108 protein-coding genes, 3 tRNA genes and 3 pseudogenes (2 of these 114 only partly in view) are annotated in these 111,945 nt (G+C 61.7%); 63 read left to right on the plus strand and 51 right to left on the minus strand.

What is annotated here, in order from left to right:
* The 3 genes from ACWNC0_RS15865 to ACWNC0_RS15875 all read right to left on the minus strand — a co-directional run.
* On the minus strand, positions 1 to 653 hold the 5' portion of the coding sequence (locus ACWNC0_RS15865) for an IS91 family transposase (RefSeq protein WP_449472974.1). It extends 541 nt beyond the left edge of the window; 653 of the gene's 1,194 nt are visible here — the first part of the coding sequence; the start codon lies at positions 651 to 653; the stop codon falls past the left edge of the window.
* Positions 654 to 657: 4 nt separating this feature from the next.
* A complete protein-coding gene (locus tag ACWNC0_RS15870; RefSeq protein WP_449472976.1) occupies positions 658 to 1,572 on the minus strand; it encodes a tyrosine-type recombinase/integrase in 915 nt (304 codons plus the stop codon).
* Positions 1,573 to 1,870: 298 nt separating this feature from the next.
* Complete coding sequence (locus tag ACWNC0_RS15875; RefSeq protein ID WP_449472977.1) at positions 1,871 to 2,116, minus strand: hypothetical protein; 246 nt, start codon at positions 2,114 to 2,116, stop codon at positions 1,871 to 1,873.
* 313 nt (positions 2,117 to 2,429) lie between these two features.
* Here ACWNC0_RS15875 and ACWNC0_RS15880 point away from each other — a divergent pair, with 313 nt between their 5' ends.
* The 5 genes from ACWNC0_RS15880 (at position 2,430) to ACWNC0_RS15900 (ending at position 9,933) form a co-directional block, all read left to right on the plus strand.
* A complete protein-coding gene (locus ACWNC0_RS15880; RefSeq protein WP_449474635.1) occupies positions 2,430 to 3,359 on the plus strand; it encodes a HEPN domain-containing protein in 930 nt (309 codons plus the stop codon).
* 267 nt (positions 3,360 to 3,626) lie between these two features.
* The gene (locus ACWNC0_RS15885; RefSeq protein WP_449472979.1) at positions 3,627 to 4,166 is read left to right on the plus strand and encodes an RNA polymerase sigma factor; all 540 of its coding nucleotides are present in this window, start codon (positions 3,627 to 3,629) and stop codon (positions 4,164 to 4,166) included.
* Complete coding sequence (locus tag ACWNC0_RS15890) at positions 4,159 to 5,148, plus strand: FecR family protein (protein ID WP_449472980.1); 990 nt, start codon at positions 4,159 to 4,161, stop codon at positions 5,146 to 5,148. The genes ACWNC0_RS15885 and ACWNC0_RS15890 overlap by 8 nt, the downstream gene beginning before the upstream one ends.
* A gap of 97 nt (positions 5,149 to 5,245) precedes the next feature.
* Entirely contained in the window at positions 5,246 to 7,843 is a 2,598-nt protein-coding gene (locus ACWNC0_RS15895; RefSeq protein WP_449472981.1) for a TonB-dependent receptor domain-containing protein, read from the plus strand.
* Entirely contained in the window at positions 7,837 to 9,933 is a 2,097-nt protein-coding gene (locus ACWNC0_RS15900) for an Atxe2 family lasso peptide isopeptidase (RefSeq protein ID WP_449472983.1), read from the plus strand. Before ACWNC0_RS15895 ends, ACWNC0_RS15900 begins: the two co-directional genes overlap by 7 nt.
* A gap of 3 nt (positions 9,934 to 9,936) precedes the next feature.
* Here the strand turns inward: ACWNC0_RS15900 and ACWNC0_RS15905 are convergent, their stop codons facing one another.
* The 3 genes from ACWNC0_RS15905 to ACWNC0_RS15915 all read right to left on the minus strand — a co-directional run bounded on the left by ACWNC0_RS15905 (position 9,937) and on the right by ACWNC0_RS15915 (position 12,502).
* Positions 9,937 to 11,622 (minus strand): asparagine synthase-related protein, encoded by a 1,686-nt coding sequence (locus ACWNC0_RS15905; protein ID WP_449472985.1) that lies wholly within the window; start codon positions 11,620 to 11,622, stop codon positions 9,937 to 9,939.
* Between the two features lie 50 nt (positions 11,623 to 11,672).
* Complete coding sequence (locus ACWNC0_RS15910) at positions 11,673 to 12,260, minus strand: lasso peptide biosynthesis B2 protein (protein ID WP_449472986.1); 588 nt, start codon at positions 12,258 to 12,260, stop codon at positions 11,673 to 11,675.
* Positions 12,261 to 12,364: 104 nt separating this feature from the next.
* A complete protein-coding gene (locus tag ACWNC0_RS15915) occupies positions 12,365 to 12,502 on the minus strand; it encodes a benenodin family lasso peptide (RefSeq protein ID WP_449472988.1) in 138 nt (45 codons plus the stop codon).
* Between the two features lie 448 nt (positions 12,503 to 12,950).
* On the opposite strand from ACWNC0_RS15915, the gene ACWNC0_RS15920 reads away from it, so the two are divergent.
* On the plus strand, positions 12,951 to 13,844 hold the full coding sequence (locus ACWNC0_RS15920) for a LysR family transcriptional regulator (RefSeq protein ID WP_449472989.1): 894 nt from the start codon (positions 12,951 to 12,953) through the stop codon (positions 13,842 to 13,844).
* On the opposite strand, the pseudogene ACWNC0_RS15925 reads toward ACWNC0_RS15920, so the two are convergent.
* From ACWNC0_RS15925 to ACWNC0_RS15980, 12 genes and pseudogenes are all read right to left on the minus strand, one after another.
* Positions 13,845 to 14,071, minus strand: a pseudogene (locus tag ACWNC0_RS15925) (DUF2274 domain-containing protein).
* Positions 14,068 to 15,249 carry a TrbI/VirB10 family protein gene (locus ACWNC0_RS15930; RefSeq protein ID WP_449472991.1) on the minus strand — a complete coding sequence of 394 codons (1,182 nt, stop codon included), beginning with the start codon at positions 15,247 to 15,249 and terminating at the stop codon, positions 14,068 to 14,070. Before ACWNC0_RS15930 ends, ACWNC0_RS15925 begins: the two are co-directional and overlap by 4 nt.
* Positions 15,246 to 16,178: a P-type conjugative transfer protein TrbG gene (gene trbG / locus ACWNC0_RS15935; protein ID WP_449472992.1), complete on the minus strand. Its 933-nt coding sequence runs from the start codon at positions 16,176 to 16,178 to the stop codon at positions 15,246 to 15,248. The genes ACWNC0_RS15930 and trbG overlap by 4 nt, the downstream gene beginning before the upstream one ends.
* Complete coding sequence (gene trbF / locus ACWNC0_RS15940) at positions 16,175 to 16,858, minus strand: conjugal transfer protein TrbF (RefSeq protein WP_449472993.1); 684 nt, start codon at positions 16,856 to 16,858, stop codon at positions 16,175 to 16,177. Before trbF ends, trbG begins: the two co-directional genes overlap by 4 nt.
* Positions 16,859 to 16,861: 3 nt before the next feature.
* Positions 16,862 to 18,136: a P-type conjugative transfer protein TrbL gene (gene trbL, locus ACWNC0_RS15945; protein ID WP_449472995.1), complete on the minus strand. Its 1,275-nt coding sequence runs from the start codon at positions 18,134 to 18,136 to the stop codon at positions 16,862 to 16,864.
* A complete protein-coding gene (gene trbK-alt, locus ACWNC0_RS15950) occupies positions 18,133 to 18,378 on the minus strand; it encodes a putative entry exclusion protein TrbK-alt (RefSeq protein WP_449472996.1) in 246 nt (81 codons plus the stop codon). Before trbK-alt ends, trbL begins: the two co-directional genes overlap by 4 nt.
* 1 nt (position 18,379) lies before the next feature.
* Complete coding sequence (gene trbJ, locus ACWNC0_RS15955; RefSeq protein WP_449472997.1) at positions 18,380 to 19,084, minus strand: P-type conjugative transfer protein TrbJ; 705 nt, start codon at positions 19,082 to 19,084, stop codon at positions 18,380 to 18,382.
* Positions 19,068 to 21,512 (minus strand): conjugal transfer protein TrbE, encoded by a 2,445-nt coding sequence (gene trbE, locus ACWNC0_RS15960; RefSeq protein ID WP_449472999.1) that lies wholly within the window; start codon positions 21,510 to 21,512, stop codon positions 19,068 to 19,070. Before trbE ends, trbJ begins: the two co-directional genes overlap by 17 nt.
* The gene (locus ACWNC0_RS15965) at positions 21,509 to 21,772 is read right to left on the minus strand and encodes a VirB3 family type IV secretion system protein (protein ID WP_196225525.1); all 264 of its coding nucleotides are present in this window, start codon (positions 21,770 to 21,772) and stop codon (positions 21,509 to 21,511) included. Before ACWNC0_RS15965 ends, trbE begins: the two co-directional genes overlap by 4 nt.
* Complete coding sequence (locus ACWNC0_RS15970; RefSeq protein WP_449473000.1) at positions 21,772 to 22,107, minus strand: TrbC/VirB2 family protein; 336 nt, start codon at positions 22,105 to 22,107, stop codon at positions 21,772 to 21,774. The genes ACWNC0_RS15965 and ACWNC0_RS15970 overlap by 1 nt, the downstream gene beginning before the upstream one ends.
* Positions 22,104 to 23,069, minus strand: a complete 966-nt coding sequence (gene trbB / locus ACWNC0_RS15975) for a P-type conjugative transfer ATPase TrbB (protein ID WP_449473001.1) — start codon at positions 23,067 to 23,069, stop codon at positions 22,104 to 22,106. Before trbB ends, ACWNC0_RS15970 begins: the two co-directional genes overlap by 4 nt.
* 156 nt (positions 23,070 to 23,225) lie before the next feature.
* Positions 23,226 to 23,987 (minus strand): LuxR family transcriptional regulator, encoded by a 762-nt coding sequence (locus ACWNC0_RS15980; protein WP_449473002.1) that lies wholly within the window; start codon positions 23,985 to 23,987, stop codon positions 23,226 to 23,228.
* 266 nt (positions 23,988 to 24,253) lie between these two features.
* Between ACWNC0_RS15980 and ACWNC0_RS15985 the strand changes: the two genes are divergently transcribed.
* Together ACWNC0_RS15985 and ACWNC0_RS15990 are read left to right on the plus strand one after the other, a co-directional pair.
* On the plus strand, positions 24,254 to 24,526 hold the full coding sequence (locus ACWNC0_RS15985) for an AbrB/MazE/SpoVT family DNA-binding domain-containing protein (RefSeq protein WP_449473004.1): 273 nt from the start codon (positions 24,254 to 24,256) through the stop codon (positions 24,524 to 24,526).
* The gene (locus ACWNC0_RS15990; protein WP_449473006.1) at positions 24,513 to 24,902 is read left to right on the plus strand and encodes a type II toxin-antitoxin system VapC family toxin; all 390 of its coding nucleotides are present in this window, start codon (positions 24,513 to 24,515) and stop codon (positions 24,900 to 24,902) included. The genes ACWNC0_RS15985 and ACWNC0_RS15990 overlap by 14 nt, the downstream gene beginning before the upstream one ends.
* Before the next feature lie 240 nt (positions 24,903 to 25,142).
* On the opposite strand, the gene ACWNC0_RS15995 is transcribed toward ACWNC0_RS15990, so the two are convergent.
* Together ACWNC0_RS15995 and ACWNC0_RS16000 are read right to left on the minus strand one after the other, a co-directional pair.
* Positions 25,143 to 26,483, minus strand: a complete 1,341-nt coding sequence (locus ACWNC0_RS15995) for a tyrosine-type recombinase/integrase (protein ID WP_449473007.1) — start codon at positions 26,481 to 26,483, stop codon at positions 25,143 to 25,145.
* A 450-nt stretch (positions 26,484 to 26,933) separates the two neighbouring features.
* Positions 26,934 to 27,341 (minus strand): MarR family winged helix-turn-helix transcriptional regulator, encoded by a 408-nt coding sequence (locus tag ACWNC0_RS16000; protein ID WP_449473009.1) that lies wholly within the window; start codon positions 27,339 to 27,341, stop codon positions 26,934 to 26,936.
* Positions 27,342 to 27,473: 132 nt separating this feature from the next.
* On the opposite strand from ACWNC0_RS16000, the gene ACWNC0_RS16005 reads away from it, so the two are divergent.
* Positions 27,474 to 29,156, plus strand: a complete 1,683-nt coding sequence (locus ACWNC0_RS16005; RefSeq protein ID WP_449474636.1) for a chloride channel protein — start codon at positions 27,474 to 27,476, stop codon at positions 29,154 to 29,156.
* 249 nt (positions 29,157 to 29,405) lie between these two features.
* On the opposite strand, the gene ACWNC0_RS16010 is transcribed toward ACWNC0_RS16005, so the two are convergent.
* The 5 genes from ACWNC0_RS16010 to ACWNC0_RS16030 form a co-directional block, all read right to left on the minus strand.
* Complete coding sequence (locus ACWNC0_RS16010) at positions 29,406 to 30,443, minus strand: rod shape-determining protein (protein WP_449473011.1); 1,038 nt, start codon at positions 30,441 to 30,443, stop codon at positions 29,406 to 29,408.
* Positions 30,444 to 30,609: 166 nt separating this feature from the next.
* Positions 30,610 to 32,049 (minus strand): glycosyltransferase family 2 protein, encoded by a 1,440-nt coding sequence (locus ACWNC0_RS16015; RefSeq protein ID WP_449473013.1) that lies wholly within the window; start codon positions 32,047 to 32,049, stop codon positions 30,610 to 30,612.
* Positions 32,049 to 33,020 carry a HEAT repeat domain-containing protein gene (locus ACWNC0_RS16020; protein WP_449473014.1) on the minus strand — a complete coding sequence of 324 codons (972 nt, stop codon included), beginning with the start codon at positions 33,018 to 33,020 and terminating at the stop codon, positions 32,049 to 32,051. Before ACWNC0_RS16020 ends, ACWNC0_RS16015 begins: the two co-directional genes overlap by 1 nt.
* A 2-nt stretch (positions 33,021 to 33,022) precedes the next feature.
* Entirely contained in the window at positions 33,023 to 34,144 is a 1,122-nt protein-coding gene (locus tag ACWNC0_RS16025) for a YaiO family outer membrane beta-barrel protein (protein WP_449473016.1), read from the minus strand.
* Positions 34,141 to 34,515 (minus strand): response regulator transcription factor, encoded by a 375-nt coding sequence (locus tag ACWNC0_RS16030; protein WP_449473018.1) that lies wholly within the window; start codon positions 34,513 to 34,515, stop codon positions 34,141 to 34,143. Before ACWNC0_RS16030 ends, ACWNC0_RS16025 begins: the two co-directional genes overlap by 4 nt.
* A 936-nt stretch (positions 34,516 to 35,451) precedes the next feature.
* Between ACWNC0_RS16030 and ACWNC0_RS16035 the strand changes: the two genes are divergently transcribed.
* The 16 genes from ACWNC0_RS16035 to ACWNC0_RS16110 all read left to right on the plus strand — a co-directional run bounded on the left by ACWNC0_RS16035 (position 35,452) and on the right by ACWNC0_RS16110 (position 52,620).
* Positions 35,452 to 36,843 (plus strand): sugar transferase, encoded by a 1,392-nt coding sequence (locus tag ACWNC0_RS16035; RefSeq protein WP_449473020.1) that lies wholly within the window; start codon positions 35,452 to 35,454, stop codon positions 36,841 to 36,843.
* Between the two features lie 129 nt (positions 36,844 to 36,972).
* On the plus strand, positions 36,973 to 37,164 hold the full coding sequence (locus tag ACWNC0_RS16040; RefSeq protein ID WP_449473022.1) for a hypothetical protein: 192 nt from the start codon (positions 36,973 to 36,975) through the stop codon (positions 37,162 to 37,164).
* Between the two features lie 400 nt (positions 37,165 to 37,564).
* Positions 37,565 to 38,638 (plus strand): hypothetical protein, encoded by a 1,074-nt coding sequence (locus tag ACWNC0_RS16045; protein ID WP_449473024.1) that lies wholly within the window; start codon positions 37,565 to 37,567, stop codon positions 38,636 to 38,638.
* A 43-nt stretch (positions 38,639 to 38,681) separates the two neighbouring features.
* Complete coding sequence (locus ACWNC0_RS16050) at positions 38,682 to 39,482, plus strand: polysaccharide biosynthesis/export family protein (RefSeq protein ID WP_449474637.1); 801 nt, start codon at positions 38,682 to 38,684, stop codon at positions 39,480 to 39,482.
* Positions 39,479 to 40,900 carry an ATP-binding protein gene (locus tag ACWNC0_RS16055; protein ID WP_449473026.1) on the plus strand — a complete coding sequence of 474 codons (1,422 nt, stop codon included), beginning with the start codon at positions 39,479 to 39,481 and terminating at the stop codon, positions 40,898 to 40,900. The genes ACWNC0_RS16050 and ACWNC0_RS16055 overlap by 4 nt, the downstream gene beginning before the upstream one ends.
* Positions 40,897 to 42,255 carry a GNVR domain-containing protein gene (locus ACWNC0_RS16060; protein WP_449473027.1) on the plus strand — a complete coding sequence of 453 codons (1,359 nt, stop codon included), beginning with the start codon at positions 40,897 to 40,899 and terminating at the stop codon, positions 42,253 to 42,255. Before ACWNC0_RS16055 ends, ACWNC0_RS16060 begins: the two co-directional genes overlap by 4 nt.
* Complete coding sequence (locus ACWNC0_RS16065) at positions 42,252 to 43,160, plus strand: capsular biosynthesis protein (protein WP_449473029.1); 909 nt, start codon at positions 42,252 to 42,254, stop codon at positions 43,158 to 43,160. Before ACWNC0_RS16060 ends, ACWNC0_RS16065 begins: the two co-directional genes overlap by 4 nt.
* Positions 43,157 to 43,957, plus strand: a complete 801-nt coding sequence (locus ACWNC0_RS16070; RefSeq protein ID WP_449473031.1) for a WecB/TagA/CpsF family glycosyltransferase — start codon at positions 43,157 to 43,159, stop codon at positions 43,955 to 43,957. Before ACWNC0_RS16065 ends, ACWNC0_RS16070 begins: the two co-directional genes overlap by 4 nt.
* Entirely contained in the window at positions 43,950 to 45,290 is a 1,341-nt protein-coding gene (locus ACWNC0_RS16075) for a lipopolysaccharide biosynthesis protein (protein ID WP_449473032.1), read from the plus strand. Before ACWNC0_RS16070 ends, ACWNC0_RS16075 begins: the two co-directional genes overlap by 8 nt.
* A 5-nt stretch (positions 45,291 to 45,295) precedes the next feature.
* Positions 45,296 to 46,660 carry an O-antigen ligase family protein gene (locus ACWNC0_RS16080; protein WP_449473034.1) on the plus strand — a complete coding sequence of 455 codons (1,365 nt, stop codon included), beginning with the start codon at positions 45,296 to 45,298 and terminating at the stop codon, positions 46,658 to 46,660.
* Entirely contained in the window at positions 46,653 to 47,582 is a 930-nt protein-coding gene (locus ACWNC0_RS16085; protein WP_449473035.1) for a glycosyltransferase family 2 protein, read from the plus strand. Before ACWNC0_RS16080 ends, ACWNC0_RS16085 begins: the two co-directional genes overlap by 8 nt.
* On the plus strand, positions 47,579 to 48,523 hold the full coding sequence (locus ACWNC0_RS16090) for a glycosyltransferase family 2 protein (RefSeq protein WP_449473037.1): 945 nt from the start codon (positions 47,579 to 47,581) through the stop codon (positions 48,521 to 48,523). Before ACWNC0_RS16085 ends, ACWNC0_RS16090 begins: the two co-directional genes overlap by 4 nt.
* Complete coding sequence (locus ACWNC0_RS16095; RefSeq protein WP_449473039.1) at positions 48,523 to 49,491, plus strand: glycosyltransferase family 2 protein; 969 nt, start codon at positions 48,523 to 48,525, stop codon at positions 49,489 to 49,491. Before ACWNC0_RS16090 ends, ACWNC0_RS16095 begins: the two co-directional genes overlap by 1 nt.
* Entirely contained in the window at positions 49,488 to 50,615 is a 1,128-nt protein-coding gene (locus ACWNC0_RS16100) for an endo-1,4-beta-xylanase (protein WP_449473041.1), read from the plus strand. Before ACWNC0_RS16095 ends, ACWNC0_RS16100 begins: the two co-directional genes overlap by 4 nt.
* On the plus strand, positions 50,612 to 51,697 hold the full coding sequence (locus ACWNC0_RS16105) for an acyltransferase family protein (RefSeq protein WP_449473043.1): 1,086 nt from the start codon (positions 50,612 to 50,614) through the stop codon (positions 51,695 to 51,697). Before ACWNC0_RS16100 ends, ACWNC0_RS16105 begins: the two co-directional genes overlap by 4 nt.
* On the plus strand, positions 51,694 to 52,620 hold the full coding sequence (locus ACWNC0_RS16110) for a glycosyltransferase family 2 protein (protein WP_449473044.1): 927 nt from the start codon (positions 51,694 to 51,696) through the stop codon (positions 52,618 to 52,620). Before ACWNC0_RS16105 ends, ACWNC0_RS16110 begins: the two co-directional genes overlap by 4 nt.
* Here the strand turns inward: ACWNC0_RS16110 and ACWNC0_RS16115 are convergent.
* From ACWNC0_RS16115 to ACWNC0_RS16125, 3 genes are all read right to left on the minus strand, one after another.
* The gene (locus ACWNC0_RS16115; RefSeq protein WP_449473045.1) at positions 52,605 to 53,996 is read right to left on the minus strand and encodes a glycoside hydrolase family 16 protein; all 1,392 of its coding nucleotides are present in this window, start codon (positions 53,994 to 53,996) and stop codon (positions 52,605 to 52,607) included. The genes ACWNC0_RS16110 and ACWNC0_RS16115 overlap by 16 nt on opposite strands.
* A 120-nt stretch (positions 53,997 to 54,116) precedes the next feature.
* Positions 54,117 to 55,460: a UDP-glucose dehydrogenase family protein gene (locus ACWNC0_RS16120; protein ID WP_449473046.1), complete on the minus strand. Its 1,344-nt coding sequence runs from the start codon at positions 55,458 to 55,460 to the stop codon at positions 54,117 to 54,119.
* 270 nt (positions 55,461 to 55,730) lie between these two features.
* Positions 55,731 to 56,492, minus strand: a complete 762-nt coding sequence (locus ACWNC0_RS16125; RefSeq protein WP_449473048.1) for a competence/damage-inducible protein A — start codon at positions 56,490 to 56,492, stop codon at positions 55,731 to 55,733.
* 90 nt (positions 56,493 to 56,582) lie between these two features.
* Between ACWNC0_RS16125 and map the strand changes: the two genes are divergently transcribed.
* The 4 genes from map to ACWNC0_RS16145 all read left to right on the plus strand — a co-directional run bounded on the left by map (position 56,583) and on the right by ACWNC0_RS16145 (position 60,540).
* Positions 56,583 to 57,413, plus strand: a complete 831-nt coding sequence (gene map / locus ACWNC0_RS16130) for a type I methionyl aminopeptidase (protein WP_449473049.1) — start codon at positions 56,583 to 56,585, stop codon at positions 57,411 to 57,413.
* Between the two features lie 233 nt (positions 57,414 to 57,646).
* Positions 57,647 to 57,985 (plus strand): P-II family nitrogen regulator, encoded by a 339-nt coding sequence (locus ACWNC0_RS16135; protein ID WP_196225956.1) that lies wholly within the window; start codon positions 57,647 to 57,649, stop codon positions 57,983 to 57,985.
* Positions 57,986 to 58,088: 103 nt separating this feature from the next.
* The gene (gene glnA / locus ACWNC0_RS16140) at positions 58,089 to 59,501 is read left to right on the plus strand and encodes a type I glutamate--ammonia ligase (RefSeq protein WP_449474638.1); all 1,413 of its coding nucleotides are present in this window, start codon (positions 58,089 to 58,091) and stop codon (positions 59,499 to 59,501) included.
* Positions 59,502 to 59,691: 190 nt separating this feature from the next.
* Complete coding sequence (locus tag ACWNC0_RS16145; RefSeq protein ID WP_449474639.1) at positions 59,692 to 60,540, plus strand: FkbM family methyltransferase; 849 nt, start codon at positions 59,692 to 59,694, stop codon at positions 60,538 to 60,540.
* Positions 60,541 to 60,566: 26 nt separating this feature from the next.
* Here ACWNC0_RS16145 and ACWNC0_RS16150 read toward each other — a convergent pair whose 3' ends face one another.
* Both ACWNC0_RS16150 and ACWNC0_RS16155 read right to left on the minus strand, forming a co-directional pair.
* Positions 60,567 to 61,211: a histidine phosphotransferase family protein gene (locus ACWNC0_RS16150; RefSeq protein ID WP_449473052.1), complete on the minus strand. Its 645-nt coding sequence runs from the start codon at positions 61,209 to 61,211 to the stop codon at positions 60,567 to 60,569.
* Between the two features lie 91 nt (positions 61,212 to 61,302).
* Positions 61,303 to 61,704, minus strand: a complete 402-nt coding sequence (locus tag ACWNC0_RS16155; protein WP_449473053.1) for a Mov34/MPN/PAD-1 family protein — start codon at positions 61,702 to 61,704, stop codon at positions 61,303 to 61,305.
* Positions 61,705 to 61,721: 17 nt separating this feature from the next.
* On the opposite strand from ACWNC0_RS16155, the gene ACWNC0_RS16160 reads away from it, so the two are divergent.
* From ACWNC0_RS16160 to ACWNC0_RS16175, 4 genes are all read left to right on the plus strand, one after another.
* Positions 61,722 to 62,672 carry an RluA family pseudouridine synthase gene (locus ACWNC0_RS16160; protein WP_449473055.1) on the plus strand — a complete coding sequence of 317 codons (951 nt, stop codon included), beginning with the start codon at positions 61,722 to 61,724 and terminating at the stop codon, positions 62,670 to 62,672.
* A 77-nt stretch (positions 62,673 to 62,749) separates the two neighbouring features.
* A complete protein-coding gene (gene rpoH, locus ACWNC0_RS16165) occupies positions 62,750 to 63,661 on the plus strand; it encodes an RNA polymerase sigma factor RpoH (protein ID WP_196225951.1) in 912 nt (303 codons plus the stop codon).
* Positions 63,662 to 63,800: 139 nt separating this feature from the next.
* Entirely contained in the window at positions 63,801 to 64,499 is a 699-nt protein-coding gene (gene mtgA / locus ACWNC0_RS16170; protein ID WP_449473056.1) for a monofunctional biosynthetic peptidoglycan transglycosylase, read from the plus strand.
* 120 nt (positions 64,500 to 64,619) lie between these two features.
* Entirely contained in the window at positions 64,620 to 65,144 is a 525-nt protein-coding gene (locus ACWNC0_RS16175) for an NMCC_0638 family (lipo)protein (RefSeq protein WP_449473058.1), read from the plus strand.
* Between the two features lie 125 nt (positions 65,145 to 65,269).
* Here ACWNC0_RS16175 and clpX read toward each other — a convergent pair whose 3' ends face one another.
* The 5 genes from clpX to ACWNC0_RS16200 all read right to left on the minus strand — a co-directional run bounded on the left by clpX (position 65,270) and on the right by ACWNC0_RS16200 (position 70,299).
* A complete protein-coding gene (gene clpX / locus ACWNC0_RS16180) occupies positions 65,270 to 66,538 on the minus strand; it encodes an ATP-dependent Clp protease ATP-binding subunit ClpX (RefSeq protein ID WP_066523548.1) in 1,269 nt (422 codons plus the stop codon).
* A 132-nt stretch (positions 66,539 to 66,670) separates the two neighbouring features.
* Complete coding sequence (gene clpP, locus ACWNC0_RS16185; RefSeq protein WP_449473060.1) at positions 66,671 to 67,306, minus strand: ATP-dependent Clp endopeptidase proteolytic subunit ClpP; 636 nt, start codon at positions 67,304 to 67,306, stop codon at positions 66,671 to 66,673.
* A gap of 89 nt (positions 67,307 to 67,395) precedes the next feature.
* Positions 67,396 to 68,373, minus strand: coding sequence for a glycosyltransferase family 2 protein (locus tag ACWNC0_RS16190; protein ID WP_449473062.1), 978 nt, complete (start codon positions 68,371 to 68,373; stop codon positions 67,396 to 67,398).
* Positions 68,374 to 68,545: 172 nt separating this feature from the next.
* A complete protein-coding gene (tig, locus tag ACWNC0_RS16195; protein WP_449473064.1) occupies positions 68,546 to 70,147 on the minus strand; it encodes a trigger factor in 1,602 nt (533 codons plus the stop codon).
* Positions 70,148 to 70,214: 67 nt separating this feature from the next.
* A tRNA-Leu gene (locus ACWNC0_RS16200) sits at positions 70,215 to 70,299 on the minus strand.
* Between the two features lie 117 nt (positions 70,300 to 70,416).
* On the opposite strand from ACWNC0_RS16200, the gene ACWNC0_RS16205 reads away from it, so the two are divergent.
* The 4 genes and pseudogenes from ACWNC0_RS16205 to ACWNC0_RS16220 all read left to right on the plus strand — a co-directional run bounded on the left by ACWNC0_RS16205 (position 70,417) and on the right by ACWNC0_RS16220 (position 71,663).
* Positions 70,417 to 70,608, plus strand: coding sequence for a hypothetical protein (locus tag ACWNC0_RS16205; RefSeq protein ID WP_449473065.1), 192 nt, complete (start codon positions 70,417 to 70,419; stop codon positions 70,606 to 70,608).
* Between the two features lie 139 nt (positions 70,609 to 70,747).
* The gene (locus tag ACWNC0_RS16210; protein ID WP_449473067.1) at positions 70,748 to 71,347 is read left to right on the plus strand and encodes a sigma-70 family RNA polymerase sigma factor; all 600 of its coding nucleotides are present in this window, start codon (positions 70,748 to 70,750) and stop codon (positions 71,345 to 71,347) included.
* Positions 71,334 to 71,381 (plus strand): annotated as a pseudogene (locus ACWNC0_RS16215) (hypothetical protein); the annotation flags it as partial. The gene ACWNC0_RS16210 and the pseudogene ACWNC0_RS16215, both read left to right, overlap by 14 nt.
* Positions 71,382 to 71,456: 75 nt before the next feature.
* Positions 71,457 to 71,663 carry a hypothetical protein gene (locus ACWNC0_RS16220; protein ID WP_449474697.1) on the plus strand — a complete coding sequence of 69 codons (207 nt, stop codon included), beginning with the start codon at positions 71,457 to 71,459 and terminating at the stop codon, positions 71,661 to 71,663.
* 23 nt (positions 71,664 to 71,686) lie between these two features.
* On the opposite strand, the gene ACWNC0_RS16225 is transcribed toward ACWNC0_RS16220, so the two are convergent.
* Positions 71,687 to 72,385, minus strand: coding sequence for an NAD-dependent deacylase (locus ACWNC0_RS16225; RefSeq protein WP_449473068.1), 699 nt, complete (start codon positions 72,383 to 72,385; stop codon positions 71,687 to 71,689).
* Positions 72,386 to 72,489: 104 nt separating this feature from the next.
* On the opposite strand from ACWNC0_RS16225, the gene dapB reads away from it, so the two are divergent.
* The 4 genes from dapB (at position 72,490) to ACWNC0_RS16245 (ending at position 74,561) form a co-directional block, all read left to right on the plus strand.
* A complete protein-coding gene (gene dapB, locus ACWNC0_RS16230; protein WP_449473070.1) occupies positions 72,490 to 73,254 on the plus strand; it encodes a 4-hydroxy-tetrahydrodipicolinate reductase in 765 nt (254 codons plus the stop codon).
* A gap of 7 nt (positions 73,255 to 73,261) precedes the next feature.
* Entirely contained in the window at positions 73,262 to 73,921 is a 660-nt protein-coding gene (nth, locus tag ACWNC0_RS16235; protein ID WP_449473072.1) for an endonuclease III, read from the plus strand.
* A 103-nt stretch (positions 73,922 to 74,024) separates the two neighbouring features.
* Complete coding sequence (locus ACWNC0_RS16240; RefSeq protein ID WP_449473074.1) at positions 74,025 to 74,411, plus strand: hypothetical protein; 387 nt, start codon at positions 74,025 to 74,027, stop codon at positions 74,409 to 74,411.
* Positions 74,412 to 74,484: 73 nt separating this feature from the next.
* Positions 74,485 to 74,561, plus strand: a tRNA-Arg gene (locus ACWNC0_RS16245).
* On the opposite strand, the gene ACWNC0_RS16250 is transcribed toward ACWNC0_RS16245, so the two are convergent.
* The 4 genes from ACWNC0_RS16250 to ACWNC0_RS16265 all read right to left on the minus strand — a co-directional run bounded on the left by ACWNC0_RS16250 (position 74,532) and on the right by ACWNC0_RS16265 (position 80,275).
* A complete protein-coding gene (locus ACWNC0_RS16250; protein WP_449473076.1) occupies positions 74,532 to 75,059 on the minus strand; it encodes a methylated-DNA--[protein]-cysteine S-methyltransferase in 528 nt (175 codons plus the stop codon). The two genes, ACWNC0_RS16245 and ACWNC0_RS16250, sit on opposite strands and share 30 nt — an antisense overlap.
* A gap of 90 nt (positions 75,060 to 75,149) precedes the next feature.
* Positions 75,150 to 78,047: a M16 family metallopeptidase gene (locus ACWNC0_RS16255; RefSeq protein ID WP_449473077.1), complete on the minus strand. Its 2,898-nt coding sequence runs from the start codon at positions 78,045 to 78,047 to the stop codon at positions 75,150 to 75,152.
* Between the two features lie 107 nt (positions 78,048 to 78,154).
* Positions 78,155 to 79,531, minus strand: a complete 1,377-nt coding sequence (locus ACWNC0_RS16260; RefSeq protein WP_449473079.1) for a DEAD/DEAH box helicase — start codon at positions 79,529 to 79,531, stop codon at positions 78,155 to 78,157.
* Between the two features lie 273 nt (positions 79,532 to 79,804).
* Positions 79,805 to 80,275, minus strand: coding sequence for a pyridoxamine 5'-phosphate oxidase family protein (locus tag ACWNC0_RS16265; protein ID WP_449473081.1), 471 nt, complete (start codon positions 80,273 to 80,275; stop codon positions 79,805 to 79,807).
* A 113-nt stretch (positions 80,276 to 80,388) separates the two neighbouring features.
* On the opposite strand from ACWNC0_RS16265, the gene ACWNC0_RS16270 reads away from it, so the two are divergent.
* From ACWNC0_RS16270 to ACWNC0_RS16320, 11 genes are all read left to right on the plus strand, one after another.
* Complete coding sequence (locus ACWNC0_RS16270; protein ID WP_449473083.1) at positions 80,389 to 80,964, plus strand: NifU family protein; 576 nt, start codon at positions 80,389 to 80,391, stop codon at positions 80,962 to 80,964.
* A 94-nt stretch (positions 80,965 to 81,058) separates the two neighbouring features.
* The gene (tsaB, locus tag ACWNC0_RS16275; RefSeq protein WP_449473085.1) at positions 81,059 to 81,709 is read left to right on the plus strand and encodes a tRNA (adenosine(37)-N6)-threonylcarbamoyltransferase complex dimerization subunit type 1 TsaB; all 651 of its coding nucleotides are present in this window, start codon (positions 81,059 to 81,061) and stop codon (positions 81,707 to 81,709) included.
* On the plus strand, positions 81,706 to 82,185 hold the full coding sequence (rimI, locus tag ACWNC0_RS16280; RefSeq protein ID WP_449473086.1) for a ribosomal protein S18-alanine N-acetyltransferase: 480 nt from the start codon (positions 81,706 to 81,708) through the stop codon (positions 82,183 to 82,185). Before tsaB ends, rimI begins: the two co-directional genes overlap by 4 nt.
* A 112-nt stretch (positions 82,186 to 82,297) precedes the next feature.
* Complete coding sequence (locus ACWNC0_RS16285) at positions 82,298 to 82,720, plus strand: MucR family transcriptional regulator (RefSeq protein WP_449473088.1); 423 nt, start codon at positions 82,298 to 82,300, stop codon at positions 82,718 to 82,720.
* Between the two features lie 120 nt (positions 82,721 to 82,840).
* Positions 82,841 to 83,263, plus strand: coding sequence for a Fur family transcriptional regulator (locus ACWNC0_RS16290; protein ID WP_196225926.1), 423 nt, complete (start codon positions 82,841 to 82,843; stop codon positions 83,261 to 83,263).
* A 5-nt stretch (positions 83,264 to 83,268) separates the two neighbouring features.
* Positions 83,269 to 84,027, plus strand: a complete 759-nt coding sequence (locus tag ACWNC0_RS16295; RefSeq protein WP_449473089.1) for a lysophospholipid acyltransferase family protein — start codon at positions 83,269 to 83,271, stop codon at positions 84,025 to 84,027.
* 9 nt (positions 84,028 to 84,036) lie between these two features.
* Positions 84,037 to 85,386 (plus strand): tRNA (N6-isopentenyl adenosine(37)-C2)-methylthiotransferase MiaB, encoded by a 1,350-nt coding sequence (gene miaB, locus ACWNC0_RS16300; protein WP_449473091.1) that lies wholly within the window; start codon positions 84,037 to 84,039, stop codon positions 85,384 to 85,386.
* Between the two features lie 122 nt (positions 85,387 to 85,508).
* Complete coding sequence (locus tag ACWNC0_RS16305) at positions 85,509 to 86,513, plus strand: PhoH family protein (RefSeq protein ID WP_449473093.1); 1,005 nt, start codon at positions 85,509 to 85,511, stop codon at positions 86,511 to 86,513.
* Positions 86,514 to 86,535: 22 nt separating this feature from the next.
* Positions 86,536 to 87,048, plus strand: a complete 513-nt coding sequence (gene ybeY / locus ACWNC0_RS16310; RefSeq protein ID WP_449473095.1) for an rRNA maturation RNase YbeY — start codon at positions 86,536 to 86,538, stop codon at positions 87,046 to 87,048.
* 8 nt (positions 87,049 to 87,056) lie between these two features.
* Positions 87,057 to 88,001 carry a hemolysin family protein gene (locus tag ACWNC0_RS16315; RefSeq protein ID WP_449473097.1) on the plus strand — a complete coding sequence of 315 codons (945 nt, stop codon included), beginning with the start codon at positions 87,057 to 87,059 and terminating at the stop codon, positions 87,999 to 88,001.
* A gap of 233 nt (positions 88,002 to 88,234) precedes the next feature.
* Complete coding sequence (locus ACWNC0_RS16320; protein ID WP_449473099.1) at positions 88,235 to 89,683, plus strand: DUF2142 domain-containing protein; 1,449 nt, start codon at positions 88,235 to 88,237, stop codon at positions 89,681 to 89,683.
* Here ACWNC0_RS16320 and ACWNC0_RS16325 read toward each other — a convergent pair.
* The 4 genes from ACWNC0_RS16325 to ACWNC0_RS16340 are packed head-to-tail and all read right to left on the minus strand — an operon-like array spanning position 89,645 to position 93,486.
* On the minus strand, positions 89,645 to 90,418 hold the full coding sequence (locus ACWNC0_RS16325) for a phosphatase PAP2 family protein (protein ID WP_449473100.1): 774 nt from the start codon (positions 90,416 to 90,418) through the stop codon (positions 89,645 to 89,647). The genes ACWNC0_RS16320 and ACWNC0_RS16325 overlap by 39 nt on opposite strands.
* Positions 90,396 to 91,793, minus strand: coding sequence for a dihydrolipoyl dehydrogenase (gene lpdA, locus ACWNC0_RS16330; RefSeq protein ID WP_449473102.1), 1,398 nt, complete (start codon positions 91,791 to 91,793; stop codon positions 90,396 to 90,398). The genes ACWNC0_RS16325 and lpdA overlap by 23 nt, the downstream gene beginning before the upstream one ends.
* A gap of 5 nt (positions 91,794 to 91,798) precedes the next feature.
* Positions 91,799 to 92,215, minus strand: coding sequence for an acyl-CoA thioesterase (locus ACWNC0_RS16335; protein ID WP_449473104.1), 417 nt, complete (start codon positions 92,213 to 92,215; stop codon positions 91,799 to 91,801).
* Positions 92,215 to 93,486, minus strand: a complete 1,272-nt coding sequence (locus ACWNC0_RS16340) for a pyruvate dehydrogenase complex dihydrolipoamide acetyltransferase (protein ID WP_449473105.1) — start codon at positions 93,484 to 93,486, stop codon at positions 92,215 to 92,217. Before ACWNC0_RS16340 ends, ACWNC0_RS16335 begins: the two co-directional genes overlap by 1 nt.
* 208 nt (positions 93,487 to 93,694) lie before the next feature.
* Between ACWNC0_RS16340 and ACWNC0_RS16345 the strand changes: the two genes are divergently transcribed.
* Positions 93,695 to 94,150: a universal stress protein gene (locus tag ACWNC0_RS16345; RefSeq protein ID WP_449473107.1), complete on the plus strand. Its 456-nt coding sequence runs from the start codon at positions 93,695 to 93,697 to the stop codon at positions 94,148 to 94,150.
* 171 nt (positions 94,151 to 94,321) lie between these two features.
* On the opposite strand, the gene rnr is transcribed toward ACWNC0_RS16345, so the two are convergent.
* The 3 genes from rnr to ACWNC0_RS16360 all read right to left on the minus strand — a co-directional run bounded on the left by rnr (position 94,322) and on the right by ACWNC0_RS16360 (position 97,652).
* Positions 94,322 to 96,673 carry a ribonuclease R gene (rnr, locus tag ACWNC0_RS16350; RefSeq protein ID WP_449473109.1) on the minus strand — a complete coding sequence of 784 codons (2,352 nt, stop codon included), beginning with the start codon at positions 96,671 to 96,673 and terminating at the stop codon, positions 94,322 to 94,324.
* A 67-nt stretch (positions 96,674 to 96,740) separates the two neighbouring features.
* Positions 96,741 to 97,391, minus strand: coding sequence for an MOSC domain-containing protein (locus tag ACWNC0_RS16355; protein ID WP_449473110.1), 651 nt, complete (start codon positions 97,389 to 97,391; stop codon positions 96,741 to 96,743).
* A 42-nt stretch (positions 97,392 to 97,433) separates the two neighbouring features.
* The gene (locus ACWNC0_RS16360; protein ID WP_196225914.1) at positions 97,434 to 97,652 is read right to left on the minus strand and encodes a hypervirulence associated TUDOR domain-containing protein; all 219 of its coding nucleotides are present in this window, start codon (positions 97,650 to 97,652) and stop codon (positions 97,434 to 97,436) included.
* 121 nt (positions 97,653 to 97,773) lie between these two features.
* Here ACWNC0_RS16360 and ACWNC0_RS16365 point away from each other — a divergent pair, with 121 nt between their 5' ends.
* The 5 genes from ACWNC0_RS16365 (at position 97,774) to ACWNC0_RS16385 (ending at position 101,646) form a co-directional block, all read left to right on the plus strand.
* Positions 97,774 to 98,952, plus strand: a complete 1,179-nt coding sequence (locus tag ACWNC0_RS16365) for a glycosyltransferase family 4 protein (protein ID WP_449473111.1) — start codon at positions 97,774 to 97,776, stop codon at positions 98,950 to 98,952.
* 27 nt (positions 98,953 to 98,979) lie between these two features.
* Entirely contained in the window at positions 98,980 to 100,302 is a 1,323-nt protein-coding gene (locus ACWNC0_RS16370) for a replication-associated recombination protein A (protein ID WP_449473113.1), read from the plus strand.
* Entirely contained in the window at positions 100,299 to 101,159 is an 861-nt protein-coding gene (locus ACWNC0_RS16375; RefSeq protein WP_449473115.1) for a hypothetical protein, read from the plus strand. The genes ACWNC0_RS16370 and ACWNC0_RS16375 overlap by 4 nt, the downstream gene beginning before the upstream one ends.
* Positions 101,160 to 101,189: 30 nt before the next feature.
* Positions 101,190 to 101,265: transfer RNA gene (locus tag ACWNC0_RS16380), tRNA-Thr, on the plus strand.
* Positions 101,266 to 101,451: 186 nt separating this feature from the next.
* A complete protein-coding gene (locus ACWNC0_RS16385; protein ID WP_449473117.1) occupies positions 101,452 to 101,646 on the plus strand; it encodes a hypothetical protein in 195 nt (64 codons plus the stop codon).
* A gap of 504 nt (positions 101,647 to 102,150) precedes the next feature.
* Here ACWNC0_RS16385 and ACWNC0_RS16390 read toward each other — a convergent pair.
* The 3 genes from ACWNC0_RS16390 to folE are packed head-to-tail and all read right to left on the minus strand — an operon-like array spanning position 102,151 to position 104,422.
* A complete protein-coding gene (locus tag ACWNC0_RS16390) occupies positions 102,151 to 102,927 on the minus strand; it encodes an enoyl-CoA hydratase-related protein (protein ID WP_449473119.1) in 777 nt (258 codons plus the stop codon).
* Between the two features lie 53 nt (positions 102,928 to 102,980).
* Complete coding sequence (locus tag ACWNC0_RS16395) at positions 102,981 to 103,817, minus strand: SDR family oxidoreductase (RefSeq protein ID WP_449473120.1); 837 nt, start codon at positions 103,815 to 103,817, stop codon at positions 102,981 to 102,983.
* Positions 103,814 to 104,422 (minus strand): GTP cyclohydrolase I FolE, encoded by a 609-nt coding sequence (folE, locus tag ACWNC0_RS16400; protein ID WP_449473122.1) that lies wholly within the window; start codon positions 104,420 to 104,422, stop codon positions 103,814 to 103,816. Before folE ends, ACWNC0_RS16395 begins: the two co-directional genes overlap by 4 nt.
* 193 nt (positions 104,423 to 104,615) lie before the next feature.
* On the opposite strand from folE, the gene ACWNC0_RS16405 reads away from it, so the two are divergent.
* On the plus strand, positions 104,616 to 105,197 hold the full coding sequence (locus tag ACWNC0_RS16405) for a nucleotidyltransferase family protein (protein ID WP_449473124.1): 582 nt from the start codon (positions 104,616 to 104,618) through the stop codon (positions 105,195 to 105,197).
* Positions 105,198 to 105,342: 145 nt separating this feature from the next.
* Here ACWNC0_RS16405 and ACWNC0_RS16410 read toward each other — a convergent pair.
* Positions 105,343 to 106,862 (minus strand): annotated as a pseudogene (locus tag ACWNC0_RS16410) (MFS transporter); the annotation flags it as partial.
* Positions 106,863 to 107,011: 149 nt separating this feature from the next.
* On the opposite strand from ACWNC0_RS16410, the gene ACWNC0_RS16415 reads away from it, so the two are divergent.
* The 4 genes from ACWNC0_RS16415 to pgl all read left to right on the plus strand — a co-directional run.
* A complete protein-coding gene (locus ACWNC0_RS16415; protein WP_449473126.1) occupies positions 107,012 to 108,220 on the plus strand; it encodes an acetyl-CoA C-acetyltransferase in 1,209 nt (402 codons plus the stop codon).
* Positions 108,221 to 108,324: 104 nt separating this feature from the next.
* Complete coding sequence (locus tag ACWNC0_RS16420; RefSeq protein WP_449473127.1) at positions 108,325 to 110,502, plus strand: 3-hydroxyacyl-CoA dehydrogenase NAD-binding domain-containing protein; 2,178 nt, start codon at positions 108,325 to 108,327, stop codon at positions 110,500 to 110,502.
* A gap of 246 nt (positions 110,503 to 110,748) precedes the next feature.
* Positions 110,749 to 111,765, plus strand: coding sequence for a UDP-glucose 4-epimerase GalE (galE, locus tag ACWNC0_RS16425; RefSeq protein ID WP_449473128.1), 1,017 nt, complete (start codon positions 110,749 to 110,751; stop codon positions 111,763 to 111,765).
* On the plus strand, positions 111,755 to 111,945 hold the start of the coding sequence (gene pgl / locus ACWNC0_RS16430; protein WP_449473129.1) for a 6-phosphogluconolactonase. It continues 499 nt past the right edge of the window; the window shows 191 of its 690 coding nt (coding positions 1-191); its start codon is at positions 111,755 to 111,757; its stop codon lies off the right edge, out of view. The genes galE and pgl overlap by 11 nt, the downstream gene beginning before the upstream one ends.

The raw sequence follows: 111,945 nt of genomic DNA on the forward strand, positions 1-111,945 counted from the left end.
AGTGATCCGAAGAAGGCGAGCTTGCCGGCATGGTGCAACTGGATCAGCCGGGTGAGGTACAGCCGACGGAACAGCGCGCCCAGAACCCGCACGGGCAGTAGGAACGCGAGGCGCGACGATATCCACCGTGTCCCGCCTGGCGCGATGCCACCGCCCGGCACGATCATATGCACATGTGGATGGTGGGTCATCGCCGAACCCCACGTGTGGAGCACCGCAGTGATGCCGATGCGGGCGCCAAGATGCCTGGTGTCGGCTGCGATCGTCAGCATCGTCTCCGAGGCAGTTCGGAACAGCAGGTCGTAGAGCAGCGCTTTGTTGTGGAAGGCGATGTCGGCGATCTCCGCGGGTAGCGTGAAGACGACATGGAAGTAGCCGACGGGCAGCAGATCGGCCTCGCGCTCCGCCAGCCAGGTGCGCGCGGCTGCACCCTGGCACTTGGGGCAGTGCCGGTTCCGACAGCTGGTATATGCGATCCGCCAATGCCCGCAGTCCTCGCAGGCTTCGACATGACCGCCCAGGGCAGCGGTGCGACAGTTCTCGATCGCCGTCATCACCTTGAGCTGTGTGAGGCTCAGATGCCCGGCATGGGCGGCACGATAGGCCGGTCCAACCGCACGGAAGATGTCGGCGACCTCATGGCCGGCGCGCAACGGCTCAACCGTCCGGCGAGACCTGTGCCTGTGGCGCCGGGAGCAAAGCCAGCTTGTCGAGCGGACTGATGACGGCGCGCGCAGTCCGGGTCGCAACCTTGGTATAAAATGCCGTGGTCTCCAGCTTTGCGTGTCCCAGCAATGCCTGGATGACGCGGATGTTGACGCCGTCCTCCAGCAAATGCGTGGCAAAGCTATGCCGCAAAGTGTGGGGCCCGACCTTCTTGGTGATGCCGGCCGCATGCGCGGCTTCAACGACGATCCGATGGAGATGGCGCGTGCTGATCGGCTTCATCTCATGCTGTCCGGGAAACAGCCAGCCATCGGCGTGCATCACACCCTGCTGTCGTCCGACCTTCCACCACTCGCGTAACAGGATGAGCAGATCGGCCGGGAGGATCGCATTGCGATATTGCCCGCCTTTGCCGCGCTCTACCCGGAGCAACATCCGCTCGCTGTCGATGTCACGAACCTTGAGCATCGCCACCTCGGCGACGCGCAGGCCTGCGCCGTAAGCAACGGATAGCGCGGCCTGATGCTTGAGGCAGGTGGTTGCGTCGAGCAGACGTGCAACCTCATCGGGGCTGAGGACGACGGGCAAGGCCCGTGGATGCTTGACCGTAAATAGCTTGCGGGAAAGGTCAGGTCGATCGAGCGTGTGCGTGAAGAAGAAGCGCAACGCCGCGACGATGCTGTTCATGGTCGGAACGCCAATGCCCGAAGCCCGCTGATCGATCTGGAACTGCCGCAGATCTTCAGCTGTCGCGGTATCTGGCGGCCGCCCCAGGTAGGTTGCAAACCGCGCAACATCGCGAGCATAGTTGCGCTGCGTCTCCCTCGCGTACCGACGCATGTTCATGTCGTCGATCATACGCTGGCGCAGTGAGGTGGCGGGAACTTGGGAAAGATAGCTGCTCATCGTTCGGCTCCTTGGTTGAAAGGAGTCGTGATGCTCTGCCTACCCCGAGCAGCGCTCAACTGTAGCGCCATTCTCAGATCATCAATGGGACTTTCAATCCAGGTGCCCATCCCGCGTCAGCGGGTTCGTACAAGTCCCATTAGCCGACGGCCGTCCTGGTACCGGATTTGGAGCAAAACCGACCCGGGAGCACCAAGGGCAACTCATCGCTTCGTTCACTCTCACGAAATCGCGGAGATGAGTGAACGGGAGGCTGTCGGCTTTTCGGTTATGGCTTAGAAAGCCAAATATTCTGATCTCAGGAAGGCAAATCTGCCTCTCTTACTTTTGGTCGGCTTTCCCGGGTTGCACGTAGCCAAGTGCTCTTATCTTCGGGATCACTGGCGACAATCACATAGTCGTCATAAACTTCCATCAGCGTACCTGCGAACGGAAAGCCTTCAAGGCTACCATCGACTCGATAGCTGACCATATCGCCAACAGCAAAGCTTGCAGGCTCTGTGTTGAACGTGAACGGACAACTGCCTTCACCCATACCTTGCATTCGCACGTACTCGCAATCGTTGCGGAATACATAGCATAGTCTTGTCATGTTTCCTCGGCAAGCCTGAGCCCCGAGAACGGCTGCCTACCGTCTGGCAATGGCGCGTATGAGAAGCTCGAAGTTGCCTTTTAATGGCAGCTATAGCCAGTTGCCTTCTCCGAAGCAGACCGATCAGAAAGCCCCATTTTTAGTCGATGCCCACGCTGTTCGGCGGAATGCAAATACCCTCAGATTCAATGGGCAAGCTTCAGGGTGCCAGCCGCCTTACGAATTATGGGGTGCAAGCAAGCACCTGCAATGGTACGATTCTTTGATGCGGACCGATCTGGACCATTTACCCTCCCATAAGCAGCGGGAGCTCGAAAGGATAAGGCAGATCATCTTCGAGGAATTCGAAGATGCCCTTTCGCTCGCCCGGCATGATTGGAAAAAGAAGGGCCGCATCCTCAAGGTAATACTGTACGGGAGCTATGCGCGCGGTGGCTGGGTGGATGAACCACATACCGCCAAGGGCTACCAATCGGACTATGATCTCCTGATCATCGTGAACGATCAGCGCCTGACTGACCGGGTTACTTACTGGTCCAAGCTCGATCAGCGCCTCAACCTGGAAATCATGGTTACAAGGGCGCTGAGGACACCCGTCAACTTCATCGTTCATACCCTCCAGGAAGTGAACGACGGCCTCGCCCACGGACGCTACTTCTTCATGGACGTGGCGCGCGACGGTATCGCTTTGTATGACGCTGACGGGACCGACCTCCACAAGCCACAGCCGAAGACGCCGCAGCAGGCGCTCGCGATGGCGCAGGAATATTATGACGAATGGTTTCCTACCGCCATGCAACGTTACGAGGTTGCGAAGTTCTCGATTAAGCAAGGCTATCTCAAACCGGCCGCCTTCGACCTCCATCAAGCGACCGAATTTTTGTATCACTGCGTTCTTCTAGTCTGCACATTTTACACGCCCCATGTGCACAATCTTGGCTTCCTGCGTACGCAGGCTGAGCGTGTTGATCGACGCCTCGCTTATGTCTGGCCATCAGACACGCGGCGTGACCGGGCAATGTTCGAAAAGCTCAAGGAAGCCTATGTGAAGGCCCGCTATTCCAAGCATTATCGTGTCACAGAGGAACAGCTCGAGTGGCTGGCTTCGCAGATCGAGGAGCTCGGCCGGGTAGTGCATAGCGTCTGTACCGAGCGTCTGGCCGCCCTGGAGGCTGACGTACGTCTGGCAGGCTAGTTTTTTCTGCTCTTGCCTTCCTTCTCCTAAATTGGCAGCCTTGACGGCGCATTCGTACTTACTGGCAAGCGAATGCGGGTTCATCCCTGCCAGCCATCATTCGCACCTGTCCTGGTCGGACGGGTGGCCGTATCGGGATAAGGCGCAGACCGCGCTGGACGGCGGCGACCATCGCTGAACTGAGGGTCCGGCTTTGCTGGGCATTCGGTGTGCCGCGTGGACGCCTCCCATGCCAAGTTGTTTCACCGCTGATCCCTCGAGGCTGCCATGAGCAGCCGCCGCGACAACGCCCCTGCCTCGCAGCGGCCGGTCCGGTCCCAACTGGACGCACTATTCCGCGAGGAAGCCCCTCGCCTGCTCTCCTTTTTTCGGCGGACAACCGGTGATGCCGATGCTGCCTCCGATCTGCTGCAGGAAAGCTTCGCCCGCATTGCGCGCCTTCCCAGCCTTGCCCAGATCCGTCGTCCGGCAGCCTATCTGCAGCGGGTGGCGCGGAACCTCCTCCTCGATCGTCATCAGGAGAAAGCATCTCGGGGTTGGAGTCACGAGCCGCTGCACGAAGACGTCGGCCTCGCCGTCGCCCCATCGCAGGAAGCCGAAATGGAGGCCCGGCAATTGCTGGAGCTCTACGAAGCGGCTCTGTCAACGCTTTCGCCGCGCAGCCGGGAGATCTTCCTGTTGAGCCGCAGGGATGGCCTCACGTACAAGCAAATCCAGGCATCCACAGGGCTCAGCATGGGGACGGTTGAATATCACATGATGCGCGCAATCGCGCATATCAATCGGCGCTTCGACGCGCATGGCTGAGCCTATATCGCCAGAAGATGAGGTCGTGCACGACGCGGCAGCGATCTGGGTCGCGCGCATGCAGCGGCCGGACGCTGATCGGTTCAGACGCGAATTCGAGGCCTGGCTGGCTGCCGACCCACGCCATCGCGGGGCCTACAACAAGGCCGCCGCTCGCTTTCACGACGCCCGCCTGCTGGTGCACTCCTCCCGCTGGGGTTCAAGGCGAAGCGCTCAGCCTCGACATGGCGTGGCCGTTCTCGCCCTTACCGGTCTGCTGCTCGCCGCGGCCCTCCTCCTGATCTGGCGCCTGTGGTCGCCGGCTGGCGGCAGTCTCGATGCGAGCAAATCAGCCTCGACGCAAGCCATACGGCTCACCCTGAACAATCCGCGGGGTGCCGTCGCGCGACGTCCCCTGCCGGATGGTTCAGTGGTCACGCTTGATACGGCAACCGGTCTCCAGGTCGCATTCACTGCCAAGAGGAGGGAGTTCTGGCTTCAGAGCGGCCGCGTCCGCTTCACGGTCGCCCATGATCGGCGTCCGTTCGTCGTACATGCCGCCGGCAGCAGCGTGACGGCTACAGGAACCATGTTCGATGTCACGGTGGCGCAAGGTGGACAGGTCATGGTCACCTTGCTGGAGGGCAAAGTTCTCGTTCGAACCTCTGCCGGACCTGAAAGGCCGGGTCTGCTGAAGGCGGGCTACAGCCTCACTCTCGATCCGAACGTCCCTCTCCCCTCGCCAGCCCTGGCGGACAGGCAGGCCGCCCAATGGCCGACCGGGATGATGTCCTTCGAGGCCGCCCGGTTGTACGATGTCGTCGCCATGGCGAACCGCTACGCGCCACATCCAATTCGTCTCGCCGAGCCTTCGCTCGGTGAAGCTCAGGTGTCCGGGCGGTTCCGTATCGATAATGCCAGCCGGCTTGCCACCAATCTCGCCCGTTATCTCGATCTCGACGTCCAGCGGCAATCCGACGGCGGGATCCTTCTCGCGCCGTAAAAAAATTTTCACTGCCCCCTAAGGTACACGACACTTTTCCTGTCGATGTCCCCGGAGCGAGCTTCAAACGAAGCCGCCGACATCAAGGGGGCAGACTATGCGCATAGTGAGAATAGTTCGTTCGGTGCTTCTGACAGGCAGTGCCGTGGCAATCCTGGCGGGGCTGCAGATGGCGCAGGCGCAGAGCGAGCTGCCGGTAGACTATAGTCAACCGAGGCAGCCCCTGGCCGACGCATTACGGCAAGTCGGCGCGACGTCCGGATGGGAAATATTCTTCGCGCCGGCAGACGTCCGTGGCCGCACCGCACCCGCCCTCGTCGGCCGTTTCGAGGTGCGCGAAGCTGTAGACCTGCTGCTGCGCGGGACAGGGCTGAGCGCCACTTACACAGAAGGAGCCATTCAGGTTCGGGGGCGAGGGACGGCGGCGGAAGGGCCTGGTGAAAGCCCTTCCGCCGAGAACATCGTGGTGACCGGATCGCGTCTACGCGGGGCCATCTCGGCTTCAAAGCAGGTTACGCTCAGCCAGCAGGAGATCAGGGACGCGGGCCAGGCCGATCTTGGCGAAGCGATCCGGTCGATCCCGCAGAATTTCAACGGCGGTACAAATCCAGGCATCGCGCTCGGCACCGTGGGTGAGCAGAATTCCAACCTGGGTGGGGGATCATCGCTCAATTTGCGCGGGCTCGGCCAGGACGCCACCCTGACGCTGCTCAATGGCAAGCGGCTCTCCTATGGAGCAGCCTATCAGGCGGTCGATGTGTCCAGCATCCCGCTCGACGCTGTCGACCGCATCGAAGTCGTCGTGGACGGGACATCCGCCATCTATGGCTCGGATGCGGTAGGCGGGGTCGCCAACATCATTTTGAAGCGCGACTATGAGGGGGTGACAACATCGGCGCGGCTGGCGGCGGCGAGCGACGGCGGCTATGTGCGGCAGCAATATGCGGCGGTAGCGGGAACGCGATGGTCGGGCGGTGGCCTGATCGTCGGCTATGATTTCTCCCGCAATACGCCGGTGACCGCTCGCCAGCGTTCCTACACGTCCCGCCTGGACGATAGCACGACCCTTTGGCCGTATCAGCGGCAACATGCCGTTATCGGCAGCCTCCACCAGGATATCCTCCCCGGCGTGGAGCTGCAGTTCGACGGTCTCTACAGTAGGCGTTCGACCGAGAGCTTCTATGCCTTCTCGACCACTGGCAATTACAAGGCCCTAGGATCTTCCACCCGGTCCGAAGTCGAAGCATTTACCCTCTCGCCTGAACTCCTGATCCGCCTTGGAGACAATTGGTCCTCATCGCTCCAGATGGTCTATGGGCGCGATCGTACCAAGTGGAACAGTCCCCAATATTCGGGCGGCAAGGCTTTGGCCACGATCGAGGGATGCTATTGCAACAGCAGCTTCGGCATCGAGGCCAATGTCGAAGGGCGGCTTGCAACCTTGCCTGGGGGCGATCTCCGGCTGGCGCTTGGGGGCGGCTATCGGTCGAACAAGATGGATTACGCGCGCACCACGTCCTTTGCCGCCGGCGCACCGACCGCGCAAAGCTTCGAGGTCTCGCGCGACAGCTATTATGCCTTTGCCGAGGCGCAGCTGCCGCTGGTTTCTCCGGCCCAGGACATGCCTCTGGTCCACCGACTTGTTCTCACGGGTGCTCTACGCTATGAAGATTATCCGGGCATGGCGCAGGTCGCCACGCCAAAATTGGGTATCGTCTTTGCGCCCCTTCCCGACCTTGATCTCAAGGGCAGCTGGGGCCGGTCCTTCAAGGCGCCTACGCTCTACCAGCAATATCTGACCGGATTTACATGGCTGTACAATGCAGCGCCCTATGGAGCCGGCCTGCCTGCCGGATCAACCGTGCTGTTCCTGCGCGGCGGCGATCCGGGTCTGCGCCCGGAAAAGGCGCAAACATGGTCCATCTCAGCCGCCTTGCATCCTCGCTCCCTCCCTGGATTTGAGTTCGACATCGGATATTTTAGCGTCCGCTACAGCGATCGCGTGGTTCAGCCGATCGCCTCGGGCAGCGGCGTGCTCGACAATCCGGTCTATGCCGACCTTATCACCCGCAATCCCAGCCTCGCTGCGCAGAACGCCGCGATCGCCTATTCCTCCGTCGGGCTGCAGAATCTCTCCGGCGGGCCCTATGTGCCAGGCAACGTCGTCGCCATCATCGATAACCGTTATGCGAATGTTTCGCTGCAGAAGGCGAGCGGCGTGGACATTGCAGCGCGCTATGCGAGTCAGCTGACGAACGGCGGGCGGCTGAGCGTTCAGGCCGACGCCACCTTCCTCTCGAGCACGCGCGAAGTGGTCTCCGGCCAGGGCGAGGTACAACTGGCCGGCACGGTCTTCAATCCACCCAAGTTCCGCGGACGCGGCGGCATCACCTACGCACAGGAGGGCCTCATGCTGTCGGTCTGGCTCAGCCATGTGGGCAGTCTGCTCGACACGCGCCGCACGCCGCGCCGCAGGATAGAAGGACAGACAAGCCTCGATCTCAACTGGCGCTACGCGGTTCCACAGAACCGGTCGTTACTGGGAGGCGTGGAATTCAGCGTTGGCGTTGCCAATCTGCTCAACGACAAACCCACCATCATCCGGACGACGGCGGCCTATGATGTGCCCTTCGACTCCACCAACTATTCGGTTCTCGGCCGCACCTTCAGCGTCGGACTACGCAAGACATGGTGAGCGTCACCCTCGCGCTTCTGGCATCGGTCACAGCTGCCCCTTCCCCGGCGCTAGGCGTCGCCTCCCATTGCCAACAGCTGGAACCAGCCCGAACCGCAACTGCCGCGTCAAAGCGGCGGTTCGTAGAAACAGCCGACCTCCTCCGCCTGCGCGATGTGGGCCGCGGCGAGGACGGGCTGTGGGACGACAGCCCGATCGCCGTGTCGCCCGACGGAAAATCTATTGCCTTCCAGGTGCGCCAGGCTGATCCGCAAAGCAACAGCTACTGCCTGGCCATGTATCTTCTCCCCATCGGGTCGCAGGCTGCTCTGGGGAGAGTCGATGCCGGCGGGCAATTGCTCACCGGCACGATGAGCATCCGGGGACTCGCGGCAGTCCCTTTGGGCACGGCCAAAACGGTCGTGCCCCGCTGGTCCCCGGATGGGACCGCCATCGCCTATCTCAGGGGCGATGGCGGTCCCGCACAGCTCTGGCTTGCCAAGCGCGACGGCAGCGACGCTCGCGCGCTAACGACGAGCGCGATCGACATAGAGGACTTCCGATGGGCACCCGATGGCAGGAGCTTCTATGTCGCGACACGACCAGCGCTCGAAGCAGGTGATCGCGCGATCCGTGAAGAAGGACTGAGCGGCTTTCATTTCGACAACCGTTTCTCACCCGCCATGCGATCACGCCCCTTCGTCCGCGAGCCGGCGCCGCTGGAGTGGGCCTTATTCGATCCCCAGACGGGCACAAGGACGCCCGTCACCCCAAAGATGGCTGACGGGCTCAATGGTCTGACAACAGATCCCCGCCTTCCTGCTGGGCCCAAGCAATATCATGGCGGGCGGGTGGCCTGGGCGTCGCAGCGCGCCGCCCGATTCAATGCGCCGCGCGTACTGCATATCTCCTCGCCGGACGGGCCGGCCAGTGTGTGCGACATGCCGCAGTGCGAGGGCGTGGTCACCTTTGGCTGGACCCGCCAGGGCGATGCGCTCTGGTATGTTCGACGGCAAGGCTTCGCCCTTGAAGAGATGGCGATCTACCTCTGGCGTCCAGGACAACCACCCAGACTGGTTCATGCCGTGACCGGCATTCTGTCAGGTTGCGTCGGGGCGCCTGACGCTGTTTTGTGCATCGAAGAAACCGCCGCGCAACCGCAGCGCATCATGCGCTATGAGTTGGCCAGCGGAGCCCAGTCCCTCCTTCTCGACCTCAATCCCGAATTTCGATCCATCGCCCTTGGTCCTGTGCGCCGCCTGCATGTGAAGACCGATTATGGCGTGGGGGCCTTCGCCGACCTTGTCCTGCCGCCCGATCACCGCGCAGGCCAGCGTCACCCTCTGATCGTCGTGCAATATCAATCCCGCGGCTTCCTTCGCGGCGGGACCGGCGATGAAGCACCGATCTTCGCTTTGGCGCGCCAGGGCATGGCAGTGCTCAGCTTCAACCGGCCCAAGGATTATTATACCGATCCCGCGCCCGCCTGGAGCGACTTCCTTCGCGCAGTGCAGCATGACAGGATCGACCGGCGCAACATCCTCAGCGCGCTGGATCGTCTGATCGACGCAGCCGTGGCGACAGGTACGGCAGATCCGGAGCGCCTCGGTATCTGGGGGCTGAGCGATGGCGCATCCACCGCCCAATATGCCCTCCTCAACAGCCGCCACAGCTTCAAAGCGGTTTCGCTGGCGACATGTTGCGAGGATCCCAACACTTACGCCCTTCTCGGCGGTCCCGTGCTCCAGGACTTTCTACGTCAGCTCGGCTATCCCTCCTGGGGTGGCGAAGGCGATCCCTGGGCGGCCTATTCGCTCGCGCAAAATGCGCGCCGCGTCACAGTTCCCTTTCTCCTCCAGCTTGCGGACAGCGAATATATGAAGAGCCTGGAGATGGCGTCGGCCTTTCGCGACCTGGCACGTCCAGTGGAGATGTATGTGTTTCCTGACGAGCGGCATATCAAATGGCAACCGGCGCACCGCGCGGCGATCTATGAGCGCAACATCGATTGGTTTCGTTTCTGGCTCTTGGGCGACATGGACGATAGTCCCGCCAAGCAAGAACAATATCATCGCTGGAAGGAGATGAAAGACGAGCGCAACGTCCGCTGAAAGTCATGCCGACCATTTGCGCGCCCAGGCTTCGGCATTTCCCAGTTCAAGAACACGCAACTGGTGCCGATGGTTAGGATTAGCCGACATGAGGACAGTGTCGATGGGCTCGATATCGATGATCCCCTGCCGATGGAGCAAGCCGTTGTGCAGCATCTCGCGCAACAGCGCGCGATGTCGTTCGAATATCTCGAGGATGAAGCTGTCCGGCCGCCCCTTGGACGTACGCCGAATGAGCGCCTCGGGCAGTCGATCCGCAAAGGCTTGACGCGCAACGGATCGGTTTACCCCGCCCTCGTACCAGCGCCAGCTTGGGATGGAGAGGCAGAGCTCGACGATGGGTTGCGACAGCAGCGGCATGATCGTCGGAGGGAAGTCCGGACGGCGATGCCGCTCTAGGTGGTTGTGGAAGCGCAGAAGCAGAGCGATATGAAGCGCCTTGCCGGGAAGCGCATCGTCTGGCGCATCGAGCCAGGGATGGTTGAACGATAGTGGCTCTGCCTCAACCGCCGTTGCAATGAACAAATCATCGCCTTTCCAGCGATAGCCCTTGTGCCTCCCCCATCGCTTGCCCAGCGCCTTTGTCACTATGGCGGGCAGGCTAGCGCCCGTAACTCGATGGATGTCCCGTGCCGTGGCGAAAACGCCTGCCCCGAAGCCTTCCTGAAGCCAGCGGTCGACGACAGGGGAGGCAGAGTGCGCGTAGCAGAAGACATTATCTCCGCCGCCGCCGCTGAAGATCGCCCCCCGTCCGTCGCCGTCCACCCGCGCGAATGTTCCTTTTACAGCCGCTTCGATCGCCTGGACGAAGTAATTTCCCGTCGGCCGGGGCAGATGGGCGGCGTGGCTGCGCCGGGGATCAACTGCACTGATGGCGAAAAATTGTTCCTCGACATCATAGCTGCAATGCTCGGCGGCAAGTCGCGCATAGCCACGTTCGTCCCCGCCGGGACCTGCTGTTGCAAGAGTGTAGAGGCTTGGTTTCACATGCGCCGATTTGAGCGCCGCAAGAACGATCGAGGAATCCAGTCCGCCAGAAATGCCCATCAGGATCTGGTCATAGCTGCGCGCCCATGCCGTGACGCAATTGCCAACGGTCCGGGAGAGAAGCGCGGCAGCGCTTTCCCGCTGCAGGCGTTGATCGGGCCCGACATGCGCCCAGGGCGACCAGACAGGCTCCATCTCTCGATGTGCACCTAAGGTCAGCCGGCATCCCGGCAGGAGTTCGTGCAGCCCTTCAAGACAGGTATGGGTCCCACGAAAATCGCCGGAGCGCAAATGACGCGCGAGGGCAGCCCAATCCACCCGGCAGGAGACAAGCCCAGCGTCACTCAGTAATTCCGGCTCGTTGGTGACAGCGACGCCACCATCTCCGATCGCACAATGGTAGCAGGCGAGCATGCCCGAGGGATCGCGGATGATCGAAACTGCGCGGCCGCCGCTTTCGGCAATGACGGCGACGTAGGCGCCCCAGCAATGGTCGAGGAGCCACCGCCCCCTGGAGCGGATAATCTCCCTGCGTGCCGCAGGGTCGAGCTGCCGCAGCGGCCGATTGTCGATGCGCGAGAAGAGCTTTCCGATCACCGCAATCTCTGCGTCAGGATCGAGAGCGAGATCGCCTGCGCTCGCCGCCAGGAGCAGGTTTTCGCCGGACCACACAAGAGGCAGGCCTGCCAGTGCGGTCGGCATGCCCAGCACCCTGCTGTTTGTCCGGCCCGTTATGAGGAGATAGCGCGCCGTCATGGCGCCGACAGGATCGGGACGAAACCCGCCACCACATCAGGCTCATCGATCAACAGTGCCTCGTCCGTTTGGACCCAGCAATGGGCATGGAAAGGCCGAGCCGCCACGCCGAACACCAAACGCGCGCGGACGCCCTTGCGGCGCAGGTAGAGGACCAGCGCAAGCCCCTTCCAAAGGCACCGGTCCTGCCGCGAGATGACAGCATCGCTTTTCCGGAAGGCTGCAACCAGGGACGCGACATCAGCCGAACGGTCAAAACGCGGCAGCTCGGGTTTGAGCGCGCGCAAGATCCGGTGCAGAGGCTGGATCCGCAGGCGCGCATAGGCGTCCACATGCGCATGGCAAACTGCTGCAAGATCGCGCGCCGAACAGGTCGACGCGGAGGCATCGATCATATTGCTGGGTACCTGGAGGACGAAGGGCGCGATGGAAGCCGGCTCCTTGCTCTTCTCTAACAGCGCCTCCAGCGGCGTTCCTGCAATGTCTCTGGGAACCGCCACACCTCCTACCATCCTGGCAAGCAGTTCCGCCGCGCTCGACGAAAGCGCAAAATAGCGGTCTCTTGGCACATCCAGAAAGATCACTTCACTCCCGACTAAGCAGAAGCTCAGGCCATCTCGCAAGCGATAGGGCATGGTCTGAAACAGCCGTTGGTGGCGCACGCCCGTTACGGCGTGCGCCTCTTCGGTCAGTCGTCGCTGAGGCCGCCTGCAATATTCTGCAGGCCCTCGGTATCGACCCCACCGAAGCCGGGGCCCTTGGTTTCCACGCTGGCTGCACCGAGGTCGATCAGCGCAATGTCTTCACGTTCGATCGTCTTTTCCATGACATGCTCCTGTTGGAAGTGCCGTGATCAGTTACGGCAAGGTGGAGGCTAGGAGCCGGCCTGCATTATAGGAATTTTATAATAGGATTATATTCGCGCCTCACTGCGACTTTCAGCCTATCAGCTTGCATGCTGCGTCGCGACCGCGGCACAGAACAGGGCCGGCAGGCGGGGAGTATCACCGGGCCTTGGACTGTGCCGTTGCGTGACAAGTACGGGCGCCTTTAGCAAAGCCTGGACATTCGCGCCCGCAACCCGGTGACCCCGCACCGTCATGAACGTTGCGCGCGAATATCAACAAAATTGTCCCGACAAGGCAACCGCTTGGCTCCGGAGCAGGAGCAACGCAGGGCGATTTCCATACCAAATTGTCGGCATTTCAAGTCCAGCGCTCACGCGGAATTCTTCCTTTCACCTGCCGGAGCCGGCGAATCGGGAGATGCTGCGGATGATCGAACTTCGTCATCTTCACTATGTCATCGCGACAGCCGAGCTCGGCAGCTTCAATCGCGCGGCAGCCCGCTTCAATATCAAGCAGTCCACGCTAAGCGAGCGGGTCCGTGACCTTGAGATCCGTCTGGGCATTTCTCTGTTTGAACGGTCATCCCGTGGCGTGTCGCTCACCCGCGCTGGCCGCAACTTCCTGTCCGGCGCCCGCCGTATTGTCGCGGAGGTCGAGGCGATGCGGCGCCATGCCGCCGCCTTTCGCGCGGGCAAGCTTGGTCTTTTGATGATAGGCATGGCTGGCGCCGTCTCCCGGCCAGAGGTCGATGAGTTGTTGGTCGCTTTCACCCGCGCTCACAAGGACGTCTCGCTTGAAACCTGCCGAGGATCGCACGCTGGTCTAAGCGATGGCCTTGGCAGCGGAAAGCTTGATGCGCTCATTACCACTCACGATGTGGTGGGTCGCAACCTGGAGAGCACGCTGCTGGCGAGCGGGCGCCTTCTTGCCGTGGTCGATGCCAATGGGCCCTTTGGCATGCGAGAGCATCTGAGCTGGAGCGACCTCCTCGACAGCGATATCCTTCTTCCTGCCGGCGCGCGAGGGGAGGACCTCAAAAACAAAGCGTTGCGTTCCCTTCCGCGAAGTGGCGCCTCCCCCACAAGGATCGTGGAACAGGGGCTCAGTCCAAGCGCCGTGATACGGCTCATCGAAGGCGATGCCGCCACCTTGATCACGGAAGCAGACCTGCCGCTCGTAGCCCCCCCGCGCCGCGCGCTCCCCATTTACGAGCAGACGGGTCTCGCCCGCCTTCCCTCCATCCTCTCCTGGTCGAGGGCAAACAGAAACCCTGCCCTCGCCGCCCTCACGAGCATGGTGACTGCCGGACACATCCAATGATCAGGAGCGCGGCAATGTCCGTCGCAATCGGGCGAACGCTCGGTCGGCGGCCATGAACCGCTCCATCATAGGCGCAATCAAGCGCTCAGGAGCAAGTGGGGGGCGCCCGTCTGCGCTGCGTGCACCTGCGCGTAGTCGCACAGGGTTCGATAGAGCGCGCCCGGCAACTCGACCGTACATTTCACAGGCTTTTCATCGGGAATGGCGCCCAGCCTCAGATCGTTCATGATTGTTCCTCCGATGTGTCGAAGATGAGGTCGCGCTTGATGATCACCCGCAGGGGATGCCCAGGCCGGATGGTCAACGTGGGCGGGATTCCGATCTCGCGCTGCACGATCTGGTTGCCGGCCTGAACTACGCTATTCTGTCCGCCCCGCCGCAGCGCCCGGACCAGCGCACTCTCCTCATCATTCGAGCCGAGCTCCCCGCCGATGCCGAGCAGCGTCGAAAGGGCCGCCGCGCCAAGGACATTGCCCCAATGGCGATTCACCCGATCCTGCAGCCCGGAAAAACCGGCGGCATCCGCGCCAGGCAAGCGGTCCAGCGCCAGGGAAGCGCCGCCCGGCAACAGCAGCCTTGTCCAGACCATCATCACCCGTGTCTGTCCTGCTTCGAGATCCGAATCATATTCTCCCAACAATTTCGACCCCTGCGGGATGAGCAATATCCTTCCGGTGAGGCTGTCATAGACATTCTCGGTGACCTGCGCCGTCAGTTGCCCGGGCAGATCCGATCGTATGCCCGTCATCAGGGCAGCGGGCAGCACCGAACCCGCCTGAAGGATGAGCCGCGAGGCCGCTGCTTTCACACGCGCGGTACTGACTGCAGGCTCCGGCTCGCCACCTGCAAGAAAGGCGCGTTTCGCTGCCTGACCCCGACCAAGGGCCGCCTCACCGCCACCTGCGGGCCTCGTGCCAGGAAAAGCGATCTGCTGCGGCGTATCCTGTGCCGCACGCCCCCCTCCACCAAGAAAAAGTCCGCTTGAACGGGCGGCGTCCTGCTCCTCCGCACGGCGGTCGATCGGCCGCGCGACAGGAGGGCGTGAGCCCGTAGGGTCCATCGGCGCCGCCTCGCCCGTCCACCTCTCTCGTTGCTGGGCCGCCAAAATCGGCCGGCCAAGATCACCGGGGAGCGGCGGCCCGATTTTGGGTACGTCGCTATAGTCGCGAGGGCCATTCACGAGCGATGCAGCGCCCGGCCTTCCGGCTTCGGCGAGCAGCTCTGGCGGCGATTGCAAGGTGCGGGGCGCCAAGGCATAGACGAGTACCCCGCCGATGCTGAGCCCTGCCACCGCAGCGATTGTCAGGAGCGCCTTTTTGGACAAGCGGGCGACGACGGGCCGCTCCCCCTGCAGCCGGAATGCGGCCGACGCCGGAGCAGAAGGCCCCTGCTGATCCTCGCTCATCGCCGCGCTTCCTGGCGCCTGATCTGAACGCTTTGCGCTCCCCTTCTGTCTCCCAGGCGCAGCTCCGCCCTGTCGAACAGACGATCCACAATCATGTAGCGTCCTTGGACCCGATAGTTGACGAGCTCCGCGCCGCCGCCCTGCCCCAGGATGAAGAGCGGCGGCATCACGTCCTGCCCGACACTTTGGGGAAATTCGACAAAGGCCTGGCGTCCATCGTCGAAGACCCGAACAGGGCGCCAGCGGGGCCGATCGCCCGAAAGCTTGTAGCCGAAGAAGAGCCTGGCCGGCTCGATGTCCCTCGCCACCTGCGACGCCGCGCCCGGCGCCGCAGCCTTCCCCCTGATGACGACAAGCCCGTCCTGCGGATAGGTCCAGCTCACCGACGCCATATAGGTGCGCGATGTCGCACGCAGCTCGACATGATAGGTGCGGCGATCGGTGTTGATGAGCAGATTGGTGGCGATGTCTGGGCGGGTAGGCTTGATCAGTATGTGCACCCGCTCGCCCTCGGGGCTGCCGCTCACCGTATCGCCGATAATCCAGCGCGCCGTGTCGCCGGCGGCGACCGGACCTGTGCCAAAGAGCTTTTCTCCTGGCTGCAGCATGATGTCCGTAATCTGCCCAGGGCTCGCATAGACCTGGAACAGCGACCCCTCGGTCCAGGCAAAGACCTGCATCGCGTTCACAAAGCCGCTACGCACAGGCTGCATGCGGGCATCTTCGTTGGCGCGGACAACCTGCTGACGCGCGGTCCGTTCGGGCGCGCCCGCCTGATTTTCGCTCTTCGATACGTGCCGCCCCCCCACCAGTGGCTTCCGCGCCGAACCGGAGGGCCGAGCCTCGGCCGCGATGGGCACCACAGTCGCAGGAGCGGCCACAGCGCCCGACAGGAGGAGGATTGTCAGACTTTGAAGACCTAAAGTCATTGCGCAAGCTCCTTTGACCAGTTGATCGCCGTGACAAGCAGACCGAGCGGATTGCGCCGCAAGGCTTCCGCCGTCCGTGGTTGTTTCACACTGACGGACAATATCGCCGACCAGCGGCTGCTCTCCTCCAGAGCCCCGTCCCGGTATCGCCGTTCCGTCCAAGCCACGCGGAAACTGTCATCGCTCGCGCGGATCACGCTGGAAATATCCACCGCAACCTGCACCTTGCCGACCTGCGCGAAAGGGTCATTGGTGCGCGCATAGCCATTTAGCATCTGCGCTCCTTTTTCGGAGGTGAAGTCGTAGGCTCGAAGCCAGTTCTGCCGCAGAACCACGGCATCAGCCGGAAGGCCGCGGACATTCTCGATGAACCGACCGAGGTGAAAGGCTATTTGCGGATCAGTGGGACGATAGTCTCGCTCCGCCGGTGCAACCGCCCGGGCCTCGCCAAGCCTATCCACTTCGACGATCCAGGGCGTCACGGTTCCGCGTGCGCTCTGCCAGACGAGGGCTGCCGAAACTCCCCCCGCCAACGACAATGCGGCAAAGCAGGCGAGCCGCCAGCTATGCGCCTGAACGCGCGCCGATCCGATGCGATCGTCCCAGACCTGCGCGGCTCTTTGATAGGGCGTCACAAGCTCGGGTGTGCGCCCATAGCGAACCGATGATCGTTTGAACATGGATCATTCCCTTTCCTGAAGATCGACCGTTGCGCCGCCACCTGCACCATCACCGGCATGGGCGGCGTGCGCGACCGCTGTCACGCCATGTCCGGCATTCTGCCGCCGCCGCATGGCGCGCGCCCAACCGGGCGGGGCGTCCCGTGACGGACTTGCAGGTCCGGCAGCAGGATCCTGGCCCGACCGGTAGGCAGCGCCGATCGCGTCCGCCGCCCGGCGCAGCGGCGACATCGAGGCTTCAGCCGCCGCGCGGCCGACCCCCGCTGCCCCGCCGCCTATGCGTGCTAACCCGGTCTTGCCTTGCGCGCCGCTCTGAAAGGCAGCGCTGGCGCCGCCCGCTCCACGACTGACGAGTAGAGCGCCCGATCGTGTCCCCGCCGCGACCGCGCCAGCGGCGATACCCGCTGTCGCTGTCGCAGCCATCGCCATTCCTCCAGCGGCAACAGCCGTGCCCGCGGCGCTCCCTGCGCCTAGTTGCGGGCCACCGGTGACGATCCCATTCGCGATGCCGGGCCCGAACATCCCGAGGCCCATCAAGGCAAGGGCCGCCAGAGCGATGGCGAGGCATTCTTCCGCGGTGGTCTCGCCTGTCCCGCCGGCGGAAAGGAACTGTTCGAACAGGCTGCTGCCGATCGCAGTAATTACGCCAAGCACCAGGACCTTGATGCCGCTCGACACAATATGCCCCAGCACCCGTTCAGCCATGAATGCGGTGCGGCCGAAGAGGGCAAAGGGCAGCAACAGGAAACCGGCGAGTGTGACGAGCTTGAATTCGATCAGAGTGACGAAGACCTGCACGGCCAGAATGAAGAAAGCGATGACGATGATCGCCCAGGCGAGCAGGAGGACGGCGATTTGCACGAAGTTGGCAAAAAAGGCAGTGACGCCCATCAGTTCGCCCGCCTCCTCGAGCAACGGCGATCCGGCGTCGATCCCGACCCCAGCCAGCGACCCAGGCCGCATGAAGGTGTCGAGGCCGACCCCGCCACCCCCCGCCTTAAGGCCGAGGCCAGCGAAGGAGCGGAAGAGGATGTCGGCCAGCGTGGAGAAATTGCCGATGATGAAGGCGAAGACGCCGACATAAAGGCATTTTCGCACCAGTCGCTGGAGAATGTCTTCCCCCGGACCCCAACTCCAGAACAGCGCAGCGAGCGTCACGTCGATCGCTACGAGTGTGCTGGAGAGGAAACCGACTTCTCCCCCGACCAGACCGAAGCCGCTGTCGATATAGCGCAGGAAGACGTCCAGAAAATTGTCTATGACACCCGTGTCGGTCATCGCCCGCTTCCACCCTGCCCGAGGAAATGCGAGCGATGCGCGTTCCATATCTGCGTGCATGTCGCGTCAGGCGCGGGCATGTCGCGACATCGCGCCAGGTCGCGCGCGAGCGGATCCACGCGTGCTTCGCTCCTGTCGAAGAGCTGTTCCTTCTCCGGCGGAGGGCTGAGGAACGCGACAAGGGCGATGGCAAACATCACCCCACCGAGACCTGCGCCAAGACAGAGCTTGCCCTTGTCCATCTCACCCTCGAGGCCCGCGCCTTACAAAGCGAGCGAAGCGCGCCCGCCCTTCAGACTCTGCCGTGGCGCCGCGCGCGGCCTCAATCGCCTGCGCTCGCGACGCGGCCGCCATGACGGCGGTCATATCGGCGACCTGCCGGATCTGCAGGGCAACAAGCTGGTTTCCGGCCTGCGCGGCCTGCAGCGCGCCTGTCGCCGATTGGCTCCGGGACAGCAGCGCGTTCAAGATGGAGTGCGTCCCATCGATATTGCCGACCACGCCCGCCTGGACCTTGAGCGCGTCCTTGAACGCGGCGACGCTCGTCTCCCACCGATCCCGCGCGCCCTCCACCAGCGCGGCGTTGCTCGTGCTTGCGGATACTGCCCCGTATCGCGAGGAAAATGCCTGGTCTATTTGCCGCACGTCATAGGCAAGCCGTTCGGCTTGTGTGAGCAGGCTCTGCGTTTGCTGGACCTGCGCCTCGAGCGCCTGGAGCGAACTGAAAGGGAGCGACGCAAGATTGCGGCCTTCGTTGAGAAGCGATGTCGCCTGGTTCTGCAAGGAGCGGATCTGGTTGTTGATCTGCTCGAGCGCTCGCGCTGCCTGCAGCACGTTGGACGCATAGTTGGTCGGATCATAGACGATAAGAGCGTCGGCGGGAGCGCTCGCCAGGAGCGCCGTCGCCGATATGAGGGCAAGCAGATGTGCACTATAAGTGCGGGACATGGGCCATTTCCTTTACAATGATGCTTAGAAGATCGGCGGCCCAGTCGAAGCCGCGACTGCGCAGCCACGCGCCGCCAAAGCCTCCGGACTCGCTTTGCGCCAGTATCGCGCTGATGCGATCCTGGTCGGTGCGTGACGATGCGGCGGTGAAGGCCAGGGCGACGTCGTCGAGGCCAAGGTCGATGAGGCGGTTGCCGCTCCGGGATTGCACATAATAATCCCGCTTGGGCGTGGCCCCGGCCAAGATTTCGATCTGACGTTCGTTGAGGCCAAAGCGCTGATAGATCGCCGCGATCTGCGGTTCGATCGCCCGCTCATTCGGCAGGAAGATACGGGTGGGGCAGCTTTCGATGATGGCTGGCGCGATGGCGCTGCGCTCGATGTCGGCAAGGCTCTGGGTCGCGAAAAGCACCGAGGCATTCTTCTTGCGCAGCGTCTTGAGCCACTCGCGCAGCTGCGCCGCGAACATCGGACTATCAAGGACCAGCCATCCCTCGTCGATCAGGATAAGCGTCGGCCGGCCATCGAGCTCCCCTTCGATCCGGTGGAACAGATAGGATAATACGCCAGCGGCTGCCCCCGACCCCACCAGCCCCTCGGTCTCAAAAACCTGGCAGGTGTTGCTGGAGAGGCCTTCCTCCTCGCCATCGAGCAGCTGCCCCCATGGGCCCGAGAGACAGAAGGGCGCAAGGGCTTGTTTCAGCCGCATATCCTGCAGGAGCACCACAAGGCCGGTAAGGGTTCGCTCGGCCGGCGGCGCGGACGCGAGACTGCAGAGCGCCGTCCACAAATGCTCCTTTGCCGCCGGATCGAGATCCACGCCTTCGCCGGCCAGTATCGCGGCGAGCCACTCTGCCGCCCATGCGCGCTCGGAAGGACTGTCGATCCGCCGCAGCGGCTGAAGCGACACGCTCTCCGCGCCATCCTCCTGACCGCTTCCCAGATCCCGCCACGCGCCATCCATCGCAAGGACGGCCGCCCGGAGGCTGCGGCCAAAATCGAAGGCAAAGATCTGCGCGCCTGCATAGCGCCGGAATTGCATCGCCATGAAGGCAAGCAGCACCGACTTTCCTGCTCCAGTCGGTCCCACGACCATGGCGTGGCCGACGTCTCCCACATGAAGGGAGAAGCGAAATGGCGTGGACCCTTCGGTCCGCGCATGGAACAGCGGCGGACCGCCCAAATGGTCGTTCCGCTCGGGGCCAGCCCAGATGGCCGACAGCGGCATCATATGGGCAAGGTTGAGCGTGCTGATCGGCGGCTGCCGGACATTGGCGTAGACATGCCCCGGAAGGGATCCGAGCCAGGCCTCGAGCGCGTTCATCCGCTCGGCGATGCAGGTAAAATCACGACCCTGGATGACCTTTTCGACGAGCTTCAGCCGTTCGTCGGCCGTCCTTGCATCTTCGGCCAGAATACTGACTGTGGCCGTTATATAAGCTTGGCCGACCATGTCCGCGCCCAGTTCCTGCAAGGCGAGATCCGCGTCTTCAGCCTTGTTGGACGCATCATTGTCGAGAAGAACACTGGCTTCGTTGGTCAGCACCTCCTTGAGGATCGCCGCGACCGATTTACGCTTGGCGAACCACTGGCGCCGGATCTTTTGGAGGAGGCGAGTCGCCTCTCCCTTGTCCAGTAGGATCGCCCGGGTCACCCAGCGATAGGGGAAGGCCAGCCGGTTAAGCTCGTCCAATATGCCGGGAAAGGTCGCGCTCGGAAATCCGCAGATGGTCAGCGTGCGAAGATGCTGGTCGCCGAGCCGCGGCTCCAGCCCGCCTACCAACGGCTCATCCGCGAGGATGGCGTCCAGATAGATGGGGGTTTCGGGCACGCGCACGCTCTGCCGTCGCGAGGAGACAGTGCCGTGTAGGTAAGTCAGCGTCGCGCGGTCATCGAGCCATTCAAATTCAGGCAGGAAGGCCTCGAGCAATTGCCCGATCCGTGAGGTGCGATCGGCGAACTGGGACAGCCATTCCCTCGGGTCCACCGACTGCCGTTCGCGGCCTTCATAGAACCAGGCTTCGGCGCGCTGTGCTTCATCGGCAGGCGGTAGCCACAGGAACGTCAGATAATAGGCGCTTTCAAAATGGGCGCCTTCCTCGCGAAACTGTTCCTGTCTCTCCCGATCCACCAGTGCCGACACTGGATCGGGAAAGCGGCTTTGCGGATAGTCCATCGCGGGCACCCGCTGCGCCTCTGTGAATATCGACCATCCCGAGCCCAGCCGGCGGAGCGCGCTATTGAGCCGCGCGGTGACCGCAAGAAGTTCGGTGGGCGTCGAGGAGTCCAGATCAGGTCCGCGGAACCGGGCGGACCGTTGCATGGCGCCGTCTTTGTTGAGGACGATGCCGGGCGCGATGAGCGCCGCCCATGGCAGGAAATCTGAAAGGCCCGCCGCTTTGCCGCGATATTCACGCAAGGGCATCATGGGATAAGGACCGCAGGGTAGCGAACGTGGCGGCGAGCGACCTCGACAAAGTGGGGGTCACGCCGACCGACCCAGACGGCAAGGCCATGGCCGATGAGGCCAAGGAGGATGCCGATGATCCAGAGCCGCAATCCGATCCCGACGGCGCCGGCCAGCGTGCCATTGATGATTGCCAGCGCCCGCGGGGAGCCACCCAGCATGATGGGTTCTGTCAGCGCCCGGTGCACTGGCACTTCATAGCCATGGGGAAGCGGCTGCATCAGACGAGCGCCCCGCCGCCAAAGGAGAAGAAGGAGAGAAAGAAGCTCGACGCTGCAAAGGCGATCGAAAGGCCGAAGACGATCTGAATGAGGCGCCTGAAACCGCCGGATGTGTCGCCGAATGCCAGCGCCAGACCCGTGGTGATGATGATGATGACGGCAACGATCTTTGCGACCGGGCCTTCAATCGATTCCAGGATCGACTGAAGCGGCGCTTCCCAGGGCATGGAGGATCCCGACGCCTGAGCGGGACTGGTCAGCGCCATTCCGACAGCCATCGCGAGTGGAAGGACCTGGAGATGGCGGCGAAGCGGACACACTAACTGACGGCTCATCGGCGGTCTCCTTGGGGTGAAATGCGAAAGTCGCCGCGTGCATCGAGCCCATCGATCCACGCAAGCTCGGCAAGGCGGCGTCCCGAACCGTCGCGCACAAGCACGGCGACGAGGTTGACCGTCTCTGCGATTAACGCGCGTGGCACGGTGACCACGGCCTCCTGCACCAACTGCTCGAGGCGGCGCAGGGCGCCGCGGGCCGACCCCGCGTGGATCGTGCCGAAACCGCCGGGGTGCCCAGTCCCCCAGGCTTTGATGAGATCCAGCGCCTCTGGTCCGCGAACCTCGCCTATAGGTATGCGATCGGGCCTCAGCCTCAGCGCACATCGGACCAGATCCCGGAGAGTGGCAGCGCCATCCTTGGTGCGCAAGGCGACAAGGTTGGGTGCGCTGCACTGCAGTTCCCTCGTGTCTTCGATCAGGATGACGCGGTCGTCCGACTTGGCAATTTCCGCGAGCAGCGCATTCACCAGCGTGGTCTTGCCCGTTCCCGTGCCGCCCGCCACCAGGATGTTGGCGCGCGACACCACAGCGGCTTCGAGCACCGCTGCCTGATCGGCGGTCATGACGCTGGCCGCGACATAGTCGGCCAGCGTGAATATCTTTGCAGCGGGCTTCCGGATCGAGAAGGAGGGCGCGGCAACGATGGGTGGCACCAGCCCTTCAAACCTTTCACCACCCTCGGGCAGTTCCGCGGACAGCCTTGGTGAACTGCTGTGGACAGTTGCGCCAACATGATGGGCGACCAGTCTGATCACCCGTTCGGCCATGTCCGGCGACATGATCTCGTCGGTTGCGATCATCCCCTCGCCGAGGCGATCCAGCCAGAGCCGGCCATCGGGATTGAGCATGATCTCGATGATCTCGGGATCAGCGAGCCATCCGATCAGCCGGGGGCCAAAGCCCGACCGCAGCATCCGCACACTTCGTTCCAGCTGCGTGCGTGGCGCGATTGGCGACATCAACGATACTCCCCTGTCTGGCATGGCGGAAAAGCCAGCTGCCCGTCGGGGACACACAAGAGAACCTGATTACAGCCCTTCGCAACAAGGCTTTCACGCCATCGAAGGGTGGCGTTGGATCAGAAAGACGCGGCGGTGTTCATGACCCAAGCCTTGCTAGCGGCGGCCGCCAAAGCGCGACCGGTAGATGTCGGCAAAGCAGATCACCCCGTCGAACAGCGCGCGAATCGCCAGCGCCGTGCGCGAACCCACACCGTAGCGCTCGCGCGCCATCTTCTGGTGCTGCTCGACGGTCAGCTGGCTGATGCCCATGATCCTGGAGATCTCCCAATCGGTCTTTCCGCGCGCGGCCCACAGCACGCATTCAATCTGCCGATCCGTCAGTTCGATCTCTGCGGCGACCGGCTCGCCTCCTGCCAGGAAGCGGGCTTTCTCAAGCGCGATTTCTCCCACAAGCTGTGCGCTCCACAACATGTCTTCGGGAAGCGGCTTGCCATTCAGAACCACGAAGGAGCAGGAGCCGCTCACCTCGCCAGGTATGTGGGCGGGCACCGTGAAGCCCTCGCCGATCCCATGGGCGCTGCCCGCTGCAAGTATGCTGCGATCCCTGCTCGACAGCAAAATCGTGCGGCCTATGTGCGACCACCGAAAACCGCGGCTCGTCCGATGGCTCATCCGCCGCACCGGATCAATCGGCCCAAGCTCCTCCTCATGGTAGAGATCGGCCCAGCTGCCAGGGTAATTATGGAGGAGGACAGGCTCGGCGCCTACCGCTCGTAGATCGACATGATGGGCAAGGGCATAATAGTCAAAACCCATCTCGGCTGCGGCCTGCTCCAGTTCACATTGCAGCCGCGACTGATCGTCGGCGCCTAGAAGAGCGCCAGCGAAACTTTCCACAAGTCGCAATCGACCCATGGCTTGCACCGTCTCTCGATCGCAAGGGCGTTCGCAACCCGCGGAACTCGCGTATCGCCTTCCTTTTTGCGCGCCCAAAGCCGCCAGTCCACAGCCGCCTGCAGCGCAGTTGCGGTGCGAATATGACGGATTCTTATGACATGGCAATCATCTGCGGAACAATGCGGTGCACCGTTGCTTGGCAAAGCCAATGAGCAGTGCAAGACGAGACTTGCCCCGCGAATTCACAAGGCTTATCTTACCTCCGTCTTACCGCGGAGGAGAAGATGGGTGCCCACGAACAAATTACCACCACGGTTTCCACTAAGGGTCAGGTGATTCTACCGAAGTCTATTCGCGACCATCGACATTGGCCTGCCGGCACAAAGCTCGTCGTCGAAGAAACCAGCGAAGGTGTTCTTCTCAAGCCGCTGCCCATCTTCCCGCCGACCGACATCAATGCGGTGTTTGGTTCGCTCTCGCCTGCCAAGCGGGCGCTGTCGATCGATGACATGAACGCTGTCATCGTAAAGGAGGCGAAGCGACGTGCGCGCGATTGACACCAACATAGTCGTGCGTCTGTTGACAGCTGATGATGAACAACAAGCCGCCGCGGCCCGGCGCGCCATTGAGGGCCGGGATGTGTTTCTCGGACTTACGGTCCTATTGGAAGCGGAATGGGTTCTACGCGCGGGCTACAATTTCAAGCCAGCCCAGATCGCTGGCGCCGTGCGCGGCCTTGCTGGTCTGCCCGGCATGGTAGTGGAGCAGCCGTCTCAGTTAGCGTCGGCGCTGGACTGGATGGAAGATGGAATGGATTTCGCGGACGCCCTTCACCTGTCGCGATCTGCGCATTGTGAAGACTTCCTCACGTTCGACCAGAAACTGGCCAAGCGGGCCAGCTTGTTGAGCTCTATTCCTGTCATCATGCCGTAGCGACCTCTCCCCTCCCTCCATGCGTTTCGCTCGGCCACGCTGCGCAACCCTCGGCCGATGAGTATCGTGTAGAGCGGTAGAGGCCGCCTATTTGTTGCTGTTCCGGCCGACCAATCAGCAGCAGCCCACAAGAATCCAGCTCCAAAAGCCCGCATCATTCCGTTAACCATCCTGGAGAATGTTTCTCTGTCATCCACATTCAAGAATGATGGTCGAATTTCGCCAAGGAACTATGACACTTCATCGCTTTTGACGCCGCCGGATGGATCCAGCCGCTTCAGCACTAGCAGCCTCTTTGCCCACGAGTGACCAGAGTTGCTTTGACCATTTGTCGAGAGCGGCACGTTTTTCCGCATCGTAGCGGTAAAGATTGTAGACCCCTGCCACACCGGCTGTTGTGCCGCTGATGTGGTTTAAAATGGCCTCGGTCACTTCAACTGGCACGCCAAGCGCCTGCAGGTTGGTTGTCCCGGTGCGTCGTAGGTCGTGCAAGCGCCAAGGCCGCAATTCCACCAGTTCAGGATCTTCGCCGCGCTTCGCCGCCCGTCCACGGAGAATTGCAAGCATATGCTCATCAAGAGCTCTTTTCATCTTTGAAAATCCGGAAACGCCGGTGTCACCGGTGGTCGTAAAAATCAGGCCCTTTGTGACACCCTTGATGACGGTTTCACGCAATTCGGCCATGGCAAGAGCATTTAGCGGTATGCGGTGAGTTTGATCGTTCTTCGCTCGCTCTGCAGGCAACTCCCACATTGCCTCTGCCATATCAATTTCGGATCGATCGAGGCCGGCGACTTCTTCACGCCGGGCAAGCGTACAGATCAGGAGTCGGATATACCTCCGCCATAGCGGAGCGAGCTGCGCGCTAGCATGCCATACGGCAATCAGCTCCTCCGGTGAAAGAACGCGCCTGCGGGCGGGAACTGGCTTGGGCGCCTTCATGCGGTCAATCGGCGAACGGTCGATGTCGCCCCGGTCCTCGGCCCAGTTCAGCAACTTGCGGAATGTCGAATGGACAAGCTTTTTCATCGCCGGCCGATCATTATAACGATCAAGGTGCTGGACGATGTCAGTGCGGGTGATGTCACGAACTGATTTATCAAAGTGCGGCTTGGCGGCTCTCAGGATGCCCGCGGCAGTTTTCCACGAATCGCGCCAATTCGTCTTCAAATAGAGATCCACGAAGGTTTCGACATAGGCGCTGAAAGCGAATGCTTCAGCGTCAGCCTTCTGGCGAGCGTCCTCCACGATCCGTTGGGCTTCCTCGTCTGCCCGTCGGCGCTCTTCCGCACGCTGCCGCCGCTCTTCCTCAATCGGGTCGATACCTTGGCGGATTTTGATCAATCGCCGCTCCGCCTCCTTGCGCGCAGTTTCGACGGTCCAGGGATTCCCGAATCCACCGATCGTGAGCCGCCGAGCAGCTTTTCCTTTCATGCGATACTGAAGAACGAAGGACTTCACGCCTTTCGGCGTGGTCCGAACCCCATAGCCTTTGAGTTCAGTATCCCAAACGAAGCTGTCTTTGCCGACCGGCATCGGGATCGCGTCGACGCTGGTCTTGGTCAGCCTGAGATTTACCATCGCATGTTGCTCCCTTCTGAACCGCTGACCAGCGTCTCCACGTAATCGCCACGTAATCGCTTTAATGGCAAGATTGGAGTAGCACGGAAAGAGCGTTTCGGAACAAAATACAGTAATTCAGACACTTAGCATAGTGTGGCGAACAAACGGATACTGCAGAAAAGCTCCGGATTTTACCTCTTAATCAGCGGGTCCTAGGTTCGAGCCCTAGTGCGTCCACCATTTTTTCCTGGAAAATGCAGCATTTCATCCCGCCATGGCGTTGCCGCGCCTTGTTCTAATGGACATGCGGTGAGGGCTTCCACGTCCCGGATGCCGCGACCGGATTTCGCTTCACAGAAGCGGGCCGTCGGCTAGTCTGGCTGGCTGCGGTCCCACGATGTCACCTCAAAACATGACGAAGTGACGCGTTACGCGTAGAATTTACGCGAAGCGCGCAAGGCCTGCTCCTTAAACCCCAACCCTTTCCAATAACTCCATCAACAGCGGCCGCAGCCGCCCAATTTCCTGCCGATGCGCGGCGCTGAGTGTGGTGAGTATCCCGTGCGCCTGCTCAGTCAGTTCGAGCAGCGCCTGTCGGCGATCCTGCTCCGATAAACGCCGCCGTACCAGGCCCAGCGCCTCCAGTCGGTCGACAAGGCCGGTCGCGCTATGGGGTTTGAGGATCAGCCGTTCCGCGACATGCCCTACCGTCGCCCTGCCCCGTGGCGCGGCGCGGATCGCGAGGAGAGCTTGATGCTGCTGGGGCGTCAGACCGCACTGCGCCGCCTCCCTTTCGCTGAACGCCTGAAACTGCCGCAGGGAGAAGCGGAAATCGGCAAGGGCCGCATAGTCATTGTCGGTCAACTGATCGGCCATGCAACATCATAGCGTGCTAAGGGGCATTGATAAATATCGTAGTGCGATATAGTTGCTCCCCGCATGACATCATCGACATCCTCTCCATCGCAAAGCCTTCTTGCCGATCATAGCGCCAACTTACGCATGATGATGCTGGCCGCCGCCGCACTGATCGTGGGCACGGGCGGCGCGCTGGGCGCATGGCTGCTGCTTCGGGCGATTGCGGTGGCGACTAATCTCTTCTGGTTTGGCCGTCTCTCTGCCGCGCCTGCTGCGATCACGGACAACACGCTAGGGATCGGCGTCATCGCAGTTCCGGTCATAGGCAGCCTTATCGTGGGCGTGATGGCGCGTTACGGGTCGGAGAAGATTCGGGGGCACGGCATTCCAGAAGCGATCGAGGCGATCCTCTATGGCGAAAGCCGCTTGTCGCCCAAGGTCGCGGTGCTGAAGCCCCTCTCCTCTGCCATTTCCATCGGCAGCGGCGGCCCGTTCGGCGCGGAGGGGCCGATTATCATGACCGGCGGAGCGATCGGGTCTCTATTCGCTCAACTCTTTCATCTGAGCGCGGCGGAGCGCAAAACCCTTCTGGTCTCGGGCGCGGCAGCGGGTATGACAGCGATCTTCGGAACGCCAATGGCCGCTATCCTGCTCGCCGTCGAGGTTCTGCTTTTCGAGTGGAAGCCGCGCAGCTTCGTGCCAGTGGTTATTGCAGTGCTGATCTCACTGCTATGGCGGCCAGTGCTGATCGAAAGCGGGCCGCTCTTTCCCGTGCATCATGCGGTTATGCTCACTCCCGTGTTGATCGGCATCGCACTGGGCATGGGGGCGGTCGCAGGGGTGCAAGCGACGTTGCTGTCTGCGCTGCTCTATCGGATCGAGGATATGTTCGGGCGTCTACCCGTCCACTGGATGTGGTGGCCAGCGATCGGGGGGCTTGCCGTCGGTATCGGTGGACTGGTGGATGCGCACGTGCTGGGCGCGGGCTATGAGAGTATCAGGGGGCTGCTGGACGGGTCGTTGGCGGTGCGAGTGGCGCTGGCGCTGCTGGTGGTTAAGGCGGCGGTGTGGCTGATCGCGCTAGGATCCGGAACGTCGGGCGGCGTACTGGCGCCGCTCTTGATGTTGGGCGGAGCGTTGGGCTTTTTGCTGGGCCAATATCTGCCAGGCGGGAGCGCGCTATGGGCAATGGCCGGGATGGCCGGGACGATGAGCGGGGCGATGCGCGCGCCGCTGACCGCCGCCTTGTTCGCAGCGGAGCTAACCGGGGATTTCGCGATGCTGCCGCTGACCATTGCGGCGTCGGTGGGAGCCTATGCGGTGAGCGTACTGCTGATGCGGCGCTCGATACTGACCGAGAAGATCGCACGGCGCGGGCGGCATGTGCTTCAGGAATATACCGTTGATCCGTTCGATTTCCTTCAGGCAGGGCAAGTGATGACGCGAGAACCGCAGACGTTGGAGGGGACAACGTCCATTGGTGCGGTCATTTCCTTCTTTGCAGGGCAGGCCGTCCATCGCAGTTACCCGGTGGTGGACAAGGAAGGGCGGCTCATAGGCCTTGTTTCCCGTTCTGATGCGCTGCGCTGGCAGGTGGACGGCGCGCCCGTGCAAGCGACCCTCGCAGAAGTCTTGTCCGATGCATCGCAGCCCTATGGCACGCCGAGTGATCCGATCAGTCGCATCGCGGACATGATGGTCGATGCAGGCATCGGCCGCATCCCGATCGTTGAGCCCGCATCGAGCAGGGTCATCGGCATTGTGGCGCGGCAGGACCTGCTCAAGCTCCGCTCCGTCCATCGCGGTGCGGAGGTGGCCCGGACGAGGGGGTGACCGAGCCGTTCGGTCAGCGGGGGTACACGATCAAGCAATACGGTCATGGCGCCCCGCAAAGCCCGCTGATCCAACCATTAACCCAAGGAAGGAATTTGGGGCATGATCCGCGTCAGGAAGGCGCGATGCGCCATCGTGGCGATCCGAGCAGGACATCGTCAGAAACGATATTGCTCTCTGGACCACCCTGTTGGGCGCGCCACCCGAGCCGTCTTACTCTCCACCTCACCGCTGAGCTTCTCCTGACGATCAGGAAATGGCCAGAACGCCCTGATAGGCGGGATCTTCCAGAGCCTTGCCCGCTCCCATTGCCACGCACATCAGCGGCATTTCCGCGACCTTCACTGGCAAGCCGGTTTCCTCCATCAGCGCCTGGTTCAGTCGCCGCAGCAGCGCGCCGCCGCCCGTCAGGGTGATGCCTTCCTCGATGATGTCCGCCGCCAGTTCCGGCGCGGTCTTTTCCAGTGCTGTCCTGACCGCCATCTTGATCTGGCCGACGGGCTCCGCAAGCGCGTCCACGATTTCCGCCTCGCTGATAGTCATCTCGGCAGGGCGGCCATTTACCAGATCGCGGCCCTTGACCACTATCCGCCGTCCTTCGCCATCGGGTAGCGTCGCCGCGCCGAGTTCACACTTCACCCGTTCGGACGTTGCTTCGCCGATCAACAGGTTGTGGTTGCGCCGGATATGCGATGCGATCGCATCGTCCATCCGGTCGCCGCCGACCCGCGCCGAATTGCTGTAGGCGATACCACGCAGTGAAAGGACAGCGACTTCCGTTGTTCCGCCCCCGATGTCGACCACCATCGCGCCGCGCGGTTCCGTAACCGGCAATCCCGCGCCGATCGCCGCCGCCATCGGTTCCTCGATCAATTGGACGTGGGCGGCCCCGGCATTGGCGGCGGCGTCGCGTAGCGCGCGCCGTTCCACCATGGTCGACCCAGACGGAACGCACACGACAACCTCGTGCCGCCGACCAAAGCGGCTGCCGTTCAGCGCCTTGTCGATGAAATGCTTGATCATCTGTTCGGCGACATCGATGTCCGCGATGACGCCATCGCGCAGAGGCCGGATCGCCTGAATGTTGGCGGGCGTCTTCCCCATCATCAGCTTGGCTTCATTGCCCACGACCTTTACGCGACGGAACCCCTGCCGGGTTTCGATCGCAATGACCGACGGCTCATTGAGGACGATCCCCCGGTCGCGGACATGGATAACCGTGTTAACGGTGCCAAGGTCGATGGCCATGTCAAAAGCAGAGGACGAGAAAAACCGGGGCAATTTCATCGAAACGAGGCAATCTTTTGCGGGAGGGAAAAGCTGATCTCGCCCTGCCGATGCCTCTACGCGAGCAGAAGAGCGCTGCGACGACCCGTCTGGTAACCGGGTCCAACCGAAAGGCTGAGCCGCGGCACTGGCGCATTCGAAAATCCGCCCTCGCCCGGAACAACGCTCATCCTCTGGAGAATCCCGCCCTCCCTGCGGCGGCCCAACGATTGTCCTTTCTGTAGAAACGCCACATGCCGTAAGTCCGGAAGGCCAAATTCACCTGGCGGTATCCCAGATTTTCAACAACGGCAGCGACGCCGATCATGAAAAGGTCGCGGGCACTCGGCGTGCGTCTGAGCTGCATTTCCTCAAGCGCCAGGGTCCCAAGACTGAGGGCGGTTCCGAACAGCACCGTCAAAGAGAAGAAGGCAAGCACGACGGTGCCCGATCCGATTCCCAAAAAGTAAAGAATGGGGATCAGAAGGTAGCCGAACAGTTCGCAAGGCGGTCCGAGCACATCTTCGATCACGATCAATGGCATTCCGATCAGACCGATACGGCCGTATCGCGGGTTGAACAGCATATGCCGATGCTCGACAATCGTCTCCAGCGCGCCCTGCTCCCACCGGGCGCGCTGGTTACGCAGTCCTCGCCAGCTTTCGGGCGCATCGGTCCAGCATACCACTTCAGGAACGAAGGCAATGCGATAGGGCCGCTTCTGCTCCCGCATCCGGCGATGGATGCGGGTGACGACTTCCAGATCCTCGCCAACCGTATCGTGCCGATACCCGCCTATTTCCACCAGTGGCGCCCGCCGGAATATGCCAAAGGCTCCGGAAATCAGCATCAGCATATCCAGCCGCGCATTGGCGATGCGGGCCGTCAGAAAGGCTCGAAGATATTCCAATATCTGATAGCGCGGCAACCAGCGCTGCGGCAGTCGAATCTGACGAACATGCCCGCCTTCAACAATTGATCCGTTCGCGATGCGAATTGCTCCGCCTACTGCCATCAACGAACCGTCATCTGTCATGAAAGGCTCGGCAGCGCGCAGCAAGCCATCAGGCTCAATAATGGAATCGGCATCGATGACGCAAACCAGCGGCGCGGCGGCAAAGCCCAATCCGGCGTTTACTGCATCCGCCTTCCGCCCATTTTCCTTGTCGATTAGGATGAGGTTCGGATAGCGCGCAGAACCATAGATGCCCAAAATGCGAGTTTTCTGGAGTACCGCCAATTGTTCTCGTTCAATCGGGCGTAGATCGAACTCCTGAATCAGGACGGACAAGGTTGCGTCGTTGGACCCATCATTGACCAATATCACTTCATGGTCCGGATATTCCAGAGCCAGCAAGGCGCGCGCGCTGTCTGCGATCGACAACTCTTCATTGAAGCAGGGTGCGATCACAGACACGGGGAGGGCAAGGTCGGCATAGCGAGACCAAAGGTCATAGGATCGCTGAGCAGGTCTGACACGCGTGGCAAAGACTCGCGCAGCAAGCAGCAACTGGATGGTCGAAACGAGATTGCGGACGGTCACGACCAGAAAGCACAGGATACCTATCGCGACCATGGTGCCCAGCCCGACGCTTTCCAACGTCGAGGATATAGAACCCACCCCCATCAGGCAGTCCCCAGCACCTGTTGAGCCTGCTGCGCGCGAAGGCGTACCCAGGGCGAAGGATCTTTGCGCAGTTCCGCGATAGCAGGCAGGCTGCTGTTCAGCCTCATCAACTGACACGCGCGGATAGCTCTGGCACGGACGGGAGGCACGGGGTCGTTCAAAAGCGGCAATATCCATTTGGCGCTGCCCGGGTGCCCCAATCTGGCCGCCGAATCCAATGCGGCCAGACGAACGGGCGCATGGGTATCGGCGGCGGCAGCTTCCAATAGTGGAAGCGCAGAGAAATCCTCCGTCCACCCAAGGGCGTCAATCACCAGTGCCCGCACCGCTGGCGGCAAATCGGCGGACTGAGCCAAGCTGAATAGTTCGGACGGATGGCGTGCGGCGATCAACCTGAACAAGGTTCGATGCAGCGGCGTGATTTGCGCGCTTCGCAGGTCCAGGTGGTCAATCAACTCATTCGGCGGAGGCAAGGCATCCAACCGAGCAAGCAACGACGCGGCCTCCAACCGGGTGTCGAGTTTCGGATCCTCCCGCAGCACAAGGTAGAGCATATCGATCGCCTGCCCTCCTCCTATGCTGCCGAGTAGTCGCAGGGCGTCGATCTGCCGCCTCCGCCGGGACCGCCTTGCCGCCAGCAACGCCTGCTTGAGCAACCCTTGTTCCTCCACCAGGGCAACGAGCCGCTCTCGGTCTTCACCCCTGAGTAGTTGAACAATCCGGCTGATCGCCGCCAGCCTTTCAGCAGGGCGGGCGAGCTGGAAAGCGGGCGACGCGGCGATATTCTGGCCAGCCCCCATGATTTCCCTCGTCAGGACGCGGGTCAATTCCGCCTTGGCGACGCTGGCGCGCTCCTTTCGATCACGACGCATCACCAGGAAGAGCAGCCAGGCGGCCATCGCCAGCGCCCCGTAGACGGATATGAATATGGCGATCCGGGCAACATGATCGGCGATAGGGAAGCCCGGCACGATCAGAACCTGACCTGAAAACCTAGCGTCCCACCTGTCCGCCTGTAGGTAGCGCGACGGCGGTCATAGTCGACCCCTGCCCGAAGTGAGACCTTGTCAGCGATCGGCACCGTCACGCCCGCGAACAGGGAATGAACCTGCCGGGTTATCCCTGCTTCCGTATCGGGATAGGTGGCTGCTCCGGCATAGAGTGTTGCCCCGCCGGAGAAGGTGCGATCCATTCGGCCCGACACGCCCCACCGGTGGGTGCCATCTTCATCCCACAGGTTGATCATCCGGACGGTGGCAGCCAGTCCCAACTTTTGCGCTGCAAGCCGAACGCCGGGTTGAAAGACGGTGACCGACGCATCGCGATATTCCGCATGCCGCAAATCAGCCAGCACCGTAGCAAATGAGGCAATGTCCGCCTCCACTCCGGCTGTCACGCCCCATTTTTCCCGGAAATTCGCATTCGGCGTCACGGCTAAAGCGAGGAAGGTCCGAAGCGTGTTGCCAAACCGATGGTCGATGCGGGTTTCCAGGCGGGTGTCAGCAAATGATCGCCGGTCTTCTCTTTCCACGGTCAAGGCTGCCGACGTATTGGAGTCAATTGCGCCGAAAAGAGCGACATTCGTATCATACCAGGTTTGGCTGGGCCGATTGGCAAAGGACACGCGGGAAACGTTCTGCGTGGCCGCCAAGCCCCAGTACGTCGGCGCGGCACTGACAGCATCGCGAGCGTCCAATTGACGCCTGATGGCAACAGCGTCCGCGTTTGCTGGAGAGCGCTGCTCCATGGCGACAAGCTCCCGCTCTGCCGCTGCCCGGTCGCCAGACCACAGGTAAGCGCGCACCAGCGCTGCGCGGATGTCGAGGTCTTTTGGTGCCAGCAGTTCTGCCCGACGAAGCGCTGAGATCGCCTGCGGATAGCGTTTGTCAAAGGCATAGGCACTGCCAAGCATGCGCAAGATTTCCGCGTCATTTGGATTGGCGGCATCCGCCTGCTCCAGCCTGCCAATTACGGCAGCGTAGTCTTGCCGTGCCAAGGCTGCCCGTGCTTGTGCGATCAACTCATTGCGCTGCGGAACAATCGCGTCATCCTGCGTGACGGCTGCCGCTGCAATCGCCAGAGCGAGCAGGCTCATTGAACAGGCCTCGCAGATTTCAGGATGGCGTTTACGCGCACGACAAGTTCATCCGGGATGAACGGTTTCGTCAAATAGTCACGAGCGCCCGAAGTCAGCGCCGCCAATATGTCGGCCTGCGCCTTCCGCGAGGTAAGCATGACAACCGGCATCCCAGGTCGCTCTTCTGCTAAAGCTCTGAGTACATCGGGACCGGACATTACCGGCATCATGGCATCAAGCACGATGAGGTCGTATTCCCCTCCTCGCGCTTCCCGCAGCGCAGATGCGCCATCTTGCCTGATTGTCACATCGTGACCTGCCGCTTCAAGCTTGAACCGGACCAGTTCGCCCAGCAGATCGTCATCGTCTGCGACCAGGATATGCGCCACCTGACCTGTTCCTCTTTCTCGCCGATCCCTTAAGTATCAGCTACGTGCGACTAGTGCGAAAAATTTCTTTTCTTAACAATGGCTAAACCACCATTTTGGTTCAATTCGCCGTAGCGGAAAAACGTTTTGGCAGACTTGCCATGCTTTGTGGAAAGCTGATTTGGGCGCTGGGGCGAGAAATTGAAACGGCGCGACAAGGTCTGCCGTGCCCCCGAAGTGGACGACGCATCCGACAAATTGGATGTCGGACGCGCCATGATTTAACAGCGAGTCTCGAACTGCTCAGTTAATGTGCCGCACGCCCCAAAATGATGCGGAATTCGCTCACCAAAATTTACAAATCGAGTAGAAAGCTCTTCTTTTTTACATCAAAAGTTCTATTTGTGAGGGGCGTATCGCATTGGGGCTATTGCAGATGATCGACCTGTCACCTCAACCTCAGGATGAGACTTCCGACGGGGCAGAACTTCAGTCGGGGCCGCGTCACGATGCGGCCGTTCGGAGCCGCCCCGCAGAACCTCATCGTCGCGCGGGGCTGTTCACCCATGAAAGCGCCGAGGCGAGCGTGCAGTTTTTATCGCGTTGGGCGGGACCGATCGCCCTGGCCGGGACTCTTGTCCTTCTCGGGTGGTGGTTCGTTGCCTGATTCGCGAAAATGACGGCGTGATTCGAACAAGCGCTTCGTAAGTGCGGTAAATTTTCGCTTGCACATTTCGGCCATTGAATTTCGGGTCGTCGCAGATGTGGGGCGCCGTACCTTCCCATCCTAACGGATCATCGGAAAAGAGCATCCGAGCGTCCCAGCAATGATTGCCAGCCCGATGCAATTATGTCCTGCTGCTCCGCAACATAATCACAAGGCAGCGGATGCCTGATGCACACATTCGTCCTTCAGGATGAAGCGTAGTTGACGTCAGGACACGAAAAGGGTTGCAGATGTCGAAAATCGATCTGGCGATCGAGGGGTTTCCCGGTCGCCAGCCTACAACATCCGCCGTTCAGCGGAACGTAAGGCTTTGGCTGTGCCTCTTGCTCGTGGCAGCGGACATGGCCGCTCTCGCAACTGGCTTTGGTCTTGGCTTGCGCGCGGCTGGCGTGCCCTTACTCTTTTCGGGGCTATGGCAACCACTTGGCGGGGGCATGATCGTCTACGGGATCGTCGCCTTCCACAATCAGGCGTTCAATCCCGTCTGCCTGACTCAATTAACGCCCAGCTTGCGCAATGCATCGCTTGCGCTGGCTGGGACGCTGCTGATCTTCCTGCTCACGGTTTTCTCGCTGAAGGCGACCGGTCATCTTTCGCGGCTGGGCATTTCGGCGGGCATTCTTTGCAGTGCGACTCTGTTGGTTATGCAGCGCCTGGTCATCGTTCGCACGGTGCGGAGACATTTCAGCGACAATTTGTTCGCACAACTGATGATCATCGATGGAGGCATGATTCCTGAAGATGTCAGCGGCATGGTGATTGTCGATGCGGAAGGTGCAGGCATCAAGGCAGACCTAGACGATCCTTATATGTTGCACAGACTAGGCACCTTGCTGCGCGACGTCGACCGAGTGGTCATATCCTGTCCTGCCGATCGCAAGACGGATTGGGCTCAAATGCTCAAGGGCGGCAATATCCTGGGCGAGATCATCGTACCGGAACTGGATTCGATGGCGCCCTTGGCTGTGCAAACATATCGCGGCGTTTCCACTCTCGTCGTGGCGCGCGGTCCTCTGAATCTCGCAAACCGCGCGCAAAAGCGGCTTTTGGATATTGCCATCACCGTACCGCTGCTGATCGCACTGGCACCTTTGCTGGTTGCGATCGCGATCGCGATCCGGCTCGATTCACCCGGCCCCATCTTCTTCAAACAAGAACGTATCGGCCGCGGAAATCGACTGTTCCACATTCTGAAGTTCCGAAGCATGCGCGTTGAACAATGCGACGCCGCTGGCGCCTCATCCACACGACGGGATGATGATCGCATCACTCGAGTAGGTGCGTTCATCCGCAAAACCAGCATCGATGAACTGCCTCAACTGATCAATGTTCTGCTAGGCGAGATGAGCCTAGTGGGACCGCGTCCTCACGCTCTGGGCTCGACAGCGGAAGAACAGCTATTCTGGCAAGTCGACCGCCAATATTGGCATCGCCACGCACTAAAGCCGGGCATCACGGGTCTTGCTCAAATCCGCGGATTCCGTGGCGCTACCGAGACGCGCCGAGACATTCTAAATCGGGTAGAGGCTGACCTGGAATATCTCCACGGCTGGAGCCTGATGCGCGACATCGCTATCCTGATCGGTACATTCAACGTCCTGATTCATCGCAACGCTTACTGAGGGGCGGGCGGTTTTTGCACCACCTCATTGAATTTGCGACGGAATGAGTGACGCTCGGCGTGTACGTGAACTATTTGTTAAGCGTAAAATAGGATATGTCTGCTATCTCGAACAGGGCGGACAAATCACGTGGCAGACGATCTTGCGCCGGTTGCCGTTGCGCAACATTCTTCCTTTGATAGCGACAAGGATTGTGCGCCCAAACTGGTGTACTCATCCTTCGCGGATCGCGCCGATCGCGGCGTCGAACTTCTTTCCCGTTGGGCAGGGATCATCACCTTCGCAGCTGCAACCTGTTCGATCATCTGGTATTTGGTCTGACCAAGACTCAGCTTAATCTTGCTGCCAGATGAACAGCGTCCGGTTTGATACCTTGCTGGCAGATTAACAGCCCTCAACCGCGACAAAGCGCCGATGATCGCTCGTTTTCACGATGAAACGAAGCGTGGCATAGTCGCGACAAGCTGCTTGTTAAGAGGTTCGTTTTGCGCGCAAAGGCGCCTAGCATGCCCTGATTGCTGCAATGCAATAAAGGGCTGCACATTTGGTTATCACTTACACTCCACATTTTTGGAGGCGCTTTAACGCGCCTGCAAGCCATGATCTTTCTCCGGTCACGCGGGTGGTTGCCGCAGCCATAAGCTGTGCTGCGCTCACTGCTCTGCCCTGTCCCGTCAGCGCTCAGACGGCTACGGTCGATGACGCTTCACGGCTCAAGACGATGGGCCTCCATGCGACGGCTGGCGTCGACCTTCTATATGACGACAATGTTTATCGTGTGGATGATCGGCTGGAGAATCCCACCGACGACATCATCGTAACGCCTTGGGCTGAACTGACTTATGGGAAGCCGATAGGACGACATGACCTGCTGCTGAGAAGCCGGGTTGGCTATGATCGGTTTATTTCAGAAGGGCAGCGCAGCAAATTGCGGCTCGACGCCGAGGCGAAGGCAATCATTCGTTTTGGCGCGACTTGTTCTATCACGCCAGTTGCATCTTACAGGCAACAGCGTGCCGATTATGGCGACATCAATCAGCAGACGGAAAATCTGCAGCGGTTCACCACTTTTGGCGCAGACCTGAATTGCGAGCGCCCGGGCCTGTTTCCAGTGGCATCCTACCGTCGCGACATGACGCGCAACGATAACGCCTTCGATTATGCGGATCAGACCAGCGACACATTTGTTGCCGGGATCGGCTATAACATGCCGAGCCTGGGTACGCTGGCCGCCTTTTATGAGCGCGTGAACAGCGATCGGAACAAGCTTGGCATCGAAAATCGAACCAACAGTTATGGCCTGCGGTTCAAGCGTGAGGTGTCGCCAATCACCCAACTTGATGCCGAGGTGCGCTGGCTGGATGTGAGCAGCGATTCGGCAGCCGTTGGGAATTATGATGGCCCAGGCTGGGATGTGAGTATTTCGACCAGCATCGTTCCCCGGCTCAAACTGACGGCCACGACAGACCGCAGCATTGTTAACGACAGCCTGATAGCCAGTGGTTTTGCGATCCGGACCAGATATCGACTGGAGGGCGAGTTCACGATTTCGGAACTCACCTCTGCCGGACTCTACGGCGAACTGGAGCGGCGCAGGTTCCGCCAGGACGCGGCTTTGCGACCATTTTCCATAACGGCCGACCGCAACCAGCGGTTCGGAGGAATGCTGAAACGCAAGTTGTCGGATCGCGTCGACATCTCGCTCGATGCGCAACGCTATAAGCGGCGCACCGATACGGATGTGGCCGAATATAGCGGAACCCAGGTGACGCTGGGCACGGCGATCCGATTTTGACCTCGAACATAAAGGAGCATGAACTGTGAAAGCAGAGGCTCTCCTGACCAGCTTCTCGATCTTCCTTGCAGTCGCCGCAGCAGCACCCGTTGGCGCGCAGACGGCCGAAATGGCGGTCACTACCGCGACGCCGTCGACTAAGCCCCAAGCTGATGCAGGCTATCAATTGGGGCCGGACGACGAAGTGAGGATTGCGATCTTCGGTCAACCAGACCTGTCATCCACGACCCGCATCAAGGAAGACGGCACCGTTACACTCGCCTTGATCGGCCCGATTCAGGCGCGGGGCAAGACGACGTCGCAACTGGCTCAGGCAATCGCGGCCAGTTACGCGAGCGGAGGCTTCCTCGCCAATCCTTCGGTCAACGTCGAGGTGAGCAACTATGTCAGCCGCTTCGTGACCGTTCTGGGCAATGTGCCCCAAGCGGGCAATTATCCGCTGGATCGCAATTATACGGTCGCGTCGATGCTTGCCAAGGCTGGCGGCTCGACGAAGGACGGGGCTAACGCCGTCATCCTGACGCCAGCCGATGGCAGCGGCGCCGTCCGCATCTCGCTCGCCGACATGGCTGTCGGGGGCAGTCGCCAGCTGAAGCCTGGGGACATCCTGTTCGTCCCGCCAGCCGAGAAGGTTTATGTCTACGGCCAGGTGCAGCAGCCTGGCGCCTTCTCGTTCGCGCCGGGTCAGAGCTTCCGCCAAGCGCTCGCACTGGCGGGAGGGCCAACGCTCGCAGGTTCTACCAAGCGCATAAAAGTACGCCGGGGAGGCAAGGAAATACAGGCGAACCTGGATGATCCGGTTCAGCCTGAGGACGTCCTCATCATCCGGGAGAAGCTGTTTTGACGACAATCGATCATGGCTTCGCGCAGGATCGGTCCAGCGGCATGCGGGACTGGCTCCTGTCTTTTCGCCGCAGCACGGCACGTGCCGAGACTCCCAATGGCGGGCCGCGCGCGGCAATGGCTGAGCCGCTGCTGCTCGACACGCCCGTGGCGCCGGGGTTCCGGCAACAGCCAGATGAGGTGACGGATGTACCACGCGCCCTTTCGATGGGGGCGATGGCCGCGCCCCTGAAGCCGATTAGCTTGCGGCGGGATTCGATCTACAGCGCTTTCAGCACGGCGATGCCGGTGACGGATCGTCACGGGCTGGCGGGACGGAATAGCGAGCTGGAAAAGCTGGTCGAGGCGATCGTCGTTCAGCGGAAGCATGCGGTCATTTTTGGTACGCGGGGGTCGGGCAAGACTTCGTTGGCGCGGGTTTTTGGCGATCTGGCGGATGAGGCCGGATGCGTTGCGCTTTATGGGTCGGCGAGTGGCGACGCTGATTTCGATGCGTTGTTCCGGCCGTTCCTCAGCGAGCTACCGATGAGTGCGGCTGGGCAGGAAAAAGCGCGAAAATTAATGAATGAAACCATTGATGGAACGCGGTTGGCGAACCTGTTGGTGGAGGACGTACGTCAGCGTACTATTTTGATCCTGGATGAGTATGACCGGGTCCGGTCTGATGAGGCCAAGTCGGACGTTGCGACGCTGCTGAAGTTGCTGACCGATATTCATTCGCCGGTTCAGGTGGTGCTGGTGGGCATCGCGGGAGACGTGGATGGGCTGATCGCGGCGCATCCATCATTGCGGCGGCATATCGCGCCGCAACGGGTCGCGCCGATCCCCAAGCTGGAGCTGGAACGGCTGCTGATGAGCTGCGCGGACAATGCGCGGCTGAGCCTTGACCCCGACGCGCTCGATGCGCTGGCGGGCGCGGCGATGGGGTCGCCCTACCATGCGCGGCTGTTCGGCATGCAGGCGGCGCTCGTCACCGAGTCCGCTGGACGCGAGCGCATGACGCTGGCCGACGTGGAGCAGGGCCTTGCGTCTGCCCTCGAAGATTGGGTGGAGATGAGCGGGGCGACCCATGCGCTGTTCCGCCGCGTGTTGTGGGAAGCCAATGCGAGCCGACGGATGATCGCGCTGGCAGGCGTGGCTGCTTCGCAGATGTCGGTCATTTCCTATGATCGGCTGGTTCGGCTGGGCCATGAGGTGTTGGGCGGCGGATCGATCAATGAAGGTCAGGCGGCCGATGCAATGCGGCGGCTGGAGCCCGCGCTCACGCCGATGCCCGGCGGCGAGCTGTTCATGTTCGAAGACACGCTGGCGCCCCAATTTCTGTTGTTGATGGCGAAGCAGCCGGTGCCAGCGACGCCCCCTGCCCCCACCCCCGCCGAAGAGATGCGGGCCATGTTGCGAGGAGTTGACGGGCTATGACCATGAACCCGATCGATCTGCTGTCGGCCGTGCAGGCGCGATGGCGGACGGCGGCGCTGCTGGGCGGCGCGCTGTTCCTCATCATCGCCATTCTGGCCTTCGTCCAGCCGCGCCAATATGCGGCGACAACCTCGCTACTGCTGGACCTGTCGCAGACGGACCCCACGGACGCCAACAACCAGCCCGGCGTTCGCGTCGAGGTGGATAGCATCCTGGGCACGCAGACCGATGTCATCCGATCCGCCAAGGTGATCAATGCCGTGGCCAAGGAAGCCGGTTTCGTCGATGCCCTGCCCAAAGACATTCCGCTCGACGCGCGCGTGCAGCAAGCCGCCGACCGGGTGCGGGCCAATCTGACCGTAACGACGGGTCGTCAGAGCAATGTGCTGCAGCTGCAATATCTGGATGCCGACCCGGCGGTAGCGGCCAAGGTCGCGAACCTTGCCGCGCAGATATACATGCGCGAGCAGGTCGAACTGCGCGCGTCCCCCGCGCGCGGTTCCGCCAAATGGTTCGACGAGCAGACCCAGGAAGTGCGCCGCCGCTACGAACTGGCGCAGAAACGGCTGTCCGATTTCCAGCGGGCGCATGACATTATCGGCATCAACCGCATGGACCTTGAAGCCGAGAAGCTGAAGAACATGTCCTATCAGCTGACGCAGGCGCAGGCCGAGGCGGCGGCGGCGCGATCCAAGGCGGGCGCAGGTTCCGTTTCGGACATTGAAGGATCGCTGATCGTCCAGAATTTGCAGGAGCAGGTCGCGACACAATCGGGTCGTGTTTCGGAGCTGTCGAAGACACTGGGTCCAAACCACCCGAGCATGGTCGCGGCGAACGCGCAATTGTCGGAACTGCAATCCAAGCTGGCGTCTGCGCGATCGAGCCAGGCGGGCGCGGTGAATGCGAACAGCGTCGCTGCAAACCGCCGTGAAGGCGACCTTAAGTCCAACATGGCGGGTCAGGAAGACCGCATGATCCGCATGTCCGACGTGCAGGACCAGTTGATGGTCATGCAACGAGATGTGGATGCCGCACGACAGACCTACGATACGGTTCGGCAGCGCTTCAACGAGGCCACGCTGAAAAGCCAGATCTCGCAGCCTAATGCCAGCCTACTGGATGAAGCATCCGTCCCGCTGATGCCAGCCAAGCCCAATCTTATGCTGTGGCTGATCGCAGGGGTCGCTCTGGGCCTGATCGGCGGGGTGGCGGCAGTCGTGATCGCCGAGATCCTGAAACCTCGCGTTCGATCCGCCGCTGGTGTCGCAAAGGCGACCGAAGTTGAAGTCATCACCGAACTGCTGCCGGTCCCGACCCGGAGCGGCTGGTTCCTCAATCGGCAGGAGGCCGCATGAGACTGCGTTCCACGGCAGGCGCCCCACCCCAGTTAATGCCCGGCGGGGGAACCGCTGCGCTACGCCCCAGAGGGCGGGACAAGCAGAGCTTTGCCAGGCTGGCGGTGGATCACGGGTTCCTGGCGGAATCCGACGTCACCCGCGTTGACATGCATGCGCGTGAGCATGGCCTTGCCTTCCACGAGGCGGCTGTTGAGATGGGCGCGCTGGATACCGAGGCGGCAAATCTGCTGGCGGCGCTGGCAGGCGGCTTTTCGCTATTGCCAGCGGGTGACGAGCGGATCGACCCGGCGGTGGTCGCGGCCTTCGACCCCGCAAGTCCCTATGCAGCCAAGGTAAGGACGATCCGGGCGAAGATGCGGTCAGCCGCGAAGGCGGGCGATCCATCCGCACTAAGGCTGGCGGTGCTGTCCGTGGATGCGGGGGACGAGGCGGCGGTCATGGCCGCGAACCTTGCCGTCGTACTCGCGCAGATGGACGGGCAGACGATGTTGATTGACGTCGATATGGGCAACCCGTCGCTCGACCGTCTGTTCCGGATAGCGAACAAGGCGGGTTTGGCGGAGCAGTTGATGGGCAGCGCGGCCCTGCTGCCAGCGGCCAAGACCGCGATCGAGGGATTGTGGCTGATGACCGCAGGGCGCGCCTCCGGCAGTGCGTCGAGCCTGATCACACGCGGCCCGCTGGCGGACACGGCCAATGGATGGGGCCTTAAGGAAACATCGATGCTGTTCTACCTTGCCGAGCGCAAGGGCGAGCAGACGCCGGTCGGCAGCATTTTGGCGGGCTTTGACGCGGTGGTCATCGTGGCGCGGCGTGGCGATACCGCCATCGCAGATTTGCGCCGCATCATCGATGATCTGGACCGGCAGGGCGTGCCGATCGCCGGGACGGTCATTGCATGAGTGCAGAGCGAGCCCTCCCCCAGCCTTTTCCGTCCGTAGAGCCGCTAGACAAGAGCGTGCCGGTCGGCGGCGTGCCGGTTTCCACCCTCTCGCTTGATGCCCTGATCACGAAGATGGTGCGTGAGGCGCCGCTACGCCGAATGCAGAAGGAAGCGCCGTTGCTGGTGTTTGACTGCAACGGACAGGGGCTGTCGATGAACGCTCTCGATCCGGGGTTCCGCGCCGATCTGGCTAAAGCGGACCTGATCCACGCCGATGGGCAAATCGTCGTCATGGCGTCACGCTGGTTCAGCAACACTCCGATCGCCGACCGGTCGAGCACGACAGACATGTTCATAGACAGCCTGCCGCAGGCGGCGGCAGGCGATGTCCGCTATTATCTGCTCGGCGGCGAGGAAAAGGTGAATGCCGAATGTGCGCGGCGGATCACCGATGCGACGCCCGGCCTGAAGCTGGCCGGGCGGCGCAATGGCTTCTGGAGCGCGGAAAAGGAAGATGCGCTGATCGAGGAGATCAACGCGGCGGCGCCGGACGTGCTGTGGGTCGGTACGGGAAAGCCGCGCGAGCAGGCCTTTTGCGTGCGCAACCGGCACCGGATCAAGGCGGGGTGGATCGTCACCTGCGGCGGCCTGTTCAACTATGTGACGGGTGACTATCCGCGTGCGCCGATGTGGATGCAGAATGCGGGGCTTGAGTGGCTGCACCGGATGGTCACGCGGCCCCGGCAGTTGGCCTGGCGCTACATCACCACCAATCCCCATGCGCTCTGGTTGATCTGGAAGCATCGCCATGGCTGATGGGACAGCGGTTGCGCAGGCCCACCCCCTAACCCCCTCCCGCTTGCGGGAGGGGGAAGAGTCCTCCTGCTCGCCGGAGACGCGCGTGCGGAAACTTGGCAACATCTTTGGCCGCTTTGGCCTTGCCAGCCTGTCGTCGGCGATCGTGTCGGTCAGTCATCTGGCCGTGCAACTGTTTTCCATTCATCATCTGGGCGCGGCGGCAATCGGCACATTGGCGTTTCTGCTGGTTATCATCCAGTTCGGGTACAGCCTGTCGAACGCGCTCGTTTCCACGCCCTATACGATCGCGGTCAATCAGGACGACGAAGCCGATCACAAATCCTTCGACTTCTTCTTTCCGGTGAACCTGCTGCTGGCGGCCAGTCAGGGTTTGATCTGCGCGGCCATTGCCTGGGCGACGGCATCCGCTGCTGCGGCGGCGATGTTCGGACTGGCGGGCACCTTGTCTCTGGTGCGATGGTTCGGGCGATCCAATGCCTATGCGCATCATAGGCCCGCGCGAGCGGCGCGATCCGATCTTGCCTATGCCGGGACGATCGTCGCGGGCCTTCTGGTGGCTTCCCGAATGGGTGCGGACCTAGCGAGTATCGGCGCGATGTTGGTGGTGGCCAGCATCACGGGGCTCCTGCCGTTCGGCCTTTCCTATTTGCGGCGGCATTTCAGCATGCGGCCGACGACGGCTCTGGGCGCCTATCGTCCCGTGTGGCGGGAGCAATCGGGCTGGACGTTGGTGGGGGTGCTGTCAACCGAAGCGACATCCAACGCGCATAGCTATATCGTGACGCTGCTCGCGGGTCCGGCGGCCTTTGCGCCTGTCGCGGTGGGGATGCTGTTCTTCCGGCCCGTCAATGTGTGCATAACCGCCCTTACCCAGCTGGAACGACCGCGCATGACCCGAGCCGTGGCGCGCGGCGATCATGACGCCGCGATCACGTCCGAGCGCATTTTCATGGGCGCGCTGCTGTTCCTGTGGGTTGGCACGTGCGCACTGGCGGCGGTCGTGCTGTTCATCTTTCCCCAACTGATCCTGAAGCCGACGCTTGATTGGCAGTTGGTTGCCATCGCGGTGGGGCTGTGCGCCCTGCTTTCGCTGGTTCAGTGCGTGCAGACGCCGATGAGCGTCATGACGCAGGCGCGCAAGGCGTTCCGGCCGCTTGCCCATCAAAGCTTGCGCAGTTGTGGCGTCGGCATTGTGGCGGTGACGCTGCTGACGCTGGCGGTTGCGCCTATTTTCTCGATCGCTGGCGTCGTGCTGTCGCAGCTGGTGATGATGTTGGGCATCTGGCAGTTGGACCGCAAATGGCGGGCGAGCCAGAGGGTGGAAGGCTAAAGCCCATGGCGTCAACATGGCACCGCACTGGCCTTGCGCCCTCCCTCCCCGCTCCTGCTGCATCGCGGGAAAGTCGGGTGGTTCTGGTCGCTCAGATTTTCTACTTCATATTCCTGATGATGGTCTTCATCGGCCAGCAGCCTTTCGCGTCGCGGACGCAGGATGAGCTGGTGGCGATGGCGGCGGACAATGACGGGTCGGACCTGTTCAAGCAGGCGCTGTTCATCGGCTTTGCGCTGCTGCTGACGGGAGTGCAGATATTCCGTCAGCATCCGCTGAAATACCGTTTCACCTTCTGGCCGCTGGCGATCATGCTGGTCTGGTTCCTGATCACCTGTAGCTGGGGCGTCGATCCGTTCGTGTCCTTCAAGCGGGTGATGCAGCAGTTCATCGTGATCTACATCACCTTCTGCGCATTGGCGCTGATCGGGCCGGAACGGCTGTTCACCGCCCTGCGATGGGCGTTGATTACGTCGCTGCTGATATGTTGGGTTTCGATGCCGCTGACCTCCGCAGCGGTGCATCCGCCGACCGAGAGCGACAAGGCGTTGATCGGCGCGTGGCGAGGGTTCTTCTTTCACAAGAATATCGCGGGCGCTGTGATGGCGTTGTGCTTCATCGTGTGCGGCAATGCGTGGGTGGATCGCCGTAAATGGTATTACGCGCTGTTCGCGATCATGGCGTTCGTCTTCGTGATCGGGACGAAGAGCAAGACGTCGCTGGCGCTGTGCATCGGCATGCTGGCGATCAGCAACATCTATCGGGCGCTGAGCGACAATACGCAAAAGCGGGCGATCCTGCTGATCATGCTTGGGTTCGGGATGGTGGGGTTTCTGGCGCTCTACATCGCCTATCAGCCGACGATCGAACGGCTGTTTGCCGATCCGACGAGCTTTACCGGGCGCGTGTCGATCTGGCGCGTGGCGTTGGACTATCTGGCCGATCATCCGTTCCTGGGGGCGGGTTTCGGGGGCTTCTGGCAGGTGGGGGCAAACTCCCCGGCGCATGATTACCTGAACCAGCAATTCCAGATGCTGACGGCGCATTCGCATGATGGATATCTGGAGATTTGGGTGACGACCGGGCCTTTAGGACTGGCCATGCTGCTGGTGAGCTTTCTGGCCCTGCCCGCTTATTGGTTCCTGACCGGATCGACCAAGGAGAACCAGCATCTGATGGTTCCGGCTTTCGCCATCTGGGTGTTCGTCATGTACCAGAATCTGCTGGAGACCTCCTTCTTCGATAAGGACCGGCAGGTCTGGGTGATCTTCCTCGCGGCGGTCGCCACCGCGCACGCGACTTTCAAGGCCAAGCCGCGCCCGCAATGGCAGCGGCGGCACATTTCTTCCCCGGAGGCTGTTAATGGCTAGGGTTATTATCTGCATCGCGACGTGCAATCGGCCGCAAGGGTTGCAGCGGACGCTGGAGTCGATTGCGGCGCTGGAAACGCGTCACAAGCTGGAGGTGCTGGTCGCGGACAATGACGCCGCGCGGGCCGAGGGCATGGGCGTGGTCGAGCGGCTGGCTTCGCAAGGCTATCGCTGGCCGATCAAGGCGCGGTTGGTGGCTGAACGGGGGATACCCGTGGTACGCAATGCACTGGTGGCGGAGGTGCTGGCGCGACCCGGCGTGACGCATGTCGCGATGCTGGATGATGATGAAGCCGCCTCCCCCGGCTGGATCGATGCGCTGGTGGACACCGCCATGCGTTGGAATGCGGATGTCGTGGGCGGCGCGGTGGCGCGAGAGATGGACGCGCGGGTTGCGCCCTGGGCCACGCGGCATCCCTTGTTGCAAGCCAAGCGGCGCGGGACTTCGGGGCCTGTCGCGCTCGTCGATAGCACGGCCAATGTGCTGATCTCTGCGCAGGCGCTGCATCAGATGGGCGAGCGGCCGTTCGATGAGCGCATGGCGCTGACCGGCGGGTCGGACAAGCAGCTGTTCAGCCGGATGGCGCGCAAGGGCTTTCGCTTTGCCTGGTCGGAGGAGGCTCTGGTGACGGAGCTTATTCCGGCGAGCCGGGTCACTACCAAATGGCTGCTGATGCGCGGATACCGGCTGGGGATGACCGACATGATGGTCGAGCGGTTCCACAGGGGGCGGCTGCGCACCTTGCTGGGCGAAGCGCCGCGCATTGCCGCAGGATTCCTGGTGGGCACGGTGGGCGCTGCGGCAACGCTTGATCGGGGCAAGCGCGTCGTGCGGCTGGGTAAACTCTACCGCGCTATCGGCAAGATCGCCGGAATCGCGGGCTTCCGTTACGAAGAATATCGAAAGGTGCATGGAGCATGAGCGATGCTGCTCCCTTCTTTTCCGTCGTCATCCCACTCTATAATCGGGCCGATATCGTGGGCGACACGATCCGGTCGGTACAAGCGCAGGACTGGCAGGATTTTGAAATCGTCGTGATCGATGACGGATCGCGCGATAATCCGGCTCCGGTGATTGAAGCCATTGGCGACCCGCGCGTGCGGTATATCAGGCAGGATAATGCCGGGGGTGGAGCCGCGCGCAATCATGGGATCAAGGCCGCGCGGGGCCGATATATCGCCTTCCTCGATTCCGACGACCTGTTCCTGCCGGGCAAACTGTCGATCATGGCGCAGGCGCTGAAGGATGATGATGGCCGCACCGTCCTCTATTCCAGGATGAAGGTGGACCGGGGCGTCGATCGTTACTGGATCAGGCCTGATCGCGGCATACGGGACGGCGAGGATGTTGGCGAATATCTGTTCTGCGCCAACCAGTTCATGCAGACATCGACCATGGTCGTGCCGAGCGACATGGCGCGAAAGGTGCTGTTCGATCCGGCGCTGAAGAAGGGACAGGATCTCGACTTCTGCGTCCGATTGCAGGGCGCAGAGGCGCGGTTCAAGATGATCGACGAGCCGCTGACGGTCTGGCTGGACGCAACGGAAGATGGCCGCACATCCTATGTCCGGGGATATGAAACCTCGCTGGACTGGCTCGATCGCTGCGGTCACATGCTGACCGATCGGGCGAGGCGCGGCTATCGCGCGACGGTGCTGGCCTATCACATGGCGCCCGTGCGTCCCGTCGCTGCGCTACGCGATCTGGTGATCGGCATGTTCGCAGGCGGGGTCCCGCCAAGGGTGGTCGCGCGGCAGATACTGCGTTCCTATCTTCCAAAGCCGCTCTACCGTTCGCTGGTCAACCTGTTCGTACTTCGGTTCGGCAAAGGTGAGCCGGCCCATGGCGGAGCGCGGTCGTGATGAGCGCCTGGCAACCTCCATCGCAGCTTCAGGCTGCCGTCGCCCAACCGCTATTTTCGGTTGTCATCCCCACCTATCAGCGCCGCGATGCCGTGGTCGCGGCGGTGCTTTCCGCACTGGAGCAGAGCATCGCGGTGATTGAGGTGATTGTCGTCGTCGATGGATCGACCGACGGCACAGAATTGGCATTGGGCGCGATCAAGGACCCGCGCGTGACCATCGTCGTCCAGCAGAACCGGGGTGCGTCGGCGGCGCGCAACGCCGGTGTCGATCGCGCACGCGGGCGCTACATCGCCTTTCTGGATTGCGATGACCGTTTCCTGCCGCATCACCTTGCCGATCTGCTGCCCCTGCTGGAGGAAAGTGACGATATCGTGGCCTATGGACAGGTGCTGGCCGACCGGGGCGGCGGGCGGAATTTCCTGAAACCTCCGCGCGCGATACAAAGGAATGAGCCGGTCGATCGTTACCTGATGTGCGATCGGGGCTTCATCCAGACCAGCAGCGTGGCGCTCAGCCGTTCGCTCGCCGAAAAGGTCCGTTATCGCGAAGATGTGAAGTTTGGGGATGACACGGATTTCGCGTTGCGGCTGTCGCTGGCGGGCGCGCGTTTCGTTATGGCCAGCCGCCCCGGTACGATCTGGGCAGACCGTCAGGCAGAGGACAGGCTGTCGCAGATCCGGGGGAGTGTAGGCAGCCTGACCTGGCTGGCCGACCTGCGCCCCCATATCTCGGCGCGGGCTTTTTCGGGATATATGGGTTGGCACGCGGCAAAGAGCATCTGGCCGACCAAACGGCTTCGGGCCATCCGCTACTATCTGACGGCATTGTTCCATGGCGCCTATGGGCCGCGTCTGGCGGGCGCGGTGCTGATGCAGATCGTTCTGCCGGACGGCGTTTATCGCAAAATCTGTGACCGCTGGATCGATGTCACGCGATTGTTGAGCGGGCGGAGGCAAAGCCTGTGAGGCGGCGGGATTTTCTGGCGGGGGCGGCGACGCTGGCGGCCTGCTCTCCCCTGCCTCCCGGCGCGGCCCGTGTCGTGTCGCGCGAAGGATTGGCGGATCATGCCAAGGCTTCCGGGCGCTATTTCGGCGCGGCCGTGAAATCGCGATTGCTGCGCGAGGACAGCGCGTATCGTGCAACAGTGACGCGGGAATGCGACATTTTGGTGCAGGAATATGAACTGAAGCGCGGAACCACCGAACCAAAGCCCGGCAAATATGACTTTAGCGGCGCTGACCAGATCATCGACTTTGCGCAAGCGCATGGGATGCGGGCGCGCGGACACACATTGGTCTGGTACACGGCCAATCCGCCCTGGCTGGAACCGGCGGTGCAACAGGCGAGCGATGCGCAGCAACGACAGTTGATGACCGGCTATATCGACGTTGCCATGCGACGCTATGCGGGCCGGATTTCCGAATGGGACGTGGTCAATGAAACGATCGAGCCCAATCAGGGCCGCGCCGACGGCATGCGCGCCGAGAGTCTCTGGATGAAGGCCATGGGCGAGCAATATATCGACCTTGCCTTTCATCGTGCGCGGGAAGTGGATGGCGAGGCCACGCTGTTCCTCGGCGACTATGGGCTGGAACATGACTCCCCGCGCTGCGAGCGGCGGCGAACCGCCATGCTGAAGCTGCTCGATCGTTTGATGAGCCGGGGCGTGCCTGTGGATGCCATCGGCATTCAGGGGCATCTGAAACCCTATAAGGAGCCGTTCAATCAGCGGCAATTTGCCGATTTTCTGGAAACGCTGAGCGGATATGGTTTGAAGCTGGCGATCACTGAACTGGATATCGCCGACCGTGGCGGGCCACCTAATCCGGACAAGCGCGACCGTGAGGTTGCGGCCTTTGCCAAGGCTTTCCTGGACGTGGCGCTGGATAATCCGGCGATGGGATCAGTCCTGTGCTGGGGTGTGTCGGACAGGGATTCATGGCTGTCCAAATATCCCGAATATAAATGGCCTGACGGCCAGCTATCCCGTGGCCTGCCCTTTGACGGTAAAATGGCCCGGAAGCCATTTTGGGACGCAATCGCTGGCGCCTTTGATGCGGCGCCTCCTGCAAGGAGGAACCGGGCATGAGGGTCGCCTCACTCACTGGCCTGCGCGGGGTCGCAGCCGTTTCCGTCCTGCTTTATCACATCCCGCATCAACCGGCCTTTTCGCAGTTTGCGATCCCGCTTTTCTCGCGGGCCTATCTGGCGGTCGACCTGTTCTTCATCCTGAGCGGCTTCGTCATTTCCTATGGCTATCATGACCGGGTGGTGAAGCATCTGAGCCGAGCGAGCTATGTAGATTTCCTGATCAATCGCATGGCGCGTGTCTGGCCGCTGCACCTGATCGTCACATTGGTCTTTGGGCTGCGCATCCTGCTCAACGTGTCGGGCAATCAGTCGATCGAGTTGAACCCGGCCAATATCCTCAGCAACCTCTTCATGGTGCAGAGCTGGGGTTGGGGCACGGAACCGATCGCTGGCAATAGCTGGTCGGTCAGCACGGAAGTTGCGGCCTACCTCATCTATCCACTGATCGCGATCCTTGCCTTTTCGCGCTGGGCATGGGCGCAGGTGGCGATCTGCATCGGACTGCTGCTGCTCGTGGCTTCGTCGGGACTGGGGGCCAGCGGGCCGCTCGACGTCAATAACAGCGACAGCGTGTTGACGCTGCTGCGCTGCCTTGCGGGCTTTTCGCTGGGCGTGCTGACATATCGTGTTGCGGATCATCCTTTGTGCAAGGCCGTGATTGGCCGCAGCGGCGGTTTTGCGGCGGTTTGTGGTCTGATCGCGCTGGCGCTGCTGTTGCCAGGAGCCGATGTGCTGGTCGTGTGCCTTATGCCCACGCTGGTGCTGAGCTGCTATTATGACGGGCCAGCCGCGCGGGCGGTGATGGCCAACCGGTTGAGCTTTCATCTGGGCCTGATCAGCTATTCCATCTATCTTTGGCATCCACTGGTGCGCGACGTCGCCGCGCGGGCAATGGGCGTCGCGCAGCGGCATGGAATCGTCGGGATGGACTGGCTGTTCGTGCTTGGGATGCTGGTCGTCACCTGGCTGATCTGCTGGGTCAGCTATTTGCTGATCGAGGTGCGAGGGCACCAGTTCATCAAATGGCTGCAAAAGGGGCGTCCGCAGCGCCCCACCGCGTTGGAACCGGCGGCGCCATGATGGGCAAACCGATCTGGATTGCGGTTCCGACGTTCCGGCGACCTGCCGAATTGCGGCACTTGCTGGAGACGCTGGCAAAGATGGTGCAGCGGCAGGATGTCATGGTGCTGGTCGCCGACAATGACGGGAACGCGGCAGAGGGCGCGGCTGTCGTGGAGGCTTTGCGGAATAGCGGCTACCCCCTGCCCCTGACGCTATTGCCGGTGGCGGAGCCGGGGCTTTGCTCGGTTCGCAACGCGATATGTGATGTTGCGATGGCCGATCCCACTATGCGATTCATTGCGATGATCGATGATGATGAGTGGCCGCAGCCGGGCTGGCTCGACGCGCTGCTTGCCTGTCAAGCGCAGGTGGGCGCCGATGTGGTCGCGGGGCCTGTTGATTTTCACTTCAAGGATGGGCCGCCACGATGGGCGCAACAGACTTTGGTGTTCCGGCCGGAGCAGCGGGCATGGGGCGCAACAGGCATTTTGTGGGCGAGCAATAACCTGCTGGTGAACCGCAGGGCGCTGGAGATGGTGCCACGGCCGTGGTTCGATGTGCGCTTCAACCGCAGCGGGGGTGAGGATCTGGATTTCCTTGCGCGGTTGCGGGAAGCGGGCGCGCGGTTCGCTTGGGCACCCGATGCCCGGGTGAGCGAATGGGTGCCGCCGGAACGGGCGAAGCTGAGCTGGGTGTTGAAGCGGATGTGGCGGATCGGATTTACCGAGACGCTGGCGCAGCGGAAGCGGCGGCCGGGGCGCATTGCGCAGGTTGCCCTGTTGGGTAGGACGCTGGGTATACTGACGCTGCGCACCGCAGGGCTTGCAGGACTGATCCTGCCCGGCGTCCGCCGCGTGGACGTTGCCGGGCAGTGGGTCAAATGCTGGGGGCGCCTCTATGCCCTGTCAGGCGGCGCCCATAGCCATTATGGCGCGCTGTAAATGCGCAGGCTCTTGATAATCATGTCTCCTGAGCCATCATCATAGCCACCACTGGTCTTCACCGCGACGTCCATGATCGGATACCAGCGGTGCCCCTGGAAGGGGTTCACGGACTGATAGGTTTCGACCCCGTCCACGAACCAGGTAATATAATCGCGCTGAATATCGACGGCGAAGCGGTGGAAGTCTTGGGCGAAGCCATTGAGGCCGTAAGCCTGCTCAGCCTGGATCGTGACGCCCCGCTGGAAGCTGCGGACGCCGTCCTTGCCGCCATGGATGGTGTGGGCGATGTGACGATCGAAATCCCAAAAGCTTTGATAGCCGAAGCCCTCATAGATATCGATTTCGGGCGGCCATCCGCTGGTGGAGATCAGCCAGAAGGCGGGCCATGAGCCGCGGCGATTGGGCATCCGGGCCACCCATTCATATTGGCCATAGCCGATCTGCGAGGCGATGAAATTGCGGCCATCCAGCACCGACGCGCCATAATACCAGTTCTGGCCTTCATACCAGATAGGCGACTTCAGCTTCTGGCTATGCAGGACAAGACCCTTTGTGCCCCAGTAGACTGGACCTTCAATGCCGGGGAATAGCGACGAATCCAGATAGAGGCCGGTCTCTCCATTGGCGATCTGGGTACGGCCATGCGACAGCGAGGTGGCCCAGCGATCCCAGCCGCCGTCGGGCGAGCGCTTGTGCGTTTCCTTCTTCAGCTCGAACTGGAGCGTGCCTGTTGCCGCGAAGGTTCGGGGCTGGCGGAAAGTGCCGGTTGCCTTGGGTGTTGGCGCGACGGTGCTGCTCGCGGTGATGGTCGCCAGCGACTGCCCCTGGAGGCCGCCCCAGGGCGCTTCCCGCAGCTTCAACTGGAACTGCTGTCCCTCGGCGAGGCTGGTGATCGGTACACCGACCGTCTGGACGAGCGGATCGCCGGGGCGGAAGATCACGACTGTATCTACCGTCTGGTAGTTGTAGCCGGACAGCGCGCGCAGCGTGCCTGACCCATTCACGGTAATGACCCGCGCGATGACGGTGTTTGGCGTTGGACGATCAAGCGTTACCGGCACATAGGCAGTGCCGCTGCCCGGGCGGACGGTCGCGTTGCCTAGCGACAGGGTCGATTTGTCCGGCAGCTTTGTACCATTGGCGAAATCGAATGTGGAAAAGCTGGATGAAACGGTCGAAGTGGTGTCAGTCGATAGCGAAGTTGTCGAAGTGGTTGTCGATGTCGATCCACTACTGAGCAGAGTCGTGGTTGACCCCGTCTGCAAGTTAGTCGATGTCGATCCACTCGATAACATCGTTGCGGCCCCCGCCGCCATGACGCATAGAAGCGATAATCCGGCTCCACACATGGAGCCGGTCAGTTTGATATTCATTTTTGCAACCCCCGCTTATTAGCCCCTTGAGGGTCCTATACGAAGATTAACAAAAACTTCCGGTCAAGCACGGCTCATCGCAAAGCTGGAGCATTTGCGATGAGCCGATACATGTAGGCTTTATTCCGCAGCCTGGATGAGCGTTTCGGGCTCCGGTTCTGCGCCCCTGCCTACGCTGACATAGGAGAAGCCCGCCGCTTCCGCGTCGGCGGCCCGGTAGATGTTGCGAAGATCGACAAGGCCCTCACCGCTCATCACGGATCGCAGGCGCGGCAGGTCGAGCGCACGGAGCGCGTCCCATTCGGTGACGATCACCACCGCCGCAGCGCCCTGGGCGGCCTCATAGGGATTGGCGCAGAAATCGACGCCGCGCAGCATGGATCGAGCGGCCTCCATTCCTTCCGGATCATAGGCGCGGACCTGGGCACCCGCATCCTGCAACGCCTGGATGATCGAGAGTGACGGCGCGTCCCGCATGTCGTCCGTGTTCGGCTTGAAGGTCAAGCCCAGCACGCCGATCGTCTTGCCGCGAACGGAACCGTTGCACACAGCGACCACTTTGCGGGCCATGGCACGCTTGCGGCTTTCGTTGATCGCAACGGTTGTTTCGATGAGGCGGATCGGCGCGCCCGCGTCTTCAGCCGTTTTCACCAGCGCCAGCGTATCCTTCGGGAAGCAGGAGCCGCCATAGCCGGGACCCGCGTGGAGGAACTTGCTGCCGATGCGGTTGTCGAGGCCGATGCCGCGCGCAACCTGCTGAACGTCCGCGCCGACATGTTCGCACAGTTCCGCGATCTCGTTGATGTAGGTGATCTTCATCGCGAGGAAGGCGTTCGCGGCATATTTGATAAGCTCGCTGGTGCGTCGGCCCGTGAACTGAATCGGTGCCTGGTTCAGATAAAGGGGGCGATAGACCTCCTCCATCACCGGGCGGGCGCGGTCATCCTCGATGCCGATGACGATGCGGTCAGGCCGCTTGAAATCCTGGATCGCCGCGCCTTCGCGTAGGAATTCAGGGTTGGAGGCGACAGCAAACTCCGCAGCCGGGTTGGCTTCGCGGATGATGCGATCCACTTCATCGCCTGTTCCGACGGGAACAGTCGATTTGGTGACGACGACCGTAAAGCCACGCAATGCGGACGCGATTTCGCGAGCGGCATCATAGACGTAGCTAAGGTCGGCGTGACCATCGCCCCGGCGCGCAGGCGTGCCAACGGCGATGAAGACGACGTCCGCCTCCGCCACCGAAGCCGCCAGGTCCGTGGTGAAGGTAAGGCGCCCTCCCTTCACATTGCGCGCGATCAGGTCGGCGAGCCCCGGTTCGTATATCGGCACGCCGCCGTCGCGTAGCACTTCGATCTTGGCTACGTCCTTGTCTACGCAGACGACATCATGCCCAAAGTCGGCAAGGCATGCGCCCGAAACCAGCCCAACATAGCCCGATCCGGTCATCACGATCCGCATCACCTATTCTCCTTAACAAGCGGCTCCCCCTTGCGCAGCGATCCGGAGAAAAAGGCGCAAAAAGCCGATCCCGCGAGCGCGGGACTGATGGGCTTAGCCTTTCGCCATGGATCGGATGCCCAAGCGTGAAGCCCGACATCCAAAAGCTGGAACCAGCCAGCTATTGATGCAGCGCAGCATAGCGTCTCGCACTGAATTGATGCAACGCAACCTGCCGCTAAGCAGACACATATGGGCGTGGAACCAGCCAGTTGCTGGTAGGAAACCGTGTCAGATGCCGCCAGCGAAGACCGGCCAGCCGCCTTGCTCCAGTCGAGCGCTCAAATCGGCAATGCACTGCTCCAGCACTGCGGCCCGGGTTGAGCGGATGACGAAGTTTGCTCCCGTCCGGCCATCCCGGAAGAAGGGATAGCTGCCGATCTGGCAGCCTTCATGCGTGCGCTCCGTCGCGGCGAGAAGGTCGGCTATTTCGCTTTCCGCGACCCAGCAGCCAATCTGCGCCGACAGCAAGGGTTGGCCGCCCTCCAACGTGCCGGTCAGCATGTCGAGCATGCCAGCCGTGATGTGGGGCACGCCCGCCATGATGAAGATATTACCGTGTCGAATGCCAGGCGCGCCGGACATGCGGTTTTCGATAAGGTCTGAACCGGCGGGCACCCTGGCCATGCGCAACCGGGCGTCGGTCAGCCCGCCCCGTGTTTCATAATAGCCCTGGAGCATGGCGCGGGCCTGCGGATGAATTTCGACATCGACATCAAGGGCGCGGGCGATCGCATCGACAGTGATATCGTCGTGCGTCGGCCCGATGCCTCCGGTGGTGAACAGATAGTCGTGGCGCACCCGAAGCGCATTTACCGCTTCAACGATGGAGTCGCTGTCGTCCGCGATCACGCGTACTTCCCGCAGCCTGATTCCCTGTACATTCAGCCAGGACGCGATCTGCGCGATATTCTTGTCCTGGGTTCGGCCGGACAGAATCTCGTCTCCGATCACGATCAGCGCGGCGGTCCAGATACGTTCGGTTACGGGCATGAGGCTGGCCATAGCGTTTGACGCGTCGGCTGCCTAGCCCGACACGATCGGGGCCTCGCAATATCGTGCTGCGCCGACTATAACCGGGACATGACCGAATATATGACGATGACGGCCGATGCGCCGATTTCGCGATCGACCGCGATCAAATTGTATGACGCCGCTGGTTTCGAAGGCATGCGCAAGGCGGGACGGCTAGCTGCCGAAATCCTTGATGCGCTGGTGCCACATGTGGTGCCGGGCGTGACCACGGGCGAACTGGACGACATCGTCCGGCGCATGACACTCGACGGCGGCGGCGTGCCAGCCACCCTTGGCTATCGCGGCTATACGCACAGCTGCTGCATCTCGCTGAACAATGTCATTTGTCATGGCATCCCCGGCGACATGAAGCTGAAGGATGGCGATATCCTGAATATCGACGTGACGCCGCTGGTCGATGGGTGGCATGGCGATACGAGCCGGATGTTCATAGTCGGCGAAACCAGCATCAAGGCACGGCGGCTGGTCGAAGTGACCTATGAATGCCTGATGCTGGGCATCGAGCAGGCAAAGCCCGGCAATCATCTGGGCGACATCGGCCATGCTATTCAAAAGCACGCCGAAAAACATCGCTATGGCGTGGTCCGGGATTTTTGCGGCCATGGTTTGGGCCGCGTTTTTCACGACAGTCCCGAAGTCGTCCATATCGGCCGACCGGGCGCGGGGCCAGAACTGCGCCCCGGCATGTTCTTCACCATCGAACCTATGATCAACATCGGAAAGCCCGGCGTGAAGATGCTGGAAGACGGATGGACCGCCGTCACGCGCGATCGCACGCTGTCCGCGCAATTCGAACATAGCATCGGGATTACCGAAAATGGCTGCGAGATTTTCACGAAGAGCCCGGCCGGGCTCGACGCACCGCCCTATTTGAGTTGAAAAACACTGCCTAAAAATCAGGCACGATGGGACAATATTGCCCTGAAATCAGGCAATATGGACAAAGATTGCGGCATCGCCGAAAGCGTGGCGTAGCGATTCGCCGTTTGGCACGGTAATTGATTGTTGAAGGGCACGGCGCATGTCTCGGGGGCATGAAGATCGTCGCTTTTAAATGATGAGGGCGAAGATCACTTCGTCATCGCGCGCGCGTTTGAGTTGGGATTAGAGTGATGAAAAAGATCGAGGCGATCATCAAGCCGTTCAAGCTCGACGAGGTGAAGGAAGCGCTGCACGAAGTGGGCGTGTCCGGCATCACGGTTACGGAGGCCAAGGGCTTTGGCCGTCAGAAGGGCCATACCGAACTGTATCGTGGCGCTGAATATGTCGTCGATTTCCTGCCCAAGGTGAAGCTGGAGGTGGTCGTGGACGACGCCTTGGCAGACCGCGTGGTGGAGGCGATTTCCGCCGCCGCGCAAACCGGGCGGATCGGCGATGGCAAGATATTCATCTCGGCGATCGAAGGCGCGGTTCGCATCCGCACCGGCGAGCGGGATAGCGACGCTATCTGATCTCCACCAAGTTTGATTTCGCGTCAGCTTCGTAAAGGAGCTGACGAACTGCAACATCCACTACCCCTTCGGGGGGGTAATCATGAAAGAAGGGCAAGCGCACATGGCCAACACGCCAAAAGACATCCTGAAGATGATCGAAGAGAAGGAGATCGAGTGGGTCGATCTGCGCTTCACCGATCCCAAGGGCAAGTGGCAGCACCTGACCATGGTGTCTTCGGTCCTGGGCGAAGATGAGCTGAACGAAGGCCTGATGTTCGACGGTTCGTCGATCGAAGGCTGGAAGGCGATCAACGAGTCGGACATGATCCTGAAGCCCGACCTAGACGCCGTCTATGTCGATCCCTTCAGCGCCACCCCGATGCTGATCCTGTTCTGCGACATCGTCGAGCCCGACACCGGCGAACTCTACGCCCGTGACCCGCGTTCGACCGCAAAGCGCGCGGAAGCCTTCGTGAAGTCGGCTGGTTTCGGCGACACCGTCTATGTCGGCCCGGAAGCCGAATTCTTCATGTTCGACGACGTCCGCTTCAACAACGACTATAACGAGTCCTTCTACAAGATCGACGACATCGAACTGCCGACCAACACCGGCCGCGAATATGAGGGCGGCAACCTCGCCCACCGTCCGCGCGCCAAGGGCGGCTACTTCCCCGTCGCTCCCGTCGATCCGGCCACCGATATCCGCGCCGAGATGGTCACCACCATGCTCGAAATGGGCCTGCCCTGCGACAAGCACCACCATGAAGTGGCCGCTGCCCAGCACGAACTCGGCCTGACCTTCGGCACGCTGGTCCAGACCGCCGACCGCATGCAGATCTACAAGTATGTCGTGCAGATGGTCGCCCAAGCCTATGGCAAGACCGCGACCTTCATGCCCAAGCCGATCGCTCAGGATAATGGTTCGGGCATGCACACGCACATGTCCATCTGGGACGGCGGCAAGCCGCTGTTCGCGGGCGAAGGCTATGCCGGCCTGAGCGACATGTGCCTCTACTTCATCGGCGGCGTCATCAAGCACGCGAAGGCGCTGAACGCCTTCACCAACCCGACGACCAACAGCTACAAGCGCCTGGTGCCGGGCTTCGAAGCGCCGGTTCTGCTGGCCTATTCGGCGCGCAACCGCTCGGCCTCCTGCCGTATTCCGTACGGCGCGGGTTCGAAGGCAAAGCGCGTTGAGTTCCGCTTCCCCGACGCGATGGCGAACCCCTATCTCTGCTACGCAGCGCTGCTGATGGCTGGTCTGGACGGCATCGAGAACAAGATCCATCCGGGTTCCGCGATGGACAAGAACCTCTATGACCTGCCGCCGGAAGAACTGAGCCAGGTGCCGACCGTCTGCGGTTCGCTGCGTGAAGCGCTGAACAGCCTGGAAGCCGACTATGAGTTCCTGCTGAAGGGCGACGTGTTCACCAAGGACCAGATCGAAGCCTATATCGAGCTGAAGTGGCCCGAAGTGTACCGCTGGGAAATGGCTCCCTCGCCGGTCGAATTCGACATGTACTACAGCTCCTGATTTTTTCGGGTTGCCGTCAAGAAAGAAGCTCGGTCACGCAAGTGGCCGGGCTTATTCTTTTGGTAGGGCCAACGAGATCAGAAACATTTGCGCAACCTGATAGCCATGATGAGTAAGCCTTCATTGATGATTGCCGCGCCGTCCATGTGGGATATCAACGTACCCAAAATGGAGGCAGGCCGTGACCAACATGCAACCGTGGGCGGGTATCCCCACGCTTAGATCCATGGGCCTGCATCGCCATCGCTTCTTACGGCGTGCGGCTTTCGCGATCCTGCCGCGGCTCGCGTCCCGAGATATAACCATCTCTCATCACTGGGTCGACGGCGCGAAACTGCGCCTCAATCTGTTTCGTCACCGCGGCTACTGGTATCATGGCCGGGGGCGCGAAAGTGGTGTGATGTCCAGCCTTGCGCGGCTCATCCAGCCCGGTGACACCGTGATCGAAGCTGGCGCCCACATCGGATATATCAGCATTTACCTAGCGAAGTTGACCGGTCGTGAGGGCAAGGTCTTCGTCTTTGAGCCCAGCCGCGACAATCTCCGCTATCTGACCGCCAACGTGGCGTCATTCCCGCAGGTGGATATCATCCCGGAAGCTGTCGGGGATACCGTAGGGCAGGCGTCATTCTACGTCGAAAATCTGTCGGGCCAGAACTCGTCCCTGATCCAGGATTATGAAAATCTGGAAAAGAATAACCAGAACGCCTTTTCAAACCAGCATTACAACCAGATGCAAGTGAATGTGACCACCATCGACAGCTTCGTGGCGTCGAGGATGATCAGGCCCGACTTCCTGAAAATCGATATCGAGGGCGCGGAACTGATGGCGTTGAGCGGCATGACCGAATGCCTGGCCCGCGATCGGCCCAAGTTGATGGTGGAAGTGACCAATCAGGAAGACGCCGTGATGCAGCTGATGGCGGCAGCGGGTTACAAGGCGTTCGATAACCGCCTGAAGCCCTTCGGCCCGGATGCAGACCAAGGACCGAACCGCTTCTTCATACCCGAAGAACAGTCGGGAAGTATCCGCACCTAAACAGGCGGCGCCGGATCAGGACAGCTTCATCCAGGGATAGAGGCCCCGAAGAGCAGCACGGGCTCTCCGGCAGGGGATAGCGCGACCTCCCCTCCCGCGCTCGTCACCAGGCTGCGGATCATCCACGCGGCTGCTGTGCGTGACGCGAGGCTGTCTTCCGGGAGCGTTCCTGCCAGAGCGGCGCGAAGATCGGGATCGAGCACCAGCTTGGGACCTTCGGCACGAACCACGATTTCCGTAACGCCAGGCCGCTTTTCAGCGCCGATGTCCAGTTGGCCACCGCGCACCAGTGCGTCGCCCGCGATGAGGGCAAGGTTCAGCAACACCTTTACCGGCAGCTTGTCGAGCATGTCGTCATCGACAAGCCAGCCGACCTTGACCCGGCCCGCCGCGAACATGCCCTCAATCGCCACGCGGGCTTCGTGCGTGGGCACCGCGTCACCGAAGCCACCCGCCGACCCGAAGGCAAGCCGGAAGAATTTCAGCTTATTGGCCGAAGTTTTCGCGCTGTCGGCCAGAAGATCGAGGCAACGCTGGCGCATTTCCGGGTCGGTTTCATCCGCCATCAACTCCAGACCGTTGTTTAGGGCGCCGACCGGGCTCAGCAGATCATGGCACAGGCGCGAACAAAGCAAGCTGGCAAATTCGATGCTGTCGGTCGGGTGGGTCATGAGGGGTTCTGCCGCCGGAAATAACTGAAAGGAATGACAGGCTAATGCGCTGCCGGGCCAGATGATGCAACCCCGGCCTGCCGCCTTTGCCTCACATGATATCGAGCAACGCCTCGGAAAATGTCACCTTTTCCGAACTCCCCATGCTTGCGATCCAAAGCCGCACTTCTCCCCGGCCGACGATAAGCCACAGGCTGCCGTCGGGGGCCGCATAGGCCGCGTCCGTGGCCGACGGTTCAGGGCAACCTCCAGGGTGCGAGTGATAATGGCCCATCACGGCTGGTCCACCCGCCCTCGCGGCCTTGTGAGCGGCAAGGAGCGCCGCTGGATCAAGTTCGAAATGCCGTGCCGGATCAGGCGCGACATTTTCTGCCGGGCGCGCTTGCGTGATGCAGCCGAAATGCCCCAGCAGCAACCCGCAGACTTCGTCAGCGCTGCTGGCCGCGTGAGACATGATCTGTTCCAGCAGCAATCTTGAAATGCGGACCATCATTCTTACATGCTTAACCAATGGGTTCGGGGGATTCTATCATCGAGACGGCGATAGGCGAAGCGCAGCATGGCCTTCGCCTGGACAAGGCGCTTACCGAACTGGTTCCGGAACTTTCACGTGAGCGATTGAAGAGCCTGATCGTCGATGGTCAAGTGACACTCGCGGGACGAACGCTGAGCCCTTCGATGAAGGTGGCCGATGGTCAGACTTTTACGATCAGCATTCCAGCGCCTGCCGATGCCGAAGCGATCGCCCAGGATATTCCGCTGACCATCGTGCATGAGGATGCCGACCTGATCGTCGTCGACAAGCCAGCGGGTCTGGTGGTCCACCCGGCGGCTGGCAATCTGGACGGGACGCTGGTCAATGCCCTGCTGCATCATTGTCGCGGGCAATTATCCGGCATCGGCGGCGTCGCTCGCCCCGGTATCGTCCATCGAATCGACAAGGACACGTCGGGTCTGCTGGTCGTTGCAAAGTCCGACCGGGCGCATGAGGGGCTGGCACAGCAGTTCAAGGCGCACAGTATCGACCGGCTATATGCGGCGATCGTCTACGGACATCCCCAACCTGCGGCCGGAACGATCGACACATGGATCGGGAGGTCGGATTCGGATCGCAAGAAAATGGCGGTTCATCGCGAAGGACGTGGCAAGCATGCCGTCACCCATTATCGTACGATCGAACGCCTGACCGGCGCCGCATTGGTGGAATGCAGGCTGGAAACTGGGCGGACCCATCAGGTGCGCGTTCATATGGCACATCTGGGTCACCCCTTGATCGGCGATCCGGTTTACAGTAGAGAGAGGAAAGGTTTCAAAACGATACTGGAAACGATGCGTTTCAGAAGGCAGGCATTGCACGCGAAACAGCTGGGGTTCATACATCCGGTGACGGGGCAAAAACTTAGCTTTGACAGCGCACTGCCTGCTGACATGCAGGAACTGTTAAGCGAGCTCCACGTATAGGTTTTGACAAGTTTGCGACGGCGCATCGGACGCCTCTTCTGGGTCCCGCCGCGCACGAAAGGGAAAGGTGAAGCGACATGGCTGCAAAAAGCAATGTCCCCGCGGTTCCAGCGCTGGGCGGTGAAGCCAGCCTCAACCGCTATCTGTCGGAAATCCGCAAGTTTCCGCTGCTGACGCCTGAGCAGGAATATATGCTCGCCAAGCGTTACGCGGAACATCAGGATCCCGAAGCGGCGGCGCAACTGGTGACGTCCCACCTGCGCCTGGTGGCGAAGATCGCCATGGGTTATCGCGGCTATGGCCTGCCGGTCAGCGAGCTGATCAGCGAAGGCAATATCGGCCTGATGCAGGGCGTGAAGAAGTTTGAGCCGGAACGCGGTTTCCGCCTGGCCACTTACGCCATGTGGTGGATTCGCGCGTCGATCCAGGAATTCATTCTTCGTAGCTGGTCGCTCGTGAAGATGGGCACCACTGCGGCGCAAAAGAAGCTGTTCTTCAACCTTCGCCGGATGAAGAACAATATCGAAGCGTTCGAGGATGGCGACCTGCATCCCGACGACGTCAAGAAGATCGCTACCGACCTGGGCGTGACCGAGGAAGACGTGGTCTCCATGAACCGTCGCATGGCGATGGGCGGCGACACGTCGCTCAACGTGCCGATGCGCGAGGACGGCGAAGGGCAATGGCAGGATTGGCTGGCCGACACCGACCCGTTGCAAGACGAGCTGGTCGCGGATGAGCAGGAAAAGACGCTGCGTCACGATATGTTGGTCGAGGCGATGGATGATCTGAACGATCGTGAAAAGCATATTCTTGCCGAGCGGCGTCTGGCCGAAGAGCCCAAGACGCTGGAAGAACTGAGCCAGGTTTATGGCGTGTCGCGCGAGCGTGTCCGCCAGATCGAAGTGCGCGCGTTTGAGAAGCTGCAAAAGGCCATGATGCGGATTGCCGGCGACAGGCTGGGCAAGATGCGGCTGGCACTGGCCTGACGCTGATTACCATGAGGTAGGAAGCCCCGGAGTGATCCGGGGCTTTTTTTGTGGCGTTAGCAGCGACCGATTTATGGCGGATTGGCTCGGCGGTGCGTGCCAACTTGAATGCTCGACGGATCGCGCTACGAACGAGCAAATGAGTGCCACCATCGCCGCTTCGTCTCGCCACCGCTTCCGTTGGGCCGGCTTCGTCATCCGGATATTGGGCGGCTTTGTCGCGCTCTCATTGCTGTTGGTGCTGCTCTATCGCTTCGTGCCGCCCCCCGTGACGTTGACGATGCTGGCCGATCCGAATGGCATCACCAAGGATTGGGTGGGTCTGGACGATATCGATCCGAACATGGCGCGCGCGGCCATTGCGGGCGAAGACAGCCGCTTTTGCAGTCATCATGGTTTCGACGCGGTCGCGATCGCGCAAGCCCTCCGTCACAATGTCAGTGGCGGACGGATTCGCGGCGGATCGACTATCAGCCAACAGACCGCGAAGAACGTGTTCCTGTTTCAGGGTGGCGGCTTCATCCGAAAGGGGTTTGAAGCCTGGTTTACTATCTTGATCGAGGCGATCTGGGGCAAGCGGCGGATCATGGAGGTGTATCTGAACGTCGCGGAGACGGGGATTGGGACTTATGGCGTGCAGGCTGGTGCCATGCGCTATTTCCACCATGGGGCGGGCAAGCTGACGCGCGGGGAAGCGGCCCGTCTTGCTGCCGTACTGCCATTGCCCAAGAAAAGGGGCGCGATTGCGCCGCAAGGCTTTACCCGGCGATATGGCAACAGCATCACGAGCCGGATTAGCGTGGTGCAGCGGGACGGTCTGGATAGCTGCGTTCGGTGAATAGGGTGTTGTGGTGGGGTGGTTTGCGGAAAGTCTGCTCGTAGCCCCCGATCAATGATAAGCTGACCGTCAGCAGTTTATCGAAGTTGCAGATGCCAGAGAAGCATGCGACGAAGGTTCATGCTGTTATTTCTAGCCGCGCTCGCCGCTGCCGCTGATCCTAAGCCCGATCCTATGGCAAATGATGCCGTTGCGGCTTTCTCGCAGGTTTGCGTTGGCATGTTCGTGGGGAAGAAATCTGACGTCGATTCTTCGCGCTTCTCGGTAACCAAGCTGGCACCTGATACGGCTAAGCTGGTCCAACCAAATTTTTCTGGAGATGTTTGGGACGTTAGTGGCAAAATTTCTGACGTACACATGCTTGTCCATTACGAGCCGAGTGGCATGTGTGTTGTTCAGGTCGCCGCAGCCAACGAAGCCGATATTCGAGCATCGTGTATGGCGCTGGTCGAGCAGACTGCCAAAGCAGTTAGCGCTAAAGTCAAACGGCAGCAGGACAGAATCAACTATGTGGAAGGCAAGCCTGCCACTACCTCCATTTGGCGGTTGAGCACTAAACCCCAAAATCTCATGCTCGCTTTAACAACCTACCCTGAAGCCAAATTCATGATCCAGCACATGATGACAGTTAGCCGCGTCCGCTGATCGGGCAACCCAGCGCTTCCAAGAGTGACCATAAATGGTCGAAAACCGCCCTGTTTCCACCCCACCAAAAAAGCCCCGCTGGAGCGATCCAGCGGGGCTTTTGAACGCCTAAGAGAACGCCGCGATCAGGCGGCGTCTTCGGCGCGTTTGTCCTTTTCGCTGAAGACGCGAATCGGTTCCTTGGTTCCAGCCACGACATCCTTGTCGACGACGACCTCGCCCACGCCTTCCATCGATGGGAGGTCGAACATCGTGTCGAGCAGGATCGATTCCAGGATCGACCGCAGACCGCGCGCGCCGGTCTTCCGTTCGATCGCCTTCTTGGCGATCGCCGTAAGGGCATCATCGGTGAAGCTCAGTTCGACATTTTCCATGTCGAACAGCTTGCCATATTGCTTCACCAGCGCGTTCTTCGGTTCGACCAGAATCTTGACCAATGCGGTCACGTCGAGATCTTCCAGTGTCGCGATCACCGGCAGACGGCCGACGAACTCGGGAATCAGGCCGAATTTCAGCAAATCTTCCGGCTCAGACTGACGCAGCAGTTCGCCGGTCTTACGCTCTTCGGGGGCCGCGACATGGGCACCGAAGCCGATCGACTTGGCTTCCAAGCGATCGCCAATGATCCGCTCCAGCCCGGCAAAGGCGCCGCCGCAGATGAACAGGATGTTGGTCGTATCGACCTGAAGGAATTCCTGCTGCGGATGTTTGCGGCCGCCCTGCGGAGGAACCGAAGCAGTGGTGCCTTCCATCAGCTTCAGCAGTGCCTGCTGAACGCCCTCGCCCGATACGTCGCGAGTGATCGAGGGGTTTTCAGCCTTGCGGCTGATCTTGTCGATTTCGTCGATATAGACGATGCCGCGCTGGGCTTTTTCGACATTATAGTCGGATGCCTGAAGCAGCTTGAGGATGATATTTTCGACATCCTCACCGACATAGCCCGCCTCGGTCAGAGTCGTGGCGTCGGCCATGGTGAAGGGCACGTCGAACGTCTTGGCCAGCGTTTGTGCCAGCAGCGTCTTGCCGCAGCCGGTGGGGCCGACGAGCAGAATGTTCGATTTGGCGAGTTCGACCTCACCCGGCTTCGTGCCGTGGTTCAAGCGCTTGTAATGGTTGTGGACGGCGACCGACAGGACACGCTTCGCCCGGTTCTGGCCGATCACATAATCGTCCAGCACATCGCAGATTTCCTGCGGGGTCGGCACGCCGCCATCCTTTTTGCCGACGAGACCGCCCTTGGTCTCCTCGCGGATGATGTCGTTGCACAGTTCCACGCACTCGTCGCAGATGAAGACGGTCGGCCCCGCGATCAGCTTACGCACCTCATGCTGCGACTTGCCGCAGAAGGAGCAGTAAAGCGTGCTTTTGGAATCGGAGCCTGTAAGCTTAGTCATTCGCCAATCTTTCCTCCCTGCCCCAAGCGAAAAGCCGCGACGGCGAGGGATATTCTGGTCCTAGGATCATCCTAGACCGCGTCACGCCGATTTCACAAGGGGAGAAAACGGCGCGCGCGATTAAGATCCATGTTAGCTGTCAGTCGTTTCGGGTGCGGCTGGACGGCGATCAAATACCTCGTCCACCAGCCCGAACGCCTTCGCCTCATCGGCCTCAAGGAAGGTATCGCGGTCCATCGCGCGCTCAACCTCGTCCAGCGACTTGCCGGTGTATTGCACATACAGGTCATTGAGACGGCGGCGAATCCGGAGGATTTCCTTCGCCTGGATTTCGATGTCCGAAGCCATACCCTGGGCGCCGCCGGACGGCTGATGCACCATGATCCGTGCGTTGGAAAGCGCGATGCGCTTGCCCGGCTCACCTGCTGCCAGCAAGAAGCTGCCCATGGATGCTGCCTGACCGATGCAGACGGTGCCGACCTGGGGGCGGATATATTTCATCGTGTCATGGATGGCCATGCCCGCTGTCACCACGCCGCCGGGGGAATTGATGTACATCCAGATGTCCTTCTTCGGATTTTCCGACTCGAGGAACAGGAGCTGAGCGACGATGAGCGAGGCCATATGATCCTCAACCTGACCGGTCACGAAGATGATCCGTTCACGCAGCAGGCGGGAGAAAATGTCAAAACTGCGTTCGCCGCGATTGGATTGTTCGATGACGATAGGAACAAGCGCGGCCATGGGATCAGACATGATATTGGTCATTTTGCTCTTTCAGGGTGATTTTTGCCCGCTCTCTACATCGGCACAAAAGCGGGCAGGTTCAAGGGGTCCTGTGATCGCCGGTCGCGAGTTCAGCGGCGCGCTTCGAAATCGGAAGGCGCACGGAATGCCAGATAAGCAAGGCGCCGCACTTCCCGGCGTCCGCGCACTACGGTGTCGAGGATCAGCCCACACATGCCCGATAGCGTGGCGAGTATCATGAGCCCCGTGACGAGGATCGCGGTCGGAAAGCGTGGCACAAGCCCGGTATCGAGATAGGTAAGGATCAACGGCGTCGCCAGAATGACGGCGGCGGCCGCCAGCAACGCGGCGATGATGCCGAAGAAAAGGATCGGCTTCTCGATCCGGTAGAGCGTGAAGATCGTTCGCAGGATACGCCACCCGTCGCGATAGGTGGAGAGCTTGCTGACCGAACCTTCCGGCCGAGCGCCATAGACAGTCATGATTTCGGAAACGGGCATCGCCAGTTCCAGCGCATGAACGCTGATTTCCGTTTCGATTTCGAAACCTGCGGACAGGACAGGAAAGCTTTTGACGAAACGGCGCGAAAAGACGCGATAGCCCGACAATATATCGGTGAAGCTGCGGCCAAAGAGCTGCTTGAGCAGGCTGGTGAGCGCCCAGTTTCCGAAGCGATGGCCACGGCGATAGGCTTCTTCCACCTCGCTCTTGCGCGCGCCAACGACCATGTCGAGATTATCTTCCAACATGGCAGCGACGAGACTGGGCGCGGCAGCGGCATCATAGGTCGCATCGCCGTCGGCCATGACGTAGATGTCAGCATCTACATCGGCGAACATGCGGCGCACGACATGGCCCTTGCCCTGCTGCGTCACGCGGCGAACGATCGCGCCAGCTCCAGCGGCGAGTTCAGCGCTGCCGTCGCTGCTGTTATTATCGAAGACGTAGATGTCGGCGGTGGGCAGTGCGCGGCGGAAATCCTGCACCGTCTTCACGATCGCGCCCGCTTCATTATAGCAGGGCAGGATTACGGCAATGCGCGGACCTACCGCCCCCTGCCCGCTTGCCACTGCCGGAAATTCCTTCATCTGCCCCAAACCTCACCCGAACTTATCGCGGCATGACGTGCCGGGATTAACATTTCGTCTGCCATGCCGAGTGCTAAATGAAAAGCGCCCGTCTTCCATCTGGAGACGGACGCTTTTCATGTTTTGGCAGTGGCCCGGCGCACATCAGCGCTCAGCCGGGCAACCCCAATCCTTATTCAGCCTTGGCAGCAGCCTTCTTGGCCGGAGCCTTCTTGGCCTTTGGCTTTTCCTCAGCGGCAGCTTCTTCAGCCACGGCCTCGTCCTTCTTGGCGGCAGCCTTCTTGGCCGGAGCCTTTTTCGCCGGAGCTTCATCGGCCGCAGGCGCGGCTTCGTCAGCGTCCGCAGCCTTCTTCTTGGGAGCAGCCTTCTTCGCCTTGGGCTTTTCGTCATGATCATGATGATCATGGCCACAACCCGGGCCGTGCACGTGGGGCTTCAGATCGCCATCTTCTGCTTCGATCGCGGCTTCCAACTCTTCGCGGGTGACGGCGCGATCGGTGACTTCGGCCTTGCCGAACAGGAAGTCTACGACCTTGTCTTCATAAAGCGGCGCGCGGAGTTGAGCGGCGGCCATCGGGTCCTGGCGGACATATTGAACGAACCGCTCACGATCCTGTGGGCCGTACTGCTGAGCTGCCTGCATGATCAGGCGGTTCATTTCCTGATCGGAAACCGCCACGCCATTTGCCTGACCGATTTCGGACAGGAGGAGACCAAGGCGAACGCGGCGAACGGCGATCGCGCGATAGTCTTCCTTCTCGGCTTCCATTTCCTTCAGAGCAGCTTCCGGGTCCGCCTCATGGCTGGCTTCGTGCTGAAGCTGCGCCCAGATTTGTTCGAACTCGGCTTCCACCATGCTCGGCGGCACGTCGAAATCATGGGCTGCGGCAAGCTGGTCGAGCAGCTTACGCTTCATGTGCGTGCGGGTGAGGCCGTTATGTTCCTGCTCGATCTGGCCCTTCAGCAGCTCCTTGAGCTTGTCGAGACCTTCCAGACCCAGCGACTTGGCGAAATCATCGTCCAGCTTGGGCTTGTCGGCGTTCAGGATCGCCTTGACCGTGATGTCGAAGGTGGCTTCCTTGCCAGCGAGATGGGCCGCGCCATAATCCTCCGGGAAGGGGACGGTGATGGTCTTCTCGTCGCCCTTCTTGACGCCGGTCAGCTGCTCTTCGAAGCCGGGGATGAACTGGCCCGAGCCGATCTTGAGCTTCACATCTTCGGCCGAACCGCCTTCAAAGGCTTCGCCGTCGATCTTGCCCACGAAGTCGATGGTCAGCGTGTCGCCATCCTTCGCCTTGTGCGAAGCGGCATGCTCTTCCAGCGCGCCCTGCTGGGTCGCGATGCGGCCAGCGGCTTCATCAACCTGCGAATCAGCGACTTCGACGGTCAGACGCTCCAGCTTCAGACCGTCGATGCTGGGTGCGGCGATTTCAGGAAGCACTTCCAGCGCGACCTTCACCTCGGCGTCCTTGCCGAATTCAAAGCCTTCGTCCAGTTCCACGGAAGGCTGCATCGCCGGACGCAGCTTGTTGTCCGCGATCAGCTTTTGAATGCCTTCCTGGATCGAATTGTTAAGGGCGTCGCGCTGAAGCGATTCACCATGCATTTTCTTGACGAGGTTGGCAGGCACCTTGCCGGGGCGGAAGCCGGGCATACGAACCTGCGGTGCGATCGCCGCCACTTCCTTTTCCACGCGGGCGTCGATGTCCTTCGACGTGATGGTCACGGTGTAGGCGCGCTTCAGGCCCTCGTTCAACGTCTCGACAGTCTGCATCTCTTCTCTCAAACGCTTTCTTCAGCTGAATTCAGGTGGCGCCTGACATGATACAAGCCGGGCGCACTGGTGCGGGCGAAGGGACTCGAACCCCCACATCTTGCGATACCAGAACCTAAATCTGGCGCGTCTACCAGTTTCGCCACGCCCGCATCGGCCGCCGGTCGGCGCGGCATAGAGAAAAGCATCCGGGGAGGCAAGCAATTGTGGATAACTTGCCCGGAACTCACGCAGGGCCTCAGGCGTAACGTTTTCCGAAGGAGAGAAACATGGCCACTCAGCCTGATCCGGAACCGATCGGCGTACCCCCACCCGACACGATTCAGCCGCAGTCACCCCCGGAGTCGCCTGCCCCCTCTACCCCTGATGAAACTCCTGCGGGCGAACCGCCCGAATTCGTGCCGACGCAGCCTGATTTTGACCAGCCGGATCGGTCCATCCCGGAATTGCCGCCGGATTGAGTGTATCAGCAGCGTCTATTCTTGCAGTAGCGAGAAATTTTCTCCCTCTCCTATGCTGGACAGGCCCTTGCAAGCATGATTGAACCACGACGGATAGAAGAAAAGCGGGAGAGGCGCGGCTGACATCAAGGGGGTCATCGTGCATCGGGTTCGCGCCAAATTAGATTGGTTCAAGGCAGTTATATTACCACAGGAGGCCGCACTTCGGGGACGGCTCCGGAGGATCTTGCCCTCCTTCCTGGAACTTGACGACATGGTCGCCGAGGTCATGGCCCGTGCCTATGCCACGGAAAATTGGAACAATGTGACGACAGGCCGCGCCTATCTGTTCACGATCGCCCGCAATCTGATCATCGACAATGCGCGTCGCAACAAGGTGGTCAGCTTCGAAACGATCGCTGACCTGGAACTGCTGCAAGCCGAAAACAGTGTCGAGGCTCAACTTCATGCTCGCGAGGCCCTGCGGCAGATTGAAGCGATCGTCGAAACGCTTCCGCCGCAATGCCGGAGGGTATTTGTCCTGCGCCGTATCCATGAAAGATCGATGATCGAAATAGCGGCAGAAATGTCCTTGTCCGTTTCTACGGTTGAAAAACATCTGGCCAAAGCCATCGCGATAATTATGCGGGCATGGTCGGAACGTCAGGAAACGGATTTCGAACGTGCAAGCGTCGGGGCGAGGGTCAAGCAGCAGGAACGAAATCGAGGCGGAAGCCGCGCGTCTGTTGGTAAGGCTTAACACCGACCCGGCTGCTCAGGATGAGGCCGAACTTTCCGCGTGGATCGAAGCGGACCCGCAGCACGCAATTGCTTACGCAAGGGCAGAGGCCGCTTGGGAATCCGCTGAAGTGCTGAAGAGCGCAACCGCTGACAACGATTTGTCGACTATCGCGCTCATCGCTAGCGAGCCGCGCCACTTGTCGCGCAATATCATGATCGCGGCTGGAGTTGCCGTAATCCTGTTTATCATCGCCGCCATCTTCTCGGTCTGTACAGTCGATGACGCCGATCATCAGGAAACGCGAATCGGAGAGCTCCGCTTTCGCTCCGCCTGACGCCGAGGCATCACTTGCGGAATCTAGGCCAGTAATTCCCGTACCAGATCAGGCACGAGATCGCTGGCCAGACCGATGCGAGTTTCCTCGAAATAGAAGCTGCCAGCCGAGGGCTCCAGATTCAACTCCAACGTCCGGGCGCCTGCATGTCGCGCCATCTCAACAAAGCCTGCGGCCGGATAGACCGCGCCGGAGGTGCCGATCGACACGAATAGGTCGGCCCGGCGGAGCGCTGCGTCGATCACCTCCATCTGGTACGGCATTTCACCGAAGAACACGATGTCCGGACGCAGGCTGGCACTGCGGCACGCTCCGCACGGCGCGCCCGGAGGCAAGGGATCAGACCAGGGCACCCCCTTGCCACAAGCGGCACAGAGGGCCGATCGAAGTTCGCCGTGCATGTGTATCAGGCGGCGGGCACCTGCCCTTTCGTGAAGATCATCGACATTCTGCGTGACGATGAGCAGCTCGCCTCGCCATTGCGCGTCCAAGGCTGCCAAAGCCTGATGCGCCGGGTTCGGTTGAACTTCATGCAGCTTCGCGCGCCGTTCGTCATAGAAGCGATGCAGCAGTGCCGCATTGCGCTCAAGCGCCTCTGGCGTGCAGACATCCTCCACATGATGACCTTCCCACAAGCCATCAGGCCCCCGAAATGTCGCAAGGCCGCTTTCGGCAGAGATTCCCGCGCCCGTCAGAATGACGATGTTGAAGATGTCGTCCATCTTGTCATCATGTCTGCTGCTCAATCCAAAAGCTACAGCTTCCAGATGACAAGTCGGGGTCATTCTGGCATCGGACGGGCGGATTTCCGGGGACAAGCACCATCATGACGAAGATCGGACTTTTTGGAGCAGCGGGCCGCATGGGACGCACGATCGCCCAGGTCGCGATCGAAGCAGGGCTGAACGTCAGTGGCGGTACCGATCGCGAAGGCAGTGGAGAGCTTCTGCCGGGACTTGCGATCACATCCGATCCGCTGGCGCTGGCCGAACGGAGTGATGTGCTGATCGACTTTTCGGTTCCGGCTGCTCTTTCCTCCCATCTGGATGCGTGCGTCGCGGCGAGGAAGCCGGTCCTCATCGGCACCACCGGGCTGGAGCAGGTGCATCACAATCTGATCGATGAGGCGGCCCGGATGATCCCCGTGCTCCAGACGGGCAACACCTCCCTCGGCGTAAACCTGTTATCGGCATTGGTCGAAAAGGCTGCCGCCCGCCTCGGGGATGATTGGGACATCGAAATCGTCGAGATGCATCATCGGCACAAGGTTGATGCGCCGTCGGGTACCGCGCTTCTGCTGGGTGAGGCGGCGGCACGTGGCCGAGCCATCGAGCTTTCCAGCAACAGCGAACGGGGCCGCGACGGCATTACCGGGGCGCGGGCTCAGGGTGCGATCGGGTTCGCGGCACTGCGGGGCGGGTCGGTTGCGGGCGATCATCAGGTGATCTTAGCCACCGATGGCGAGCGCATTGAACTCAGCCATCGCGCGGAGAGCCGCGTCATATTCGCACGCGGCGCCGTAAAGGGTGCGGCCTGGCTGATCGGCCAGCCTGCCGGGCGCTATGACATGAAGGCAGTGCTCGGCCTTTGATCCTGCGATGAACAAGGCGCAGATCTTCGACTTCTTCAGCCGTCTCGCGGAAGCCAATCCGGCGCCGCGAACGGAACTGGAATATGGCAACGACTATCAGCTGCTAGTCGCGGTGGTTCTTTCCGCTCAGGCAACCGACGTCGGCGTCAACAAGGCCACGCGCGCGCTTTTCATGCAGGTGAAAACGCCCGCCGAGATGGTGGAGCTTGGCGAAGAGGGCTTGAAGGAGCACATCAAGACGATCGGCCTTTTCAATGCCAAGGCGAAGAATGTCATCGCCCTGTCCGAAATATTGGTGCGCGATTTTGGCGGCGAAGTCCCGCAGGATCGTGACATACTCACGACGTTGCCGGGGGTGGGCAGGAAAACGGCGAACGTCGTGATGAACACGGCCTTCGGTCATGAGACTTTCGCCGTCGATACCCATATCTTCCGCGTGGGCAACCGTACTGGCCTCGCGCCCGGCAAGACACCGCTAGCGGTCGAACAGAAACTGGAGAAGCGCGTGCCCGGCCCGTTCCGGCGCGATGCGCACCATTGGCTCATCCTTCATGGCCGCTATGTGTGCAAGGCCCGGCGGCCGGAATGTTGGCGCTGCATCGTCGCCGACCTCTGTCGCTACAAGCCGAAGACCCCTGCCCCCAAAGGAGCCACGCCGATCACCTGAACGGTCGCCATTATCATGCGGTTCAGTCAAGCTGTGCTAGGGCAAAGACGGAACGCGTCATTCGATGACGTGTTACCCGTGACGACAATAAGGAGAGACAATCATGTTCGTCCCTGTTTCCCCGGCGCTTCGCCTGGGTGTCGCCGTGGCGCTCATGTCCCTGGTTGCCCCGGCATCGGCCAAGACGCGGCCCGACAATCTGGTTGCAGCTGGCAAGCCCGTTGATTGCGTCCAGATAAATTCGATCCGCCAGACCGATGTGCGCGATGATCAGACGATCGATTTCATTCTCAACGGCAATAAGGTGTACCGGAACACGCTGCCGAACAGTTGCCCAAGCCTGGGTTCCGAAAAGCGTTTCATGTATAAGACGAGCCTGTCGCAGCTCTGCTCCGTGGATATCATCACGGTTCTGTACAGTTCGCCCGATCTGATGCGCGGTGCCAGTTGCGGGCTTGGCAAGTTCCAGCCCATGAAGAAGGTCAAATAGTCGGCGCGTCGCGATTTTGGTGCTGGCGTCGGCAGTTGCCCTTTGCTAAGCGGCGCTTCGCACCAAGCGACACGCACCCATAGCTCAGCTGGATAGAGCGTTGCCCTCCGAAGGCAAAGGTCAGAGGTTCGAATCCTCTTGGGTGCACCATTCTCTTCCGGTTCGCAGCACAGCCTGCTCATGATCCAGCAGGTATCGCTTGGCTTCCAACCCGCCAGCGAAGCCGGTCAGGGCCCCCGCCGATCCGATCACCCTGTGGCAGGGCGCAATGATGGAGAGCGGGTTGCGGCCGTTAGCGGCACCGACCGCGCGGGAGGCTGAGGGACGGCCGATATCCGCTGCCACCTGACCATAGCTGCGCACTTGCCCGAACGGAATGCGAAGCAGGGCTGCCCAGACCTGCTTCTGAAAATCCGTTCCCTGAAAATCGAGCGGAAGGTCGAAGCGGGTGAGTTTACCTGAAAAATAGGCGCGCAATTGCTTCGACGTTTCCTGAAGCAGTGGGTGATCCGGCATTTTCGCCCCAGGGTTGGCCCGTACTCGCAGGGGATCGTCATTTTCCCATAACAGGGCAGCCAAACCCCCGCCGCTGGCGACCATGGTGAGATCGCCCACCGGCGACCGGAATATATCAAAGGCGAATGTCACGACCTATCCTTCCAACTTCGGAAAGACTGAAGAATAATTCGCTTTCTTGGCATTGGCTTCCTGCCGCTTGCCTTCAAAAACGACGTACCGTTAGCGAGCCTCCACCCCCTCCGGCAGCACCACAGCTGACCAGCTCCTCCCCGGAACCAGATATTTGGCGGCAAGCGCCTGAAGCTGGGCTGGCGTCACCGACAGCATGTCCTTCGCCATGGTCTGCATGGCCTGCACATATTGTGGGTTCTGGGTCGCGCCCTCCATCTGGTTCATCCAGAAGGCATTGCCGGTGCTCGCCCGCATCAGCAGCTGGCGCATTGGCGCGACAGCGCGCTGAAGCTCATCCTCGCTGACCGGGTTTTTGGCGAGGTCTGCCGCCGTATCCTTAACGACGCCGTAGAAATAATTGATGCGATCGGGACGCACCTGACTGGTCACCAGAATGTAGCCGCCGCTTTCGTAGGAAAATGGCCAATTATTCTGGACACTCGGCGAATAGGCGGCCCCTTCCGTCGACCTGAGCCGATCGAATAGGCGGTCATTGAAGATTTGCGTCAGGATTTCGAGCTGGCGCGCTTCCTTCGTGAGCGCAAATCCACCTGCCGTCGGCCACGCCATGACCGCCGCGGCTTGCTCCTTGTCGCCCTTGTGCCGCAGGATAATCGGCGTCGCGACATGAGCGGGGAAGCGCATCTGCTTGTTCACAGGCGGAACCGGGACATCCGGCCGTGCGGGCATGGCTCCGAAAGTGGCTGCCACCGCCTCTATCGCCTCTTCGGGCTTCACCTGCCCAAAGATCTGCACTTCAATTGGGCCGGAAGCCAGCAGCGGTTCCCAAGTGGAGCGAAACGCCTGCGGGGTCAACGCCTCTATCTCGTTCCGCGAGGGGGTGCGAAACCGGACGTCCTTGTCATGCAGCAGCCAGTTGAGATCGCGTGCCAGCACCGAATCCGGCGCCCGTGCCATCGCGTCATAGGCAACGGCGGTGCCTGTCTTCACTCGGGCGATCGGCGCGGGGTCCCAGCCAGGCGCGGCCAATTTGGTCGCGAAGAGTTGCAACTGATCCCGGTAATCAGCCGGGCGAGTAACGGCCTGCATTTCGAAGGCATCATCGTCGATTGAGAAATCCATTCCCATGCGGCGACCGTTCGTCAGGTCATCCAGCTCACGCTGACCCAGCTTGCCGATGCCACTGGCCACCAAAGCATAATTGGCGGCCCAGCCCGGTGCTGCCTTCGTAGGCGAAAATGCCAGCTGTCCGTGGCCGAAGCGGACGTTGATCCGCACCTTTTCCGTTTCAGCATTATTGGCGAACAGGGTGAGTTTCACGCCGTTGGCAAAGGTTACGCTCTCCATGCCGGGCAAACCCACCTGTGTGCGCGACACCACTTTCCCGGGAGGACCGAGCTTGGGAAGGTCCGCCATCGTGATCGCCTTGTCCGCCAACCGGGCGTTGGTGGCAGCCTTCACGGGCGCGGCAAGGGCAGCGGACAGGCGGGCGTCGATCCCCGGCACCGGCTTGCCCGTAATCAGGAGGGCTCGGAACACACCGGCCGAAAACAGGCGGCGCGTGGAATCCAGTATCTTCTGCGGCGTCATGGCCGGTTTGCCGGATCGGAATATCTCCAGCGCAGCCTGAGGGCTGACGGTGGTTTCGCGGATATCGACGGCGCTCACCAGATCGCTCGCCTGCTTGGCGCCCGCTTCCGTGTCGGCATTTTCAACCTGAATGGCGAGCGCCGTGTCGATCTGGGCATATTCCCGGTCAATTTCGAGCTGGCTCGGCGCGGTCGCCTTCGCGTCTTCGATAATCGCGCGGACATCGCCCAAGGCCTTTTCCCAATTCTCGCCGGTGGGGACCAAGGTGACGAAGGTCCCATCGGCCGATCGGCTGACATCCTGCTGATCGACGCTTGCCTGAATGAAGCTGCCTCCGCCGCGGGCCGCTTGTTCGAGGCGGCGGCTGATGATCTGCAGCGCCAGCATGTCGGTCAGCTTGTCCTGATTATAGACAATGGTATCGGCATGCGGCTTCCATGGACGAAGCCAGGCCATGGTCAGGCCCGTTGGCGCGCCCGGCTCGACCGCTACGCTGGCGGCAGGCGCTTTGGCATCCGGCTCACCGAAATCCGGGAGCGCAGCCCCCTGCCCCGGCACCGACCATGATGCGAAATTATCCTTGATGATCTGCTCGGCTACAGCGGGATCGATGTCGCCCGCTATCGAGATCACTGCATTTTCCGGGCGATACCAGCGCTGATGAAACGCCCCCATCCGCGCGGCAGTGGCAGCATTGAGGCTGGCGACCGTGCCAATGGGACTGCGCTCCGCCAGAAGCTGACCAGCGAAGAAGTGGCGGCGGCTTGCGTCGGAGATGCGCATCTGTGGCCCGTCCCCTTCCCGCCGTTCGGCCAGCACTACCGCCCGCTCCGCTTCAACGGCACTGTCCACGATGTTGGGGTCGACCATCATGCCCGCGAGAATTTTCATGCTCTCGCCAAGGCTGGCCGGTGTCGCCTGAGGAAGGTCGAGCGCATAGGTGGTGCCGGTGGGCGTCGTCTGGGCGTTGCTGTCGCTGCCGAAGGTTACGCCCAGCCGCTGCCATATTCGTTTGGACTCGCCATCGGGCACATGGCGCGATCCGCGAAAGGTCAGATGCTCCATGAAGTGCGCATAGCCCTGTTCATCGGGCTGCTCCATCAGGGCGCCGACATCCATGCGCAAGCGGACGGAAACCTGTCCCGGCGGAACGCCATTGCGGCGAACGGCATAGCGAAGGCCATTGGGCAAGGTGCCGAAGTGCCATGCCGGATCGATAGGCACGTCGCTATTTTCATAGAGCCACGGCCTGACCTGCACCTGCGTATCGTTGGTGGCCGACGCCGACTTTGCCGGGGCCGGGCCAGTTCTGGCTGACAGGGAAGCAGGAATGCCCGAAAGCAGTAACGCAATGACGGACAGCGAAACGGCAGGACGCCGGAGGAAAAAGCTCATGGCGCCGTAGCCTAGAGCCAAAATTCTGAATGGCTACTGACAAAGAGCAGCCATGTTTCACGAAGGAGGGCAGGATGGCGCCACCTGGCACCATCCCGCCTGAAAATTTAACGGCCGCTGGTTTTTTGCACAGCACCCTTGTGCGCGCCTACTCCGCTCCGGTTGCGACGGAAGTTCTTCTTCGCGGGCTTTGCCTCTCCATCGGGGCGGTGAGCCCGTTCGGCCGTGCCGCGCTGTTGCTTCTGCTGGTCCTGATAGCGGCGCTGGCCATCGGCCCGGCGCGTCTTCTGTTCCGGCGTTTGCTCGCGGCCTTTACGCTGAGGCGCCGCCTTCGGGAGGTTGCGGACGGCTTCTACGAAATTGTCAGGCAAGGGCACGATCTCGAGCTTCACCTTTGCGGTGCGCTCGATCGCCTTGAGATAGGGCCGTTCATCATCAGCCACGAAGCTGATCGCGATACCTTCCGCGCCTGCCCGCGCGGTGCGGCCGATGCGATGGACATATTGTTCGGGGACATTGGGAAGCTCGAAATTGATCACGTGGCTCACGCCCGACACGTCAATGCCGCGCGCAGCGATGTCGGTGGCGACGAGCAGCTTAACATGGCCGTGACGGAATGCCTGAAGGGCTGTCGTGCGCTGGCCCTGGCTCTTATTGCCATGGATCGCGACGGCCTGGATGCCCGCGCCTTCCAGGAAGCGGACAACGCGGTCGGCGCCGTGCTTGGTGCGGGTGAAGATCAGCGCGCGGTCGATCGGCTCGTTGCGAACCGTGAGAGTGAGGAGCGCCTGCTTTTCCGCCTGATTGACGAAGGTCGCTTGCTGCCGGACGCGCTCGGCCGTTGTGGACTGCGGTGCGACGCTGACCTTGACGGGATTGTTGAGGAACTGGGCGGCCAGCGCTTCGATCTCGCCGGGCATGGTGGCGGAGAAGAAGAGGTTCTGCCGTTCCTTGGGAAGCAGTTTGGCGATGCGCTTGAGCGGATGGATGAAGCCCATGTCCATCATCTGATCGGCTTCGTCGAGGACGAAGATTTCTGTGTCCTTGATGGTGAAGGCGCGCTGGTCGATCAGGTCGAGGAGACGGCCCGGCGTGGCGACGACGATGTCGACACCCCGGCCGAGTGCGCGGATCTGACGGTTGATGGGGACGCCGCCGAAGACGACTTCGACCGACAGCTTGAGGAAGCGGCCATAGTCGCGGAAGCTCTGGGCGATCTGTGCCGCGAGTTCGCGGGTGGGCGACAGAACCAGCATCCGGCAGCCCTGAAGCGGCGTCGGCTTGGGATTGCGGGCGAAGTGGTCGAGGCTGGGCAGCGCGAAGGCAGCGGTCTTGCCAGTGCCGGTCTGGGCGATGCCGCACAGGTCCTTGCCCTGAAGCAGGACGGGAATGGCCTGCGTCTGGATGGGGGTGGGGTTGGCGTAATTCTTGGCGGCGAGCGCCTTCAGGATGGGCTCGGCGAGACCAAGGTCGGTGAATTGCATGAATGAACTCTCGAATTAAAAGGCTCAGACGCCCATAGGTTGCGAATCGCAACTGGACGCAAAGCGGGTTGCGAAACGACCCGCGTGAATAGGGAAGCCTCAAAAGCTTGGCGCAGACTTTCATTGGCCGGCCCCGTCACCCCTCAAGGGTCGGGACGATCACGCTGCCAATCGCTGATGGGCCATGAAGGCCGCCCGCTGCGTTGCGCCGCATATGCTTTCATTCATGCAAAAAAGCAAGGGCTTCGCCGAAACGAAGCCCTTAGGAAGATTTCAGAGCGACACTTCCACATGTTTGCCGCGCATTTCGTCGCGCACGTCGCCGCCGAACAATTGTTTGAAGACGCCGCCCAGCGACATGTCCGCGCGCCAGATTTCCGCATGGCCAAGATCAAAGCGGAGCATGAGCAGATTGGGGTCCTGCCGCCCGCCGGGATACCAGGCCGCGACTTCGTGGGTCCAATAGCGGTCGATCACCGCCGGGTCGGTTTCCTCCACAAGAGTGCCGTCGATGCAGGCGAACAGATAATGGCCCTTCCCCGCAAACTGCGCCATGGCCGGGCCGCCCTTCGCCAGACGATTGTCCCGGGTGGTGTAGAACCAGAAGCAATGGTTGGCACCGGGGTCGAGCTGCGCCGTCATGGGCAGGCTATGTTCATGCGATCCCTGCAAACCGATCATCAGAAATGGGCTCTGCGACAATTCGGTCCAGAAACGGTGGCGGATATCGGATTCGGTGCTCATCCTTCTGTCTCCTGCTCATGCTGATATGCATTTAATCGCCAGCATCTTGCGAAGTTCCCCAAAAGCCCGTCTGGACGCTTGATCTTGAGCAAGCTTCTCTCCACATAGCGGCCATGCTGATCGAGACCGAACCAACGCCAAATCCGGCAACCGTCAAGTTCATTCCCGGCCGGGTCGTCATGGGCATGGGTACGCGCGATTTCGCGACGCCCGAGGAAGCGGAAGCCTCTCCGCTTGCCGACGCCCTTTTTGGCCTTGGCGACGTCACCGGCGTGTTTTTCGGCGGCGACTTCATCTCCGTCACCATAGCGCCGGGCGCTCAGTGGAGCGATGTGAAGCCCGACATCCTGTCGATCCTGCTGGAGCATTTTTCGGCGAACATGCCGCTGTTCACCCCCGGATCGGCGGGCGAAATCTTCATCCCCGAAGAGGAAGAGCAGTTCACCGATGATCCAGCCGACGCGGAGATCGTCGCGCAGATCCGCGACCTTATCGACACGCGCGTTCGGCCCGCCGTCGCCAATGACGGCGGCGACATCGTTTATCGCGGCTTTGAGCGCGGGACGGTCTATTTGCGGATGCAGGGCGCCTGTTCCGGTTGCCCTTCCTCAAGCGCCACGTTGAAGAACGGGATCGAGCAACTGCTCAAACATTATGTCCCGGAAGTGACGGAAGTGCGCGCCGTCTGAAATAGCCGCGGCGGCGTTTGGCAAAACGATCGCGATCGACTAACCGCTTGCCATAGGCCGCCCGCTCCCACGCCGGTTTTCACAGGGGATTTTCTTGCGCACTCTCGTCATCGACACCGCTACGCAGGCGCTGTCCGTGGCGCTGATGGAGGACGGCAAGGCAATAGGCCATTTCCATGAGATAGTCGGCCGGGGTCATGCCGAAGCGCTGGTGCCCGCAATAGCCGCCCTGCCCGACGGCGGCCGGGCGAACGCGATTGCGGTGGACCTTGGCCCCGGAAGCTTCACTGGCGTACGCATCGGCATAGCGGCGGCTAGAGCGCTTGCCCTCGCATGGTCGCTGCCCATACAGGGTTATTGCGCGCTGTCGCTGATCGCGGCCAAGGCGGCCCAAGGTCAGGATCAGCATCAGGATGGCGGGCCGATCGCGGTCACCATTACGGGGGGGCATGGCGAACTGTTCTGGCAATGTTTTGAAGCCGATGGTCTGACCGCCATCACCCAGCCCGCGTCCACCCCGATCGCGACGCTTGCCACGATACTGGAGCAGCCGGTGATATATGGCACGGGCGCCGAAGCATTGGTGACCGCGCGTGGCCATGGAACGGCCGTCAGCCTTTATCCCAACTCCGCCGATTATCCGTTGATCGCGGCGCTACCATCGCTTCCGCCCTCCCCCATTTACTGCCGCGATGCCGACGCGCAGCCCATGAGGCAGCCTGCCCCGCAGCAGGGCCGTTCATGACCCCCGGCCTGACGCTGGACATATATGAGGATGGCGAGCGCAACGCGCTGGCCGACGCGATGGATGTCATGGCGGAGGCATTCGACCCCGCTTATGGCGAGGCATGGACGCTGCCACAGCTTTCCGGCGTCATGATGATGCCGGGCACCTGGCTGACGATCGCGCGGGTGGATGCGGCGGCGATGGGTTTCGCGCTGGTCCGGTCGGTGCTGGACGAATGCGAACTGCTGCTGCTGGCCGTCCATCCGGCGTGGCGCGGACGGGGCATTGGCCGGGAACTGTTGGTCGATAGTTTGAAGACGGCGCGACGGCGAGGCATCAAGTCGATGAATCTCGAAGTCCGTTCGTCAAATACAGCGATCAAACTATATGAAAAAGCAGGGTTCGAATATGTGCATAGGCGTCCCGGTTACTACCGGGGTGCCGACGGACAACTTCACGATGCCCTGAGTTTTCGTATAGAAATGCTGGGATAGACTGGATCGCCCTTGCTAATCGGCGTATCCGGGTATAACGCCGACATACCGCTCCTGAAACGAATTCACCTGGGCGGGTCGCACTCAATTCAGCATTCGCGGGATAAAAGAAATGGAAATCGAATCAGCCCAGAGCGAGCTGCTCATTACTTTGACTTCGGACATTGTTGCAGCACATGTTTCAAACAACAGTGTCGCCGTGTCTGACGTTTCGACGCTCATCCAGAACGTTCACGCCGCCCTTTCTGGTCTGACCAAGCCCGTTGCCGTCCCGGAAGTGAAGCCGGAACCAGCGGTGTCGGTGCGTTCTTCGATCAAGCCCGACTATATTATCTGCCTGGAAGACGGCAAGAAGTTGAAGATGCTGAAGCGCCACCTGATGACCCATTATCAGATGACGCCGGACGATTATCGCGCAAAGTGGGGCCTTCCCGCCGACTATCCGATGGTCGCACCCAACTATGCCGAACAGCGTCGTTCGCTGGCGAAGAAGATCGGCCTTGGGACAAAGCGCCGCCGCACCCGCGCGAAATAAGCAGCAACTGCGGCCGATCCGCGATGAGAGGGGCGCATTTGCCATGCGCCCCTTTTATAATGGTGGTTATGCCGCTAGATTTCCGCTGATTATCCGACACACCTGAATGAGCGAGCCCGCATGAACCGCAAGATCGATGTAGAAGCCCTTTGCCATGAGAAGGGCCTGCGCATCACCGAACAGCGCCGCGTGATCGCTCAGGTGCTGAGTGACGCGGTGGACCATCCCGATGTGGAGGAACTGCACAAGCGATCGTCCGCCATCGATCCGGGCATTTCGATCGCGACCGTGTACCGCACCGTCCGCCTGTTCGAAGAGGCGGGCATTTTGGAGCGGCACGACTTTGGCGATGGACGCGCCCGTTATGAGGCAGCGCCCGAAGCGCATCACGACCATCTGATCGATGTCGAGACCGGCAATGTTATTGAGTTCGTCGATCCCGAACTGGAACAGTTGCAGAAGCAGATCGCCGAAAAGCTGGGTTTCCGCCTGGTCGATCATCGCATGGAATTGTACGGCGTATCGTTGGACCGCAAGAACTGACAGCCTTGCGGCGGCTGCGCTTTCTTTATCGGCTGAGCGCTCTGGCGGCATGCCTGCTGCTTTGCCTGATCCCGCATCTGTTATGGCGGGCATTTGGTGCCCGATCCCCCTGGCCTCCCCGCTTTCTGGGAATGGCGGCAAGGGCCGTCGGCGCGCGGGTGCGGGTAGAGGGGCATCCATTTCACGGCGACAGCTTCATCATCGCCAATCATGTCAGCTGGGTCGATATATTGGCGCTGGGCGGTGCAACCGGCGCCGCCTTCGTCGCGCATGACGGGATTGCGGGCTGGCCGATCGTCGGGTGGCTGGCTGCGCAGAATAATACGCTGTTCGTGGCGCGGAATCGGCGGGGCGCGCTGGGCGGACAGATTGAGGCGCTGCGCACGGCCCTGGCGGGGCATCAACCGGTTGCGCTGTTCCCAGAGGGTACGACCAGCGATGGGCAGGGCCTGCTGCCGTTCAAGCCGTCGCTGCTGGCGGTTCTGCTGCCGCCACCGCGCGCGGTGATGATCCAGCCGGTGCATATCGACTATGGCGCGGCCACGGCGGAGATTGCGTGGCATAGTGACGAACCGGCGGGGCAGAATGTGCGGCGGCTGCTGGAACGGCGCGGCAGGCTGAACGTCACGCTGCGTTTTCTGGAGCCGTTCGATCCGGCGCTTTACCCCGATCGCAAGCAGTTAGCGGCAGTGGCGCGCGAAAGGATCGCCGCGAGCATTGCGATGCACCTGCCGCCTTTCACTCCGGTCGTGGCCCCTGTATAGGTGGACGGCATGAATCGTAACGACGCCCCAAAGACTCCAGCGACATTCCACGTCAAATCCTTCGGCTGCCAGATGAACGTCTATGATGGCGAGCGCATGGCCGAGATGCTGGGCGAACGGGGCATGACCGCAGCGGCCGATGGAGCCGAGGCGGATCTGGTCATCCTCAACACCTGCCATATTCGCGAAAAGGCGGTGGATAAGGTCTATTCGGACATTGGCCGCTTGAACCGCGAGGATGGGACGCGGCCGATGATCGCGGTCGCTGGCTGTGTCGCGCAGGCGGAAGGCGGCGAGATCAGCCGCCGGGCGAAGACTGTTGATATTGTGGTGGGTCCGCAGGCTTATCATCGGCTGCCTGACCTGATCGAGAAGGCCGGGCGTGGCGAGGAGGCGGTGGATACCGACATGCCGCTGGCGTCGAAATTCTCTGCCCTGCCGGGGCGGACGAAGCAGGCTCGGCCCACCGCATTCCTGACGATCATGGAAGGGTGCGACAAATTCTGCACCTATTGCGTGGTGCCCTATACGCGCGGGGCGGAGATCAGCCGGACTTGGGGCGCGATCCTGGACGAAGCCAAGGCTCTGGTTGATGGCGGCGTGCGGGAGATCACGCTGCTGGGGCAGAATGTGAATGCCTGGGCTGGCGAGGATGACAAGGGCCGCATGCAGGGTATGGATGGCCTTGTGCGCGAATTGGCGAAGATTGGCGGGCTGGCGCGCATCCGCTACACGACCAGCCATCCCAACGACATGAGCGATGGGCTGATCGCTGCGCATGGCGAAGAGGCGAAGCTGATGCCTTTCCTGCATCTGCCGGTGCAGTCTGGCAATGATCGCATATTGAAGGCGATGAACCGCAGCCATGATGTGGAAAGCTATTTGCGGATCATCGAGCGGGTGCGGCAGGTGCGCCCCGACATCGCGCTGTCGGGCGACTTCATCGTCGGCTTTCCGGGCGAGACGGATGCGGAGTTTGAGGATACGCTGAAGATCGTCGAGCAGGTGCGTTATGCGCAATGCTATTCGTTCAAATATAGCCCGCGCCCCGGCACGCCCGCGGCGGACATGGGCGGGCAGATTGCGGCGGCGGTGATGGACGAGCGGCTGGCGCGGCTACAGGCGGCGATCAACCGGCATCAGGTGGACTTCAACGCCGCGACGGTGGGCCGCACGACCGAGATATTGCTGGAGCGCAAGGGGCGTCATCCGGGGCAGCTGATCGGGAAGACGCCTTGGCTGCAATCTGTCCATGTCACAGCGCCGGAACTTGTCATCGGTGACATGGTCGAAGTGGATATCATCAGTGCCGGTCCGAACAGTCTGGCCGGCGAACTCAGCAGGAGGAAAGCCGCTTGAACCCAAAACCCGTCGTTCCCGCTTCTGCAGGAACCCATCTCCGACCCTGTCCACCGGGATCGAAGACCAGGAGATGGATAACCGCCAGCGCGGTTGTGACGGATGGAAAGGGAGGCTGCTGAATGTCCAAGAAACCGAACCAAAATCATCGCGTGGACGTTGCTGAACGCGCGCGGTTGGAAGTGACTTTCGAGAAGCCGCACCTTTTGGGCGCGCTGTTCGGGCAATATGACCAGAATCTGGTGGCGATCGAAAACCGGCTGGGCGTTTATATCGCGGCGCGGGGGAATAAGCTTCAGATCGAGGGTGATGCTGAAGCGGCGGCGCGGGCGCGGGACGTGATGACGGGGCTCTATAACCGGATCGCCGCCGGGCAGGAGATTGACAGCGGCGCGGTCGAGGCGGTGATCGCCATGTCGGCCGAACCGATGCTGGACGGCATCATCCGGCACGATGTCGCCGAACCGCCCAAGGTGATGATTCGCACGCGCAAGAAGACGATCGTGCCGCGCTCCGCGACGCAGGTCACCTATATGGAGGCGCTGACCCGGAACGACATCATCTTCGCGCTGGGTCCGGCAGGGACGGGCAAGACCTATCTCGCCGTCGCGCAGGCGGTGAGCCAGCTGATCACGGGCAGCGTGGATCGGCTGATCCTGTCGCGCCCTGCGGTCGAGGCGGGCGAGCGGCTGGGATTCCTGCCCGGGGACATGAAGGAGAAGGTCGATCCCTATCTGCGGCCGATCTATGACGCGCTCTATGACACGCTCCCCGCCGAACAGGTGGAGCGGCGGATCGCGAGCGGGGAGATAGAGATCGCGCCGCTGGCCTTCATGCGCGGGCGGACGCTGGCCAACGCCTTCATCGTGCTGGACGAGGCGCAGAACACGACCATCGCGCAGATGAAGATGTTCCTCACCAGATTTGGCGAAGGGAGCCGGATGGTGATCTGCGGCGATCCGCGTCAGGTCGATTTGCCGCAGCCGGGGATTTCCGGCCTCGCGGACGCGGTCGCGCGGCTGGAGGGAGTGGATGGCATTTCCGTGGTGCCGTTTGGCATCGGCGATGTCGTACGCCATCCGGTCGTGGGGCGGATCGTGCAGGCTTATGAGGGGCCGGATGCGTGATTGGACAGTGGAGCGCACATAGATGATTGAAGTTGCGGTCCTTCATGATGAAGGCTGGCCGGATGAGGATTGGGAGTTGCTGGCGCAGCGGGCGGTCGTCGCGGCGATCACCCACAGCCCTTATGCGGCCTTCGCCACGGACCAGGCGCTGTATGAGGTCGCCGTCAAGCTGACCAGCGACGAGGAGGTGCATCAGCTGAACCGCGCCTATCGCGACAAGGACAAGCCGACCAACGTCCTGTCATTCCCGATGGTGCAGTCCGACCTGCTGGAAGGCACCGGCAACACCGACGATGGCGAGGTTCTGCTGGGCGATATCGTGCTGGCGGAGGGGGTGTGTGCCAGCGAGGCGGCGGAAAAAGGCATATCAGTGTCCGAACATGCCACCCATCTGATCATCCATGGGACTTTCCATTTGCTGGGATATGATCATATGGAGGATGCCGAGGCAGAGGCGATGGAGGCGTTGGAGACGCAGTCGTTGCTGAGCCTTGGCATTTCCGATCCCTATGGGGATCGCCTGACAGGACAATAGGAAGAACGATGGCTGAGGGCAGTCCGAAGGACGGCAACGGTTCAAAGGAATTGGACAGTAGTAGTCACGAGGGCGGTTTATGGAGCGGCCTGAAGTCGCTGCTGTTCGGTGAGGAGGAGAGCCCCAGCCTACGGCGCGAGCTGGAAGAAGCGCTCGACGATTATGATGAGGATGCGCAGGACGAACGCGCGCCTGCCGCGGCCAAAGGCGACCTGTCGGCGATAGAGCGGCAAATGGTTCGCAACCTGCTGCATTTTTCCGAGCATACGGTCGATGACGTCGCCGTGCCGCGCGCCGACATCATCGCGATCGAGGAACGGGCGAGCTTTGCCGAACTGGCGGCGCTGTTCGCCGAAGCGGGGCACAGCCGTATTCCGGTCTATCGCGAGACGCTGGATACCATCGTGGGCATGGTCCACATCCGCGACGCCTTTGCGATATTGGCGGGCAAATCGCCCGTTCCAGACAGTCTGGAGCCTCTGATCCGTCAGCCGCTTTATGTGCCCGAGAGCATGGGCGCATTGGATCTGCTGGCCGAAATGCGGGCCAAGCGCACCCATCTTGCCATCGTTCTGGACGAATATTCGGGGACCGAGGGCCTGCTGACTTTCGAGGATCTGGTCGAGGAAATCGTCGGTGACGTCGAGGATGAGCATGACGATGCGCCCGAGGCCCTGCTCGTTCCGCTGGAGGGCGGATTGTGGGAAGCGGACGCCCGCGCCGAACTGGATGATGTCGCCGAGGAGATTGACGAGCGGCTGGCCGATGTCGAGGAAGATGTCGATACGCTGGGCGGTCTTGCCTTTGTCATTGCCGGGCGGGTGCCAGAGGCTGGCGAAATATTGGATCATGAACAGAGCGGCTGGAAGCTGGAAATCGTGAGCAGCGATGGACGCCGGGTGACACGGCTGCGGCTCCATCCTCCGGTTGAAAAAGAAAATGAAGCCGAATGAGCGGGATGCCTGCGCAACTAGGGAAAGCGCGGGCAATGCTGGGGAAATGTTAAGAGCTGATCGTTAGGATTGCGCCTGCCTTGTTGCTTTCCGGTGAAAGCAATTCGGTGAGGGTGTGAGTCCAACGAGCGTTGCGCCGCTCCCTCTCCCTGCCCTCTTCCCAAGGGGAGAGGGTTATGCTGGTGGAGCGGCTTTTGCGGCACGAAAGACTATCGATTTCTTCGGAGCGGGCGATGCTTTCGCCCATTGCCGTGCCTGTGACGAGACTGGAGCGCTGGCTGCTGGCGCTGGTCTGCGCCGTTACATTGTCGTTTGCGGTGATTACGCCCCCTTTTCAGGCACCCGACGAAAATCAGCATTATATGAAGGCTCTTTTGCTGGCGGACGGGCGGGTCATGACGGAGCAGCGGGGCGAGGAGATCGGGGCTGAGTTGCCGCGATCTGCGCTGGATCTGCACGGGATCGACTTTCCCACCGAAGTTACGGGCGAGGCGCGGCGCTTTGATCGCGCGATGGTGGAGCGGGCGTGGAGGGCTGACGCAGGGCGGCCGGGCACTGCCTTTGCCGATTTTCCCAATGTCGCCAATTATGCGCCGACGCTTTATGCGCCATCGGCGGCCGGATTGAAGATTGGTGACGCGCTGGGCCTGCCGCGCATGGGGAGTTTCTATGTGGGACGGATCGTCAATGCGCTTGGGGGCCTCGCCCTGCTGGCGGTGGCGTTCGGCCTGATGCCCTTTGGTCGATGCGCGCTGCTTGGGACGGCATTGCTCCCGACATTCTGCTATCAGACGGGGTCGCTTTCGCCTGACGCCGTGATCAACGGAATGGGCTTTGTGGGATTGGCGCTGTCCTTGCGCCTTGCCGCAATGGGTAGCAATCCGGGCCGGTCGGCCGGACTGCTGATTGCCGCGCCTCTGCTCGCGCTGGCGAAGGGGGTGTATCTGCCCCTGATGGCGGCGGGGCTGCAATGGCCGCAGCATCGGCGGGACGTAAGGCCGTGGTTACTGCTGGGCGCGATGGCGCTGGGAGCGATGGCTTTTATCGGCTGGATGAAAATGTCCGGCGGTAGTCAGGCGCTTTATCATATCGTGTCGCGCAAGACCGGTGAGAATGTCATGACCGCGCCGCTTGGGGCGCAGCTGGCGGTCATTCTGGCTGATCCTGTTGCCTATGCCCATGTTCTAGCGGCCAGCATTGTCGAGCGGTCGCCGGTTTATGCGTTGCAGATCGTCGGGCGCTTTGGGTGGAATGCGATATTATTGCCGCTTAGCGCCTATCTGCCGGCGGCTGTGATGCTGGGGACGGCTGTTTTGAGTGGATCGGGTGTCCGGGTCGGTGCGGAGCAAAGGCTGTGGTGGCTGGCTGTGGCTGGTGGCACCGCTTTGCTAATCGAAACGGCGATGTATCTGACGGGCACGCCGCTGGGGGCCGATTATGTGCAGGGGACGCAGGGGCGCTATTTCCTGCCGCTGCTGCCTTTGGTGTTGCTGGCGATGATGCCGGAAACGGGGTTGCGAGCCGCGCGACCGGTCTTTGCAGGATCAGCGCTGCTGTTGCTGCTGATTGCGCTGGGCAGTGCCTATGACAGCTTCTGGGTACACGGCTTCGTCACGGCGGACGGGATGCCCCCGCATGAACGGCTAAGCGACGCGCTGCTCCTGCCCTCGCCCCGCTGGTAGCCAGTAGCGGCAGAGGCATAGCCAGCCCAGGCCCTCGATCCAGCCGGCGAGGACGTCGGTCGGCCAGTGGACGCCTAGCCAGACGCGGCTGGTGCCGATTAGGGCGATGATGAGGGCGGCGGTGAGGTAGGGTAACGCGTCGTGTCTTTTATCTGGACTACCCAACGCCGTTCGGGCTGAGCTTGTCGAAGCCCTCTTCTTACTAAAAGAGGAAGGAAAGCCCTTCGACAAGCTCAGGGCGAACGGTGGTGGTGGGGCGCCGGGTTCCAAACGCCTCAGCATCGCCAGCGCGCCGAACAGAATCATGGTCCCGGCGGAATGGCCGCTGGGGAAGCTGTAGCTATGCACGATGTCGATGTGCGGCAGCAGGTCGGGGCGCGGCGCGGCGAAAATCTGCTTGAGGCCAGTGTTGAGGAAGGTGCCGCCGACCGTGACGAGGGCGAGCCATTGGGCGGCATATCGCTGTCGGCGGTAGAGCAATGCGATCGCCACGACGGCCATGATGAGCAGTCGCCCAACCGTGTCGCCGATGACCGAGGCCGCGAACATGATTGGTGTGATCCACGGGGCGGCCGCCCTGCCCGCCCCCGCCGCCTTCATCGCGGCGATGTTGAGCGGATCGAACCAGCCGGATCGCTGGAGCAGCGCGATTGCCAGAACGGCGAGGAGCGCGAGGAGGAATATCCCCGCGCCCCTTTGCCATGAGCGGCGATCAGATATGAAGCGCGCGCCCATAAGCGGCGAGCACGCTTTCGTGCATCGATTCCGAGATGGTTGGATGCGGGAAGACGGTGTGCATCAGTTCCGCTTCGGTCGTTTCCAGCGTCTTGCCGATGGTATAGCCCTGGATCATTTCGGTGACTTCCGCGCCGATCATGTGGGCGCCCAGCAGTTCGCCGGTTTTGGCGTCGAACACGGTCTTGGTGAAGCCTTCCGCTTCGCCGAGCGCGATCGCCTTGCCATTGCCGATGAAGGGGAACATGCCGACCTTTACCTCATAGCCTGCTTCCTTCGCCTTGGCTTCGGTGAGGCCGACGGAAGCGATCTGCGGGTGGCAGTAGGTGCAGCCGGGAATGTTGCGCGGGTCCATGGCGTGGGGATGCTGGCCTGCAATGGCTTCGGCGGTGATGACGCCTTCATGGCTGGCTTTGTGCGCGAGCCATGGTGGGGCGGTGATGTCGCCGATTGCCCACAGACCCTCGACATTGGTGCGGCACATTTCGTCGGTTTTCAGGAAGCCGCGATCGTCCATCGCGACGCCCAGTTCCTTGAGGCCGATATTTTCGGTGTTGGGGACGATGCCGATTGCGACGATCATGTGGCTGAATTCGGCGGCGCTTTCCTTGCCCGCTTTGTCCTTCAGCTTCGCCTTGATGCCGTTGGCGCCGACCTGAATATCGCTGACGCCTGCGCTGGTCAGGATTGTCATGCCCTGCTTCTTCAGCGCCTTTTCGAGGAAGGCGGAGACGTCCGCATCCTCTACGGGCACGACGCGGTCCATCATTTCGACCACGGTGACGTCCGCGCCCATGTCGTTATAGAAGCTCGCAAATTCGATGCCGATCGCGCCGGAGCCAATGACGAGCAGCTTAGTCGGCATTTCGGGCGGGGTCATGGCGTGGCGGTAGGTCCAGACGCGCTTGCCATCGGCGGGGGTGCCGGGCAGATCACGGGCGCGGGCGCCGGTGGCGAGAATGATGTTCTTCGCGGTCAGTTCTTCGGTCTTGCCGTCCTTGGTGACGGAGAGCTTGCCTTTTCCGGTGAGCTTGCCGTCGCCCATGTGGACGGTGACCTTGTTCTTTTTCATCAGGTGCGTGACGCCCTGATTGAGTTGCTTGGCGACGCCGCGCGAGCGTTTGACGACGGCGGCGATGTCCGCGCTGATCTTTTCGGCGGCGAGGCCGTAATCGCCCGCATGCTGCATATAGTGAAAGATTTCCGCCGAGCGCAGCAGCGCCTTGGTCGGGATGCAGCCCCAGTTGAGGCAGATGCCGCCGAGATTTTCACGCTCGACAATGGCGGTCTTGAGGCCCAGCTGCGCCGCGCGGATCGCGGCGACATAGCCGCCGGGGCCGGAGCCCAGAACGATGACGTCGTAATTTTCAGCCATGGATTTCAGTCTCTCTTGTCTGAAGCCGCCGTCATGGGCGGGACGGTGCGGGGCTGGCGATCCTCTCCGATCGCCACGAAGGTGAAGGTGGCGCGGGTCACGCGGTAGGATCGGTCGTCGTGGCGGGTACGGCGCCATGCTTCGACATCGATCTTCATCGACGTGCGGCCGACCGAAGCGAGCTTGGCGAAGACCGAAACTTCGTCGCCGACGACTACCGGACGGAGGAAGGTCATGCCTTCGACGGCGATGGTCACGGCGCGGCCCTTGCTGTGGCGCGCGGCGACGGAGCCTGCTGCCGAGTCCATGAGGCTCATCAGCCAGCCGCCGAAAATATCCCCATAGGGATTGGTGTCGGCGGGCATGGCGATGACGCGTACCGCCGGGCTTTCCTCCGGCGGCGGCTCGTCGGCGGCGCGCATCAGGCGAGCATGCCGAGGGGGTTTTCGACCAGTTCGCGGAAGACCTGCATCAGGCGCGCGCCGTCCGAGCCGTCGATGGCGCGGTGGTCGAAGCTGCCGGTGGCGGACATGACGGTCGCGATCTGGAGCGAGTCATCGACGACGAAGGGCCGCTTTTCGCCTGCGCCGATCGCCATGATCATGGCCTGGGGCGGGTTGATGACGGCTTCGAACTGCTTGATGCCGAACATGCCCATGTTGGACAGCGAGGCGGTGCCGCCCTGATATTCTTCCGGCTTGAGCTTGCCGTCCTTGGCGCGGGTGGCGAGATCCTTCATCTCGTTCGAGATGGCGGCGACGCCCTTGCTGTCCGCGCCGGTCACGATCGGGGTGATGAGGCCGCCGGGGATCGATACCGCGACGCTGATGTCGGCGCGGCTGAATTGCAGCATCTGGTCGCCCGCGAACTGGACGTTGCATTCGGGGACCTGGATGAGGGCGACGCCAAGCGCCTTGATGAGGAGGTCGTTGACGGACAGCTTGACGTTGCGGCTGGCGAGACCGGCGTTGAGTTCGCCGCGCAGCTTCAGCAGCTTGTCGAGCTGAATGTCGACGGTGAGGTAGATGTGCGGGACCTGCTGCTTGGACTCGGTCAGGCGGCGGGCGATGGTCTTGCGCATGCCGCTGAGCTTGATGACCTCGTGCGGGATGCCGAAGTCCTGCGCGGCGGCCGGTGCAGGGGCCGGGGCTGCTGCGGCCGGAGCCGGGGCGGCGGTGGGAGCCTTGGCCAAAGCGCCTTCCAGATCGGCCTTCACGATGCGGCCGTTGGGACCGGTGCCGGAGAGATTTGCGAGGTCGATGCCTTTTTCCTCAGCGATGCGGCGCGCGAGGGGGCTGGCCTTTACGCGGTCGCCGGACTGGGGGGCGGACATGTCGGCTTTGGCTGCGGGGGCTTCTGCCTTGGCGGGGACGGGATCGGCCTTGGGCGCGGCGGCGGCTGGCTTGGCGGCGGGAGCGGAGTCGCCTTCGGCTGCCTGGGCGAGGTCTTCGCCTTCTTCGGCGATGATGGCGATGACGGTGCCGACCTTCACGCCTTCGGAGCCTTCGGAGACGAGGATTTTGGCGATCTTGCCTTCGTCCACGGCTTCAAATTCCATCGTGGCCTTGTCGGTTTCGATCTCGGCGAGCAGATCGCCCGACGACACGGTGTCGCCTTCCTTCACCAGCCATTTAGCCAGCGTCCCCTCTTCCATCGTGGGAGACAAGGCGGGCATCTGGATTTTCTTGCTCATGCGTGAAGGCCTCTCTTCTTTTCCCGGCCGGGCGGGTAAGCGTTGGAAGCCGTTTTGACCCTTTGCGCGGGAGGGTCAAGGGCGTGGCTTGCGCCTTGGGCGATAATCCGCCACATTTCACCAGACTGGTTCATAATTTACCAGATGGGTTCAGACAGGAAGGCAGCGGGAGACCAAGCTGCCCATTTTGGCGTGGGGTGCGGCAGCTATGCGGACTTATCTGGTTGTAGTGGACGAATTGCCGGAGGCGGAGACGGCGCTGCGTTTCGCGGCCCGGCGCGCGGCGAAGACGGCGGGGTCTATCCGCATCCTCGCTCTCGTGCCGCCCGCCGAGTTCGTGCAGTGGGGCGGCGTACAGGCGACGATGGAGGATGAAGCGCGGCAGCGGGCCGAGGCGCTCGTCACCAGCGCGGCAGGTACGTTGACCGAGGAGTCCGGTATTCGCCCGAGCATTACCGTGCGACAGGGTGACGCGGTGGCACTGGTGCGCGAGACGCTGGACGAGATGCCTGATGTCGCGGCATTGGTGCTGGGGGCGGCGGCGAGCGGGCATCCGGGCGCGCTGGTGTCGCACTTTGCGGGGGCGGACGCGGGGAAGTTGCCCTGCCCTATCATGGTCATTCCGGGCGGGTTGAGTGCGGAGGCGATCGATCGGCTGAGTTAAGGTTTATGCTTTAGAGATTGGCACCGCCTCCTATTTCCGTTCGCCCTGAGCCTGTCGACCCGAAGGGCGGCGATAGCCAACGGTTCTACTTCTCTCCAGAAAGGAAAGGGCTTCGACAAGCTCAGCCCGAACGGGGTTAGGTGGTGCGCAAAAGAGGGATTGGAATAAGTCTCAGCGGCGGTGCTTGCCGCGTTTTGCGCCCATGTGCCGGATGTTTGCGGGGCGGCCGCGTTTCGCGCCGGGACGTGTTCTGTCCTTCTTGAAGCTCGGCCGTTGCGGTGGGGCGTCGGGGAGTTCGAAGCGGAGGGAGCCGTTGATCGGGTCGGCTTCGGCAAGGCGTAGCTGGAGATGCTGGCCGACGGTGTAGCGGTCGCCGCTCTCCACGCCTTCCAGCGCGCGGCCTGCTTCGTCGAAGAAGAAGCGTTCATCGCCCATGGTGGAGACGGGGACGAGGCCGTCACCCCCTAGCCCCTCCACCGTCGCGAAGAAGCCGAAATTCTGCACGCCCGTGATGCGCGCGTTGACCATTTCGCCAACATGAGCAGCGAGAAAGGCGGCGACATAGCGGTCGATCGTCTCCCGCTCCGCCTCCATCGCGCGGCGTTCGTACTGGCTGATCATCTCGCCGACGCGGCCCATATTTTCATGATCGTCCGCGCTGAGCGAGGTGCGGTCCGGCAGCGCGCCACCCTTGGGCGCGGGAAGTTCAAGCTTGTAGCCGCCGACGAGCGCGCGGTGGACCAGCAAGTCGGCGTAGCGGCGGATGGGCGAGGTGAAATGCGCATAGGAACCGAGCGCGAGGCCGAAATGGCCCATATTCGCGGGGCTGTAATAGGCCTGGGTCTGGCTGCGCAGGATCTGCTCCATGATCTGCGGCTTTTCCTCCGCCTCGCCGATGCGGTCAATCAGGCGGTTGAAGGTGGACGGCTTGATGACCTGCCCCAGCGCGAAATCGATGTCGAAGGTCGCGAGATAGTCCTTGAGCGCAACCAGCTTGTCACGGCTGGGCGGTTCGTGGACGCGATACATGACGGGGGCCTTCTTGCCTTCCAGCGCCTTGGCGGCGGCGACGTTGGCGGCGATCATATAATCTTCGATCAGCATATGCGCGTCGAGCCGTTCGCGGACGGCGACGCTGACGATCTTGCCGTTTTCGTCGAGGACCACGCGGCGTTCGGGGAGGTCGAGGGCTAGCGGATCGCGCTTGTCGCGGGCTTTGCGTAGGAGTTTCCAGCAGGACCAGAGGGGTTTTAGGGCGGTTTCGAGGAGGTCGGGTTGATTTGGTGAGGTTTCGCCTTGCCCACCCCCGGCCCCTCCGGCCTGCGGGAGGGGAGATGTGCCGTCTATAGCCGCTTGGGCGTCTTCATAGGCCAGGACGGCGACGACGCGGATTATGGCGCGGGTGAAATGCCAATTGGTGACCTTGCCGGATGCGTCGATGGTGAGGTGGCAGGCCATGGCTGCGCGGTCCTGTCCGGCGCGTAGCGAGCACATGTCCGAGGACAGCTGGTGCGGCAGCATGGGGACGACGAGATCGGGGAAATAGACGCTGTTGCCGCGCTTGCGGGCTTCCTTGTCGAGGGCGCTGCCGGGGCGGACATAGTAGCTGACGTCGGCGATGGCGACGATGGCGCGGTAGCCGCCGGGGTTGGCGGGGTCTTCGTCCGGTGCGGCCCAGACGGCGTCGTCATGATCGCGTGCATCGACGGGGTCGATCGCGACGATGGGCAGGTGGCGCAAATCCTCGCGCTTGTCCTCATTCAGGGCAATGTTCGAGGCGGCGACAGCCTCATCTTCCACCTTTTCAGGGAAGACGTGCGGAATGCCATATTTGTGGATCGCGATGAGGCTGAAGCTGCGGGGCGCGAAGGGATCGCCCAATATATCGGTTACGCGGGCACTGATGCGCGGCGGGCGGCCTACGGGTTCGGCCAGAACGAGATCGCCGGGGCTGGCATTGCCCGCGTCGCTGATCGGCGTGTCCTTGCGGATGCGCTTGTCGACGGGGCGCAGCCACAGCTTGCCGCCCTCCCCCGCTTCCACCACGCCAAGCAGTTCCTCGGTCGCCTTGGCGAGCTTCTTCATCGGGTGGGCAACCCAGCCGCGCCCGGCCTCTTCCGTGCGGGCGAGGATGCGGTCGCCGATAGTCAACGCGCCCCTCTTGCCGCGTTCCATTACGCGCAGGCGGGGCGCGGGCTGGCCTTCAGCCTCCCATCGTTCAGGGGTGGCGATGAGGGTCGTGCCGTCGACATCGACGATGCGCAGGACGGTGACCTTTGGCACGCCGCCCATTTTGTGGAAGGCGCGCGCGGGGCCGATGTCCAGCAGCCCTTCGTCGGCCATATCCTTCAGCAGCGCTTTCAGCGCGATCTTTTCCTGCCCCTTGAGGCCGAAGGCTTTGGCGATTTCCCGCTTGCCCGCTGGTTGATCGGAGGAGGTGACGAATTCCATCACCTGATCGCGAGTGGGGAAGCCGGCGGGCCGGACTTTTTCGGGTTTCTTCTGCTTTTGGGTCGATGCCATGGATCAGCTATAGGGAAGGCCCGAGCAGCGTACCAGATGGCTTGGCCGAGATTTGCGGCGCTGCCCGTTATTCCACCAACTTACGCGCGCGGTCGCGCCAAACCTCCGCCAGGACGGGCATGCCCGCCAGTGCCCGGACAGCGTCGGGTTCAACCTTGTGCCGCCCGCCGATCAGCAGGCGAAAGACCCGTGCGATGGGCCATTCGGGAAAAGGACGGTCGAGCAGTTCCATGCGCCCTTTCGCTTCCGCCTCCCCTTCGCGCAGTACGCGGAAATAGAGACCTGCGCGGCCGGTTTTCACAATGGTCGCCAGTATGTCGCGGGAGCCGAAGCGGTGATCCAGCTTCCAGCAGGGTTGGCGTCCATGGCTGACCTCCACCAGCGCGCTGCCGAGGGAGAAGCGGTCGCCGAGGCAAATTTCCTCCTCCGTCATGCCCAGCGAGGCAATGTTTTCACCGAAAGCGCCGGGGGACTGAAGTAGCGGATGGTCGGGCTTGCGTTCGCGCCACCAATCATAATGGTCCTGGGGGTAGAGGTGGATCGCCTTGTCCCACCCGCCATGATGGACAGGGTCGGCGACAGCGTCCCCTTCAAGCCCCTGCCATCCGATCCGGACGATGCCATCCATTGGCCGTTTCGCGATGGCGCTATAGTCACCGTCGCGAAAGGGCATGGGCGTGCCGGTCAGCAACGCCTCGATGGTAAGATGCTCAGCCATTCCGCCCCTATGGCAGCGGCGCGGAAAATTGGCGAGAGGGGGTCAGGCGCGGCTCAGTTCCGAAGCCAGTTTCAATACTTCGCTGCCGCTGTCGGTTTGGACGAGATAGGCGGGGTTCTTTGCCGTTCCATTCCGGCGGATCAGTGCGCCTTCGATCGTCTTTTCGACATGGCGGTCGAACCGTTCGGCCACGCGTCCACGGCCTACGCCCTGCCCCCAATTCCACTTAACGCGCATCCCCCTGCGGAAAGCTTCGGACATCCTCATCCTTCTCCTGCCGCGACATCATGGCGGCGTTTTGATACGGTGATGACGACAAAAATCCCGGTTGCGGGATGCGGTTCCCTTGGGTTTTTCATTTGGCTGGGTTAAGGGGCGGCAGATGGACGTTACTGGCCTTCGCGTCGCGCTCTTCAGCGGCAATTACAATTATGTGCGCGATGGCGCGAACCAGGCGCTCAACCGCTTCGTGGGCTATTTGCTGCGTCAGGGCGCGGCCGTACGTGTTTATTCGCCGACGACTGCGACGCCTGCGTTCGAGCCAGCCGGTGATCTGGTGAGCGCGCCATCCTTGGCGATACCGGGGCGGAAGGAATATCGCGTGCCCTATCGCATGTCGGGGCATGTCCGGCGCGACCTGAAGCGGTTTCGGCCCAATCTGGTTCATGTGTCGAGCCCTGATCCATTGGGGCACCGGGCGGTGACATGGGCGAGGAACAGCGGGCTTCCGGCGGTGGCTTCTGTCCATACGCGGTTTGAGACCTATCCGCGCTATTATGGGCTGGCTTTCCTCGAGCCTGTGATCGAGTCGATGCTGCGGCGATTTTATCGGCGTTGCGATGCTATCGTCGCGCCTTCGGAGTCCATGGCGCAGCTGCTGCGCGAACAGCGGATGAGCTATGATGTCGGCATCTGGACGCGAGGGATCGACCGGGACATCTTCAATCCAGGACGTCGCGACATGGCGTGGCGGCGGTCGCTGGGGATAGAAGATGATGAACCGGTGATCGGCTTCATCGGCCGTCTGGTGATGGAAAAGGGGCTGGACGTCTTTTCCGATGCGATCGACCAGCTGAAGATGCGCGATGTGCGGCACAAGGTGCTGATCATCGGCGAAGGCCCTGCGCGGGAGTGGTTTCAGAACCGGCTGCCGGACGCGGTTTTCACCGGGTTTCAAAAGGGCGATGAGCTTGGCCGGGCGGTCGCCAGCATGGATATGCTGTTCAATCCCTCCATCACCGAGACGTTCGGCAATGTGACGCTGGAGGCGATGGCTTGTGCGCTTCCCACGGTGGCGGCGCGGGCGACGGGTAGCGAAAGCCTGGTTACCGAAGGCGTGACGGGCCGCCTGATCCGTCCGGGGGCGATCGGGGCCTTTGCTGATGCGTTGGCGAGCTATTGCACAAATCCTGACGCGCGGGCCGATGCCGGGGCTGCCGCGATGGCGGAGGCGGAGCGATATGGATGGGATCAGGTGAATCAAGCGCTGGTCGATACCTATGTCCGCGTGATTCGCCAGCGGACGCACGGCGCGCGGTTGCGCTCCAGCCCGGTTCCTTAAACCGCGCACTTTGCCTATATCGGGGCGATGGTCGATCTTTTTGCTTCCGATGCCGTGAACGAGCCCGGTGATGCCGGGGAGAATGCCCCGCTGGCCGACCGCCTGCGGCCGCGTACTTTGGCCGATGTCGTGGGGCAGGAGCATCTGACCGGGCCGGAAGGCGCGATCGGGCGGATGGTGGCGGCTGGGCGGCTTTCGTCCATCATCCTGTGGGGGCCTCCGGGTACGGGCAAGACGACGATCGCGCGGCTGCTGGCCGACGCGGTGGATATGCGGTTCGAGCCGATCTCCGCAGTGTTTTCGGGCGTCGCCGACCTCAAGAAGGTCTTTGCGGCAGCCAAGGAGCATGCCCGGCGTGGGGACAAGACGCTGCTGTTCGTGGATGAGATTCATCGATTCAACCGGGCGCAGCAGGACAGTTTCCTGCCCTTTGTCGAGGATGGGACCGTGACTCTGGTGGGGGCGACCACGGAGAATCCCAGTTTCGAATTGAATGCGGCGTTGATGTCACGGGCGCAGGTGTTGATCCTGCATCGGCTGGATGCCGCCGCGCTCGAGCTGTTGCTGGACCGGGCGGAGGCGATCACGCAGCGGCCTTTGCCGCTGACGGCGGCGGCGCGAGACGCCTTGCTGGCGAGTGCGGATGGTGATGGGCGGTTCCTGCTCAATCAGGTCGAGACGCTGTATTCGATCGATATTGGTGAGCCGCTCGATCCGGCTGGGCTGTCGGCGCTGCTGCACCGGCGCGTGGCGGTCTATGACAAGGACCGGGAGGGGCATTACAACCTGATCTCGTCGCTGCATAAGGCGCTGCGCGGATCGGACCCACAGGCGGCGCTCTATTATCTGGCGCGGATGCTGACGGCGGGGGAGCAGCCGCTTTACGTACTACGTCGGCTGGTGCGCTTTGCGAGCGAGGATATTGGGCTCGCCGACCCGCAGGCGCTGGTTCAGTGCTTGGCGGCCAAGGACAGCTATGATTTTCTGGGGAGTCCCGAGGGGGAGTTGGCGATCGTGCAGGCGTGCCTGTATTGCGCGACGGCTCCCAAGTCGAACGCGGCCTATGCGGCGATGAAGGCGGCGTGGAAATCGGCGCGCGATACAGGGTCGCTGATGCCGCCGAAGAATATACTGAACGCCCCTACCCGGCTGATGAAGACCATCGGCTATGGCAAGGGCTATCAATATGATCATAACAGCGCTGAGGGCTTTTCCGGGGACAATTATTGGCCCGAGGAGATGGAGGCTCAGACTTTCTTTGCCCCGACCGATCGCGGGTTCGAGGCGCGCATAGCCGAGCGCATGGCTTATTGGGACAAGCTGCGGGCCGAGCGCGGCGGAGGCGAATGACGCCTCGCTTTACCCGCTATGCCGCGATCGACTGGTCGGGCGCGAAGGGCGTGCGGCATAAGGGGATAGCAGTCGCGCTCTGCGAGCGTGGTGATGCAGTTCCCCGGCTTATCCATCCGAAAGACGGCAGTTTCTGGTCGCGTTCGGCGGTGGCGGAGTGGTTGGTCGCCGCGGCTGCGGAGGCGCCGACACTGTTTGGGTTCGATTTCAGCTTTGCGCCGCCCTTCGTGGCGCGGGATGCGTATCTGCCGGGCGATGAGGTGCCGGTGACGGGGCCTGACTTCTGGGCCTATGTGGATAGCGTTTGCGATGATCCCGATCTGGGTGCGGGCAGCCTGCTGCACGTCACGCATCGCCGCCACTTCTACTTCGGCAAGGCGGACGGGGTGAAGGCGGACTTCATGCATAACCGGGTGTGCGAAGCGCATTATAATGCGGGCGGTGGGGGCAAGCCGTCCACCGTCTATGACGCGATCGGCGCGGCTCAGGTGGCGAAGGCGAGCTTTGCGGGGATGCGCCTTCTCCATCATGTGCGGGATCATGTTCCCGTCTGGCCATTCGACCCGATGCCGCGCGACGGGTCGCTGGTGGTGGAGATTTATACCAGCATCGCGGCCAGGGCGGCGGGGCGGCCCAAGGGGCGGACGAAGATGCGGGACCTGGGCGCTTTGGACGATGCGCTATCCGCGCTCGGCTCTCAGCCCTATGATGGATTGCCGCCGGATGATCATGGCGCGGACGCGATCGTGACCGCCGCGTGGATGCGCAACGTCGCGCCAAGTCCCGGCATCTGGACCCCGCCCGGGCTCAATCCGCATATTGCCGCAACGGAGGGCTGGACGTTCGGTGTCATCTGATAGTAAGGCGCTTTTCCGTCCGATGGACGTGCCGGCTTAGCTCAGTTGGTAGAGCACCTGATTTGTAATCAGGGGGTCAGGGGTTCGAACCCTCTAGCCGGCACCATCGCTCTTGCAGGACGGGCTTCTACAGATCGGTGAGACCTACGTGCGCGGTTTATCCCGTGGCACTTCCACCGTCTTTATCCCAGTGTCGAGTGAGCCATATTTGGGCGTGGAATCGGGGCCGGGCTTGGGGCCGCTGTCCCTGGGGCCTCGGTCGCCTCCGCCCCCACCGCCGCTGGATGCGGCGATGGCTTCGGAGCTTAGTGAAGTGGATAAAAGGATGGTCATGGCGGGCGGGACCGTTGCCGCAAACCTGCCGCAGGTCTTCAGAAAATTGCGTCTGTCCTCCGTTACCGACGAATTCAGCTGGTCATCCATGATGCGATCCTTCTCTATCCGCTTCATAGAGTACAGAAGAGCCGCGCCGATGGATTGGCAATAAAGAGACATAGACTTTTGGATAATGTGGACCGGCGCAGGGCAGCCCAAAAGCAAAATGGGGGCCGACATTGCTGTCGGTCCCCACTTCCGTCGTGTCCCGGATCCGCTTCCCTTTCAGGATGCGATCATCGGACTCGGCGCGCGATGCTTCTACCGAGAAGGTTTGGCATCGTGTCTGCTCCGGCTGTCCGGCTATTCGCCATATTCCGCAGCTGTCTTCAAAATTCCATGTCCGACGTTCGCTTTCGCGCGTGCATGACATGGGCCTTAGAAGACCATCAGTTTCCATTCGAACCTTGCAGTTCCAATTTCAGCCTGATGACCGAAACGTCAGTCAAATCTTCGATATGATCGCCGATTTGATGATCCGGATTTCTCCGTTTCTTCTTTCGTTTCGATAACCCGAAGGTCTCACCAAATGTGAGTTGTTCAAAGCGGAATCTGACGGTTCAGCGACAGCCTCTGTCTAAAGCTGTGGATAAGTGTGGATATTTTTTCGCGCCGGTTAGCGGCCCTTCCACACGCCCGGGCGCTTCTCGACGAAGGCGGTCATGCCCTCTGCCCGATCCTCCGTGGCGGTGAGCAGTTGGAACAGACGCCTTTCGGTAAGCAGCCCCTGCTCCAGCATGGTTTCGAAGGCGAGGTTCACCATTTCCTTGTTCACCATGGTCGCCATGGGCGGCATGGCAGCGATCGCCGCAGCGGTCTTGAGCGCGTCATCCAGCAGCTCCGCCGCCGGTACGATGCGCGACACGAGGCCCGAACGCTCGGCTTCCTCCGCGCCCATCATGCGGCCGGTGAGGCACATTTCCATCGCCTTCGCCTTGCCGACCGCCTTGGTCAGGCGCTGCGACCCGCCCATGCCGGGTGCGACGCCAAGCTTGATTTCCGGCTGACCGAATTTGGCCGTGTCTGCCGCGATGATGAAGTCGGCCATCATGGCCAGTTCACAGCCGCCGCCCAGCGCGAAGCCCGCGACAGCGGCGATCCACGGCTTGCGCGTCGCCACCACATGTTTTTGCCAGCCGGAGAAGAAGTCCTCCAGGAAGAAGTCGGCGGCTTCCTTGCTGACCATTTCCTTGATGTCGGCGCCTGCGGCGAAGGCTTTTTCGCTACCCGTCAGCACGAGACACAGTTGCGAGGGATCAGCGTCATAGGCCGCGAAAGCGGCGCTGAGGTCCGCCAGAACTTGCGTGTTGAGTGCGTTCAGCGCCTGCGGACGGTTCAGCGTGACCAGCGTCACCGCTTCGCGCTGTTCGACCAAAATCGTTTCGAAGCTCATCGTCATTTTCCTTCAAATCTGCGGTGCAGCGGGGCAGCAACAGCCGCCGCCGATCACCGTCCCATATGCATGAAGTCGCGGTCGTAGCTGCGCATATGTGCGCCACCGTCGACATAAAGCGTCTGCCCGGTGACAGCGCTCGCCTGCGCCAGATAGAGGACCGCCTCCGCAATCTGCTCCGCCAGCGGCAAGCGGCCGAGCGGCATGGCCGATTGCAGCCTTTCCATCTGCGCCTCATCATAATCGGGCGTGGCAATGGTGAGACCGGGCGCGACTGCGTTCACCCGGATATGTGGAGCGAGGCTGGCGGCGGAAAGGCGGGTCAGCCCCGCCAGCGCCGACTTCGACAAGGTATAGGCCAGCTGATCGGCGTGCGGATGATCGATCCGCTGATCAAGGATATTGATGATGCACCGATCCGCCACCCCGGCCGGTATGGTTGCGAACGATTTTGTGAGTAACGCGGGCGCGGCGCAGTTGACGGCATAATGCCGCATCAGATCGTCGGCGGAGACATTGTCCAGCCGGTCCTGACCGAAAATCGCGGCGCTGTTCACCAATATGTCGGGCGGACGACCGAAGCGTTCGGCGACCTTGGCGACGAGTTCCTCGGCGCTTTCAGGATCAGAGAAGTCGGCGGTGAAGCCGTCCCATTCCGTGCCATTTTCATCGAGCGTCAGGGCAAGCGCCGAGTCCAGCCGGGTATCATGGCTGCCGTGAATGGCGAGCGAATAGCCGACACGCGCGAACCCGGCGGCAATGACGCCGCCCAGCCGCCTGTGGCCGCCGGTGATCAGCGCCAAGCGCTTGTTCGCCAGCGGCAGCGGTCCTTCGGCCTGCCCGCGCGCGCCGCCAAGGGGCCGGTAAGCGGGTGTTTCCTCGCCGCTCACGATTCGATGAGCTTCAGCACTTCCTCGCGACTTTTTTCGTCCTCGCGGAATACGCCGAGCATGCGACTGGTTTTCATGAGCACATTGGGAGTGCGAACGCCCCGCCCGGTCATGCAACCATGCGTCGCTTCGATCACTACGGCCACGCCCTGAGGCTTCAGATGTTCCCAGATGCAGTTGGCGACTTCGGCGGTCAGGCGCTCCTGAACCTGAAGGCGGTTGGCGAAGGCGTGCAGAACGCGCGCCAGCTTTGAAATGCCGACCACATATTTGCCGGGCAGATAGGCGATGTGCGCGCGGCCGATGATCGGCGCCATATGATGTTCGCAATGCGACTGGAACGGTATGTCCTTGAGCAGCACGATATCGTCATAGCCGCCCACTTCGTGGAAGATGCGCGACAGATGATAGGCCGGATCATCGCCATAGCCACGGCAATATTCGCGCCACGCACGCGCGACGCGTTCTGGGGTTTCGAGCAGGCCTTCTCGCGTCGGATTGTCGCCCGACCAGCGGATCAACGTGCGGATAGCATCTGCCACATCGACGGGCACCGCTTCCTTTGTCGCTTCGCCTACAGCCTCGGCATCGGGATCATAGTCCATGGACGGCACTACTCCTCATTATCTTTGTTCAGGGCGCATATGGCGGCTATGTTTGCGGAACGCCAGCCCCCTTTGCCTATGCTATGGACAGGGTTGATGCCGGGTGGCACATCAACGCGCATCACAAGAAGCCGATCCGATAAGCATGGCCGTCCCGTCGCCCTTCCCCCACCCATGGCATCAAGGCTGAGGCGTGCGGACTGAACGTATCGCAGCCGTGTTGCTAGCCGCGGGGACATCGTCGCGCTTTGGCGAGGCGGACAAGCTGATGGCTGACCTCAATGGCAAGCCGGTCGTTGCCCATACACTGGAAGCTGTCGCCTCCCTCGCCTTCGCCGAACTGGTGGCGGTGACGCGTCCCATCGCCGATGCTCCCGATATTCACCGGAAACTGGAGAGGCGTGGCTATAGTATATTGGTCAATTACAAGCCTGAAGAGGGGCTGGCGAGCAGTATCGTGCTGGCCGTGAACCATGTCATGCCGATCAGGCGCTGTCGGGGCATTCTCATCTGCCTTGCCGACATGCCCTATGTGCAGCAGTCGCATTATAACCGGATATGCCTGGCAGCGGAGGATGTGCGGTCGGTGGTGGCGAGTACGGACGGCTTTTCCTCCTCGCCGCCCGCCTTCATCGGGCGAAAGCATTTTGCCGAGCTGTTGACCCTGCGCGGTGATCAGGGCGCGAGGGCGTTGTTAAGCCGAGGGCTTCAGATCGAAGCGATGAGCAGTTCGCTGGTCGATATCGACACGCCGGACGACCTGCCGCAGGGATAACCGTTCAGCTCGACCGGGTCGGGTCGGTCATCGGGTCGTCCATCTCCCGCACATCGGGCATTCGGCCGATCGGAAGCGAACCGGTCTGCCTTTCCAGCATGCGATGCACGACTGGTGGATGAGATCCGCTGTGTAACGCTGCAAGAGCGTCGGAATTGGCGGTATCGGCCATCGTCCGGCGGCTGTTGTGGCGGACATAGTCCAGCCAGGTGGAGACGTGATAACGCTCGACCCATAATTCGGGGTCGGCGAGGTCTCTAGCAGCGACCAGCCATGCGCGCCGTCGCGGCGGCGGATGCGGCGGCGCTCGCTCATCGCGGTGAGGAACGGCACGACGGAACCCGCCGGGATGCGATATTCGATGGTGATGACCACTGGTCCGCTACGTGGTTCTATGGGCACCGAGGTTTGCGGCTCCTGCCAGCGGTTCAACAGGTCGAGATTTTCGTCGCCGGTCTGGGATAGCGGCAGGAAAAGGCCGACCATCGCCGCCACGAACTGCACCCCGGCGGCGACGTGGAGCGACGTCACCACGCCCATATGTTCCGCCAGCCAGCCGAACAGCCAGGCGCCCAGTGCCATGCCGCCAAACGCCGTCATCTGGTAAAGGGCGACAGCCCGCGCCAGCACCCATCGGGGAGCGGACATCTGGACCGAGACGTTGAAGGTCGACAGCGCGATGACCCAGCCTGCGCCGCAGAGCAGGAGCCCTGCTATGGTTACAAGCAGCCAGCCGGTGGAAGCCGTGATAGCGGTGCCTATTGCCAGCGCAAGGGCGGCGGAGCGCACGATGGTTTCGATGGCGAAGCGGCGGCGGAGCCTGCCGGAGGAGAGCGCGCCCAGGACTGCGCCGATGCCGAACGCCCCGCTCAAGATGCCGAAGGTAAGGGCGTCGCCCTTCAACAGGTCGCGCGCCACTAGAGGCATGAGGGCGGACACCGCGCTCGCGCCGATGCCGAAAGCTGCCGCGCGCAGGAGGACGAGCTGGATCTTGGGCGACATGGCGACATAGCGCGCGCCTGCCCTCATCGCGAGGCCGAGGCGCTCGCGCGGCAGGAGCTTCGGCCCGCGTTCCGGCTGCCAGCGGAGGAGCACAATGGTCAGGGCGATGTAGCTCAGCGCATTGGTGAGGAAGGCGGCGGCTGCGCCTGCCGCTGCGACGATGATGCCGCCGAGTGCGGGACCGACGCTGCGCGCAAGGTTGAAGCCCATGCTGTTGAGCGCGACGGCGCTGGGCAGTTGGGAACGTGGGACCATGTCGCCGACCGATGCTTGCCACGCCGGACCGTTGATGGCGGTGGCACAGCCCACCAGGAAGGTGAAGGCGAGGAGCGACCAGGGCGTGAGCAACCCGAGCCACGCGAAAAGCGCGAGCGACGCCGATACCAGGAGCATCGACAGCTGGCAGGCGAGCATGACGAGGCGACGGTCAAGATTGTCCGCGACCGCGCCTGCCCATAGCGAAAGCAGCATGATCGGCAAGGTTGTCGATGCGGGCACCAGCGCGACGAGCATGGGGGAGCCCGACAGCGAGGTCATCATCCATGCCGCGCCGACCGACTGGATCAACCCGCCGAAATTGGACGCGAGGCTGGCGAACCATACCGCGCGGAAGATGGGGATGGCGAAGGGCGATGGCGCTGGAGGAGAATCTGCCTCTGACACGAAAAATGCATGAACCCGAAAACGATTGGAGCGTCAAACGCGGAAGGAAGGAAAGCAGTTCAATGTTAAAGCGAATAGGCTTGCACTTTACGTAAACGTAAATACATTTGCGGCGCGCCGGATGCCAAGCGGAGAGGAACGACAGAGCGATGGAAGCCTTTATCTACGATGCCGTGAGGACGCCCCGTGGCCGGGGCAAGCCGGACGGGTCGTTGCATGAAATCACCCCTATCCAGCTGGCAACGCAGGTGTTGCAGGCGGTGCGGGACCGCAACGCCATCGACACGGCTGACGTGGACGATGTGATACTTGGTTGCGTCACACCGATAGGCGAACAGGGCGGTGACATCGCCCGCGCCGCCGTGCTGAACGCCGATTATGAGCAGACGGTGCCGGGGGTGCAGATCAACCGTTTCTGCGCGTCGGGACTGGAAGCGGTGAACATGGCTGCGGCAAAGGTCTATTCGGGCGAAGCGGGCCTGGCGATCGGCGGCGGCGTCGAATCGATGAGCCGGGTGCCGATGTCATCTGACGGCGGCGCGATCGCGATGGACCCGGCGGTCGCCTACAAGACCTATTTCGCGCCGCAGGGCATCGGCGCCGATGTGATCGCGACGAAGTTCGGCATTAGCCGCGACGATGCGGACGCCTATGCGGTGGAGAGCCAGCGGCGGGCGAAGGCAGCGTGGGACGAAGGACGCTTTGCCAAATCGATCATTCCTGTGCGTGATGTGATCGGTTCCGTGGTGCTGGACCATGACGAGCATATGCGGCCCGACGCGACGATGCAGTCGCTCGCTGCGCTGAAACCGAGCTTTACCGCGCTGGGTGAGGAAATGCCGGGCTTCGACGCGATCGCGCTGCTCAAATATCCTGAACTGGAGCGGGTGAACCATGTCCATCATGCGGGCAACAGTTCGGGCATCGTCGATGGCGCGGCGGCTGTACTGGTCGGCAACAAGGATATGGGCGAGAAATATGGGATGAAGCCCCGCGCCCGGATCAGGGCAATGGCATCGATCGGGTCCGAGCCGCTGATCATGCTGACGGGGCCGGAATTTGTTGCGGGCAAACTGCTCAACCGGGCGGGGATGAGCAGCCATGACATCGACCTGTGGGAGCTGAACGAGGCCTTTGCGAGCGTGGTGCTGCGCTACATGCAGGCGATGGACCTCGACCATGACAAGATCAATGTGAATGGCGGCGCGATTGCCATGGGCCACCCGCTGGGCGCGACTGGTGCGATGGTGCTGGGCACGGCGCTGGATGAGCTGGAGCGGTCGGGCAAGGGCACGGCGCTGGTGAACCTTTGCGTGGGCGCGGGGATGGGGACAGGGATTATTATCGAGCGCATGTAGAATTTTCCGCTCGGGCTGAGCCTGTCGAAGCCCTTCTCTTTCTTGAAGAAAAGAAAAGCCCTTCGACAAGCTCAGGGCGAACGGAGTTGAGAGGCAGTAGCTTTATGCAGACCATCAATTTTGACATCGATGCGGACGGCATCGCCACGCTGACTATCGACGTGCCGGGTCAGTCGATGAATGTCATCGGTCCCGATTTCCTTGCCGATCTAGACGAGGCAATCACGCGCATCGGTTCGGAAGAAGCGATCAAGGGCGCGGTGATTGCTTCGGGCAAGGATAGCGGGTTCATGGCGGGCATGGACCTGAAATATTTCGGGTCGATGCTGGCGAGCGCGACGGGCAAGCGCTCTGCCCCGGCCGACATTTTCGACAAGGTTTTCGTACTCAATCAGCTCTTTCGGCGACTGGAGACATGCGGCAAGCCGGTGGCTTGTGCGATCGAGGGGACCTGCGTCGGCGGTGGGTTCGAACTGGCGCTGGCCTGTCACCGGCGGGTAGTGGGAGACAGCCCCAGGACGCAGCTGGGCCTACCGGAAATCCTGATCGGCCTTTTCCCTGGCGGCGGCGGGTCGCAGCGCCTGCCGCGCCTGATCGGCGTGCAGGCGGCGCTGATGTATATGTTGCAGGGCAAGCTGTTCCGCCCGGCCGAAGCGGCGATGCTGAAGGCCGTCGATGAAGTCGTGCCGCAAGGCACGGCGGTCGCTAAGGCGAAGGAGTGGGTGAAGGCCAATCCGTCCGCCAGCGCGCAGCCGTGGGATGTAAAGGGTTTCAAATTCCCCGGCGGCGCGGGCGCGTTCAACCCTGCCTTCGTGCAGACGATGGTCGGCGCGGTGCCGATGACGTTGAAGCAGACGCAGCGGAACATGAACGCGCCGGTCGCTTTGCTGTCCGCGGTCTATGAAGGCGCTCTGCTGCCGTTTGATCGGGCGATCCGGGTGGAGAGCAAATATTTCGCCAAGGTCGCTGCGGAACCACAGGCGGCGAACATGATCCGCAGCCTGTTCGTCAACAAGAATGCCGCCGAACGCGGCGCGCGGCGGCCCAAGGATCAACCCAAGGCGCCGACGAAGAAGCTCGCCATGCTGGGCGCGGGCATGATGGGCGCGGGGATTGCGACAGTGGCGGCGCAGGCGGGCATGGAGGTCATGCTGTTCGACCGTGACTTGGCCTATGCCAAAAAGGGCAAGGCGCATGTCGAGGATGTGCTGAAGAAGCGGCTGGGCCGGGGCATGACGCCCGAGAAGATGGCGGAGACGTTGGCGCGCGTCACACCGACGACCGACTATGCGGCGCTCGCCGGAGCGGACTTTGTGATCGAAGCCGTGTTCGAGGATGTGGCGATCAAGGCCGAGGTGACGAAGAAGGTCGAGGAGGTGCTCGGCGCCGATGTGATCTTCGGGTCCAACACATCGACCCTGCCGATCACCAAGCTGGCCAAGGCATGGAGCAAGCCCGCCAATTTCATCGGCATCCACTTCTTTTCGCCCGTCGAGAAGATGCCGCTGGTCGAGATCATCCTTGGCAAGGAAACCGGCCCCGCCGCGATCGCCAAGGCATTGGATTTCGTCAGCCAGATCAAGAAGACGCCGATCGTCGTCAATGACTCGCGCGGTTTCTATACCTCGCGCTGTTTCGGCACCTATGTGCAGGAAGGTGTGGAGATGGTGGCCGAGGGGATCAACCCGGCGCTTATCGAAAATGCCGGGCGGCAATTGGGGATGCCGGTCGGGCCTTTGGCCGTTGGTGATGAAGTTTCCATCGAGCTGGGCCACAAGATCGTCGTCGCCGCGCAGAAGGAATTGGGTGATGCCTATGTGGCGCAGCCTTCCGATGCGGTGATGGCGCGCATGGTCGAGATGGGACGGCTGGGGCGCAAGAGCGCCAAGGGCTGGTATGATTATCCCGAGGGCGACAAGAAGCATCTATGGCCAGGACTGGAAGACATGTTTCCGCGCGCGGCGGTGCAGCCTGATGTGGAAGAGGTGAAGGAACGGCTGCTTTATCGGCAGCTGGTGGAATGCGCCCGCTGTTATGAGGAGGGCGTGCTGGAGACGGTGGAAGATGGCGATTTGGGCGCGATCTTTGGCTGGGGCTTTGCGCCTTGGACGGGTGGGCCGTTCAGCCACATGGATACGGTCGGGATCGGCCATGTGGTGGCCGTGCTCGAGCGGTTGGCGGCGCGGCATGGGGATCGCTTTGCGCCGACCGTGCAGTTGCAGGATATGGCGGCGAGCGGGGCTACTTTCTATGATGGTGGGGTGAAGACTGCGGCGGCTTGAGGGTTGAGACTTACGATTTTGATTCTTCGCCACCGTTCGGGCTGAGCCTGTCTAAGCCCTCTCCTTCCAAGAAGAGAAGAGAAGTCCTTCGACAAGCTCAGGACGAACGGGGGTGGGCTGGGAGCACACCGAACCGCCTGCGATGCGGTGTTCGTCGGATTGATCTCGCAGCGCAACACGGAAGGCTGTCAATCGTTCGGACAGTGCGTTAGGTCTCGCCCGACATTTTCGGGAGACGTCCTTTTTATGAGCGAAAAGCCCACGGTTCTGGTCACGGGTGGTGCCGGTTATATTGGAAGCCATGCGGTGCTGGCGCTGCGCGATGCCGGTTATGGCGTCGTCGTGATCGACAATCTGGTGACGGGTTTTCGCTGGGCGGTGCCGGACGATGTGGCTTTCGTTGAGGGCGATATTGCCGACCAGCCACTGGTGCAGCAGGCTCTGCGCGATCATGACATAAAGGCGATCATGCACTTCGCCGGCTCCGTCGTGGTGCCGGAATCGGTCGAGAACCCGCTCAAATATTATCACAACAATAGCGCCAAGACCCGCGATCTGATCGAGAGTGCGGTGACAGTGGGCGTGCCGCATTTCATCTTTTCCTCCACCGCCGCGACCTATGGCATTCCGGAGGAAAGCCCCGTCAAGGAGACGACGCCGCAGCGGCCGATCAATCCCTATGGCATGTCCAAGCTGATGACCGAATATATGCTGCGCGACGTCAGCGCGGCGCATCCGATGAACTTCTGCGCGCTGCGATATTTCAACGTCGCGGGTGCCGATCCGCAGGGGCGGACGGGTCAGTCGACGGCGGGCGCGACGCACTTGATCAAGGTGGCGGTCGAGGCGGCGCTGGGGAAGCGGGAATTTGTGTCGGTGTTCGGCACCGATTTCGATACGCCCGACGGGACGGGCGTGCGCGACTATATCCATGTCACCGATCTGGCGGCGGCGCATGTGCTGGCGCTGGATGCTCTGATGGCGAGGCCCGAACAGAATTATCTGCTGAATTGCGGCTATGGGCGCGGTTTTTCCGTGCTGGAAGTGCTGGATGCGGTCGATCGGGTGACGAACATCAAGATCGACCGGCGGATGGGAGGGCGGCGCGCGGGCGATCCGGACTCGCTGATCTCCGACAATCGGGCGATCATGGCGGAATTTCCGTGGCAGCCGCGCTATGCCGATCTGGACCAGATCGTCACCCATGCGCTAGCGTGGGAGCGCAAGTTGACGGACATAAGGGGCGATCGCGATGCCCACTGAACATCTTTTTGTTGATGGCGGTCTGGCGGCTGCCGACATGGCGCGGCGGATCGAGTTCGTACTGGGCGATGCGATCGCAGCGCGGGGGGTGGCGACGATCGCACTGTCAGGCGGACGATCGCCCCGGCCGGTGCTGGAGGCGCTTTCGGCGGCGGGATTGGATTGGGACAAGGTCGTCGT

It is taken from the genome of Sphingobium chungangianum (assembly GCF_977014255.1).

Excerpts from the sequence above, each read along its gene's own strand:
- trbL (WP_449472995.1), bottom strand. The coding sequence starts at position 18,136 with ATGACCGACACGGGTGTCATAGACAATTTTCTGGACGTCTTCCTGCGC.
- glnA (WP_449474638.1), top strand. The coding sequence starts at position 58,089 with ATGGCCAACACGCCAAAAGACATCCTGAAGATGATCGAAGAGAAGGAG.
- tig (WP_449473064.1), bottom strand. The coding sequence starts at position 70,147 with ATGCAGACTGTCGAGACGTTGAACGAGGGCCTGAAGCGCGCCTACACC.
- clpX (WP_066523548.1), bottom strand. The coding sequence starts at position 66,538 with ATGACTAAGCTTACAGGCTCCGATTCCAAAAGCACGCTTTACTGCTCC.
- ACWNC0_RS16105 (WP_449473043.1), top strand. The coding sequence starts at position 50,612 with ATGAGGGTCGCCTCACTCACTGGCCTGCGCGGGGTCGCAGCCGTTTCC.
- ACWNC0_RS16335 (WP_449473104.1), bottom strand. The coding sequence starts at position 92,215 with ATGCGCGCCGCCGACGAGCCGCCGCCGGAGGAAAGCCCGGCGGTACGC.
- ACWNC0_RS16090 (WP_449473037.1), top strand. The coding sequence starts at position 47,579 with ATGAGCGATGCTGCTCCCTTCTTTTCCGTCGTCATCCCACTCTATAAT.
- ACWNC0_RS15885 (WP_449472979.1), top strand. The coding sequence starts at position 3,627 with ATGAGCAGCCGCCGCGACAACGCCCCTGCCTCGCAGCGGCCGGTCCGG.
- ACWNC0_RS16420 (WP_449473127.1), top strand. The coding sequence starts at position 108,325 with ATGCAGACCATCAATTTTGACATCGATGCGGACGGCATCGCCACGCTG.
- ACWNC0_RS16125 (WP_449473048.1), bottom strand. The coding sequence starts at position 56,492 with ATGCCCGTAACCGAACGTATCTGGACCGCCGCGCTGATCGTGATCGGA.
- nth (WP_449473072.1), top strand. The coding sequence starts at position 73,262 with ATGAACAAGGCGCAGATCTTCGACTTCTTCAGCCGTCTCGCGGAAGCC.
- ACWNC0_RS15985 (WP_449473004.1), top strand. The coding sequence starts at position 24,254 with ATGGGTGCCCACGAACAAATTACCACCACGGTTTCCACTAAGGGTCAG.
- ACWNC0_RS16285 (WP_449473088.1), top strand. The coding sequence starts at position 82,298 with ATGGAAATCGAATCAGCCCAGAGCGAGCTGCTCATTACTTTGACTTCG.
- ACWNC0_RS15880 (WP_449474635.1), top strand. The coding sequence starts at position 2,430 with ATGCGGACCGATCTGGACCATTTACCCTCCCATAAGCAGCGGGAGCTC.
- ACWNC0_RS16150 (WP_449473052.1), bottom strand. The coding sequence starts at position 61,211 with ATGACCCACCCGACCGACAGCATCGAATTTGCCAGCTTGCTTTGTTCG.
- trbB (WP_449473001.1), bottom strand. The coding sequence starts at position 23,069 with ATGTCGCCAATCGCGCCACGCACGCAGCTGGAACGAAGTGTGCGGATG.
- map (WP_449473049.1), top strand. The coding sequence starts at position 56,583 with ATGACCGAATATATGACGATGACGGCCGATGCGCCGATTTCGCGATCG.
- ACWNC0_RS16005 (WP_449474636.1), top strand. The coding sequence starts at position 27,474 with ATGCTGGCCGCCGCCGCACTGATCGTGGGCACGGGCGGCGCGCTGGGC.
- galE (WP_449473128.1), top strand. The coding sequence starts at position 110,749 with ATGAGCGAAAAGCCCACGGTTCTGGTCACGGGTGGTGCCGGTTATATT.
- ACWNC0_RS16190 (WP_449473062.1), bottom strand. The coding sequence starts at position 68,373 with ATGAAGGAATTTCCGGCAGTGGCAAGCGGGCAGGGGGCGGTAGGTCCG.
- ACWNC0_RS16360 (WP_196225914.1), bottom strand. The coding sequence starts at position 97,652 with ATGTCCGAAGCTTTCCGCAGGGGGATGCGCGTTAAGTGGAATTGGGGG.
- ACWNC0_RS16095 (WP_449473039.1), top strand. The coding sequence starts at position 48,523 with ATGAGCGCCTGGCAACCTCCATCGCAGCTTCAGGCTGCCGTCGCCCAA.
- ACWNC0_RS16390 (WP_449473119.1), bottom strand. The coding sequence starts at position 102,927 with ATGAGCTTCGAAACGATTTTGGTCGAACAGCGCGAAGCGGTGACGCTG.
- ACWNC0_RS16325 (WP_449473100.1), bottom strand. The coding sequence starts at position 90,418 with ATGGGCGCGCGCTTCATATCTGATCGCCGCTCATGGCAAAGGGGCGCG.
- dapB (WP_449473070.1), top strand. The coding sequence starts at position 72,490 with ATGACGAAGATCGGACTTTTTGGAGCAGCGGGCCGCATGGGACGCACG.
- ACWNC0_RS16155 (WP_449473053.1), bottom strand. The coding sequence starts at position 61,704 with ATGATGGTCCGCATTTCAAGATTGCTGCTGGAACAGATCATGTCTCAC.
- ACWNC0_RS16080 (WP_449473034.1), top strand. The coding sequence starts at position 45,296 with ATGGCGTCAACATGGCACCGCACTGGCCTTGCGCCCTCCCTCCCCGCT.
- ACWNC0_RS16070 (WP_449473031.1), top strand. The coding sequence starts at position 43,157 with ATGAGTGCAGAGCGAGCCCTCCCCCAGCCTTTTCCGTCCGTAGAGCCG.
- ACWNC0_RS16205 (WP_449473065.1), top strand. The coding sequence starts at position 70,417 with ATGGCCACTCAGCCTGATCCGGAACCGATCGGCGTACCCCCACCCGAC.
- trbE (WP_449472999.1), bottom strand. The coding sequence starts at position 21,512 with ATGATGCCCTTGCGTGAATATCGCGGCAAAGCGGCGGGCCTTTCAGAT.
- ybeY (WP_449473095.1), top strand. The coding sequence starts at position 86,536 with ATGATTGAAGTTGCGGTCCTTCATGATGAAGGCTGGCCGGATGAGGAT.
- ACWNC0_RS15875 (WP_449472977.1), bottom strand. The coding sequence starts at position 2,116 with ATGCAAGGTATGGGTGAAGGCAGTTGTCCGTTCACGTTCAACACAGAG.
- ACWNC0_RS16135 (WP_196225956.1), top strand. The coding sequence starts at position 57,647 with ATGAAAAAGATCGAGGCGATCATCAAGCCGTTCAAGCTCGACGAGGTG.
- ACWNC0_RS15980 (WP_449473002.1), bottom strand. The coding sequence starts at position 23,987 with ATGGGTCGATTGCGACTTGTGGAAAGTTTCGCTGGCGCTCTTCTAGGC.
- ACWNC0_RS16045 (WP_449473024.1), top strand. The coding sequence starts at position 37,565 with ATGGGCCTCCATGCGACGGCTGGCGTCGACCTTCTATATGACGACAAT.
- ACWNC0_RS16385 (WP_449473117.1), top strand. The coding sequence starts at position 101,452 with ATGGCTTCGGAGCTTAGTGAAGTGGATAAAAGGATGGTCATGGCGGGC.
- ACWNC0_RS16240 (WP_449473074.1), top strand. The coding sequence starts at position 74,025 with ATGTTCGTCCCTGTTTCCCCGGCGCTTCGCCTGGGTGTCGCCGTGGCG.
- ACWNC0_RS15995 (WP_449473007.1), bottom strand. The coding sequence starts at position 26,483 with ATGGTAAATCTCAGGCTGACCAAGACCAGCGTCGACGCGATCCCGATG.
- ACWNC0_RS16375 (WP_449473115.1), top strand. The coding sequence starts at position 100,299 with ATGACGCCTCGCTTTACCCGCTATGCCGCGATCGACTGGTCGGGCGCG.
- ACWNC0_RS16000 (WP_449473009.1), bottom strand. The coding sequence starts at position 27,341 with ATGGCCGATCAGTTGACCGACAATGACTATGCGGCCCTTGCCGATTTC.
- trbJ (WP_449472997.1), bottom strand. The coding sequence starts at position 19,084 with ATGTCCCGCACTTATAGTGCACATCTGCTTGCCCTCATATCGGCGACG.
- ACWNC0_RS16365 (WP_449473111.1), top strand. The coding sequence starts at position 97,774 with ATGGACGTTACTGGCCTTCGCGTCGCGCTCTTCAGCGGCAATTACAAT.
- ACWNC0_RS16370 (WP_449473113.1), top strand. The coding sequence starts at position 98,980 with ATGGTCGATCTTTTTGCTTCCGATGCCGTGAACGAGCCCGGTGATGCC.
- ACWNC0_RS16225 (WP_449473068.1), bottom strand. The coding sequence starts at position 72,385 with ATGGACGACATCTTCAACATCGTCATTCTGACGGGCGCGGGAATCTCT.
- ACWNC0_RS16035 (WP_449473020.1), top strand. The coding sequence starts at position 35,452 with ATGTCGAAAATCGATCTGGCGATCGAGGGGTTTCCCGGTCGCCAGCCT.
- mtgA (WP_449473056.1), top strand. The coding sequence starts at position 63,801 with ATGAGTGCCACCATCGCCGCTTCGTCTCGCCACCGCTTCCGTTGGGCC.
- ACWNC0_RS16415 (WP_449473126.1), top strand. The coding sequence starts at position 107,012 with ATGGAAGCCTTTATCTACGATGCCGTGAGGACGCCCCGTGGCCGGGGC.
- ACWNC0_RS16115 (WP_449473045.1), bottom strand. The coding sequence starts at position 53,996 with ATGAATATCAAACTGACCGGCTCCATGTGTGGAGCCGGATTATCGCTT.
- ACWNC0_RS16065 (WP_449473029.1), top strand. The coding sequence starts at position 42,252 with ATGAGACTGCGTTCCACGGCAGGCGCCCCACCCCAGTTAATGCCCGGC.
- ACWNC0_RS16305 (WP_449473093.1), top strand. The coding sequence starts at position 85,509 with ATGTCCAAGAAACCGAACCAAAATCATCGCGTGGACGTTGCTGAACGC.
- ACWNC0_RS15905 (WP_449472985.1), bottom strand. The coding sequence starts at position 11,622 with ATGCCGACCGCACTGGCAGGCCTGCCTCTTGTGTGGTCCGGCGAAAAC.
- ACWNC0_RS16345 (WP_449473107.1), top strand. The coding sequence starts at position 93,695 with ATGCGGACTTATCTGGTTGTAGTGGACGAATTGCCGGAGGCGGAGACG.
- ACWNC0_RS15930 (WP_449472991.1), bottom strand. The coding sequence starts at position 15,249 with ATGAGCGAGGATCAGCAGGGGCCTTCTGCTCCGGCGTCGGCCGCATTC.
- rpoH (WP_196225951.1), top strand. The coding sequence starts at position 62,750 with ATGGCTGCAAAAAGCAATGTCCCCGCGGTTCCAGCGCTGGGCGGTGAA.
- trbK-alt (WP_449472996.1), bottom strand. The coding sequence starts at position 18,378 with ATGGACAAGGGCAAGCTCTGTCTTGGCGCAGGTCTCGGTGGGGTGATG.
- ACWNC0_RS15970 (WP_449473000.1), bottom strand. The coding sequence starts at position 22,107 with ATGAGCCGTCAGTTAGTGTGTCCGCTTCGCCGCCATCTCCAGGTCCTT.
- ACWNC0_RS16320 (WP_449473099.1), top strand. The coding sequence starts at position 88,235 with ATGCTTTCGCCCATTGCCGTGCCTGTGACGAGACTGGAGCGCTGGCTG.
- trbF (WP_449472993.1), bottom strand. The coding sequence starts at position 16,858 with ATGTTCAAACGATCATCGGTTCGCTATGGGCGCACACCCGAGCTTGTG.
- lpdA (WP_449473102.1), bottom strand. The coding sequence starts at position 91,793 with ATGGCTGAAAATTACGACGTCATCGTTCTGGGCTCCGGCCCCGGCGGC.
- ACWNC0_RS15915 (WP_449472988.1), bottom strand. The coding sequence starts at position 12,502 with ATGGAAAAGACGATCGAACGTGAAGACATTGCGCTGATCGACCTCGGT.
- ACWNC0_RS16110 (WP_449473044.1), top strand. The coding sequence starts at position 51,694 with ATGATGGGCAAACCGATCTGGATTGCGGTTCCGACGTTCCGGCGACCT.
- ACWNC0_RS16265 (WP_449473081.1), bottom strand. The coding sequence starts at position 80,275 with ATGAGCACCGAATCCGATATCCGCCACCGTTTCTGGACCGAATTGTCG.
- ACWNC0_RS16015 (WP_449473013.1), bottom strand. The coding sequence starts at position 32,049 with ATGGGGGTGGGTTCTATATCCTCGACGTTGGAAAGCGTCGGGCTGGGC.
- miaB (WP_449473091.1), top strand. The coding sequence starts at position 84,037 with ATGAATCGTAACGACGCCCCAAAGACTCCAGCGACATTCCACGTCAAA.
- ACWNC0_RS16145 (WP_449474639.1), top strand. The coding sequence starts at position 59,692 with ATGCAACCGTGGGCGGGTATCCCCACGCTTAGATCCATGGGCCTGCAT.
- trbG (WP_449472992.1), bottom strand. The coding sequence starts at position 16,178 with ATGACTTTAGGTCTTCAAAGTCTGACAATCCTCCTCCTGTCGGGCGCT.
- ACWNC0_RS16085 (WP_449473035.1), top strand. The coding sequence starts at position 46,653 with ATGGCTAGGGTTATTATCTGCATCGCGACGTGCAATCGGCCGCAAGGG.
- ACWNC0_RS15920 (WP_449472989.1), top strand. The coding sequence starts at position 12,951 with ATGATCGAACTTCGTCATCTTCACTATGTCATCGCGACAGCCGAGCTC.
- ACWNC0_RS15870 (WP_449472976.1), bottom strand. The coding sequence starts at position 1,572 with ATGAGCAGCTATCTTTCCCAAGTTCCCGCCACCTCACTGCGCCAGCGT.
- ACWNC0_RS16290 (WP_196225926.1), top strand. The coding sequence starts at position 82,841 with ATGAACCGCAAGATCGATGTAGAAGCCCTTTGCCATGAGAAGGGCCTG.
- ACWNC0_RS16255 (WP_449473077.1), bottom strand. The coding sequence starts at position 78,047 with ATGAGCTTTTTCCTCCGGCGTCCTGCCGTTTCGCTGTCCGTCATTGCG.
- ACWNC0_RS16340 (WP_449473105.1), bottom strand. The coding sequence starts at position 93,486 with ATGAGCAAGAAAATCCAGATGCCCGCCTTGTCTCCCACGATGGAAGAG.
- ACWNC0_RS16160 (WP_449473055.1), top strand. The coding sequence starts at position 61,722 with ATGGGTTCGGGGGATTCTATCATCGAGACGGCGATAGGCGAAGCGCAG.
- ACWNC0_RS15965 (WP_196225525.1), bottom strand. The coding sequence starts at position 21,772 with ATGCAGCCGCTTCCCCATGGCTATGAAGTGCCAGTGCACCGGGCGCTG.
- ACWNC0_RS16175 (WP_449473058.1), top strand. The coding sequence starts at position 64,620 with ATGCTGTTATTTCTAGCCGCGCTCGCCGCTGCCGCTGATCCTAAGCCC.
- rimI (WP_449473086.1), top strand. The coding sequence starts at position 81,706 with ATGACCCCCGGCCTGACGCTGGACATATATGAGGATGGCGAGCGCAAC.
- ACWNC0_RS15890 (WP_449472980.1), top strand. The coding sequence starts at position 4,159 with ATGGCTGAGCCTATATCGCCAGAAGATGAGGTCGTGCACGACGCGGCA.
- ACWNC0_RS15900 (WP_449472983.1), top strand. The coding sequence starts at position 7,837 with ATGGTGAGCGTCACCCTCGCGCTTCTGGCATCGGTCACAGCTGCCCCT.
- rnr (WP_449473109.1), bottom strand. The coding sequence starts at position 96,673 with ATGGCATCGACCCAAAAGCAGAAGAAACCCGAAAAAGTCCGGCCCGCC.
- ACWNC0_RS16355 (WP_449473110.1), bottom strand. The coding sequence starts at position 97,391 with ATGGCTGAGCATCTTACCATCGAGGCGTTGCTGACCGGCACGCCCATG.
- ACWNC0_RS16025 (WP_449473016.1), bottom strand. The coding sequence starts at position 34,144 with ATGAGCCTGCTCGCTCTGGCGATTGCAGCGGCAGCCGTCACGCAGGAT.
- ACWNC0_RS16120 (WP_449473046.1), bottom strand. The coding sequence starts at position 55,460 with ATGCGGATCGTGATGACCGGATCGGGCTATGTTGGGCTGGTTTCGGGC.
- folE (WP_449473122.1), bottom strand. The coding sequence starts at position 104,422 with ATGGACTATGATCCCGATGCCGAGGCTGTAGGCGAAGCGACAAAGGAA.
- ACWNC0_RS15895 (WP_449472981.1), top strand. The coding sequence starts at position 5,246 with ATGCGCATAGTGAGAATAGTTCGTTCGGTGCTTCTGACAGGCAGTGCC.
- ACWNC0_RS16075 (WP_449473032.1), top strand. The coding sequence starts at position 43,950 with ATGGCTGATGGGACAGCGGTTGCGCAGGCCCACCCCCTAACCCCCTCC.
- ACWNC0_RS16260 (WP_449473079.1), bottom strand. The coding sequence starts at position 79,531 with ATGCAATTCACCGACCTTGGTCTCGCCGAGCCCATCCTGAAGGCGCTC.
- ACWNC0_RS16315 (WP_449473097.1), top strand. The coding sequence starts at position 87,057 with ATGGCTGAGGGCAGTCCGAAGGACGGCAACGGTTCAAAGGAATTGGAC.
- ACWNC0_RS16060 (WP_449473027.1), top strand. The coding sequence starts at position 40,897 with ATGACCATGAACCCGATCGATCTGCTGTCGGCCGTGCAGGCGCGATGG.
- ACWNC0_RS16270 (WP_449473083.1), top strand. The coding sequence starts at position 80,389 with ATGCTGATCGAGACCGAACCAACGCCAAATCCGGCAACCGTCAAGTTC.
- ACWNC0_RS16010 (WP_449473011.1), bottom strand. The coding sequence starts at position 30,443 with ATGAAATTGCCCCGGTTTTTCTCGTCCTCTGCTTTTGACATGGCCATC.
- clpP (WP_449473060.1), bottom strand. The coding sequence starts at position 67,306 with ATGACCAATATCATGTCTGATCCCATGGCCGCGCTTGTTCCTATCGTC.